The sequence below is a fragment of the Streptomyces sp. NPDC045778 genome (genome assembly GCF_056431945.1).
Genome location: NZ_JBWKJZ010000024.1, coordinates 1 through 115343, shown reverse-complemented (window position 1 = coordinate 115343; position 115343 = coordinate 1). Strand labels below are relative to the sequence as shown.

Sequence of the window (115343 nt, the reverse complement as noted above, 5' to 3'; positions counted from 1 at the left end):
AACCGCACGGCGTCGACGGCGTCGGGCTCCACCCGCAGCAGATAGCCGTCCGGCCGGCCCTCGATGACCTCGTCCGGCAGCGCCTTCCGCAGCCGGGACACCAGGCGTTGCAGGGCGTTCGTCGCGTCGGCGGGCGGGTGTTCGCCCCAGATCCAGTCGACGAGCGAGGCCTTCGGGACCACCTGGCCCGGCCTGAGGGCGAGGGCGATCAGCAGCCCGCGCAACCGCGCGCCCGGCACGTCGGCCGCGACGCCGTCGTCCGTGCGAACCTCCAGTGGACCCAGCATCCCGATCTGCACCCGCTGATTTTGCCATGCGCACGATCGCGCGATCCGTGCCGTCGGCGCGGGGCCGGGCCGGGCTGCCGGTGCGGGCCGACAACTGACCACGGAGGGCCGCGTCAGCGTGCCAGGGCCGTTCGGGCCGCGGTCAGGGCCTGGCCGGCGTAGCCGCGGCCGAAGAGCACGGTGTGCACGAGGAGCGGGAAGAGCTGGTGCAGCCCGAGGCGGTCCCGCCAGCCGTCGGCGAGCGGGGCCTCCCGCTGGTAGCCGACGAGGATCCGCTCCAGGTGCGGACAGCCGAACAGGTGCAGCATCGCGAGGTCGGTCTCGCGGTGGCCGCCGTGGGCCGCCGGGTCGATCAGCCAGGCGTGCCCGTCGGCGCTCCACAGGACGTTGCCGTGCCACAGGTCCCCGTGCAGGCGTGCGGGCGGCTCGGCGGGCCCGGCAAGCTCCGGGAGCCGCTCGCAGACGCGCTCGAACACCGTCGCCTCGGCGGCCCGCACCGTGCCGTCGTCGACGGCGCGGCGCAGATACGGCAGCACCCGGTGCGCCGCGTACCAGCTCGGCCAGTCGTCGCCGGGAACGTTGCCCATGGGGGCGAGCCCGATGTACGCGTCCTCGGGTCCGCCCGGCGGCGGGGCGCCGAACGCGGGCGCGCCGGTGGCGTGCAGGGCGGCCAGGTCCTGGCCGAACCGCTTCGCCGCCGCGGCGCTCGCCCGGCCGGGCGGTACGCGGTCGATCACCAGCCAACGCCCCTCGTGGCCGTGCACGGTGGGGACGCGGACCGTCCCGGTGGCGGCGAGCCAGCGCAGGCCCGCCGCCTCGGCCGACACCGCGCCGGGGGCGTCGGCGCGCTTGGCCACGACCACCCGCCCGCCGCCGAGGGTGACTTCGGTGAGGGTTGCGGACAGCGGCCGCTCGGCGGTCGCCGCGAGCCCGGTGAGCCGGGACGCCACGGCACCGGGGCCGTGGCCGGGAGCGGGGCGGGCGGTCATGCGGCTCCAGGGTGCTCACGCGTCGGCGGAGGGCCGGGCATCGGCGGAGAGTCGGGCGTCGGCTCGGGGCTGGGCGTCGGCTCGGGGCCGGGCGTCGGCTCAGGGCCGGACACCGGCTGAAGTCCGGACGCCGTCGCGCGCCGGCGCAGGACCGTCGTGGCGACCTCCACGAAGTCGGCCACCGGCCCCTCGCACCCGCCCTCCGGCACGGCGACGCACGTCTCGAAAGGCGGCGCGTCGGTGACGGGGACGTGGACGAGGTCGGGGCGGGGGTAGGACCGCGCGACGCTCAGTGGTACGAGGGCGATGCCGTGCCCGGCGGCGATCAGCTCGAACTTCTCCTCGACCGACGACGTCCGCCGCCGCCGCGCGTCGAGGACCTGCTCCCCCTCCAGGTCCTCCACCAGCACCTCCCGGCGGTGGGCGAGAGGATGGGTGACGGGCACGCAGGCGACCCTCGGATCGTGCCCCACGGGGATGGTGCGCAGCCCCTCCGTGTCGAACGGCCGCCGCAGATAGCCGACCTGGGCCCGGCCGTCCCGCAGCGGGGCGTCGCCCTCCCACCAGCGCGACGGCACGAGGTCGACCGCGAACTCCGGGCGGCGCGCCGCGAACGCGACGACCGCCTCCGACACGTGCAGGCCCGGCGAGAAGGCGATGACGAGCCGCTGGACACCACGGTCGGCGTCCCGCACCCGCCGCAGCGCGGCGTCGACGGCCGCCGTGAGCCCGCGGGCCTCCTCGTGGAGCCGCCGGCCCGCGGCGGTCAGCTCCACGCTGCGCGTCGTACGGACGAAGAGCGCGCAGCCCAGCTCCTGCTCGAAGGCCCGGATCTGCCGGCTGAGGACGGGCTGCGCGATGTAGAGCCGCTCCGCCGCCCGGCCGAAGTGCCGGTGGTCCGCCACGGCGACGAAGTAGCGGAGCTTGCGCAAGTCAAGATCCATGCCCTGAGCGTATCAATCGTCAACGGAAGGTATTGGACGGCGTGTTCGGCCGCGCCGAGACTCAAGACATGATCGTCATCACCACCCCTACGGGGAACATCGGCAACCAGGTCCTGCACACCCTGCTCGACGAGGCTCCCGCGCACGGCGAGGAACTCCGCGTCGTCCTGCGGGACCCCGCAAGGCTCTCCGACGCGCTGCGCGCACGCGTCGACGTCGTGCCCGGCTCGCACCGCGACCCGGAAGTCGTCGACCGGGCCTTCGCCGGTGCGGACGCCGTGCTGTGGGTCGTCCCGCCGGACACGCGGGCGCCGAGCCTGGAGTCCGCGTACAGCGGGTTCACGCGGGCGGCGGCGCGGGCGTTCACGGACCACGGCGTACGGCACGTGGTCGGCGTCTCCGGGCTCGGCGGCGGCACTCCCGTGGCCGGTCGGGCGGGACTGGTCTCGGCGTCGCTGGCCATGGACGACCTCATCGCGAGCACGGGGGTGGCCTACCGGGCGCTCGCCTGCCCGTCGTTCATGGAGAACCTCCTGGGGGAGGTGGACTCCCTCCGCGACGAGGGGGTGTTCAGGGACACCGCCGCCGCCGACCGCAAGGCTCCGTGGGCCACCACGCGGGACATCGCGGCGGTCGCCGCCCGGCTGCTCCTCGACCGGTCCTGGACGGGCACGGCGGAGGTGCCGGTCCTCGGCCCCGAGGACCTCTCGCCGGACGACATGGCCCGTGTCATGTCCGAGACCCTCGGCCGTCCGGTCCGCTACGAACGCCGCACCTTCGACGGCCTCGCCGCCGAACTCACGGGCCACGGCGTCGGCGAGGCCTTCGTCCGGGGCCTGATCGACATGAAGCGCGCCAAGGAGGAGGGCCTCGACGACGGCGTGCCCCGCACCCCCCTGGCCGCGAGCCCGACGACCTTCCGTGAGTGGTGCGCCCTGGTGCTGCGCCCGGCGCTGGACGCCTGAGCGCGGGCGCGCGTCCACCGGCGGAGCGCGCCGCCGGACCCGCGCGCCCCGCCGCGCGCGGGACCCCTCCCGAACCCCGCGCAGGACACTGCGACGGCGTACACGGAACGCGGCACCGGGCTCGACGGCGGACGCCTGCCGAAGGGGGGGCAGGCGTACGCCACGCGGCCCCGCCGCCCGCGTGCGCGCAGGCCGACTACATCGGCACATCGACACACAGGGTGGGGCGGGGCGATGGCGGTTTCCCGGTTACGGACCGACGCGGTGACGAAGGGCCGGCTCGGCCCCGGTGTCCTCACCGATCTCAAGGCGGGCCTGTGGCCGGTCGACTGCCAGAGCTGCGGCCGCTCGCTCGGGCGATGGACGGCGTGCGCCCTTGAGGTGGCGGCGGAGGACGCCTTCGCCGCCGCCTCGCTGCACCATCCGCGCTGCCGCCGCCCGGCCTGGCAGGAGCGCCCGCCCGGCGCGGCCACCGGGCAGCCGCTCGTGTCGTGGCGGGCGGGCTGCGCGCTCCTGCCCCCGGGCGGCGTGCCGACCTTCCTGGTGAACCCGTCGTACGAGTGCGCCCTGCTGCGCCGGGCGGAGGGCGGCGGCTGGCGCGTGGCCACGCTCGACCCGTTCGTCTCGCTGGGGCTCGCGCTCGACGTCCCGGCGCGGCGGCCGCCCGTGGTCCCGGCGCTGTCCGCCGCGATCGACGGCGACCGGATCTCCGTCGACGTACGGCATGACGGCGCGGTCGTCCACGCGTGGCACGACGTCCCGATCGACGCCGATGCCGCCGACGCGGTACGGGAGTCGGGGAGCGTCCTGGTCGCCGTGACGACCCTCCTGGACGTGAGCAGGCCGTTTCCGCCCGACGTGTTGCTCGCGCTGCTCGGAGCACGCCAAGTGGCGCTCGGCCCGGCACGGCTCACCTCGGTGCGCCGCGGCGGGCCCGACCAGGGGCTCCGGGCCGACGACTTCTCCGTGGAGGTGCGCCGCAGGTCCTTCGCCCTCGCCTACGGTCTGCTCAGTCTGTCCCGGCCGCCGCGGGACGCCGTCGTCGCGGCCGCGCTGGCGCTGTGCGAAGGCGACGAGCGGTCGGTGCGGGAACTGTGCGGCGATGCCAAGCCGGCGGCGTTGTTCCTGGTGAGCCACCTGTACGCGCTCGGCTCACGGGAGGCCGGGCGCGGGGCCCTTCGGGGCGGCGGCGTCCACGTCATCGTGCCGGACGCCCACCGCGCCAAGGAGTACGCCGACTTCTTCTCGCCGCTCCTGGAGGAGGCGAGGACGATGACGGTCGCCCGGCTGGGCGCCGCGCCCCTGTCCGCGGTGGGCAGGGAGGCGTATCTGGCGGACATTGTCATCGGCACGGCTAAGGAGTTCGCCGCCTGCTGTGCCGCGTACCGCGACGCGGGCCCGGACTTCGCCCGCCACGAGGCCCGCGGTCATCTGGCCCTGGTCGTCGAGGGGAGCGGCGCGGGTCCGGGGCCCGAGGCGCTCACGCGCCGGTACGCCCGGCTGGCCATCGTGTGACCGCCCCCGTGAACTCCCCCTGGGGAACGGGCCCTTCGGCGGGCACCTTGCGAGGTGCCCGCGTACCGCATCCCCCGCGAGTGAGGTTAGCCTAACCAAACAAACTCATCCGGCGTGAGGGTTTTGGGTGATCATTACGGCTGTATTAGGTTAGGCTTACCTAACCGATACGGGGGGAGTCGCCCATGCCTGACCACATACCCGGCGCCCGCGCCGCGCTCGCCGACAGGACCGCCCTGGTCACCGGGGCGGGACAGGGCATCGGAGCGGCGGTCGCCGAGGCGCTGGCCGCCGAGGGCGCCCACGTGGTCGCCACCGACCGCACCGCCGACACCGTCAAGGCGCTGGCCGCCGACTGGGCCGCCGACCCGGCCCGGTGGGGCGAGGGCGGGGCGGGCACCCTCACCGCCGAGGCCATGGACGTCACCGACGCCGCGGCCGTCGAGGCGCTGGTGGCGGAGACCGAACGCGCGCACGGCCCGCTCGACATCCTCGTGAACGTGGCCGGGATCCTCCGCCCGGGACCCGCCGCCGAACTCACCGACGCCGACTGGGCGGACACCTTCGCCGTGAACACCAGCGGCGTCCTGCACACCGCCCGCGCCGTCACGCCCCGCATGGCCGCGCGCGGCCGGGGCAGCGTCGTCACCGTCGGCTCCAACGCCGCCGGAGTGCCCCGCACCGGCATGGCCGCCTACGCCGCGTCCAAGGCCGCGGCCGCCATGTACACCAAGTGCCTCGGCCTGGAGCTGGCCCGCAGCGGCGTGCGGTGCAACGTGGTCGCCCCCGGCTCGACCGACACCGCCATGCAACGCGCCCTGTGGACCGACGAGAACGCCCTCCAACGGGTCATCGACGGCGACCCGGCCACGTACCGCACCGGCATCCCGCTCGGCCGCATCGCGGCACCCCGGGACATCGCGGACGCCGTGGTCTTCCTCGTCTCCGACCGGGCGCGCCACATCACCATGCAGGAGCTGTACGTCGACGGCGGCGCCACGCTCCGCTGACGCGCCACCCATCTTCCGCACCCCGCACACCTCCCGCCCACCCGTGTCCGTACGCCCGCACGCCCACGGACCGTCAGAGAAACGGAGATCCTCGTGTCGACGGCACCCGATGTCGCCCCACACGCCCCGGCCCCCCTCACCCCCACCGGGGGAGCGGCCCCGGCCCACCCGACGGTGGAGGCCGAGCAGGGCCACCCCGCCGTGGGAGCCGCCACCGCGCTCCTCGCCGACTACGCACCGGGCGCCCGCTTCCTCGGCACCCCCACCCGGACCCTGCTCGGACAGGGCGTCCACAGTGAAGTGCCGCACGACAAAAGACCGTTGGCCGCGCGCGTCGCCCACACCCTGGCCGCCGCCCGGGAGGCGGGCGCCGAGGCGCCGGTCGTCATCGGCGCGGTGCCCTTCGACCACGACGCCCCCGCGGCGCTCGCGGTGCCCGCCGCGCTGCACACCGCGCCGCCCCTGGCCGCCGACCCGCTCATCGCCCTGCCCGCCCAGGCGCCGGCCGCCGCTGACTGGCGCATCCGCCAGGTGCCCGCGCCGGAGCACTACGGCAAGGCCGTCGCCGCGGCCGTCGACCGCATGTGGCGGGGCGAGTTCAGCAAGGTGGTCCTCGCCCGCACCCTCGAACTCGACACGCCGGACAGCGCGGAGCCGGTCGACGTCCCCGCGATGCTCCAGCGCCTGGCCCGCCGCGACCCCGCCGGCTACACCTTCGCGCTGCCCACGGCCCCCGAGCGCACCCTCATCGGCGCCAGCCCCGAACTCCTGGTGTCCCGGCGCGGCCGGCAAGTGGTCGCCAACCCGCTCGCCGGATCCATCCCGCGCAGCGACGACCTGGCGGAGGACGTGCGCCGCGCGGCGGCCCTGCTGCGGTCGTCGAAGGACCTGCACGAGCACGCCGTCGTCGTCGACGCCGTCCACCAGGCGCTCGCCCCCTACTGCGTGGACATGGCCGTCCCCGCCGCGCCGACGCTGATCCGCACCGCCGCCATGTGGCACCTGTCGACCACCGTCACCGGCACCCTCTCCAGGCCGAAGACGTCCGCGCTCGAACTCGCCTGCGCCCTGCACCCCACCCCGGCCGTGTGCGGCACGCCGACCGCCACCGCCCGCGAGGTCATCCGCGAGAGCGAGCCCTTCGACCGTGGGTTCTTCACCGGCGTGGTGGGCTGGGGCGACGCGTCCGGCGACGGCGAATGGGTCGTCACCATCCGCTGCGCGGAGGCCGAGCGCAACTCCCTGCGCCTGTACGCGGGCGCGGGCGTCGTCGCCGCGTCCGAGCCGGAGGCCGAGACCGCGGAGACCGCCGCGAAGTTCCGTACCTTCCTCGCCGCCGTGGGGGCCGAGCTGTGAGCGCCGGGACGCCCCTGACCGCCCGGTCCCTGGCGCCCGCCTGGCCCGAGGAGTTCGCCGCCCGCTACCGCGCGGCGGGCTGGTGGCGCGGCGAGACCTTCGGGGGCATGCTGCGCGAGCGCGCGGCGGCCCACCCGGACCGGATCGCGATCGTCGACCCCGCCACCGACCGCCGCTGGACGTACGGCGACCTCGACGCGCGCGCCGACCGCCTCGCCGCAGGGATGCTCGCCCGCGGCATCGCGCCCGGTGACCGCGTCGTCGTCCAGCTCCCCAACATCGCCGAGTTCTTCGAGGTGATCTTCGCCCTCTTCCGGATCGGCGCCCTCCCGGTGTTCGCGCTGCCCGCGCACCGCGAGACGGAGATCGCCTACTTCTGCCGTTTCACCGAGGCCGCCGCCTACGTCATCGCCGCCGAGCACGGCGGCTACGACTACCGCGCCCTCGCCGCCACCGTCCGCGCCGAGGTGCCGACGCTGCGGCACGTGTGGGTGGCCCAGGGCGAGCCGGGGGAGTTCACCGCCCTGGACGACGTACGCGCCGACACCGGCGGCCCCGTGGAGGTGCCCGGGCCTGCGCCGCAGGACCTGGCCTTCCTCCAGCTCTCCGGCGGCAGCACCGGCGTGCCCAAGCTGATCCCGCGCACCCACGACGACTACCTCTACTCCCTGCGCGGCTCCAACGAGCTGTGCGGCGTCGACGAGCACAGCGTCTATCTGTGCGTGCTCCCGGCCGCCCACAACTTCCCGCTGTCGTCGCCCGGCACGCTCGGCGCGCTCCACGCCGGGGCCCGCGTCGTGCTCAGCCCGCGCCCCGACCCCGAGACCGCCTTCTCGCTCATCGCGGCCGAGGGCGTCACCCTCACCGGCCTCGTGCCGCCGCTCGCCCTGCTGTGGACGCAGGCCGCCGCCACCACCGCCCACGACCTGAGCAGCCTCGACGTCCTCCTCGTGGGCGGCGCCAAGTTCAGCGAGGAAGCGGCCCGGCGCGTCCGCCCGGCCCTCGGCTGCACCCTCCAGCAGGTCTTCGGCATGGCCGAGGGCCTGGTCAACTACACCCGCCTCGACGACCCCGAAGAGGTCATCGTCACCACCCAGGGCAGACCGATCTCCCCGGACGACGAGATACGCGTCGTCGACGACGAGGACAACGACCTGCCGCCCGGCTCCACCGGCCACCTCCTGACCCGCGGCCCGTACACGATCCGCGGCTACTGGAACGCCCCCGAGCACAACGCCCGCTCCTTCACCGCGGACGGCTTCTACCGCACCGGCGACATCGTCCGCCTCACCGGCACCGGCCACCTGATCGTCGAGGGCCGCGCCAAGGACCAGATCAACCGCGGCGGCGAGAAGATCGCGGCCGAGGAGATCGAGAACCACCTCCTGGCCCACCCCGCCGTCCACGACGCCAACGTCGTCGGCGAACCCGATCCCTACCTCGGCGAGCGCACCTGCGCCTATGTGATCCTGCGCGCCGGAGCCGAGCCGCTGAAGCCCGTCGCGGTGAAGCGGTTCGTACGCGAGCGGGGCCTCGCCGCGTACAAGGTCCCCGACCGCGTCGAGTTCGTGGAGGCCTTCCCGCACACCGGCGTCGGCAAGATCTCCAAGAAGGACCTCAGAGCGGCCGCCGCCGACCGGCCCGCCGCACCCTGACGGCGCCGGCCCCTTCGTACCCGACCCACCGATTCGCACCCCACCCGGACGGAACGCACCACGCCATGGCCCTGCCCCGCATCACCCCCTATCCCATGCCCGCCGCGGCGGACCTGCCCGCCAACCGCGTCGACTGGAGGGTCGACCCGGCCCGCGCCGTGCTCCTCGTGCACGACTTGCAGAACTACTTCCTGTCCGCGTACGACACCGATGCCGCGCCGGTCCCCGACCTGCTGCGCAACGTACGGGCCTTGAAGGAACGCGCGGCCGCCCTCGGCGTTCCCGTGGTCTACACCGCGCAGCCCGGCGGCCAGACCCCCGCCGAGCGCGGCCTCCAACAGGACTTCTGGGGCCCGGGCCTGCCGGACGACCCGAGGGCGGCGGCCATCGCCGAGCCCGTCGCCCCCGGCCCCGGCGACCAGGTCCTCACCAAGTGGAAGTACAGCGGTTTCGTCCGTACGTCCCTGGCCGACGACCTCCGCGCCCAGGGCCGGGACCAGCTGGTCATCACCGGTGTCTACGCCCACATCGGCGTCCTGATGACAGCGTGCGACGCCTGGATGCGTGACATCCAGGCCTTCGTGGTCGCCGACGCCGTGGCCGACTTCTCCGCCGACGAGCACGCGATGGCCCTGCGCTGGGCCGCGGGACGCTGCGCCGTGGTCACCACCGCCGCCGAGGTCCTGGCCGCGAACCAAGGCCTGCCCGAGGGGAGTTAAGAGAATTCCCACTGGTCTACACCTTGACTGGTATAGACCAAGGCGGGTTGACTGCGCCCAGTCCATCTCGGCCCCCCACCGCGGCTCGCCGCCGCATCGAGGAGTGAAGAGATTGAACGAGCGCAAGCCAAGACGAGGCGTCACCGCCCGGCTCCGTGAACGCGCGCGCCGGCTGCGGCCGTTGGTCGCGACCTCGGCCGCCACCGGCGTCGCGGCCCTCCTGGCCACCCTGCTGCCCACGTCGGCCGCGACCGCCGCCCCGGCCGCGGCCCCCGCCTGCGCCGCCGCCTGGGACTCCGGCTCCGTCTACACCAACGGCTCCACCGTGTCGCACGGCAAGCACAACTGGCAGGCCAAGTGGTGGACCCGGGGCGAGACCCCCGGCACCACGGGAGCGTGGGGAGTCTGGGTGGACAAGGGGGAGTGCGGCACCGGAGGCGGGAACCCCGACCCGGGCGACTTCCTCGTGAGCCAGGCCCAGTTCGAGAAGATGTTCCCGAACAGGAAGCCCTTCTACACCTACCAGGGCCTGGTCGACGCCCTGAAGGCCTACCCCGAGTTCACCAGGGCCGGCAGCGACACCGTGCGCAAGCGCGAGGCCGCGGCCTTCCTCGCCAACGTCAGCCACGAGACCGGCGGGCTCGTCCACGTCGTCGAGCAGAACCAGGCCAACTACCCGCACTACTGCGACAAGACCCAGCCCTACGGCTGCCCCGCGGGCAACGACGCGTACTACGGGCGCGGCCCCATCCAGCTCAGCTGGAACTTCAACTACAAGGCCGCGGGCGAGGCCCTCGGCCTCGACCTGCTGAACAACCCCTGGCTGGTCGAGCGCGATCCGTCCGTGGCCTGGCAGACCGGCCTGTGGTACTGGAACACCCAGAAGGGCCCCGGCAAGGTGACGGGCCACCAGGCGATCGTCGACGGCCACGGCTTCGGCGAGACCATCCGCAGCATCAACGGCACCCTGGAGTGCAACGGCGGCAACCCCACCCAGGTGCAGAGCCGTATCAACCGCTACAAGGAGTTCGTCCAGATCCTCGGCACCACCCCCGGCGACAACCTGAGCTGCTGACACCACCCCGAGCCGCCGCGCCCCGGCCCGACGGGACGCGGCGGCCCAGGCGCGCGGCGCTGACACGATCGCGTCGTTCTCCGCGCGTTCCGGCTCGGAACGCGCCGCCGTGCACCCATACTGGCGGCCGTGCGAGTTGCGATGATGACAGCGGGCTCCCGGGGCGACGTCGCCCCCTTCACCGGCCTCGGCGCCGGACTCGTCCGAGCCGGGCACGACGTCACCCTGGTGACGCACGACATGTTCGAGCCCCTCGTCCAGGGCTCCGGCGTCCGCTTCCACCCGCTGCCCGTCGACCCGCGGGCGGAGCTGCGCTCCGAGCGCGGCCAGGGCCTGCACCGCAGCGGCACCGGCGTGGGCAAGCTGCTGCGGGCCATGTCGATGGGCAGAGCCGTCGTCGGGCAGTTCACCGACAGCCTCATCGAGGTCGCCGAGGACAGCGACGTCCTGCTCATGAGCGGCGTGGTGGCCCCGCTGGGCTGCTCCGTCGCCGAGGGCCTGAGGCTGCCGAGCGTCGGCGTCAACCTCCAGCCCATGCACGCCACGCGCGCGTTCGCGCCCCCGCTCGCCACCGTGCGCTCGCTCGGCCCGGTGGGCAACCGCCTGGCCGGACACGCGGTCACCACCCTCATCGAGCAGATCTTCACCGAGGCCGCCCGCGAGGCACGCCGCCGTCTGCGGCTGCCGCCGCTCGGCGTCGGGGCCGCGCGCCGCGCCCGCGAACGGCGGGGCTGGCCGGTCCTGTACGGCTTCAGCCCCCGGGTCGTGCCCCGGCCCGGAGACTGGCGCCCCGGCCTGGACGTCGTCGGGTACTGGTGGCCGCACGACGTGCACAACCACCTGCCCGCCGAGGTGGAGGACTTCCTCGCCGCGGGCCCCGCCCCGGTCTACGTCGGCCTCGGCAGCGCCACCGTCCCCGACCCGGCCCGCCTGTGCGGCCAGGTCGTCCGCGCCCTGCGCGCGGCGGGCCTGCGCGGCCTGATCCAGCGCGGCTGGGCCGGTCTGTCCGCCGCGGGCGACGACATGCTCACCATCGACGACGTCCCGCACAGCCTGCTCTTCCCGCGCACCGCCGCCGTCGTGCACCACTGCGGCGCGGGCACCACCGCCGCGGGCCTGCGCGCGGGCGTCCCCGCCGTGCCCGTGCCCGTGCAGTTCGACGAGATGTTCTGGGCGAGCCGCCTCACCGCCCTGGGCGTGGCCCCCTACCCGCTGCCCCTGCGCCGGCTGACCGCCCCGCGCCTCGCGGACGCCCTCACCCGGGCGACGAGCGCCCCCCGCCACCGGGAGCGCGCGCGGCTCTTGGCGGACCAGCTGGCCGCCGAGGACGCCGTCGCTCCCGTACGCGCCCTGCTCCAGCGCATCGAGAGCGGGGAGCACCTAGGGGTTCACCCGAGGTAGACCTGAGGCGTGCGGTCCCGCCACGGGACGGCCTGCTCCAGCTGCGCGGCCACCTGGAGCAGCAGGTCCTCGCGGCCGTGCCCGGCCACCAGCTGCACACCGATGGGCAGGCCCTCGCGGCTCTGGCCGAGCGGCAGGCTGATCGCCGGGTTTCCCGACACGTTGAACGTGGCGGTGAACGGCCCGTACGTGAACAGGCGGTGCAGCCACGAGCGTGCCGAGTGCCCCTCGTGGTCGTAGTTGAGGGTCCCGTGCGGCGCGGGCAGCCGGCCGAGGGTGGGCGTCAGGAGCAGGTCGTACTCCTGGAAGAAGCGGCCGATCGAGCGCGTCACCAGGTTCTGCGCCTCGGTCGCGGCCATCACGTCCAGCAGCGTGAAGTCCTCGGTCTCGGTGAGCACGCGCCGCGACACCCCCTCCAGCCGCGTGGGGTCGGGCCTGCGCGGCGCACCGCGCAGCACGGCACCGCCGGTGGTGACGACCGTCAGCAGCGCGGCCTCGACGACGGCGCCGCCGTCGACGTCAGGAGAGGCCTCGGTCACCACGTGCCCGATCCACTCCAGGACCTGGCCCGCGGTGACCGCCGCGTCGGCGACCTGCGGGTCCACGGTGCCGCCCGTCCACGCCTGGGTGGTCAGGGCGATCCGCAGCCGCCCGGGGTCGGCGCGGATCGCCTCGGCGTAGGGCCGGGCGGGCGGCGGCGCCTGGTACTTGTCGCCGACGGCGGGCGCGCAGACGGCGTCCAGGAGATGGGCGGTGTCCCGCACGGTACGCGTGACCGCGAACTCCACCAGCTGACCGAAAGCGCTCTCACCGGTGGCCGGCCCGCACGGCGTGCGCCCCAGGCCCGGCTTCAGGCCGACCAGGCCGCACGAGGCGGCCGGGACGCGGATGGAACCGCCCGCGTCGTTCGCGTGCGCCAACGGCACCGCGCCCGCCGCGACCAGGGCGGCCGCCCCGCCGCTCGACCCGCCCACGCCGCGCTTGGGGTTCCAGGGGTTGCGCGTCGCGCCGTAGCGCACCGACTCCGTGGCGAAGTTCAGGCCGAACTCCGGCGCGGTGCTCTGCCCGAGCGCCACCAGGCCCGCGGCACGGAACCGGGCCATCAGGTCGTGGTCGGCCAGGGCGTACGCGCCCTTGATGGCACGGCTGCCGATCGTGAACGGCACGCCCTGCGCGAAGGGGCCGCTGTCCTTGATGACGAACGGCACCCCGCCGAAGGGGCCCCCGGGCTCGTGCGCGAGGGACGGGTCGAACAGCGGCTGCGTCAGCGCGTTCAGCTCGCCGTCGACCTGTTCGAGGGCGCGCCGCGCGCAGGCCTCGACCTCGGCCGCGCTCACCTGGCGCGTCCGGATCAGCTCACGCAGCCCCACCGCGTCGAAGGACGCGTACTCGTCCAGCTCCAGCGCTCCCAGCTCCTTGATCTGTGCCCTGCGTACTGCGTACTGCGTGCTGTCTGCTGTCCGTTGCTCCCGCGTACGAGGAAGGGGTCAGCGGCCCGGCGCCGTGGCGCCCAGGTGATCGGTGATCTCCCGTACGACCGACTCGGTGTGATCGCCGAGGAAGAAGTGCCCGCCGGGGAAGACGCGCAGCCGGAACGGGGCCACGGTGTGCTGTGCCCAGGCCCTGGCCTCGGCGATGTCGACCAACGGGTCGCTGTCGCCGGTCAGCGCGAGGACCGGGCAGTTCAGGGGCGGCCCCGGCCGGTAGCGGTAGGTCTCGATGGCGCGGTAGTCGCCGCGCATGGCGGGAAGGACCATGGTCAGGACCGCCTCGTCGGCGAGCAGCTCCGAGTCGGTGCCGCTCAGCCGCCGCAGCTCCTCGACGAGGCCCCGGTCGTCGCGCAGGTGCACCTGCTCCTCGCGCTGCCGCGAAGGCGCCCGGCGGCCGGAGGCGAAGAGGCCGTGCAGGACGACACCGCGTGCCTCAAGGCGCCGGGCCACCTCGAAGGCGACCGTCGCGCCCATGCTGTGCCCGAAGAACGTCAGCGGCCGGTCCGCCAAGGGCGCCAGCTCGGCCGCGAGCCGGTCCGCGAGGAGCGATATGTCCGTGATGCACGCCTCTTGGAGGCGGTCCTGGCGACCGGGGTACTGCACGGCGAGCACGTCGGCCACCGGGGAGAGCGCGGCGGAGAACGGGAAGTAGTAGGTCGCCGAGCCGCCCGCGTGCGGGAAGCAGACGACGCGATCGCCCGCCTGTGGCCCCGGATGGAACCGCCGGACCCAGGCGCTGCCGGTCGATGCCATCACGGTGCCTCTTCTCCGCTTCGTGCCAGTGGCGCCAGGTCAGCCGGGTGGTGCCCGGGTCGCGCCGGTGGTGCTCGCGCGCGAGTGGTGCGCGAGCGAGGGCTACCTTAAGCTCCCCGAGCCCCCGACATGACACCGGAGGGGGCCCGGCGGCACTGAGGTATATTTCGAGCCACTGCGATGACCGGCCCGTGACTCCGTCCCCGCAGCTCGCACCCACTCGGTCCCCGGTCCACCATGAATTCCGGACAAGCGGAACTGACGACGGCGGACGCGGCCCGGAAAATTAGTGCTTGACGGTCGGCCCTTTCGTGACGCAGTGTTGCGGGACAGTCGTCAGTGAGTAGGCGAGTAGACGACTGCTCGACGGTTGTGAAACGCCGGGCACGGGGGACGGGGCGTACGTACACATGGTTCAACAGCGCAACGATGTCATTCGTCATGCTCGCCTCTCCGACCTGCCCCGACTTCTCGAACTCGAGGAGTTGTGCTGGCCCGAGCCGCTGCGGGTCTCCGAAGAAGTCATCCGCCGGCGGCTTTTCTCCTATCCCGTCGGCCAGTTCGTCGTCGAGTCCGACGGCGCGGTGCACGCGGTCATCTACTCCCAGCGCATCGCGCAGCCGGAGGACGTGTTCTCCGCGACCTTCGCCACCGCCGACCGCCTGCACCGGCCCGAGGGGCCGGTCGCCCATGTCCTCTCGCTGAACGTCGACCCTTCGAAGCAGAGCTTCCGTTTCGGCGACACGCTGCTGGAACACCTGCTGACCTGGGCTGAGAGCGAGGCGTCCGTCCGGACGGCGGTCGGCGTGACCCGGTGCCGGGACTTCGGCAGGCACCCGGAAGCGGACCTGGCCGCGTACGTGCGCGCGACGAACGCGCAGGGTCGCTGCCTCGACACCGTCCTGCGCCTGCACCAGCTCCACGGCGCCGAGATCCGCGCGCTCGTCCCGGGATATCGGCCGGGAGATCTGGACAACGAGGGAAACGGCGTACTCGTCGTCTACGATCTGTCGGCCCGTCAGGAGCGAGTGCGAATTCTCCAAAGCGAAGGAGAGAAGTCCGCGGCGGCCCCCATTCCGTCGGGCGGGCAACTCGCCGGGGAAATACGGGAGTTCTTCGACGTTATACTCGGCGTTGACTACGAGGGAATCGAGCACCCGCTGGAAAGCCCTCTCTTCGAGCTGGGATTCGACTCGGCAGGGCTTCTGGATCTTCAGGAAAAGATCGAATCCCGATACGGAATTGCGCTCGCCCCCCTCTTCTTCTTCGAGCACAACACCGGTGCCTTGATCATTTCCTACCTGGAAGATCTCAGGGAGGGTGAAACAGGCCACACGCCGGAGGCCGAGGCGTCCGCCGCGGCCACGCGGCCCGCGCGCTCCGCCGACTCCCGCGACCAGGGCTCCCGCGACCAGGGCTCCCGCGACCAGGGCTCCCGCGACCAGGGCTCCCGCGATCACGGCTCCCGCGATCACGGCTCCCGCGATCACGGCTCCCGCGATGTGGCGATCATCGGGACGGCCTGCCGCCTGCCCGGCGGCATCGAGGACCGCGCCGGTCTGTGGGAGCTGCTCACGTCCGGCCGCAGCGCGATCGGCACCCTGCCCGAGGGGCGCTGGCAGTGGCCCGACGGCACCGGGCCCGACACCCACCCCGGCATCGACCGCGGCGGCTTCGTCACCGACGCCGGGGCCTTCGAGGCGGGCCTGTTCCGCGTCACCCCGTACGAGGCACGGCACATGGACCCGCAGCAGCGCTGGGCCCTGGAGCTGGCCTGGGCCTGCCTGGAGGACGCCGGATACGCGCCGAGCGGCGTCGCGGGCACGCGGACGGGCGTCTTCATCGGCGCCAGCGGCTCGGACTACCAGCGCGTCATGGACACCCGCGGCCTGCCCGTGCGCGCCCACAGCGGCCTCGCGACCTCCATGGCCGTGATCGCCAACCGCGTCTCGTACTTCTTCGACCTGCGCGGCCCGAGCGTCCAGCTCGACACGGCCTGCTCCAGCTCCCTCGTGGCCGTGCACACCGCCCTGCGCGCGCTGCGCGCGGGGGAGTGCGACACGGCCCTGGTCGGCGGCGTCAACGTGCTGTGCCACCCCGCCAACAGCATCGCCTACCACCAGGCGGGCATGCTGTCGCCCGACGGGCTGTGCAAGACCTTCGACGCCTCGGCCAACGGCTACGTGCGCTCCGAGGGCGGCGTCGCCCTGCTCCTGAAGCCGCTCGCCGCCGCGCTCGCCGACGGCGACCCGGTGCACGCCGTCATCAAGGGCAGCGCCACCAACCACGGCGGCCAGGCGGGCGGCCTCACCGTGCCCAGCGCCGCCCTCCAGGCGAGCCTCGTCGAAGCCGCCCTCGCCGACGCGGGCCTCAGCGCGCGCGACATCGGCTACGTGGAAGCGCACGGCACCGGCACCGCCCTCGGCGACCCCATCGAAGTCCAGGGCCTGACCAAGGCGTTCGCCGACAGCGACGTCCCCTGCGCCCTCGGCTCGGTGAAGACGAACCTGGGCCATCTGGAAGCCGCCGCGGGCATCACCGGCCTGCTGAAGACCGTCCTCGCCCTCCAGCACCGGCAGCTCCCCGCCTCGCTCCACTACGAGCGCCCCAACCCGCACATCGACCTCGACGCCTCGCCGTTCTCCGTCGTGAGGCGGCTCTCCGCCTGGGACCTCGAAGGACGCCCCCTCCGCCGCGCCGGGATCAGCAGCTTCGGCTCGGGCGGCAGCAACGCCCACGTCGTCGTCGAGGAGTTCCCGCGCACCGAGCCCGCGCCGGACACGGCCCACGGTGGGGGCACCTCCCGAGAGCCCTCGATGGTCGTCCTGTCCGCCCGCAGCACGCCCCAGCTGCTGCGCCAGGCCCAGCGCCTGCTCGACCACCTGCGGCAGGAGCAGCCGGCCGACGCGGACCTGAGGGACATCGCGTACACCACGCAGGTGGGCCGCGCGGAGCTGCCCGAGCGGCTCGGCCTGCCGGTGACGAGCGTGGCCTCCCTCACCGCGCTCCTCGACGACTTCGTGACGGGCTTCGTGACGGGCGCACCCGCCTCGCCCGCCGTCCTGCGCGGACGAGCCGAGCGGGACGCCCCGCCCGCCCCCGCTCCCGGCGCGGCCGCCGCGGACGTCCTGGCCGCGTGGGTGCGCGGCGCCCGCGTCGACTGGACGGCGTACGGCAGGGCGCGCCGCGTCCCGCTGCCCACCCACGCCTTCGACCGCGACCACTACTGGATCGGCGACGACCCCACCGACGCCGGGCCGCGCGGCACGGCCGACCAGGACCCGTCCGCCGCGCCGCGCGCCCCCCACCACCCCCTGCTCCAGCGCGCCACGCCGGACGCGGGCGCCGTCGCCTGCTTCGAGTCCACCGTCACCGCGCAGGACTTCTTCCTGCGCGACCACCGCGTCGCGGGCGATCCGGTGCTGCCCGCCGTCGCCTCCCTGGAGATGGCACGCGAGGCCGCCGACCGCACGCTGCCCGCCACCGCCGACGCGGCCGGGGCGCTGCGCCTGGAGAACGTGGCGTGGTCGCGCCCCGTCGTCGTACGCGACGGGACGCGGACGCTCCGCACCGTCCTGACGGAGGGCGCGAACGGCCCCGCCGCCGCGGCGGATCCGGCCCCCGCGGACGGCCCGTTCGCCTTCGAGATCCGCGCTGCCGACGTCGTCCACGCGCGTGGAACGGCCTCCCGCGTGCGGACGGCCGCGCCCGATCTCCTCGACCTCGACGCGCTGAAGTCCCGCACGGGCGCCGCGGTGCTCGACGTGGACGACTTCTACGCCACGCTGCGCGCCACAGGACTCGACTACGGCGCCGCGCACCGGGCGGTGCGCGAGATCCGCCTCGGCGACGGCGAACTCCTCGCCGCGCTGGCCGTACCGGACGAGGTGGCGGCCACCCTCGGCGACTTCGTCCTGCACCCCAGCGTGCTCGACGGCGCCCTCCAGGCCGCCTTCGCGCCGGACGTCCACGCGGCGGAACCAGGCGGTCTCGCGCTGCCCTTCGCCCTCGACCGCCTCGACGTCCACGGGACGACGCCGCGCTCCGCGTACGCGTGGATCCGCGCGGTGCCGACCGCCTCGCGCCAGGTGCGGCGCTGGGACCTCGACCTCTGCGACGACCAGGGAAGGATCTTCGCGCGGCTGCGCGGCTACTCCATGCGCAAGACCACGCAGCCCGCCGCGGAGGCGGGCGCCACGCACGACGTGACGCTGTTCCGCCCGGTGTGGCGCGCGGCCGACGCCCCTGGCCGCCCCGACGCCCCCGCCCGCACGGCGCGGCTCGTGCTCGCCTGCGGCTTCGAAGGCCACCTCGGCGAACTGCGCGCGCTCGCCCCGGAAGTGACGTTTCTGGAGCCGCCCGAGCAGGCCACCGACCGCCCGGTGGCGCACTCCGTCGCCGAGCACGCCGTCGAACTGCTCCGCGCCGTACGAGGCCTCCTCCTCGGCAAGCCCGCAGGCTCCGTGCTCCTCCAGGTCGTGACCCCCGCCGACGGCGAACAGGCGCTGCACCAGGCCCTGTCCGGACTGCTGCGCACGGCCCGTCTGGAGAATCCGGCCCTCGTCGGCCAGGTCGTCGCCGTGCCCGCCGACGCGTCGGCCGCGTATCTCGCCGAGACCCTGGAGGCGGAGAGCCACCACCCCGGCGACCAGCACGTCCGCCACGGCGGCGGCGCCCGCGAGGTCCTCGCCTGGGAGCCCCTGGACGCGGCGGGCGCGCCCGGCGTGCCGCCCGTGCCGTGGCGGGCCGGTGGCGTCTACCTCATCACCGGCGGCGCGGGCGGCCTCGGCCGGATCTTCGCCCGGGACATCGCCCGCCGCGCCCCCGGCGCCGTCCTGTGCCTGACCGGCAGGTCCCCGCTGGGCCCGGCGGTCGAGGCGGAGCTGGCGGCACTGCGTGCCGAGGGCGCGCGTCCCGAGTACCACGTGCTCGACGTCACGGACCGGCGGGCCACCGAGCGCCTCGTCCGGAAGCTGACGCGGCGTCACAAGGCGCTGCACGGCGTGCTGCACGCCGCCGGGGTCCTGCACGACGCCTTCCTCCAGCGCAAGACCGACGCGGAGTTCCGCCGCGTCCTCGCCCCCAAGCTCGCCGGCTGCCACGCAGTCGACGAGGCCACCAAGGGCCTCGACCTGGACTTCTTCGCGCTGTTCTCATCCGTCATGGGTGCCACCGGCAATGTCGGCCAGGCCGACTACGCCGTGGCCAACGCCTTCCTCGACGCGTTCGCCCACCACCGCGCCACGCGTGTCGCCGCGGGCGAGCGCGGCGGGCGGACCCTGTCGGTCGCCTGGCCCCTGTGGCACGGCGGCGGCATGGGCGCGGACGAGGACACCCGCAAGGCCCTGCGGCTGCGCGGCGGCTTCCTGCCGATGGCCACGGACGCCGGGGTCGACGCCTTCCACCGCGCCTTGGACAGCGCCGAGCCCCACGTCGTCGTCTGGGCCGGGGACCGCGCGGCGGGCGAGCGGGCACTCCTGGACGCGGCGCCCGCCCCGGAGCCCGCCCGGCCCGCCCCCGCCCCCGTCGCCGACAGGGCCGCTGCGGCCGACGAGCAGGCCCTGCGCGCCCGCGCGGTGGAGTTCCTCAGGGCGGAGCTGTGCCGCCTCACCCAGCTGCCCCCGGGCGACATCGACGACGCCGAACCCCTGGGCTCGTACGGCATGGACTCGATCCTGGCGACCGAGCTGACGGCGGGCCTGGAGAAGACGTTCGGCTCGCTGCCGAAGACGCTGCTGTTCGAGTACCACACGCTCGCCGAACTGGGCGGCTACTTCCTCGGCGGCCACCGGGCCGTCCTGGAGGGGATGTTCGCGGACGGCCCCGAGCGGGCGGAGCGGCGGCCCGCCGCCGTGGCGCCCGCCGCGGTCGTGCGGGAAGCCCCCGGGCCGCAGGCGCGCCCCGCCGAGGAGGACACCGCCCTGGACATCGCCGTCATCGGCCTGTCCGGCCGCTACCCCGAAGCGCGGGACGTCCACGAGTTCTGGGACAACCTGCGCGCCGGACGGGACTGCGTCGTCGAGGTCCCCGAGGACCGCTGGGACTGGCGGGAGCACTACGAGCAGGACCGCACCGTGCCCGGCCGCCACTACAGCAAGTGGGGCGGCTTCATCGCCGAGGTGGACCGCTTCGACCCGCTGTTCTTCAACATCGCGCCACACGAGGCCGACTACCTGGACCCGCAGGAGCGGCTGTTCCTGGAGCACGCCTGGACCGCGATGGAGGACGCCGGTTACACCCGGGAGCGTCTCGGTCGCGCCACCGGCGACGGCGCCGCCGGGCGGGTCGGCGTGTACGCGGGCGTGATGTGGGGGCAGTACCAGCTGCTGTTCCCCGGCGACGGCGACGGCGCGGGCCGCGGCAACCCCCACGCCCTCGGCAGCAGCTACGCGAGCGTCGCGAACCGCGTCTCCTTCGTGCTGAACCTGCACGGCCCCAGCATGACCGTCGACACCATGTGCTCAAGCTCGCTCACCGCCGTGGAGCTGGCCTGCCGCGACCTGCGCCGCGGCCGCACCGGACTCGCTTTCGCGGGCGGCGTCAACGTGACCGTGCACCCGAACAAGTACCTGGGCCTGAGCACCGGCCAGTTCATCTCCAGCCAGGGCCACTGCGAGAGCTTCGGCGTCGGCGGCGACGGCTACATACCCGGCGAAGGCGTCGGCGTCGTCCTGCTCAAGCCCCTGCGCGACGCCGAACGCGACGGCGACCACGTCTACGGCGTCATCAAGGGCAGCGGCGTCTCCCACGGCGGGCGCACCAACGGCTACACTGTGCCCAACCCGCGCGCCCAACAGGCCGCGATCCAGGACGCGTTGAGCGAGTCCGGCGTCGACCCGAGGACCATCAGCTACGTCGAGGCGCACGGCACGGGGACGAAGCTCGGCGACCCCATCGAGATCACCGGCCTGAGCCAGGCCTTCGCCGCCGCGTCCCCGGACGGCGGGGACGTCACGGGCCCCTGCTACCTCGGCTCCGCGAAGTCCAACATCGGCCACTGCGAGAGCGCCGCCGGCATCGCCGGGCTCACCAAGGTCCTGCTCCAGCTCCAGCACGGCCAGATCGTGCCGTCGCTGCACTCCGCGACGCTCAACCCGCACATCGACTTCTCCCGTACGCCGTTCGTCGTCAACCAGGAGCTGCGCGACTGGGAGCGCCCCGTCGTCGACGGGCGCCCGCGGCCGCGGATCGCCGGAGTCTCCTCCTTCGGTGCCGGTGGCGCCAACGCGCACCTGATCGTGGCCGAGCACCTCGACCGCCGCCCCGCCCCCGCAGGACACGGCCCGCAGCTGTTCCCGCTCTCGGCGAAGGACGACGACCGGCTGCGCGCCTACGCCGAGCGGCTGCTGCGCTTCGCCCGGGACAAGCAGGACGCAGCAGGGACCGCCGACATCACCCCCGCGGACCTCGCGTACACGCTCCAGACCGGGCGTGAGGCCATGGACGAGCGCCTCGGCGTCGTCGCCGACTCCTTCGCCGCGCTCGCCCGGAAGCTGGAGCGCCACCTGGCCGGTGACACCGCCGTGGAGGGCGTCTGCCGCGGCAACGCCAAGCGGGACCGCAAGGCCCTGGCCGTCGTGCCCGCCGAGGAACTCGCCGAGACCCTCGCCGCCCTGGCGCGGCGCGGCAAGGCGGCCGAACTCCTGGAGCTGTGGGCGCGCGGCGCCGCGCCCGACTGGCAGGCCCTGCACGCCACCACGCCGCGCAGGATCAGCGCCCCCACGTACCCGTTCGCACGCGACCGGCACTGGATACCCGAGGCCGCGCCCGCCGCTCCCGCGCCCGCCGACGCGGCGCCCGCCGCCTCCGGTACGCCGCTCTTCCTCACCAAGCAGTGGCGCCCCGCCCCCTCCACGCCCGGGCGGCCCGGCCCTTCGGGCGTCCTCGTCCTGCACGACCCCGCCACCCGGCGGCTCGCCGAACGCATCGCCGAACTCGTCGACCGCGCCACACCGGTGGACGCGACGGACCCCGGCGCCGACGGCGTCGTCGACCGGCACGCCCCCGCGTGCGCCGCCCTGGTCGACCTCACCGGGATCGGCGACGACACCGACGACACCGACGACACCGCCCACACCGACGGCATCGACCGGATCGCCGAGGGCAGCGCCTCCGGCCGTGCGCTCGCGCTCCTGCGGCGCGTGCTCGACGCGAAGGCCTCGCGGGACATCCACCTGCTCTTCGTCACCCAAGGCCTGGAGACCCCCGGCCCCGTCGAGCCCGGCGCGTCCCACCGGATCCCGCTCGCGGGGGCCGCCCGTGCCGCGCTCTACCGCCTGCTCCAGAGCGAGTACCGGGGCCTCGCCTCCCGCCACCTCGACCTCGACCCCGGCGTGCGCGACGCCGCCGCCCTCGCGGCCGTCGTCCACCGGGAACTCCTCGACGACGGGCGCACGCCGGAGGTCTGCCACCGCGACGGCACCCGGCTCGCCCCGGTGCTCGCCGAGACCCCGGCGCCCACGGCGTCCCGGCGCACACCGCCCGCCTTCGCCCCCGACGAGGTCCTGCTCGTGACCGGCGGCACCCGGGGCATCGGCCTGCTGTGCGCCCAGCACTTCGTCGCCCGGCACGGCGTACGACGCCTCGTCCTGACCGGCCGCGAGCCCCTGCCGCCGCGCCACCTGTGGACGGACCCGGACGCCTGCCCGCCCGCCGTCCGGGCGAAGACCGACGCCGTCGCAGCCCTGGAGGCACAGGGCGTCGAGGTACGCGTGCTCGCGCTGCCCCTGGACGACGCGGACGCGGTGGCGGCGGCCGTCGCCACCGTCTCGTCGACGCTCGGGCCGATCGCGGGCGTCCTGCACGCGGCGGGCCTCGTCGACACGAGCAACCCGGCGTTCGTCCGCAAGCCCGTCGCCGACATCGCCCGCGTCGTCTCACCCAAGATCGACGGCACCGCGCACCTGCTCGCCGCGCTCGACCCGCGCCCCCTGCGCTTCGCCGTCCTCTTCTCCTCGGTGTCCGCGGCCCTGCCGGCCCTCGGCGCCGGGCAGAGCGACTACGCCATGGGCAACGCCTTCATGGACTACTTCGCCCAGGCCCGCGCCCACGAACTGCCCGTCACCAGCGTCCAGTGGCCGAGCTGGCGCGAGACCGGCTTCGGCGAGGTCACGAACAAGGCGTACACCGACACGGGCCTGCTCAGCATCACGAACGCCGAAGGCCTGGCCTTCCTCGACGAGATCCTCACCGCGCCGCGCGGCCCCGTCGTCATGCCGGTACGGGTCGACGCCGCCCGCTTCGACGCGGCCGCCCTCCTGGACGCGCGCCCGGCGGCCCCGGCCACCCCGGCGCCCCAGGCCCGTACCGTCGAAGCCCCACGGGACACCACCGCACCCGAGTCCCTCAGGGCCCGGCTCACCGCCTACCTCAGTGACACCTTCAGCGGTGAACTCGGCCTCAAGCCCGGCCAGCTGGACGAGGACACCTCTTACGCCGACTACGGCGCCGACTCCATCCTGCTCGCCCAGGTCCTCCAGCGGATCCGCCGGCACCTCGACGTGCCGCTCGACCCGTCGGTGCTCCTGGAGTACCCGACCCTGAGCGAACTCGTGACCTGGCTGCTCGACACCTACCCGGCCGAGACCGCCACGCGCTTCGGCGCGGAGCCCGAGCCCGAGCCGGCGCCGTCCGCCGCCCCGCCCGTCCGCACCGAACCGCGCGCCACGGACGAGGACACCCGCGGCCCGGGTGCCGCCGTCGCCGTGATCGGCATGGCCTGCCGACTGCCCGGTGCTCCCGGTCTCGACGCCTACTGGGAGCTGCTGTCCGAGGGCCGCCGCGCCGTGCGCGAGGTGCCCGCCGAGCGCTGGGGACGGCCGACCGGCTTCCGCGCCGGGCTCGTCGACGACGTGTACGGCTTCGACGCCGGGCACTTCATGCTGCACGCCGAGGACGTCCGCGCCATGGACCCGCAGGCCCTCGTCCTCCTGGAGGAGAGCCTCAAGGCCGTCCACCACGCCGGCTACCGCGCGGCCGATCTGGAGGGCTCGCGCACCGGCGTGTACGTGGGCGCCCGCAGCGGGCAGCGCCCCGACGGCACCCTGGTGCACGGGGCCCGCAACCCCATCATGACGGTGGGCCAGAACTACCTGGCGGCCAACGTCTCCCAGTTCTTCGACTGGCACGGCCCCGCCATGGTCATGGACACCGCCTGCTCGTCCGCCCTTACGGCGATGAAGGTCGCCACCGACGCGCTCGCCGCGGGCTCCGTCGACCTGGCCTTGGTCGCGGGCGTCAGCCTGCTCGCCGACCCCGAGGCGCACGAGCTGTTCCGGCGCCGCGGACTGCTGCGCGAGGACGGCGAGTTCCACATCTTCGACCGCCGCGCGGGCGGCGTCGTCCTCGGCGAGGGCGCGGGCGTCGTCCTGCTCAAGCCGCTGGCCGCCGCCGAGCGCGACGGCGACACCGTGTACGCCGTCGTCGAGGGCCTCGCCGTCAACAACGACGGCCGCACGGCCGGGCCCGCCACGCCCAACCTCACCGCCCAGAAGCAGGTCATGCGGGAAGCCCTCCGCCAGGCCGGCTGCCCCCCGCACGAGGTGGGCCACCTGGACGTCAACGGCTCCGGGTCCGAACTCACCGACCTCCTGGAGCTGAAGGCCGTCCAGGAGGTGTACGGACCCGGCCGGACCACGCCGCTGCACGTCGGGTCGATGAAGCCCAACATCGGACACCCGCTGTGCGCCGAGGGCATCGCCGCGTTCATCAAGGTCGCGCTGATGGTCCACCACCAGCGCACGGTGCCCTTCCTGTCGGGCGAGCAGCCCATGGAGCACTTCACGATCGACCCCGCCGTGCTCCGCCTGCCCCGGCACGCCGAACCGGTGGACCTGGCGCACGCGGCGGTGAGCAGCTTCGCCGACGGCGGCACGAACGGCCACGTCATCCTGGGCCGCCCCGCGACGCCCCGCCCCGGCGCGGCCCGGCGGGGCCCCGTGGCGCTCCCGGCGCTCGACCGCCGCGACGTCCGCACCGGCGTGCCCGTCCGCAGCGGCACACCCGCCCCCACCGACGAGCCCGGTGCCGCCACCGAGGCACGGGTGTGGACGCGGCGCGTCGACGCCCGCGACGCCGTCGTGGACGGCCACCGCGTCTACGGCCGGCGGCTGCTGCCCGGCCTCGCCTGGATCGACCTCCTGTACGGCTGCTGCGCCGAGCTGGCACCGGACGCGTCCCCCGCCCGGCTCACCCTGCGCGACCTGTCGATCTACCGGCCGCTCGCCGTGGACGAGGGCGCCGCCGTGGAACTCCGCGTCGAGGCGCGCGCCACGGCCGCGGACACCTGGCGCCTCACCGTCACCGACGCCGCGGGGAGCGAGGGCGTGGCCCCGGCCCCGTACGTGACGGCCGAAGTCCACCTGACGGACGCCCCCGCCGCCTTCGAGGCGGACGCCCCCGCCGACGTCCTCGACGCGCTGCGTGCCCCCGGCGACGACGCGCGAGACCTCTGCGAGATCTACCGGAGCTTCCGCTCCCAGGAACTCGTGCACTCGGGCGCGATGAAGGCCGTCGGCTCGGTGCGCACCACGCCCGACGACATCTGGGTGAGCCTGGCGGTCGACGAGTCCTTCCTTGCGGGCGACTGGATAGAACGTTCGTTCCAGCCGGTTCTTATCGACGGGAGCGCGGTGGCGGCCAGCGCCGTCGCCCTGGGAGGCGAGCCGCGGCTCTTCCTGCCCCTGTACTACGCCTCGTTCCGGGCCGCGGCGCCGCTGGGCCGCGCCTGTCACACGCGTGTGCGGCGCGCCGGGATCACGCGCGCGGACGAACTGCTCACCTTCGGGATGGAGTTCTTCGACGACCACGGCCGCAAGCTGGGCGAGCTGACGGGACTCACCACGAAGGCGGTGCGCGACGCCGGGCACATCGATCCCGCACGGGGCGCGGCGTCGGACCCCGTGGCCGCGCCGACAGCTGTGGCCACACCGGCGGGCGACGCGATGCAGGCGCTCGTACGGTCGGTCGTCGCCGGTCGGCTCGGCGTTCCGGCGGACCACGTCGACGCGAGCGCGAGCTACTACGCCCTTGGCCTGGACTCCGCGACGCTGCTGCGGATCTCTGCGGAGCTGGGGGAGCGGCTCGGCACGAGGCTCGCGCCGACGCTGCTGTTCGAGCACGCCACGGTGTCGGCACTGGCCGGACACCTGGCCCGCCACCACCAGCCGGCCGAGGCGATGGAACCGATGGAGCCAGCCGAGGCGGTCAAGCCCGTCGGCGCACCTGAGCGCGCGGTCGAGGCCCCCGTCGTCGCCGTCGGTCAGGACATCGCGATTGTCGGCATCAGCGGCCGGTACCCGAAGGCGAGCGGCCTCACCGAGTTCTGGGAGAACCTCAAGTCCGGGCGCGACTGCGTCGGCGAGGTGCCCGAGGACCGCTGGCCGCGCGACACCTTCGACGGCGAGCGCACCCCCTCGGGGCGGCCGGTGTCCCGGGTGGGCGGCTTCCTCGACGACCCCGACTGTTTCGACGCGGAGTTCTTCCAGATACCCGACGCCGAGGCGGCCCAACTCGACCCGCAGGAGCGGCTGTTCCTCGAAGTGTGCTGGGAGGCCGTCGAGGACGCCGGATACACGCCCGCGGGCCTCTCCGGGACCGGGACCGGGGGCGGCGGACGGCGCGGGACGGTCGGCGTCTTCGCCGGGGTCATGCACAAGGACTACGTCCTGGTGCAGCACGACGCGGCCGACGGCGACACGGCGGGCCCGCGCCCGCCCCTGGCGATGAACGCCGCGGCCATCGCCAACCGCGTCTCGCACTTCTGCGACTTCCGCGGCCCCTCCCTCGCCGTCGACGCCGTGTGCGCCTCGTCGCTGAGCGCCGTGCACCTGGCGGTGGAGAGCCTGCGGCGCGGCGAGTGCGACGCCGCCCTCGCGGGTGGCGTGAACCTCTCGCTGCACCCGGCCAAGTACCGCACGTACGGCACCCTCGACCTGCTGGCGGGCGACGCGCCCGCCCGCTCCTTCGGCGCCGGTGGCGACGGTTACGTGGCGGCGGAGGGCGTCGGCGCCGTGCTCCTGAAGCCCCTTGACCGGGCGCTGGCCGACGGCGACGCCGTGTACGCCGTCATCAAGGGCACCGCGGTCAACCACTCCGGGCGGACCCCGGGCATCAGGGTGCCGTCCGTCGCCGCGCAGGCGGAACTCATCGAGACCTGTCTGGAGCGCGCCGGGGTCGACCCCGGGACGATCGGCTACCTCGAAGCTCACGGCACGGGCACGGAGATCGGCGACCTCATCGAAGTGCAGGGGCTGCGCCGGGCGTTCGAGAAGCACACCGACGCCAAGGGCTTCTGCGCCCTCGGCTCGGTCAAGTCCGCCATCGGCCACGCCGAGGCGGCCGCCGGGATCAGCGGGCTCACCAAGGCGGTGCTCCAGCTCCACCACAGGACCCTGACGCCGCTGGTCGGCGGCGCCGGAATCAACCCGTACCTCGACCTGGCCGACTCGCCCTTCCGCCTCCAGACGGACCTCGCGGAGTGGACGGTGGACGCGGGCGGGCCCGGCACGCCGCGCCGCGCGGGAGTGAGCGCGTTCGGCGCCACGGGCACCAACGCCCACGTGGTCGTCGAAGAGGCGCCCCCGGTGCCCGACCACGCCCTGAGCGGCGACGCGGCGGGCCCCGTGCTCGTACCGCTGTCGGCCACCGACGGCGACCGGCTGCGCGCCTACGCGGAGAAGCTGCTGCGCTTCCTCGACACCAAGGAGGGCGCCGCGCTCGCCCCCGCGGCCCTCGCCCACACCCTCCAGACCGGGCGCGTGGCCCTGGCCGAGCGCGCGGTGATCCTCGCGCACGACCTGGACGAGGTCCGCGAGGGTCTGGAGGCCGTGGCGGGCGGAACCGAGCCCGACGGCGCCGGGGTCCAGGTGTGGCGCGGGCGCGCGGCGGAGCCGGCCGGTGAGGCACGGCTCCTCGACGAGGACGACGTCCGCGCGGAACTCGTCGGCCGGTGGGCGGCGCGGGGCGCCTGGGGCAAGGTCGCGGAGCTGTGGATCGGCGGCTACGCGGTCGACTGGCCCGCCCCGCGCGGCTCGGCCGCGCCGCGGCGCGTCCACCTGCCCACGTACCCGTTCGCCAAGCGGCGCCACTGGGTCACGGCACCCGCAGGCACCACCACCGCCCCGACAGCGACAGCGACGGCACCCGCCGCCACCCCCGCGACCGGCGGCACCCACTGGCAGTTCGTACCGGACGGCGAGGCGCCGCCCGACACGCACCGGGCCGACCTCCCGGCGCAGGAGAAGGCGCGCGGCTATCTGCGGCAACTCGTCGCCGCCCGTGTGGGACGTCCCGTACAGGACATCGGCCCGCACGCGGGCCTCATCGAGCTTGGCCTGACGTCGCTCGGCGCCGTCGGCCTCAGCAAGGACCTGGCGGCGACGGTCGCGCCCGGCTTCGTACCCAGCGCCCTGTTCGAGTACGGCACCGTCGCCGAACTCGCCGGGCACCTGGAGGCCAGGTGGCCCGTGGGCCTGGCGCGCCTTGTCGCCACGCGCCCGGAGGCACGGCCCGCCGCGCCCGACGTCCTGGATGTCCTCGAGGGCCTGCGCGCCGGCGCCCTGCACCTCGACGACGCCATCGCGCTCCTCGACGAAGAGAGTTACGAGAAGTGAAGCACGAGCTGAGTGCCCTCATCGCGGACTACAAGGCGGGCAAGGTCAGCGCCCGTGAGGTCGGCGACCTCCTGCGCGACCTGCGCGACCAGGCGGGGCCCCAGGACGCGGCGCGGCCCGCGGGGGAGTTCGCGTACCCCCTCTCCGAGGGGCAGCGCGGACTGTGGGCGCTCCAGCGCGCGTACCCGGACATGGCGGCGTACAACGTGCCGCTGTGCTTCCGCGTCAGCGGCCTGGACGTGGCGGCCTTCCAGGACGCCTGCCGGGCGCTGCTCGTGCGCCACCCCGTGCTCAGCACGGTGATCCGCCAGGACGGAGGCGAGCCGGCGCAGTCCGTCGACCCCGCCCGCGCGCTCGACTTCGCGCGGGCCGACCTGACGGGCACCCGCGACGAGGGCGAGGCGCTCGCCGCCGTCGAGCGGGCGAGCAAGCGGGCGTTCTCGCTGGACGGGACGGCCGGGCAGGACGGCGGAGGAGTCTTCCGGGTCCGCGTCTTCGACCGGCCGGCGGGCGAGTCGCTCGTCCTGATCGTCGTGCACCACATCGTCTTCGACGGCACGTCGGCGACGCTCCTGATGAGCACGCTGTTCGAGGAGTACGAGGCGCGGGTGAACGGCTCCCCGGCACAGGCGGCCGAGAGCACCGCGGGCTTCCACGACTTCGTCCGCGAGGAGCGCCGCACCCTGGCCGAGCGCGGCGCCGCGCGCCTGCCGTACTGGCGGCAGCGGCTCGCCGCGCCCCTGCCCGTCCTCGACCTGCCCGCGGAGCGGCCCCACACGGCCCTCGCCGACCGGTTCGCCGGGAAGACCCTCGTGACCGAGGTGCCCGCGGAACTGGCGGGGCGCGTCGCCGAGTTCGCCGCCACCTGCCGGGCCTTCGTGTCCACCGCCATGCTCACCGCCTACGCGGCGACCCTGGCGACGTACTCCGACGCCGGCGAACTCGTCGTCGGGATGCCCGTGAACGAGCGCGACGGCGAGGCCCTCGCCCGCACCATGGGCCTGATGATCAACATGGTGCCGGTGCGCGTCGCGCTGCCGCCCGAGGAACCCTTCGAGGGGCTCGTCGGCCGCGCGCAGCGGGACGTATCCGACGACCTGCTGCACGGCTACCCCTTCCCGGCCCTGGTGCGGGAGCTGGCGCAGGACACCCCGGCCGGACGCTCGCCGGTGTTCCAGACGGCGTTCGTCTTCCAGGACGTGCTCGACGGCATCGCCGACGCCGACCGGCCCTACCGCCTCGTCGAGGAACTGCACCAGGAGGGGGAGTACGAACTCTCCGTCGAGGTGTGGCGCAGCGGCGCGGGCTACGCCCTGTACTGGAAGTACCAGCCGGAGCTTTACCACCACGCCTTCATCGAGGAGCTGGCGGGCCGCTTCCTGGACGTCCTGGCGGCGGTGTGCGACGACCCGCGCACCACCGTGGCCGCGCTGCGGCAGCGCGGCGCCGAGCTGTGCGTGCAGGACCTCGTCGACGAGACGGCCCGCCGTACCCCGGACGCGGTCGCCGTGGCAGGCCAGGAAGAGATCCTGACGTACGAGGCGCTCGGCGCCCGCAGCGACGCCCTTGCCTCCTGCCTGGTGGCGCGGGGCGTGCGGCGCGGCGACCTGGTGGCCGTGCTGCTCGACCGGTCGCCCGACCTCGTCGTGACCCTCCTCGGCGTCCTCAAGGCGGGCGCCGCCTACGTCCCCCTCGACCCGGAGCTTCCCGCCGCCCGGCTCACGGACATCGTGACGGACAGCGGCACCCGGCTGATCGTCACGCAGTCCCGGCACGCGGCCCGCGCCCGCGGCCTCGCGGCAGGCGGCGCCGCGGCGCCCGCGCTGTTCGTGCTCGACGAGGAGCGGGCCGCCCTCACGGCCGCCCTCGGCCCGGGACCTGTCGCCGTTCCCGTGACCGGCGACGACCTGGCGTACGTCATCTACACGTCGGGCAGCACCGGCCGCCCCAAGGGCGTGATGATCCCGCACCGGGGCTTCACCAACCTGCTCGGCTCGCTGCGCCGTGAGCCCGGCATGGACGCGACGGACACCCTCTTCGCCGTCACGACCGTCAGCTTCGACATGGCCCAGGTCGAACTGCTCCTGCCGCTGGTGTGCGGGGCCCGCGTCCACGTCTGCGACAGCCCGACGATCAAGGACGTGGAGCGGCTCAAGGAGCGCATCTCCCGGGTGCGGCCCACCGTGATGCAGGCGACCCCGGCGACGTGGAGCATGCTGTTCCACTCGGGCTGGCGCAACCCCGAGGGCGTACGGGTCTTCTGCGGCGGCGAGGCGCTGCCGAGGACACTGAAGGAGTTCTTCCGCGACACCGGCACCGAGGCCTGGAACCTGTACGGGCCGACGGAGACCACCGTGTACTCCACCGGCGGCCTGGTCCGCCACGACCGGCCGACCACCATCGGCAGGCCGGTCGCCCACACCCAGGTGCACATCCTCGACGACAGCCTGCGCCCGGTGCCGCACGGCGGGACCGGCGAGCTGTGCATCGCGGGGAAGGGCCTCGCGAAGGGCTATGTGAACCGCCCCGACCTCACCGCGGAGAAGTTCGTCGACCACGACCTGGTGCCCGGCGGCAAGCTCTACCGCACCGGCGACCTGGCCCGCTGGACCGAGGACGGCGAGATCGACTACCTGGGCCGCAAGGACTTCCAGGTGAAGATCCGCGGCTACCGCATCGAACTGGGCGACATCGAGTACCACTTGGGCCGCCACCAGGACGTCGCCGAGTGCGTGGTCGTCGCCCGCGGCGAGGACGGGGCCAAGCAGCTCGTCGCGTACTACGTGCCGCGCCGCGCGGGCGCCCGCGCCGACGCCTTCAAGGACCACCTGCGCGCGCTGCTGCCCGCGTACATGGTCCCGGACTTCTACGTCCCGCTCGACGCCGTCCCGCTGACGGGCAGCGGCAAGGTCGACCGCACCGCCCTGATGGGGCGCGAGGTGTCCGCCGCACCCGCTCCGGCCGCGCGCCCCGAGGCGGCCGCCCGGCCGACCCGGGACGTCGAGCGGGACGTCCTGGCCTGCTGGCAGGAGGTCCTGAAGGTACGGGACCTCACTCCGGGCGCCTCCTTCTTCGAGGCCGGCGGCAACTCGCTGTCGGCCGTGGTGCTCGCGGACCTCATCAGCCGCAGGCTCGGGGTGCCGTTCGCGGCCGCCGACCTGTTCAAGTACGCCACCGCGGCCGATGTCGCCGCGTACGTACGGGAGCGGACACCGGACGCCGCGGACGCCGGGGACGCCGGGGACCGAGCGGACGCCGCGGACCAGGCGGAGGCCGCGGACCGGGCGGGCGAGGCCGCCACGGCGCAGGCCCCCGCGCCGGAGCGCGCGGCGCTTCCCGACGACGCCGTCGCTGTCGTCGGCATCTCCTGCCGCTTCCCCGACGCCCGCGACCACTGGGAGTTCTGGGAGAACCTCAAGCGCGGCCACGCCTCCGCGGGCCGCTGGAGCGAGGCGGAGCTGCGCGCCGCGGGCGTGCCCGAACGCGTCCTGGACGACCCGGACTTCGTGCCGCTGCGCTCGGGGCTCGACGGCAAGGAGGAGTTCGACGGCGCGTTCTTCCGGCTCTCGCCCCAGCACGTCGAGCTGATGGACCCGCAGTTCCGCCAGGTCCTGCTGCACGCCTGGAAGGCCGTCGAGGACGCGGGCCGCGACCACCGGCAGATCCCGAACACCGGGGTGTACGTCTCCACCGGCAACCACCACTACGGCGCACCGGACGACACCGGCGAGACGCCCGCCGCGGTCATCGAGGACCCCCGGCAGTACCTGTCGTGGGTGATGAGCCAGAGCGGCACCGTCGCCTCCATGGTCTCCTACCAGCTCGGCTTCGGCGGGCCGAGCATGTCCGTGCACTCCAACTGCTCCTCCTCGCTGAGCGCGCTCGCCCTCGCGGCCCGCGCCGTGCAGACGGGCGAGACGGACTTCGCCCTCGTGGCGGCGGCCTCGGCGAACAGCGTCGACGGCCTCGGCTACGTCCACAAGGCGGGCCTCAACCTCTCCGGCGACGGCCGCGTCAAGGCCTTCGACGCGGACGCCGACGGCATGGCGGGCGGCGAGGGCGTCGTCGCCCTGCTCATCCGCCGCGCCGCCGACGCCGTCGCCGACGGCGACCACGTCTACGGCCTGCTGCGCGGCATCGCCGTCAACAACGACGGCGGCGACGCCACCGGCTTCTACAGCCCCAGCGTCAACGGCCAGTCCCGGCTGATCCGGCAGGTCCTCGACCGCACCGGCGTCGACCCGCGCACCATCGGCTACGTCGAGGCCCACGGCACCGGCACGAAACTCGGCGACCCCGTGGAGGTCGCCGCGCTCACCGAGGCCTACCGCGCCTTCACGCACGACACCGGCTACTGCGGCATCGGCTCGGTGAAGACCAACCTCGGCCACCTCGACACCGCCGCAGGGCTCGCCGGAGCCCTCAAGGTGCTCCTGAGCCTCTACCACGGGCAGCTCCCGCCCACGCTCCACTACCGCGAGCCCAACCCCCAACTGCGCCTGGACACCTCGCCGTTCCACGTCGTCGACCAGCTGCGGGACTGGCCCGCGGACGGCGGGCCGCGCCGCGCCGCGCAGAGCTCCATCGGCCTGGGCGGGACCAACGCCCACGCCGTCTTCGAGGAACACGTCCCCGCCGTCGCGCCGGCTCGCCCCGACGGCGAGGGCGCGCCGCAGCTGGTGCCGCTGTCCGCCCGCACCCGCGACGACCTCGTGCGCGCCGCCGTCGCGCTGCGCCGGCACCTGACCGGGCCCCGCGCCGCCGCGCTGCGCCTCGACGACGTCGCGCACACGCTGCGCGTCGGCCGGGTCGCCATGGCCTGCCGCGTGGCGTTCGTCGTGCGCGACCTGCGCCAACTGGCCGCCGAGCTGGACGCGTTCGTCCAGGCACCGGACGACGACGACACCGCGCGCCGCTTCGCGGGACCCGCCGCGGGCTGTGCGGCGGCCGACGGCGACGCCACCCGCAAGCGCACCGCGCAGCTCGCCCGCAGGCTCGCCGAAGGCAAACTGAAGAAGGCGGCGAAGGCCTGGGCGCGCGGCGCCGAAGCCGACTGGAGCCCGCTCACCGGGCAGCGGCCCGCCCGCCGCGTGAGCCTTCCCGGGTACGCCTTCGCGCCGGTGCCCCACCCGTACCCGGCCCGCGCGCCGCACGCCCGCGCCGGCGCCGCGCCCCGCCCGGACGCGGCCACCGCCGCCCCGCCCGCGCACCCGCTGCTGCACGAGAACGTGTCGCCGCTCGACGGGCAGCGCTACCGCTCGTCCTTCTCCGGCGACGAGTACGTCCTGCGTGACCACGTCGTCGACGGCAAGAAGCTGCTGCCCGCCGTCGCGAGCCTGGAGATGGCCTGCACGGCCGTGCGCCAGGCCCTGCCGGAGACGGCCGGGCGGCGCACCGTCGTGAAGAACGTGACGTGGGCACGCCCCGTCGTCGTGGGCGACGGCGGCAGGCAGGTGGAGTTCACGCTCACCCGCGACGACACGGCCCCCTCCGGACCGCTGGGCTTCGCGCTCCTCGCGGACGGCGACCAGCTGTGCGTCCAGGGGCGCGCCACCACCGAGGCGGCCGCGCCGCAGCCCCGCGTCGACCTCGGCGCCCTGCGCGACCGGCTGCGCCTGCGGCCCCTGGAGGGCGAGGACGTCTACGCGCACATCGCCCGCGCGGGCGTCGCCTACGGCCCCGGCTTCCGCCTCGTGCACGTCCTGCACCGGGGCGAGGACGAGGTGCTCGCCGAGCTGCGGCTGCCCGCGCACCTGCGCGCCACGTCCGGCGCGTACGCACTCCACCCGAGCTTCCTCGACGCCGCCGTGCACGCCTCGCTCGGCCTGGACCCGGCCTTCGACTCCCCGACGGGCGCGGCGTCCGCGACCGCCACGGACGGGGCGACGCGGGTGCCCTTCGCGCTCGACCGGCTCGACGCGTACGCGCCCTTCGGCGAGACGATGTACGCCTGGGTGCGCCCGGCGCAGGGGCGCTCCACCGCGGCGGAACGCGTCCTCGACATCGACCTCCTCGACCCGGCCGGCCGGGTCTGCGCCACGCTGCGCGGCCTCGCCTACCGCGCCCTCGCCGCGCCCGAGCGCCGGGAGCCCGAGCGCCCGCCGGGGGAGGACCGCGCCTCACGGCTGCGCACGCTCCTTCCGGTGTGGGAGCCCCGGCACCCCGCCGAGACACCTGCCCCGCAGGCCGCCCGCGGCGCGGTGCTCGTCCTCGACGCCGACCGCAGGCTGCGCGCCGAACTCGCGGCGCTCCACCCCGGCCACCAGCGCGTCGACCTGCCCGACGGCGCGTCCGTCGACGACATCGCCGGGCTGATCCGCACGGCCTGCGCCGCCACCGACGGCCGTATCGCCCATGTCGTGTGGGTCGCGCCGGCCGAGACCTCCCACGGCATGGTCGAGGGCCAGGAGCGCGGCGCGATCGAGGTCTTCCGCACCGTCAAGGCCCTGCTCGCCCTCGGCCACGGCACGCGCGAACTGGCCTGGTCCCTCTACACGTTCGGCACCCAGTGCGTCCGCGCACAGGACCCGGTCGCGGCCACGCACGCGAGCGTCCACGGCCTGGCGGGCAGCCTCGCCCAGGAGCACACGCGCTGGACGATCGACCTCGTCGACCTGCCGCACCCGGACTCCGGCGACCGCGTCGGCGACCACATCGGCGCTGAGCGACACCTCACCGGGGTGCGGCCCGGCACCACGCTCGCCCTGCGCGGCGGCCGCTGGTTCTCCCAGGAACTGCTGCCCACCACCGCCCTGGAACCGGCCACCGCCCCCTACCGGCACGGCGGCGTCTACGTCGTCGTCGGCGGCGCGGGCGGCATCGGCGAGCTGTGGAGCCGGCACATGGTGGACCGGTACCGGGCCACGATCGTGTGGATCGGGCGGCGCCCCCTGACCGGCGAGGTCCGGCGACGCCTCGCCGACCTCGCCGAGCGGGCCCGTGCGGCGGGAGCGGCGGCCCCCTCCTACCTCCAGGCCGACGCCCGCGACCACGCGAGCCTGCTGGCCGCCCACGCGCGCGTCAAGCGGGACCACGCGCGGATCGACGGCGTCGTGCACTCGGCGATCGTCCTCGCCGACAAGACCCTCGCGCACATGGACGAGGAGCGCTTCCGCGCCGCCCTCGCGTCGAAGGTCGACGTCGGCGTCCGCGTCGCCGACGTGTTCGGGGCCGAGCCGCTGGACTTCCTGCTGTTCTTCTCCTCGGTCGAGAGTTTCGTCCGCGCCCCCGGCCAGGCCAACTACGCCGCCGGATGCACCTTCAAGGACGCCCTCGCGCACGCCCTGGACCAGGGCACCGTGGCCAAGGCGGTCAACTGGGGCTACTGGGGCGTGGCCGGTGTCGTCAGCGACGCCTTCTACCGCGAGCGGATGGCCGCCGCGGGAGTGGACTCGCTCGACCCCGACGAGGCGTTCGCCGCCCTGGAGTCCTTCCTCGCGGGGGAGCACGCCCAGGTCGCGCTGATGCGCACCTTCGGCGACGAGGCGCTGCGCGGCCTCGCCCTGGCCGAGCACCAGGGCCGGCACCGGCAGCCCCTGCCCTCCGTGCGCGACGCCGTGGTGTCCGCGCACCGCCCGCCGCACGGCGAGGTCGAGCGGCTGCGCCGCTTCCTGCCGCACCCGCGCATGCGCGAACTCACCCTGAACCTCCTGTACGTGACGCTCCGGGACCTCGGCGCCGCACGCCCGGGCGGCACGGGCCACCGCGTCCTGCCCCGGTACGAGCGCTGGCTGGAGGAGAGCCACCGGCTCTTCGCCGAGGCCGGGCCCGCCCTCGCCGCGGGGAACCTGGACGGCGCCGCGCTGTGGCGCCAGTGGCGGGCCGAGCGCGACGGCTGGCAGACGGGCGCCAACCAGCGCGCGCAGGCCGACCTGGTCGAGTCCTGCCTCGAGGCCCTGCCGGACGTCGTCGCCGGCGCGCGCCAGGGCACCGAGATCCTCTTCCCCGGCTCCTCGCTCTCCCGCGTCGAGGGCGTCTACCGGGGAGACCCCGTCGTCGACTACTTCAACGACCAGCTCAGCGTGGTCCTCGCCGACGCCGTACGCGCCTGGGGCGCGGCCGAACCGGCACGGCGGCTGCGTGTCCTGGAGGTCGGCGCCGGGACCGGCGCGACCAGCGTCAAGGTCCTCAAGGCCCTCGAACCCTTCGGCGACCGCATCGCCGAGTACCACTACACCGATCTGTCCAAGGCGTTCCTGTTCCGCGCCGAGGAGCGCCTCAAGCCCCGCTACCCGCACCTGACCACCGGCATCTTCAACGCCGAGCACGCGCCGGGCCCGCAGGGCGTCGACCTCGGCGGCTTCGACGTCGTCGTGGCCACGAACGTCCTGCACGCCACCGCCGACATCGCCCGCACCCTGCGCAACGTCAAGGCGACCCTGCGGCCGGGCGGCCTGCTCTTCCTCAACGAGATGAGCCGCAACACGCTCTTCGCCCACGTTACGTTCGGCCTCCTGGACGGCTGGTGGCTGTACCGGGACGCCGCCCTGCGCATCCCCGGCAGCCCGGTGCTCTCCGCCGAGAGCTGGCGCGAGGTCCTGGAGGACGAAGGGTTCCGCACCGGCGCCCAGCCGGACACCGAGGCCCACGCGCTGGGGCAGATGCTGCTCGTGGCCGAGAGCGACGGCCGCTTCCGCACGGCCGACGGCTCCCAGGACCGGCCCGTGCTCCGCGCCACCGCCCCCGTGGCCGCCTCGGCGGCGCCCTCCACCGACGACGAGGGCGTACTGCGCGCCCGTACGGCCGACTACTTCGAGCGGCTGCTGCGCGAGGCCCTGCACCTGGCGGACGGCGAGCTGGACCCGGCCAAGGACCTGCACGACTACGGCCTCGACTCCATCCTGGTGTCCGGCATGAACAGCGCCGTGGCCCGGGACTTCGAGGACGTCAGCAGCACCCTGTTCTTCGAACTGCGCACGCTGGACGAGCTGGTGGAGCACTTCGTCGAGCGGCGGCGCCCGGAGCTGAGGGCACTCTTCGGCCTCGACGGCGCCCCCTCCCCGGGCGCGCCGGCTCGGCAGGCGCCCGCCTCCCTCGCCGAGAGGGCCGTCGCGTACGTCACCGGCCTCGTCGCCGAGACGCTCAAGCTCGACCCCGAGCGGCTCGACGTGGACGCCGACCTCTTCGACCTCGGCCTCGACTCCATCCTCGTGGTCCAGCTCAACAACACCCTCGGCCGCGACTTCGAGGACCTCAGCAGCACGCTGTTCTTCGACCACTCGACGGTCCGGGACGTGGCCGCGTACTTCGTGACGACGCACGCCGCACGCCTCGCCGAGACCCTGGCCCCGCCGCTGGAGGACAGCTGCCGGGCGCCGGCGGCCGAGGCCGAGGAGACCCGGCCCGCTCCCGAAGCACGGCCTGCTCCCGAGGCCCGGCGCGGGGCCGAGCCGCACTCCGCCGACATCGCCGTCGTGGGCCTCGCCGGGCGCTACCCCGGCGCCGAGAGCCCCGCGCGCCTCTGGGAGAACCTGGCCCGCGGCCAGAGCGCCACCGCGCCCTACCCGGCCGACCGCTGGTGGTGCGACTGGCAGGACCGGGAGCGCCCCTGGGGCGGCTTCCTCGACGACGTGGCCTCCTTCGACGCCGCGTACTTCGGCATCGACGAGCGCGAGGCCGCGGCCATGGACCCCCAGGAGCGGCTGTTCATCGAGACGGCGCACGGAGCCGTGCAGGACGCGGGCTACACACCTGCGGCCCTCGCCCGGCACGGCCGCGTCGGCGTGTTCGTGGGCGTCATGAACGCCACGTACAACGGGCGCACGGCCTACTCGTCCATCGCCAACCGCACCTCGTACCTCTTCGACTTCCAGGGCCCGAGCGTGGCCGTCGACACGGCCTGCTCCGGTTCGCTCACGGCCCTGCACCTGGCCGTGCAGAGCCTGCTCTCCGGCGACAGCGCCTGCGCGGTGGCGGGCGGCGTCAACCTGCTCCTCGGCACCGACCACTTCGACGTGCTCCAGGAGCACGGCCTGCTGTCGTCCGGCGAGCGGTGCCGCCCCTTCTCCGAGCACGCCGACGGCTTCCTCGCGGCGGAAGGCGTCGGGGCCGTGGTGCTGCGGCCGCTCGCCGACGCGGTGGCCGCGGGCGACCACGTCTACGGCGTGATCAAGGGAAGCGCCGTCAACTCCGGCGGCCGCACCAGCCGTTACAGCACGCCGAGCCTGGACGCGCAGCGCGACGTCGTCACCCACGCCCTGGCCCGGGCCGGGGTCACCCCGGACACGGTCAGCTATGTGGAGGCCCACGGCACGGCGACGCCGCTCGGGGACTCCCTGGAGATCTCCGCGCTCAGCCGCGCCTTCGCCGGTGACCGCCCGGGGCAGTACTGCGCCGTCGGCTCGCTCAAGTCCAACCTGGGCCACTGCGAGAGCGCCTCGGGCATCGCCGGTCTCACCAAGGTCCTGATGCAGCTGCGGCACGGCGCGCTCGCGCCCTCGATCAACGCCGAGGACCTCAACACCGGCATCGTCTTCAAGCAGTCGCCGTTCCACGTCCAGCGCGAGCTGGCCCCCTGGCGGCCGGTCGACGCCGAAGGCCGCCCCCTGCCGCGGCGCGCGGGCATCTCCTGCTTCGGCGCGGGCGGCTCGAACGCCCACCTGATCATCGAGGAATACGAGGGCATGGCGGACACAGCGGACATGGCCGACGGCGAGGCACGCCCCACCGGGGCGACGGCCGACGAGACCTGCCTGGTCCCCCTGTCGGCGCACACGCCCGAGCGGCTGCGCGCGGCGGCCGGGCGCCTGGCCGCGCACCTGGGCGACGCGGAGCGCGAGCGGCGCCCCATCCCGCTGCGCGACCTCGCGCACACCCTCCAGACCGGCCGCGACGAACTGCCCGTGCGCCTGGCCCTCGTCGTCCGCTCCACCGCCGAACTGGCCACCGCGCTCGCGGAGTTCAGCGCCGACGGCGTCGCGGGCCCCGACCGGTACGCCGACCTCACCGCCGCCGGTACGCGGCCATCGGCGGCGGGCGGCGCGACCGGAGACCCGCACGCGGCCGCGCGGAGCTGGCTGGCCGGCGCGGACGTCACGTGGGACGCGCTGTACGCCGGGCGCCCGCCGCGCCGCGTCAGCCTGCCGACGTACCCGTTCGCCAAGCACGACCACTGGTACGCGCCCAGGAAGAGCGACCACGCGCACGTGGCGCCGGTCCGGACCGAGGAGCCCGCGACCGTGCGGCCGGCCCCCCGCCCCGAGGGCGGCACCACATCCGACGTGCGCGCCTGGCTGCGCGCCGCGCTCGCCGACGAGCTGGACGGCGCGCCCCACGAGGTGGCCACAGACCGCGAGTTCGCCGCCCTCGGCGTGTCCTCGATGGGCCTGGTCCGCCTCTCCCGGCGGGTGCGGAGCGAGCTGTACGCGGACTTCGCGTCGGCCGCGCTCTTCGAGCACCGGACCGTCGACGCCCTGGCCGCCCACCTCGACGACGTACGCCCGCGAGGGGCGGGAGCCCCGGACGGGACCGAAGCGTTCGTGCCGCACCCGCTGTCCGAAGGGCAGCGGGGCCTGTGGAGCCTCCAGCAGTCCGTACCCGAGTCGAGCGTGTACAACGTGCCGCTGTGCTTCCAGGTGTCCGGCCTCGACCTCCGGGCCCTGCGCGCCGCCTTCGACCGCGTCCGCACCCGCCACCCGCTCCTCGCGGCCGTCGTACGACGTGACGGCGACCGGCTCGTCTTCGCCCGGCCCGGAGTCGCGCGGCCCTTGGTCACCGAGCACGAGCTGACCGCGACGGACCCCGACGAGGTGCGCGCACGGCTGCGCGCGCACGCCCGGGAACCCTTCGACCTGGAGAACGGCCCGCTGTGCCGGCTGAGCGTCTTCCGCGGCGCCGAGGGCACGGACGCCTGGGTGCTCCTGAACGCCCATCACCTCGTCCTCGACGGCGCCTCCGCCGTCGTGCTCGTGAAGGACCTGCTGGCGGCCTACCGAGGCACCGCCCTTCCGAGCGCCGAGCACGCCCCGTACGCGGAGTTCGTCGCCGACGAGGCCGCCCTGCTGGCCGGTGACGAGGGCGCGGCCCGGCTCGCGTACTGGCGCGAACAGCTGGCCGCGCTGCCGCCCGCCCCGGCCTTCCCCACGGACCGGCCGCGCTCCGCCCCCGACCGGGGGCGCCACGGAGCGACCGAGGCCCTGCGGCTTCCGGCGGACCTCGGCCACCGCGTCGCGCGCTTCGCCCGCGAGCGGGGCGTCTACCCCTCCGCCGTGTTCCTGGCCGCGCACAAGGTGCTGCTGCGCCAGTACACCCAGCAGGACGACCTCGTCGTCGGCATGCCCGTCAGCACCAAGCCCGCGGGCCGCTTCGACGCCACCGTCGGCCACTTCGTCACCATGGTGCCCGTCCGCAGCCGGATGTCGGGGCGCGCCACGTTCGCCGAGCTGTGCGCCGACGTCCAGGGGACGCTCCTCGACGCCCTCGCGCACGCCTACCCGTTCGGCCCGCTGGTCCGCGAGCTGGGCCTGGGCACGGCCGACGGCTCCGCGCCGGTGTTCCGCCACGCCTTCATGTACCAGGACTGGCACGAGGACGTGACGGCGGGGACCCCCGGCGTCCGCCACGTCGAGGGCGTCCACCAAGAGGGCGAGTACGAACTCGTCATCGAGGTCGTCGAGCCGCACGCCACCGAGGACGCCTACACCCTCAAGGCGAAGTACGACCCGGCCCTGTTCGACGCCGCGACCGTGGACCGGCTGCTGCGCCAGTACGTCCACCTCCTGGAGTCGGCCCCGGCCGGCGACCCGGGACAGGCGCTCGACGACTGCCCGCTCGCCTCGCCGCAGGAGCTGCGCACCCTCACCGTGGAGTGGAACGACACCGCCGTCACCCAGCCGGACCGGTGCGTCCACGAGCTGTTCGCCGAACAGGCGGCGCGCACTCCGGACGCCGTCGCGCTCGTCGCGGGCGCCGAGTCCGTGACGTACGCGCGACTGGACGAGCGCACGCGGCAGCTCGCCGCACGTCTGCGCGGAGCCGGCGTGGGGCCGGGCCGTCTCGTCGCCGTCCACCTGGAGCGCTCCGTCGACCTCGTCGTCGCGCTGCTCGCCACCCTGCGCGCCGGGGGCGCCTACATCCCCCTCGACCCGGACTATCCGCAGGACCGCATCGCCCACATCCTCGCCGACGCCGCGCCCGCCGTCCTGGTCAGCGACACCGCGCTGCGCGGGCGCGGCGACGCCCTGGACCGGGCCGGCCGGCGCCTGCTCCTGCTCGACGACCCGGCCTGCGACCCGACGGCCGACGCGCTGGCCGGCGGCACGGCCGCGCCCGGCGGCGACGACCCCGCGTACGTCATCTACACCTCCGGCAGCACCGGCCTGCCGAAGGGCGTCGTGGTGCCCCACCGCGCGCTCACCAACTTCCTGTGCGCGATGGCGCGGCGGCCGGGCCTCGGCGCGGGCGACCGGGTCCTCGCGGTGACGACGCACAGTTTCGACATCGCCGCCCTGGAGCTGTACCTGCCCCTGGTCACCGGCGCCGAGTGCCACCTCAGCGACCCGGCGACCGCGCGCTCCGGGGACCGGCTCGCGGCGCTGATCGCGCGCGTGCGGCCCACCGTGATGCAGGCGACTCCCGCGACGTGGACGATGCTCCTGCACGCGGGCTGGACCAACGCCGAGGGCCTGCGCGTGCTGTGCGGCGGCGAGGCGCTGTCCGAGACGCTCAAGGAGCGCCTCACCGCGCTCGGCGGCGAGGTGTGGAACCTGTTCGGGCCCACCGAGACGACCGTGTGGTCCACGGTCGCCCGCGTCGAGGCGGGCCGCCGCGTCACCATCGGGCACCCCATCGACAACACCCGGATCCACATCCTCGACGAGCGCGGCCGCACGGCTCCCGTCGGGGTGCCCGGGGAGCTGTGCGTCGCGGGCGACGGGCTCGCGCTGGGTTACCTCAACAAGCCCCGGCTCACCGCCGAGCGGTTCCCCGCCGACCCCTTCACGCCGGGCGGCAGGCTGTACCGCACGGGCGACCTGGCGCGGCGCCTCGCGGACGGCGCCATCGAGTGCCTGGGGCGCATCGACTCCCAGGTGAAGGTGCGCGGCTTCCGCGTGGAGCCGGGCGAGATCGAGCACGCCCTGGCCCGGCACGCGGCCGTGCGCGAGTGCGCCGTCGTCACCAGGGCCGAGCCCGCGACCGGCGCCACCCAGCTCGTCGCCTACTGGACCGGCGGCGACGCCACCGCGCGCGAGCTGACCGAGCACCTGCGCCGGACCCTGCCCGCGTACATGGTGCCCGCCTTCGTCCTGCCGGTCGACGGGCTGCCGCAGACCCCCAACGGCAAGGTGGACCGGCTCGCGCTGGCGCGCCGGCCCATCACCCTGCCCGAGGAGCCCGCCGCGGAGCGGAGCCCGGCAGGACCGGGCATCCCGGGCGCCGGTGCCGCCGGTGACGCCGGTGCCGTCAGCGACAGTGACGTACTCGCCCTGTGGCGGGACGTGCTCGGCGTCGCCGGGCTCCGCCCCACGGACGCCTTCCTGGACGCGGGCGGCAACTCCGTGCTCGCCGTGGTGCTCGCCCACCGCGTCGCCGAGCGCTTCGGCGTGCCCTTCACGTCGGCCGACGTCTTCGGCTGCGTCGACGCGGCCGGCACGGCCGCCCGGCTGCGCGCGGACCTCGGCGCTGACACCGGAGCGGAGCGTCGGCCGGGCGTCGAGGCCCGCACCGACGAGGCGCCCCGGACCGACTACGCGCCCCGTACCGCACCGGCGGCCCCGGAACCGCCCGCCGGTCTCGACGGCGCGGTCGCCGTCATCGGCGTCTCCGTCGGGCTTCCCGGCGCCGACGACCACCGCGCGTTCTGGCGCAACCTCGTCGCGGGCACCGAGAGCGTCGAGCTGTGCCCGCCGGAGGAGCTGCGCCGCCTCGGCGTCGACGAACGCCTGATCCAGGACCCGGCACACGTGCCGGTCCGCGCCAGCATGCGCGGCAAGGGCCTGTTCGACCACGCCTTCTTCCAGGTCTCCGCGCGCGACGCCGAACTGATGGACCCGCAGGCGCGGCAGCTGCTCCAGCACGCCTGGAAGGCCGTCGAGGACGCCGCGTACCTGCCCGAGGACATCGCCGACGCCGCGGTGTACATGTCCACTGCCAACTCCCTCTACCAGGCGCCCGTCACCGGCCCCGGCGCCCGCCGCGACTCGGAGGCCCTCGTCGGCTTCCTCCAGGCTCAGCCCGGCACCGTGCCGACGACCGTGTCGCACCGGCTCGGCCTGCACGGACCGAGCCTGTTCGTGCACAGCAACTGCTCGTCGGCGCTCGCCGGTCTCGCCCTGGCCTGCCAGGGCATCCAGTCGGGCCAGACCACGCACGCCCTGGTCGGCGGCTGCGCGATGTACGGCGAGGAGACCGTCGGCTACCTCTACGAGGAGGGCATGACGCTGTCACCCGACGGGCACTGCAAGCCGTTCGCCGCGGACGCCCGCGGCATGGTCGGCGGCGAGGGAGCCGTCGTCGTCCTCCTCAAGGACGCCCGCGCGGCGGTGCGCGACGGCGACCACATCCACGCCCTCGTACGCGGCGTCGGCATGAACAACGACGGTGCCCGCAAGGCGGGTTACTACGCGCCGAGCCTCACAGGCCAGAGCGAGCTGATCGCCTCCGTCCTGGAGCGTGCCGGGGTGCGCGCCGAGTCCGTCCGCTACCTGGAGGCCCACGGCACCGGCACCGTCATCGGCGACCCCGTCGAGGTGAACGCCGTCTCCGAGGCCTTCCGGCGCCACACCCGCGCCACCGGCTTCTGCGGCATCGGCTCGGTGAAGGCGAACCTGGGCCACCTCGACGCGGCGGCGGGCCTCGCGGGCCTCGTCAAGTCCGCCCTCGTCCTGAGTCACCGCACGGTGCCGCCGACCATCAACCACGCGGCGCCCAACCCGCAGATCGACTTCGAGAACTCCCCGTTCCACGTGGTCGACCGGCTCACCCCGCTGCTGCCCGCCGCGGAAGAGCCGCTGCGCGCCGCCGTCAGCTCCTTCGGCATCGGCGGCACGAACGTCCACGCCGTCCTCGAAGAGGCCCCGCCGCGCGAGGGCCACGGCCACGGCCTCCCCGGGCCGCACCTCGTGCCCCTGTCGGCGCGGACGCCGGACGCCCTGCGCCGGTACGCCCGCGACCTGGCGCGGCACTTCGCCGACGAGGCCGAGCCGCCGCACATCGCCGACGTCGCCTTCACCTTCCAGGTCGGGCGCACCGCCATGGCCTGCCGGAAGGCGTTCGCGGCCGGCTCCGTGGCCGAACTCGTCGCGGCCCTGGAGGACTTCGCTGTACGCGATGCGGCGCCCGCGCAGGCGGCCGGCCAGGCGCCGGGGCGGGCGCCCGCCCCCCGCGAGGTCCTGGACGTTCTGGACGACGACGACCGGCGCGCCCTGGTGGGCCAGTGGCTCGCCGAGCGCAGGCTCGACAAGGCGGCCCGGCTCTGGGAGGCGGGCGAGCCCGTCGACTGGCGGCAGCTGTACGCGGACGGGCCGCGCCCGCGCCGCCTGAGCCTGCCCGCCTACCCGTTCGACGAGCAGCACTTCTGGCTGCGCGCCGAGCCCCCGGCCCCCGTGGCGGACGACGCCGTCGCACCCCGCCTGTTCGAGGAGCGCTGGGTGGCACGCGACGCCGCGGCGGTCACGGACGCCGCCGCCCGGCGCGTGGTCGTGGCCTTCCTGTCCGACCCCGCCGCCCAGGACGCCTACCGCGCCGCGGCCCTCCGGCACGCGCCCGGCACCCGCCTGGTCTTCGTCGCCAGGACCGGCACCCCGGAGCCCGCCCGTGACGAGGCCTCAATCGCCGCCGCGTTGCCGGTGTACCGCGTCGACCCCGCCGACGAGCGCGCCCTGGCCCGGGCACTCGTCGCCGTCACCGAGGCCCACGGCCCGCTCGACGCCCTCCACTACCTGTGGCCCACCGAGCGCGCCGACGGCCGTCCGCCGCTGCGGGAACTGGCCGACGTCGGCGTGCTCGTACGCGCCGTCGCCGCCACCGGCGCCGACTGCGACATCCTCGTCGCGGGCCACTTCGACGACGCCGTGAGCCAGGCGGCCCTCGACGCCCTGATCGGCTACGAGCGCTCCCTGTCCGGCCCGCTCCCGGGCGCCGCGCTGCGCGTGGTGCTGCACGAGGGCGCCGCGACCCCGGTCCGCTGGGCGGAACTGCTCCTGACCGAGCAGCGACAGGAGCGGAAGGCCGCAGCCCTCTACCGGGGCGGACAGCGCCACGTCTGCGAGGTGCGGAGCCTGCCCGACACCACCGGGCGGAGCACGGGCGCCCTGCGCGAGGGCGGCACCTACCTCGTCACCGGGGCCTTCGGCGGCCTCGGCCGCCGCGTCGCCGAGCACCTGGCCCGCGCCTACCGCGCGAACCTCGTCCTGCTCGGCCGCTCGCCGCTCGGCCCCGCCGACGAGACCTGGGCCGCGGGGCTCGGCGAGCACGGCGGCACGGTCGTCTGCCGCCGCGCCGACGTCACCGACGAGGACGCCCTCGTCGAGGCGCTCAGCACCCTGCCGCCCGCGCTGCGCGCCATCGACGGCGTCGTGCACGCCGCGGGCACGGCGCGGCGGCTCGCCGTGACGGACTCCACCCGCGACAGCGCACTCGGCGTCCTCGCCGCCAAGGTGGACGGCACGCTCGCCCTCGAACGGGCCCTCGCCCGCACCCGGGCCGGGCGCGCCGCGGAATTCGTCTGCCTCTTCTCGTCCAGCTCCGCGACCCTCGGCGACTTCGGCAGCTGCGACTACGCGGTCGCCAACCGCTTCCAGGCGGCGTACGCGCGCGCCCTCGCCGAGCGCGGCGAGCGACGGCTGCTCGCCGTGGCCTGGCCGCTGTGGGAGGACGGCGGCATGGGCGCCGCGGCCCAGCGCGCGGCCGACCACGACCACCTCACCGCGTACCTGGCCGCCAGCGGCCAGCGGCCCCTCACCGCCGACACCGCGCTCGCCGTCCTCGAAGGGCTCCTCGCGGACCGCTCCGGCCCGGCCGCGCCCCTGGTCCTGCACGCGCCCGCCGAGCGGGCCCGGGACCTGGCCGAGCGGGCCGTCGCGCCCGCGCCGCGCCGCCCGGAACCGACGGCCCCCGCACAGGGCCCGGCCCTCGCGGGTGAGTCGGCCTTGGCGGGGGAGCCGGCCTTCGCCCCGGAGTCGGCTGTGGCGCACGACCGGCGGCGCGCGGCCCTGGCCGACGAGGTCCGCGGGGTCGTCGCACACGTCCTGAAGTCCCCCGTGGACCAGCTCGACGACGACAGCGGCTTCCACGACCTGGGCCTGGACTCCATCCGCCTCACCCAGCTCGCCCACCGGCTCGCCGAACGCCTCGGCACGCCGCTCCAGCCGACGGTCCTGTACGACCACCCGTCCGTACGGCGCCTGACCGACCACCTGGCGGACGAACCGGGCGTCGAGCTGGCCGAGCCGGTCGACCCGGTCGAGGCCCCCGGACCCGTCGAGCAGCTCGTCGCGGCGCCGGCGGATGCCGAGGCCCAGCGGCCCACTGCCGCTGCCGACGCCATCGCCGTCATCGGCATGAGCGGCATCTTCCCCGGCTGCCGTGACGTCGACGCCTTCTGGGCCGCGCTCGCCGACGGCAAGGACCTCGTCCGCGAACTCCCGCCCGCCCGCTTCGGCGCGACGCCGCCGCGGGCAGAAGGAGCGCCCGAGCCCTACCGGTGGATGGGCAGCATCGACTGGGCGGACGAATTCGACGCCGCGTTCTTCGAGATCGCCCCGAAGGAGGCGCGCGCGCTCGACCCGCGCCAGCGCCACCTCCTCCAGGAGTGCTGGAAGGCGCTGGAGGACGCCGCCCTCGGCGCCCAGGAGCTGGAGGGCCTGAAGGTCGGCGTGTTCGTCGGCGTGGAGCAGGGCGACTACCAGCTCCTCGACGGCGCGGGCGGCAACCTCACCTCGAACCACGACGGCGTCCTCGCCGCGCGCCTGTCGTACTTCCTCGACCTGAAGGGGCCCGTCCTCGCGGTCAACACCTCCTGCTCGTCGGGCCTGGTCGCGCTGCACCAGGCGCGCGCGAGCCTGCTCCAGGGGGAGTGCGACATCGCCGTCGTCGCGGCGGCGAACTTCGTCCTGACCCGGCAGGCCCTCGCCGCCATGAGCGACGCGGGCATGCTGTCGGCCTCCGGCAGGTGCGCCACGTTCGACCAGGACGCCGACGGCATGGTCCCCGGCGAAGCGGTCACCGCCCTGGTCCTTCGTCCGCTGGCGCGCGCGGAGGCCGCGGGCGACCCCGTACACAGCGTGATCATGGCCAGCGGCCTCAACTACGACGGCCGGACGAACGGCATCACCGCCCCCTCGGGCGACGCCCAGCGCGAACTCCTGGAGTCCGTCCACGAGCGCGGCGGCATCGACCCGGCCGGCATCGGCTACGTCGTGACCCACGGCACCGGCACGAAGCTCGGCGACCCGGTCGAGGTGGGCGCGCTGCGCGCGGCCTTCGCCCGGCACACCGACGAGCGCGGGTTCTGCGCCCTCACCTCGACCAAGCCCAACGTCGGCCACACCTTCGCCGCCTCCGGCCTGGTCGGCCTGGTCTGCCTGTCCGAGGCGCTGCGCCACCGCGCCATCCCGCCCAGCCTGCACTGCGAGCGCGACAACGAGTACATCGACTGGAGCGCGAGCCCCTTCTACGTCAACAAGGCCACGAAGGAGTGGCCCGCCCCGCCCCGCGGTCAACGGACCGGCGCGGTCAGCGCGTTCGGCATGAGCGGCACCAACGCCCATGTGGTCGTCCGCGAGTACACCGGCCGACAGGCCGTGACGGCCCCGGCCCGGCCCGCCTACCTGCTGCCCGTCTCCGCCAAGACCGGGGCGGCCCTGGAGGCGAGCGTCGACGCCCTGCTCGACCGGATCGCGAGCGGCGCCCTGACGGACGCCGACCTGCCCCGGCTCAGTGCCACGCTCCTCACCGGACGTCACCACTTCCGGCACCGCTGCGCCCTGGTCGTGGGCTCCCTCGACGAGGCCGACACCCTCTGGCGCGCCTGGCGCCGCTCGCGGACCGCTTTGGCCGACGCCTGCTTCGAGGGCGTCGTGCCCCGTGGCTTCACCGCCCGGGCGCAGGACGCCGACCGGCTCCGGGACGCGGCCGAAAGCGCCCGGGACACCGGTCTCGACCCGGCCGCGCGGCGGGCCGCCCTCGTCGAGGTCGCGCGCGGCTACGTCGCGGGGCACACCGTCCCGATCGCCGTCGCCCGGCCCGACGGCCGCCGCGTGACGCGCCTGCGGCTGCCCGTGTACCCGTTCGCGCGGAACCGCTACTGGGTGCGTGCCGAGCCGCAGGAACCGGCCCCCGCCGAGCGGGCCCCCGCCCTCCCGGCCCCCGCCGTCCCGGCGCCCGCGCCGGAGCCGCGCAAGCCCGTCGTCCTGCGTGACCTGGCGGACGTACCGCACCGCATCGACGCCACGGACACGTCCCCCGCCGCCGACCGGCCGCGGGTGTCCCTGGTACCGCTGACGCCTACGGCACCCCAGGCCTCGGCCGCGCGTCCGGTCACCCGTGACCACGACGTCCTGGAGGACCTGAAGGCGGCGGCGGCCCTCGACTTCGGCGGTATGGTCGCGACCCTGAACCGCACCGGCGTGATGGTCGAGCGGCTGATCCCGTACTCCCAGGAGTTCGCCGCGTACGCGGGCAAAAGCGGCGGCGAGGTCCTGGACCTGGGCTGCGCGTACGGCGTGGCGAGCATCGCCGCCCTTGAGCACGGGGCCCGGGTGACGGCGCTCGACATGGAGCAGAAGCACCTGGACATCCTCGAACAGCGCGTGAACGACGAGGCCCGGCAGCGCCTGTCCCTGCGCCAGGGCATGCTGCCCGACGTCGACTTCGAGGCCGGCCGGTTCACCGCCGTGCACGCCAGCCGCGTGATGCACTTCCTCGCTCCGGACGACTTCCGGCTCACGCTGCGCAAGATGTACGACTGGCTGGCGCCCGGCGGCAAGGTCTTCCTCAGCTCGGACTCGCCGTACTTCGGCTACTGGGCGTCCAAGGCCGCCGACTACGAGGCGCGCAAGCGCGCCGGTGACCCGTGGCCCGGCTACATCGACGACGTCGCCGCGCACTTCGAGGCGGCCCACGTCGTCGGCGGTCCGCCGCTGATCAACGCCATCGACCCCGACGTGTTCCGCAGGGAGTGCGAGGACGCCGGGTTCGTCGTGGAGCGGGCCGGGTTCTTCGGCGCCGTGGGCGTGGACCGGGAGTCGTACGGCGCGCCCGCCCCCGACATGGAGCACGTGGGCGTCATCGCCCGCAAGCCGGACGGCGCGGTCGCCGTGCCCGCCGCCACGGCCATGCCGCCCGCCGCCACGGCCACGTCGGCCGACGGCAGCCGCATCCGCTACCGGGTGCGCGGCAGCGGCCCGACAGCCCTGGTCCTCATCCACGGCCTCGGCTGCGACGCCTCGTACTGGGACCGGCAGCTGGAGCACTTCGCGGACCGCTGCACCGTGGTCGCCCCGGACCTCGCGGGGCACGGCGGTTCGGACAGGTCCCGGCAGCGGTGGACCGTCGAGGCGTTCGCCGAGGACGTCGTGGCCGTGGTCGAGCAGGAGGGCCTCGACGACGTGGTGCTCGTCGGCCACTCCCTGGGCGGGCCCGTGATGCTGGCCGCCGAGCGGCTCCTGGGCGGCCGGGTCCGCGGCCTGGTCGGTGTCGACACGCTGCACGACTTCGAGCCCAAGGCGCTGTCCGCCGAGCAGATCGACCGGTTCGTGCGGTCGTTCAGCGAGCAGCCGGTGCAGGCACGGGAGCTGTTCCTCGACGGCGCGCGTGACGACCTCGTCACCCTGGTCGCGCGCACCCGCGACGAGACGGGCGCGGACGTGATCTCCGCCGCGTTCCGCGAGATGCTCACCTACCTCCAGGACCTGCCCAAGCACGTCGACGTGCCGCTCGTACTGATCAACTCGACGTCCTGGATGCCGACGAACCTGACGGCCGCGCGCCGCTACGGCGTCGAGGTGGAACTGGTCGACGACGTCGGGCACTTCGTGATGCTGGAGGCGCCCGACCTCTTCAACGCGACGCTGCGGCGCCATCTGGCGCGTATCGCTCCTGATGTCACCGCAGGTCAGGACGGCAGCGGGTCCGGAGTCCCGGCGGAAGGGGCCGATTCCTGATGTCCGCGCCACGTACTAAGATCCACGCGAAAAGCGACCTGCATCGGTACCTGCGCGACACGCTGGCCGTCGTCCTTGGAACCGAAGTGGCTCCGAGCCGTGACGACGCGTCCCTCGTGGAGCTGGGTCTCGATTCGTTCGGCTGCGCCCGGTGGCTGCACGAGGTCAACCGAACCCTCGGGCTTTCCCTCACCGTGGCCCAGGTCTGCGGTCACCCCACGTTCAGCACGTTGTCCGCCCTGATCGAGGGCGCCATGGGAGAACAGATGAGTGCGACACCCCTTGGGTCCTCGGCCGCCCGCGGCACGTCCGCGCCGGGGCGCCCCGCCATCGCCGCGTACCTGCGCGAGAGCCTCGCGGCGGAGCTGGAGCTGGTCGCGGCGGACATCGACGACGACGCGCCCTTCGTGGAGCTGGGCCTCGACTCGATCACCGGTGTCACCTGGACCCGGAAGCTGAACACGCGTTTCCAGCTGTCGCTCTCCGCGACGCAGGTCTACAGCCATCCCACGGTGGACGAACTCGCGGGGCACCTCGCCGAGCTGCTCGGCGCGGGCGACGCGGGCGACGCGGGCCCGGGCCCCGGCATCGTCGAGGAGCCCGCGCCGGTGGCCGCGCCCGCGACGGAGCCCCCGCCCGCCGAGGCCTCCACGCACGCCGCCGAGGCCGCGCTCGGCGCGTGGCTGCGGGCCAGCCTCGCCAAGGAGCTGGAACTCACCGCGTCCGAACTGGACGACGACGCGCCCTTCGTGGAGCTGGGTCTCGACTCGATCTCCGGCGTCACCTGGACCCGGGCCCTCAACACGCGTCTGAGGCTCTCGCTGTCCGCGACCACGGTGTACGGGCATCCGACGATCAGCGACCTGGCGCGGTATCTGACGGAGGAGCACGGTGCCGTGGCTCCCGACGGGGGGCCCGAGCCTGCCGGGCAGGCGGAGCCCCTGGCCGCCGCCGAGCGTGAGCCCGAGCCTGCTGGGAAGGCGGAGCCCCTCGCCGCCGCCGAGCCTGCGTCCACCGTGGCCGTGGAGCCCGAGCCCGAGGCGGCGCCTGCCGTCGAGCCCGAGCCCGCGCCCGCCGTGGCCGTCGCCCCCCGGCCCGAGCCCGCCGCGGCCCCCGCACCCGAGCCCCGGTCCGTCGCCGAGGCCTCCCCGCAGCCCGGCACCACGGGAGGCCGCCACCGCGCCCCCGGCCTCGTGGACATCGCCGTCATCGGCGTCTCCGGCGCGTTCCCCAAGGCGGAGAACCTCGACGCCTTCTGGCAGAACATCCTCGACGGCCGCGACTGCATATCCGAGGTGCCGTCCTCACGCTGGCCCGTGGAGCGGTACTACGACGAGCGGCCCGGCGTGCCCGGCAAGTCCTCCAGCAAGTGGATGGGCGTCCTGGAGCACGCGGACCGCTTCGACCCGCTCTTCTTCTCCCTCTCGCCCGGCGAGGCCGCCGCCATGGACCCGCAGCAGCGCGTCCTGCTCCAGGAGAGCTGGCGCTGCCTCGAAGAGGCGGGCTACAGCCCCGACGAACTCTCCGGCACCCAGTGCGGCGTCTTCATCGGCTGCTCCGTGAACGGCTACGGCGCCACGGCCGACGCCGAGGGCCTCAGCGCCCACCAGAACCTCGGCACCAACAGCGCCATCCTCGCCAGCCGTGTCTCCTACACCCTGAACCTCAAGGGCCCCTGCCTCTCCATCGACACCTCCTGCTCGTCGTCGCTCGTGGCCATCGCCCAGGCCTGCGACAGCCTCTGCCTCGGCGACAGCGACACCGCGCTCGCGGGCGGCGTCTGGGTCGTCCCGGGCCCCGGCGTGCACGTGGCCATGAGCCAGCTGCGGGCCCTGTCGCCCGACGGCCGCTGCTACGCCTTCGACGAGCGCGCCAACGGCTTCGTACCGGCCGAGGGCGTGGGCGTCCTGCTCCTGAAGCGGCTCGCGGGCGCGCAGGCGGACGGCGACCGGATCCACGCCGTCATCAAGGGCTGGGGCGTGAACCAGGACGGCAGGTCCAACGGCATCACCGCCCCCAGCGCCGAGGCGCAGGCCCGCCTCCAGAAGCACGTGTACGACAAGTTCGGCATCGACCCCGGTGACATCGAACTCGTCGAGGCGCACGGCACCGGCACCGCCCTGGGCGACCCCGTCGAGATCGACGGCCTCGTCGACAGCTTCACCGCGCGCACCGACCGCCGCGGCCACTGCGCCGTCGGCTCGGTGAAGAGCAACATCGGCCACACCGCGTGCGCCGCCGGCGTGGCCGGAGTCCTCAAGGCCACCCTCGCCCTGGAGCACGGCACGCTGCCGCCGACCGCCCAGTACGAGCGCCTCAACCAGCACATCGACCTGGACGGCACGCCCTTCTACGTCAACACGCGGGCGCGCGAGTGGCGGCGCGCGGACCGGCCGCGCCTGGCCGCCGTCAGCTCCTTCGGCTACAGCGGCACGAACGCCCACGTCGTCCTGGCCGAGGCCCCCGAGACCCCCGGCCCGGCCCCGGCGGCCGAACACCCCGGCGGCTCCCGCCTGATCGCCCTCTCCGCCCGCACGGCCGGACAGCTCAAGGACCGGGCACGGCAGCTCGCCACCCATCTCGAAGCGCACCCCGGCCTGAGCCTGCGCGACGTCAGCCACACCCTGGGCCGGGGCCGCAAGCACTTCCGGCACCGCCTCGCCCTCGTCGTCGACACCACGGCGGAGGCCGCCGCGCGGCTGCGCGCCTGGCTGGAGACCGGCAGCGCGCCGTCCGCGTACGCCGGTGACCACAATCCCCGGCGCCCGGCACGGCCGGACCTCGGGACGGCCCGGGAACTGACGGACCCGGACCGGCTGCGGACGCTCGCCGAGGAGTACGCCCAGGGCGCCGCCGTCGCGTTCGAGCTGCTCTTCGCGCCCGACCGGCGCCCGGCCCGCGTCTCGCTGCCCACCTACCCGTTCGCCCAGGACTCCTACTGGCTGTCCGGCGAAGCCCCGTCGGCCGACACGCCCGCCACCGAAGAGGCGGAAGGACCTGCCGACCTGCTGGTCCTGGAGCCGTGCTGGACGCCCCTGCCCACGCCGCCCGCCGACCCCGACGCCGAACCGGCCGACCGGGTCGTGTGGCTCGTCGGCCCCGGAGCCGGCGCGGCGGCACGCGCGCTGCGCGCCCGGCTGCCCCGCACCGCGATCGTGCACGCCGCCGAGGTGGCCGCGGACCACCCGCTCGACACCGCGTACGCCCGTCTGACGCGGGACGTCCTGGGCGAGCTGCGCACCCTGATCGCGGCGGGAGAGCTACCGGAGGGAGGCCTCACGCAGATCGTCGTCCTGGGGCACGACGCCCCGGCCGCCCAGGTGCTGACGGGTGTGTCCGGGCTGCTGCGCACGGCCGCCCTGGAACACCCATGGCTGCGCGCCCAGCTCCTGGAACACCTCGACCCCTTCACCGCCGACGATCACGACGCCGACCGGTCCGTGACCGCGCTCGCCGAAGCCGTCGACGCGGGCGCCCGCGCCCACACCGAGCAGCACATCCGCCGGCAGGGCGGCCGGCTGTACGCCCTGCGGCTCACCGAGGCCGAGGCGCGGCCCGCGCACGGGGCCGGCCCTTCGCCGTGGCGCGACGGCGGCGTGTACCTGATCACCGGCGGCGCCGGCGGACTCGGGCTCCACGTCGCGGGCGAGCTGTCCCGCACCCTGCGTACCGGCACGGTCGTCCTCGTCGGGCGCTCCGCCGCCGATGTCGCGGAGCCGCGCGTGGCCGCCCTCGCGGCGCCGGGCGTCACGGTCGAGTACCGGCAGGCGGACGTCACCGACCGGCGCGCCGTCGACGCGCTCGTCGCGGACGTCGTCTCCCGCCACGGGGCGCTGCACGGCGTCCTGCACTGCGCCGGAGTCCTCCGCGACGGCTACCTCGCCACCAAGGCGGACGGCGACCTGGCCGCCGTCCTCGCGCCCAAGGCCACCGGCCTGGTGAACCTCGACGAGGCCACCGCGGACCAGCCCCTGGACCACCTGGTCGTCTTCTCCTCCACGGCGGCGGCACTCGGCAGCGCGGGGCAGGGCGACTACGCCGCGGCCAACGCGTTCCTCGACGCCTACGTCACGTACCGCGCCGGCCTCGCCGCGCGCGGCCTCAGGTCCGGCCGCGCCGTGTCCATCGGCTGGCCCCTGTGGGCCGACGGCGGCATGCGGCTCGACGCCCCGGCCCTGGAGCGGCTGCGGGGCATCGGCGTGACGCCCCTGCCCACCGGCGACGGCCTCCGGGCCCTGACCGCCGCCGTCGCGGGCGGCGCCCCGCACACCCTCCTGCTGTGCGGCGACCGCGAACGGCTGCTGGCCCGCCTGGCCGCGCGGATCACCACACAGCGGCCGTCGCCGCCGCTGCCCGCCCCGGCCGCGGAGGCGCCCGCCACCGTCGCGCGCGCTCCTCGCGAGGCCTGGGAGCGCACGCTGGCCGCCGCCGTGTCCGAGCAGCTCAAGGTGCCTGTCGAAGAGATCGACGGGGAGGGCGAGTTCGGCGAGTACGGCTTCGATTCCATCAGCCTCACCGAGCTGGTGCAGCGGCTCAACGACGCCCACGGGCTGAGCCTCGCGCCCACCGTCCTCTTCGAACACACCACCGTCGGCGCGCTCGCGGCCCACATCGCCGAGCACACGCCCGCCACGCCCGCCCCCGCCACCGTGGAGGCCGCCCCCGACCTGGACGCCTTCCGCCAGGCCGTCATCGCGGAGGTGTCCGGGCAGCTCAAGGTGCCTGTCGAAGAGATCGACGGGGAGGGTGAGTTCGGTGAGTACGGCTTCGACTCCATCAGCCTGACCGATCTGGCGAGCCGGCTCGGCGACCGGTTCGGCGTGCACCTGGCGCCCACGGTGTTCTTCGAGCACCGGACCGTGGACAGCGTGGCGGCGCACCTGGCGGAGACGGCACCTGAGCCGACGGCCCCGGGTGGGGGAAGCCCGCACGTGGATCACCTTGCCCAGGCGAGCCCCGCCGAGGAGCCCGGGAGCGACCGGCCGCTGACCGGTGGACTGAAGGCCGCCGAGCCCGGCACCGCCGAGCCCATCGCCATCATCGGCATGAGCGGCAGCTTCCCCCAGGCGCCCGACCTGTCCGCCTTCTGGGACAACCTGTACGCAGGCAAGGACTGCGTCACGGAGATCCCCGAGGACCGCTGGGACTGGCGCGCCCTGGAGCAGGACCCGGACATCCCGCGCGGCAAGAAGCCCGTGCGCTGGGGTGGTTTCCTCGACGGCGTCGACCGGTTCGACCCGCTGTTCTTCGGCATCTCGCCGCGCGAGGCACGCACCATGGACCCGCAGCAGCGGCTCCTGCTCACGCATGCCTGGCAGGCGCTCGAAGACGCCGGGTACGCGCCCTCGGGCCTGGCCGGCAGCGACACGGCCGTCCTGATCGGCACCGCGCCGAGCGGCTACGGCAGCCTCGTCATGGGGGAGCGCGCGGGCGAGGACGGGTACGCCGCGACCGGCGTCTCCGGCTCCGTGGGCCCCAACCGCGTCAGCTACCTGCTCGACCTGCACGGCCCCAGCGAGCCGGTGGAGACGGCCTGTTCGAGCGCCCTCGTCGCGCTGCACCGCGGGGTGGAGCTGCTGCGCTCCGGCCGCAGCGGCCTGGCGCTCGTCGGCGGCGTCAACACCATCGTCAGCCCCGACCTGCACATCGGCTACAGCCGCGCGGGCATGCTGTGCGAGGACGGCCGCTGCAAGACGTTCTCCGCCCGGGCCGACGGATACGTGCGCGGCGAGGGCGTCGGCGTCCTGGTGCTCAAGCCCCTGCGCCACGCCCGGCGCGACGGCGACCGGATCCTCGGCGTCGTCCGCGGCAGCGCCGTCAACCACGGCGGCCGCGCCCACTCGCTCACCGCGCCCAACCCGCGCGCCCAGGCGGACCTCCTCAAGAGCGCGTACCGCGACGCGGGCGTCGACCCGCGCACCGTCACCTACGTCGAGGCGCACGGCACCGGCACCGAACTCGGCGACCCCGTCGAGCTGAACGGCCTCAAGAGCGCCTTCGGCGAGCTGTACGCGGAGACGGCGGGCACGCCGGGCCACCTGGACGCGCCGGCCCGCTGCGGCCTCGGCTCGGTCAAGAGCAACATCGGGCACCTGGAACTGGCCGCGGGCGTGGCCGGAGTCATCAAGGTGCTGCTCCAGATGCGCCACGCCACCCTGGTCGAGAGCCTGCACTGCGCGGACCTCAACCCGTATCTGGACTTCACGGACAGCCCGTTCGAGGTCGTCCGTGAGCGGCAGCCCTGGCAGCGACCGCGCGACGCCGACGGCCGGCCCCTGCCGCGCCGGGCGGGCGTCAGCTCCTTCGGCTTCGGCGGCGTCAACGCGCACGTCGTCATCGAGGAGTACGCCGAGGAGTACGACGAGGACCACGGGGGACACGCGGCCATGGAAACGCACGCCGACGCGCACGCGGGCACCGCGCCCACGACCGGCACACCCGCGCCGGCCGTGGCGCTGATCCCGCTGTCCGCGCGCACCGCGGAGCAGCTCGTCGCGCGGGCCCGCGCGCTGCGCGACCACCTCAGGGCCGGGCACGTCGCCGCCGGGCGCCTCGCCGACCTCGCGTTCACGCTCCAGGTGGGCCGCGACGCGATGGAGGAGCGGCTCGCGACCCGGGTCACCTCGCTCGCCGACCTGGAGCGCAGGCTCACGTCGTTCGTGGCCGACCCCGGAGCCCACGAAGGCTGGCACCGCGGCACGGTGTCCCGCCGCACGGGCACCGAGCAGGCCCGCGCCCGCCGGCTCGCGTCGGGGGAGCACGAGAAGGCCCTCGCCCAGTGGGTGGCGGGCCACCCCCTCGACTGGCGGAGCCTGTACGCGCCGGGGGACCGGCCCGTGCGGATCGGCCTGCCGACGTACCCCTTCGCCGAGGAGAGCTACTGGGTGGGGCGCGGCACCGTCCCCGCAGCCGAGCGGCAGGACAGCACGCCCGGCGCCCACCCGATGCTGCACCACGCCCCGGACGGCACTCCGACGGCGTACCGCACCGTCTTCGACGGCTCCGAGCCCTTCCTGAAGGACCATCAAGTACGGGGCCTGCGTGTCCTGCCCGGTGCCGCGCACCTGGAGATGGCCCGTGCCGCCGTCGCCCGCGCCACGGGGACGGAGAGCCGCGTCCGGCTCAGCGACGTGGTGTGGCTGCGGCCCGCCGCCTGCACCCCGGGCGACGGCCTGGAGGTACGCCTCGACCTGAAGCCGACGGCCACGGACACCTACACGTACACGCTCCACACCGTCGGCCCCGACGGCGAGCGGACGCTGTCCAGCCAGGGCCGCGCGCACCTGGCCGCCCCGCCCGCCGAGCGCCCCGCACGCCCCCTCGCGGACCTGCGCGCCGCCTGCTCGGGGGCCGCCTTCACCGCCGCCGACCTCTACGACCTGTACGACCGCGTCGGCATGGAGTACGGCCCCGCGCAGCGCTCCCTGGCGACCCTGGCCGTCGGCAGCGACACCACGGGCCGCCCCCAGGCGCTCGCCGAACTGCGCCTGCCTACGGCGGCGGAGCCCGCCGACGACTACGGACTGCACCCGAGCATCCTCGACGGCGCCCTCCAGGCCACGATCGGCCTCGGCCTCGGCGGGGGCGACACCCCCGCACGGCCCGCGCTGCCCTTCGCCCTCCAGGAGGTCGACGTCCTCGCCGCCACCCCGGCGACGGCGTACGCCTGGATCCGGTACCAGGACGGCAGCCGCCCCGGAGACACGTCCGCGAAGCTGGACATCACCCTCCTCGACGCCGAGGGCCGGGTGTGCGCCGAACTGACAGGGCTGCTCGCGCGGGTGCTCCCCGCCGCGCCGCCCGCCGACACCGGGACCCCGCTCGCCGAGCGCGCGCTGCCGTACCTGCGCGAGCAGCTCGCCACGGCGCTCGAAGTGAGCCCCGAACGCCTCGACGCCGACACGCCGTTGGAGTTCTACGGCATGGACTCCATGATGGCGATGGAGCTGACGCACCACTTGGAGGGAACCTTCGGCGAGCTGTCGAAGACGCTGTTCTTCGAGGTCCGTACGATCCGGGCGCTGAGCGAGCACTTCGCGGACACCTACCCCGAGCGGCTGCGTGCCGCGCTCGGCGCGCCGGCCCCCGGGACGGAGACGGCCGGGACGCGCGCACCAGCGGTGTCGCCGACGGTGACCGCCCCCGCGCTGCCGGACGCGAACACCGTCACGGACATCGCGATCGTCGGCGTGAGCGGCCGTTACCCGCTGGCGGACAACCTCGACGAGTTCTGGCGGAACCTGCGCTCCGGCCGGGACTGCGTCACCGAGGTCCCGGCGGACCGCTGGGACCCCCGCGACCACGAGGGCACGTCCCGGTGGGGCGGCTTCCTCGACGGCGTCGACCGCTTCGACCCGCTGTTCTTCCGCATCTCACCGCGCGAGGCGGAGTTCCTCGACCCGCAGGAGCGGCTGTTCCTGGAGTGCGTGCACCACACCCTGGAGGACGCCGGTTACACCGGCGAGACCCTGTCCCGGCAGTCCACCGGGCCCGCCGGCGCCGATGCGGGCCTCGTCGCCACGGGCAAGGTCGGCGTGTTCGTCGGCGTGATGTACGAGGAGTACCAGCTCTACGGCGCCCAGGCGCAGGCACGCGGCCACCGCGTGGCGCTCTCCGGCAGCCCCTCGTCCATCGCCAACCGCGTCTCGTACTTCTACGACTTCCACGGCCCGAGCATGGCCGTGGACACCATGTGCTCCTCCTCGCTGACCGCGATCCACCTCGCCTGCGAGGCGATCAAGAGCGGCCAGTGCGCGGCGGCCGTCGCGGGCGGCGTCAACGTCAGCGTCCACCCGAACAAGTACGTGATGCTGGGGCAGGGCAAGTTCACCTCCAGCGATGGCCGCTGCCGCAGCTTCGGCGAGGGCGGCGACGGCTACGTGCCCGGCGAGGGCGTCGGCGCCGTGCTGCTCAAGCCCTTGGAGCGGGCTGTCGCCGACGGTGACCAGATCCACGCGGTCATCAAGGGCACGGCCCTCAACCACGGCGGCAGGACCCACGGCTTCTCGGTGCCCAACCCGGCGGCCCAGGGCGACGTCATCACCCGCGCGCTCGCCCGCGCCGGCGTCGCGCCGCACGAGCTGAGCTACCTGGAGGCCCACGGCACGGGCACGTCCCTCGGTGACCCCATCGAACTGACCGGCCTGGTCAAGGCGTTCGGGCGTACGACCGGGGAGTCCGCGCCGACCTGCGCGATCGGCTCCGTGAAGTCCAACATCGGCCACTGCGAGAGCGCGGCGGGCATCGCGGGCGTCACCAAGGTGCTGCTCCAGATGCGCCACGGCGAGCTGGTGCCCAGCCTGCACGCGAGCACCCTCAACCCCCATCTGGACTTCGACGGGACGCCGTTCACCGTGCAGCGCGACCTCGCGCCGTGGCACGGCCCGCGCGTCGCGGGTGTCTCCAGCTTCGGCGCGGGCGGCGCCAACGCCCATGTGGTCCTGGCCGCGTACGAGCCCGGCAGCGCCCCCGCCGCCTCCTGTACGCGCCCCGTCGTCGTGCCCCTGTCGGCCGCGACCGAGGGCCAACTGGTGGAATCCGCACGTCGGTTGCGGGCCCGCGTGGACGGCCTCGCCGAGGATGACCTGGCCGCGCTCGCCTGGACGTTGCAGACCGGCCGCGTCGCCCTGGAGGAGCGCCTCGCGTTCACCGTGGACTCCTTGGAGTCCCTGCGGCACGGGCTCGACGCGTTCCTGGCCGACCCCGCGGCCCCGGACGACTGGGCCCGCGGCCGCGTACGGGCCGACCAGGCACCGGCCGCGAGCACGGCCACGGAACCCCGGGAGTGCGCGGCCGGGTGGGCCCGCGGCGAAGCCGTCGACTGGGACGGCCTGTACGCGGCGGACGGCACGGCCCGCCCGCGCCGCATCGGCCTGCCCGGCTACCCCTTCGCCCGCGAGCGCCACTGGCTCGACGTGGAGGCGCCGACCGGCCACGCGCCCGCCACACCCGCCGCACCCGACTACGTTCTCCTGACCCACCCCGTGTGGGAGGCCGAGGAGCCCGCCGACGCGGCGGCCACGCCGGTGGCGGAACGTCACGTGGTCCTCGTCGGCCGGTTCGCGCCGGGCGAGGAGTCCGCGCTGACCACGGCCCTGACGTCCGAGCTGCCGGGCACCGCGCACCTGGAGACCGTGGCCCTGGCGGACGACGCCCCCCTCGACACCGCGTACCTGACGGCGGCACGGCTGGTGTTCGCACGGGCGCGCGCCCTGCTGACGGCCGGAGTGCGCGGCGGAGCGCTGCTCCAGGTCGTGCTCGTCGGCGACCCCGGCCAGGAGACGGCGGGCCGGAGGGCGCTCGGCGGCCTGAGCGGGCTGCTGAAGACCGCGGCCCTGGAGAACCCGAAGCTGCGCACCCAGCTCGTGGACTGCCTCGACGGCGCCGCTCCGGCCCTCGTCGCCGAGCGGCTGCGCGCGGAGACGGCACCCGGGACGGCGCCCGAGGTCCGGTACCGCGCGGGCCGCCGCGAGGTCAGGCGGCTCGCCGAACTCCCCCCGGCCCCGGACGCGGGCACCAGCCCGTGGCGCGCGGGCGGCGTGTACCTCATCACGGGAGGCACCGGAGCCCTCGGCCTGCTCACGGCCCGGGACATCGCGTCGACGGCCGCGGGCGCCACCGTCGTCCTGACCGGGCGCTCGGCGCTCGACGACACCCAGCGGCAGGCGCTCGACGCGCTGCGGGCCGCGGGCCTGACCGTGGACCACCGGCGGACCGACGTCACCGACCGCGCCGACGTCGAACGCCTCGTGGAGCACATCGCGCGGACCCACGGCCCGCTGACCGGTGTCGTGCACGCGGCCGGCGTACTGCGGGACAACCTCGTCGTGAACAAGACGCCCGAGGAATTCGAGCGCGTCCTCGCGCCGAAGGTCGCGGGCCTCGTCCACCTCGACGACCTGACCCGCGACCAGCCCCTTGAGCTGTTCCTGTGCTACTCGTCGACCACCGGCGCCCTGGGCAACGCGGGCCAGGCCGACTACGCGGCGGGCAACGCGTTCATGGACGCCTACGCCGCCCACCGCGGCCGTCTCGCCGCCGCCGGAGCACGCCACGGCCTGACACTCTCCCTGAACTGGCCCCTGTGGGCCGACGGCGGCATGGGCGTGGACGCCGCCACCGAGGAACGGCTGCGGCGGATGGACCTCGTGCCGCTGGACACCGGGAGTGGCCTGCGCGCCCTGCGCACCGGCGTCGCCGCGCGCCGCACCGGCCTCGCCGACGGCCAGCTCCTCGTCGTCGCCGGGCGCCGCGAAGCGGTCCTGCCGCGCCTGACCGCGCGACCCGGGCGGGCGGCGACCGAGCCGCACACCCAGGCCGAGCCGCACACCCAGGCCGAGCCGCACAGCCAGGCCGAGCCGCACAGCCAGGCCGTGCCGCACACCCAGGCCGAGCCGCAGCCCCTGGCCGCACCCCTGGCCGATGCGGCGCCCGCGTCGCCCGCCGCGCCGACGGGCGACGACCGTGCCCTGCTCGACCGCACCCGCCGCCACCTGCGCGCGCACCTGGCGGCGGGCCTCAAGCTCGGTGCCGACCGGCTCGACGCCGAGGTGCCCCTGGAGCACTACGGCATGGACTCCGTCGTGGCGATGAACCTGATCGCCCAGCTGGAGACGGACTTCGGCACCCTGCCCAAGACCCTGTTCTTCGAGGTGCAGACGGTCCGCGACCTTGCCGAGTACTTCGTGGCCCAGCACGGGGACGCGCTGCGCGCGCTCTTCGGCGAGACGGCCACCCCGGCGCCCGCCCCCGAAGCTGCGCCCGCTCCCGCTCCCGCACCGGCACCGGCACCGCCGGCCCCCGAGCCCGCGAAGGACACGCAGGCCCGACCCGCCCGGGACCCGCGCGACGAGGGCGTCGCCGTCATCGGCCTCGCCGGACGCTATCCGGGCGCCGCCGACCCCGACGCCCTGTGGGGCCTGCTGCGCTCCGGCGCCGACTGCGTCACCGAGGTCCCCGCCGACCGCTGGGACCACGACGCGGTGTTCGACCCGGACCGTGACGCGCCCGGCAAGAGCTACGGCAAGTGGGGCGGCTTCCTCGACGGCGTCGACCAGTTCGACCCGCTGCACTTCGGCATCTCCCCGCGCGAGGCCGAGACCATGGACCCGCAGCAGCGGCTGTTCCTGGAGACGGTGTGGCAGCTCCTGGAGCAGAGCGGCGTCACTCAGGAAGCCGTCGAGCACACCTACGGCCGCAGGGTCGGCGTGTACGTCGGCGCGATGTACCAGATGTACCGGGCCGACGCCGCCGACGTGGTGCGCTCCGCCCTGACCTCGGCGGCGTCGTACAACCTCATCGCCAACCGCGTCTCGCACTTCTTCGGCCTCGAAGGCCCGAGCCTCGCCGTGGACGGCATGTGCGCGTCGTCGGCGGCGGCCATCCACCTGGCCTGCGCCGATCTGCTGAGCGGCGACAGCGAGCTGGCGATCGCCGGCGGGGTGAACCTGACGGTCCACCCCGACAAGTACCGGGCGCTGTCCCGGGCGGGCCTGCTCGGCAGCCACCCCGGCAGCCGCAGCTTCCGGGACGGCGACGGCTATCTGCCCGCCGAGGCGGTCGGCGCCGTCCTCCTCAAGCCGCTGGCCGCCGCCCGCAGGGACGGCGACACCGTCCTCGCCGTCATCAAGGGCAGCGCCTCGCTGCACGGCGGCCGCGCGGGCCAGTTCATGGCGCCGAGCCGCAGGACGCAGGTGAACGTGGCCCGCAGGGCCCTGGAGAAGGCGGGCTGTGACCCCGCGTCGATCGGCTACGTGGAGGCCGCGGCCAACGGGTCCGCGCTCGGCGACGCCGTCGAGGCGAGCGCGCTGCGCGAGGTGTTCGCCGACGTCACCGAGCCGATCGCGCTCGGCTCGGTGAAGTCCAACCTGGGCCACCCCGAGGCCGCGTCCGGCATCGCCCAGCTCACCAAGGTCGTCCTCCAGCTGCGCCACCGGGAGCTGGCGCCCCGGGCGCCGGTCGGCACGCCCAACCCCGAACTCCGTCTGGACGAAGGCCCGCTGCGCCTGTGCGAGACGCTGACGCCCTGGGAGCCGCGCGCCGGCTCGCCCCGGCGCGCGCTGCTCAACTCCGTCGGAGCGGGCGGCAGCCACGTCAGCCTCGTCGTGGAGGAGGCACCCGAGCCCGAGCCCGAAGCGGCGCTTCGGCCGCAGCCGAGTCGGCCGGAGCTGATCGTCCTCTCCGCCGGTGACCCCGAGCGCCTGCGCACCGCGGCCCGCCTGCTGCGCGACTTCGTCGAGCGGGCCGACGCGCCGGGCGCCGACGACGGCACCTGGCTCGCCGACGCCGCCCACACCCTGCGGACGGGCAGGGAAGCCCTGGCCGAGCGCCTGGCGTTCGTCACGGACTCCCGCGCGGGCCTGCTGCGCGCGCTCGCCGACTTCCTCGACGACCGGCCCTCGCACACCCCGCTGTACCGGGGCGACGCCGAAGCCGGCGCCGGGGCCCTGGGCGACCTGCTCGCGGGCGGCCACGGCGAGGCGTTCGTCCGCGCGCTCGTCACCGACGGCGAACTCGACCGGCTCGCCGAGCTGTGGGTGCGGGGCGGCCGGATCCCCTGGCAGGCCCTGCACACCGGGCAGCGGCGCCGGCTCGTACCGCTGCCGACGACGGCGTTCCACCGCAAGCGGTACTGGATCGGGCACACGGCCACGCCCACGGCGGACCCCACGCCCGCACCGGTCACGCCCACCGAGCACCCCTCCGGGGCCGACGGCGACGGCGACGGCGACGGCGGCGGTGACATCCTCCGCTACCTCGCGGACTACTTCACCGACGCCCTCGGCTTCGCCCCCGGCGAACTCCCGCCGGACAAGGACCTGCACAGCCTGGGCGCCGACTCGGTCCTGTGGGTGCGACTGCGACGCGCGGTCGAGGCCGACCTCGGACTCACCCTCACCACACGGGAGATCGTCGAACTCACCACCTTGGAGCGCATCGCGGAACGGCTCGCCGCGAAGCGCGGGACCCCGCAGCCACCCGAAGCACCGGACGTACGCGAAGCACGGGCCAAGGCCCTGGAGCGGTTCCGCCAGGGCCACGTCGGACTCGAAGAACTCAAGTCACTCATGAAGGAAGCACCGGGCGCGTGAACGAGGATCAGATTCTGGCGGGCTTCAAGGCGGGCCACTACACCGCTGAGGACGTGCTCGCGTTCTACGAACGACTCCAGGACTCCGCGCGGGCGGGCGTCACCGACCGGCGTGCCCTCTCCGAGGGCCAGAAGGGGCTGTGGCTGCTGCACAAGCTGCGGCCCGCGTCGGACGTGTACAACGTCCCCGTCTGTTTCCGCACGTCGGCGCCGTTCGACGTCGCCGTCTTCGAGGAGGCCTTCCGGCAGGTGACGTCCCGGCACACGCTGCTGCACAGCGTGGTCGTCGAGGACGAGGGCACCCCGTACCTGGTGCGGCGCCCGGACGGCGGCGACGCCCCCTTCCGGCACCAGACCGTGCCGCACGGGCTGCCCGACGACGTCCTGCTCGCCCTGGCGCGCGAGCAGGCCAAGGCGCCCTTCGACCTGCACCAGGAAGGACCGGCCCGGGCCGTCGTGTACACGGCGGGCACGGCCGAAGCGCCGCGGACCCTCGTGCTGCTCGTCCTCCACCACCTGGTGTTCGACGGCGCGTCCACCCCCGTCCTGCTGCGCGACCTGCTCCACACCTACGACACCCTGCTCCGCGGCGGCACCCCCGCGCCCGCGTCCGCGCGCCACGACGCCTACGACGCGTTCGTGCGCTGGGAGGCCGACTTCCTCGCGAGCCCCGACGGCGCCCGCCACCGCGCCTTCTGGCAGGACACCCTGGCGGGCGACCTGCCCGTCCTTCGCCTCGGCATCGAACGCGCCCCCGCGCCCGGCACCGCCGTGGTCGGCGAGACGGTCTCCCTGCCGCTGCCCCCGGCCCTCGCCGCGCGGGTCCGCGACCTGTGCGCGGCCCGCGGCGCCAAGCCCGCGGTGCTCTTCCTCGCCGTGTACGAACTGCTCCTGCACCGCTACAGCGGCGAGCGCGACCTCGTCGTCGGCGTACCGTCCCTGGGCAGGCCCGACGCGACCTACGACGACGCCGTCGGCTACTTCGTGAACATGCTGCCCGTGCGCCACGGGGTGCGCGCCGACGTCCCGTTCACGGACTTCGTGCGCGACCTCACGCTCGTCATGGCCGACGGACTCGACCACGCCGCGTACCCGTTCCCGCGCATGGTGCAGGACCTGAACCTGCGCACCGAGCCCGACACCTCCCCGGTCTTCCAGGTCTCGTACGTCTTCCAGAACCAGCGCATGATGCGCCTCACGGACAGCGACGTGCGCGGCCTCGACCTGGCCCGCTCGCTGTCGTTCGTGGAGGAGATATCCCAGGAGGGGGAGTTCAAGCTCCACCTGGAGGTCGTCGAGCACGCCGCCGACGCCTACACCCTGCACCTCAAGTACGACGCCGAGCGTTTCGACGCGGCGGACGTCCAGCGGTTCCTCGGCCACTACGAGACCCTGCTGAGCGCCCTCGTCGACGCCCCGGAGCAGCGGCTGTCCGAGGCCTCGCACCTGACGGACGACGAGCTGCGCCTCTTCGACGCGTGGAACGACACAGCGCACCCCTTCCCGGCCGACCGCAGCCTGCCCGACCTCCTCGCCGACGCCGTCGCCCGGCACGGCGACCGCACCGCCCTCGTGTACGGCGAGCGGTCCCTCACGTACGCCGAGTTCGCCGCGCGCACCGACGCCCTGGCCGCCGAGCTGCGCCGCCGCGGGGTCACCGCGGACACGGTCGTGGGCCTCTGTGCCGAACGTTCTCTTGAGATGGTGATCGCCCTCTGGGCGGTCATGAAGGCGGGCGGCGCCTACCTCCCCCTGGAGCCGGACTACCCGGCCGAGCGGATCCGCTACATGATCGAGGACTCGGGCGCCACCCTCGTCCTCACCCAGTCCGCCACCGACACGTCCGCCCTGTCCGCGGCGCGCACGGTACTGCGCCTGGACGCCGACGGCCGCCCGGTCCCCGATGGTGCCCCGGGTGCCCAGGACAGGGGCGCGCCCGCCCGGATCGCCCCCACCGACCTCGCGTACGTCATCTACACCTCCGGCTCCACCGGCCGTCCCAAGGGCGTCATGGTCGAGCACCGGGCGGCCGTCAACCGCGTCGAGTGGATGCAGAACGAGTACGCGCTGACCCCCGACGACGTCGTGCTCCAGAAGACGCCGTTCAGCTTCGACGTCTCCGTGTGGGAGTTCGTCTGGCCCCTGATCACGGGCGCCCGCCTGGTCGTCGCCGCGCCGGGCGGCCACAAGGACCCGGCCTACCTCGCGTCGCTCATCCGGGCCGCCGAGGTCACCACGGCGCACTTCGTGCCGCCCATGCTGCGCCTCATGCTCGACCACGAGGGCTGGGCCCGCTGCACGTCGCTGCGCCAGGTCTTCTGCAGCGGCGAGGCCCTGCCGCCGGAGCTGCCCGCCCGGCACTACGCCCAGCACCGCGCGCGTCTGCACAACCTGTACGGCCCCACCGAGGCCGCCATCGACGTCACCCACTGGACCTGCCCGCCCGACACGACGCCGCGCACGGTGCCCATCGGCCGCCCGATCCAGAACATCCAGCTGTACGTCCTGGACGACCTGGGCCGGCGGCAGGCCGTCGGCTGCCCGGGCGAGCTGCACATCGCCGGCGCCGGCCTGGCCCGCGGCTACCTGAACAACCCCGGCCTGACCCGCGAGCGCTTCGTCCCGAACCCGTTCGCCGCGGACCCGGACGCCCGCATGTACCGCACGGGCGACCTCGTCCGATGGCTGCCGGACGGCTCCCTGGAGTACCTCGGCCGCATCGACAACCAGGTCAAACTGCGCGGCTTCCGCATCGAACTCGGCGAGATCGAGGACCGCCTCTCCCACCACCCCGCCGTGCGGGCCTGCGCCGTCGTCGCCCGCGAGGACAGCCCCGGCAACCCCCGGCTCGTCGGCTACGTCGTCCTCGACGAGACGCACCCGCAGGCGCACACGGGCGAGTTCCACGACACCCTGGTCCGGCACCTCGGCCAGGCACTGCCCGAGTACATGGTCCCGGGCGCCCTGGTCCGCCTCGACGCCCTGCCGCTGACCGCCAACGGCAAGCTCGACCGCAAGGCGCTCCCGGCCCCCGACGCCGACGCGTACGCCGTGACCGGTGAGCGCGTCGCCCCCCGCACCCCGACCGAGCGGACCCTGCTCGCGGTCTGCGCGGGCCTGCTCGGCTTCGCCGAGGAGCGCATCGGCGTCCACGACAACTTCTTCGCCCTCGGCGGGCACTCCCTGCTCATCCCGAAGCTGACCGCACGCCTGCACGACGCGGGACTCGACTGCGAGCTGCACAGCGTCTTCGCCGCCGCCACGCTCGCCGACCTGGCCACGGCCATCGACGCGGCACACGCCCCGGAGAACCCCGACGCGCGGGACACGGCCCCGGCCGGAACGCCGTTCACCGTCCCGCCGAACGGCATCCCCGCGGACTGCGACCGGCTCACGCCCGACATGCTCCCCCTGGTCTCCCTGACCGAGGACGAGCTGGCGGCGATCGTCGCCGCCGTGCCCGGCGGCGCCCGCAACGTCCAGGACGTGTACCCGCTGGCGGCCCTCCAGGAAGGCATGCTCTTCCACCACCTCAAGGAGAGCGGCCGCGACCCGTACGTGCTCTCCGGCGTGTTCTCCTTCGAGAGCAGGGCTCACCTCGACGGCTTCGTGAGCGCCCTGCGCGCGGCCGTCGCCCGGCACGACGCGCTGCGCACGGCGATCCTCACGCAGGGCCTGTCGCGGCCCGTCCAGGTCGTGGTGCGCCGCGCCGACCTCGACCTGGAGGAGTTCGATGTGCCCGCGGGCCGCGACGCCGAGGACGAGATCCGCGCGCTCCTGGCCCGGCCGCAGGCGATGCGCCTGGACCGCGCCCCGCTGATCCGGCTGCGCGCCGCCCGGCAGCCCTCCACGGACACCTGGTACGCCGCCCTCAACCTGCACCACGTCATCGACGACGCGACCTCGCTCGGCCTGCTGTTCCGTGAGGTCGTCGCCCATATGACGGGCCGCGCGGACGAGCTGGCCCCGCCCGCGCCGTACCGCGACTTCATCGCCCACGTGCAGCACCGGGCGCGCGTCCTTGACCCGGCGGACCACTTCGGGGCCCTGCTCGCCGACGTCACCGAGCCCACCGTGATGTTCGGGCTCCAGGACGTCCACGGCGACGGCCGCCGCGTCCTCGACCTGCGCCGCCCGCTGGACGCCCGCCTCGGCGAGCGCATCCGGGCCTGCGCGAAGGACCTGCGGGTCAGCCCGGCCACGCTGTTCCACGCGGGCTGGTCCCTGGTCGTGGCGGCGTGCTCCGGCGGCGACGGCCGCGGTGACCGCGACGGCGTGGTCTTCGGCACCGTCATGTCCGGCCGCCTCCAGGGCCCGCGCGGCATCGAGCGGATGCTCGGCAACTTCATCAACACCCTGCCCGTACGCGTCGACCTGGCAGGGACGAGCGTGCGCGACCTGGTGAGCGCCATGGACCGGACCCTGCGCGACCTGGTGCGCCACGAGCAGACCCCGCTGGCCGTCGCCCACGGCCACAGCGCCGTACCCCCGGAGACGCCGCTGTTCAACGCGATCCTGAACTACCGGCACCTGGAGTCCGACGACCGCGTCGACGACAGCGAGCTGGAGCGCGCGGGCGTCCGGTCGCTCGCGGGTGTCATCGAGCGCAGCAACTACCCCATCGCCCTGTCCGTCGACGACCTCGGGCACTCCTTCTCGCTCGACGCGCAGATCGACCAGGCCCAGGACGCCGAGCTGGTCATCGGCTACCTGGAAACCGCCATGGAGCGCCTCGTCGGCGCCCTCACCACCGAGGGCGCCGAGCAGCGCCCCGCCCTGGACCTGCCGGTCCTGAGCGACGCTCTGCGCCACCAGGTGCTCGCCGGGTGGAACGAGGTGCCCGCCGAGGAGCCGGTGGAGCGGTGCCTGCACACGTGGTTCGAGGAGACCGCCGCCAGGCGCCCGGACGCGCTGGCGGTCGAGTTCGAGGACCGCCGTCTGTCGTACGGGGAGCTGAACGCGCGGGCGAACCGTCTGGCCCGGCATCTGCGCGGCCTGGGCGTGGGCCCTGACGTGCTGGTCGCGCTCTGCCTGCCGCGCAGCGAGCACCTGGTGGTGGCCGTGCTCGCGGTGCTCAAGGCGGGCGGCGCCTACGTGCCCGTGGACCCCGCGTCCCCGGCGGACCGGCTCGCGCACATCCTGGCGGACAGCGCACCCCGCGTCCTGGTCACGGACGGCGCGCTGCCCGACGGCCTCACCGTCCCGCAGGCCCCGGTCGTCGACGTCCGCGCGGACGCCCACCAGTGGGCCGCCCGCGCCGCCGACGACCTGTCGGTACCGGACCTCACGCCGTCCGCCATGGCGTACGTCATCTACACGTCGGGTTCGACCGGTGTGCCCAAGGGCGTGGTGGTCGAACACCGCAATGTGGTGCGGCTGTTCACGTCGACGCACGACTGGTTCCGCTTCGGTGAGCGCGACGTGTGGGCGCTGTTCCACTCCTTCGCGTTCGACTTCTCCGTGTGGGAGATCTGGGGCGCGCTGCTGCACGGCGGCCGTCTGGTGGTCGTTCCCCAGGCGGTGACGCGCAGCCCGGAGGACTTCTACCGGCTGCTGTGCGAGGCGGGTGTGACGGTCCTCAACCAGACCCCCAGCGCCTTCCGGCAGCTGATCGCCGCACAGGGCGACGACGCGCGCCCCCACGCCCTGCGCACCGTCGTCTTCGGCGGCGAGGCCCTGGAGGTCGCCTCGCTCAAGCCCTGGCTGCGCCGCCCGGTCAACAAGAGCACCCAGCTGGTCAACATGTACGGCATCACCGAGACCACCGTGCACGTCACCTACCACCCGCTCACCGAGGACGACCTCGACCGGCCCGTCAGCCCCATCGGGCGACGCATCCCCGACCTGCGCACCTACGTCCTCGACCCGCACGGCCGCCCCGCGCCCGTCGGCGCCGTGGGGGAGTTGTACGTCGGTGGCGCGGGCGTGGCCCGTGGCTATCTGAACCGGCCGGAGCTGACCGCGGAGCGGTTCCTGGAGGACCCGTTCCGCGAGGAGCCGGGCGCGCGCATGTACCGCTCGGGTGACCTGGCCCGCTGGCTTCCCGACGGCTCCCTCGAATACCTGGGCCGCAACGACGACCAGGTGAAGATCCGCGGCTTCCGGATCGAGCTGGGCGAGATCGAGGCCCGCCTCACCGAACACCCCGCCGTCCAGGACGCCCGCGTCCTGGTGCGCGGCTACGACGACCAGGACCAGCGCCTCGTCGCCTACGTCGTCCCCTCGGCCGAGCACGCGCCGGCCGTACGCGAACTCCTGCGCCTGGAGCGCACCGAGCCGGAAGCGCTCGCGCGGACCTACGAGCTGCCCAACGGCATGACGGTGTTCCAGCAGAACAGGAGCGAGACCGACTTCGTCTACGACGAGATCTTCACGCACCTCGAATACCTGCGGAACGGCATCACCATCGAGGACGGCGACACCATCTTCGACGTGGGCGCCAACATCGGCCTGTTCACGCTGTTCGCGGGCAGCCGCTGCCCCGGCGCCAGGATCCACGCCTTCGAGCCGATCCCGCCGGTCTTCGACTCGCTGCGCCGCAACGTCGCGCTCCACGGCATCGACGCCAAGGTGCACGACTGCGGCCTCGCGGCCGAGGCGAAGGAGGAGACCTTCACCTTCTACCGCCACAACACCGTCATCTCCTCCAGCGTCACCACCGCCGAACAGGCCCACGACCTGGTGCGCTCGTACCTGCGCAACCAGGAGGAGCTGACCGACGAGGGCACCGACGGCACCACCGCGGGGGACGACCTCGTCGACGCGGTCGTCGACGCCCGCCTCGACAGCGAACAGTTCACCTGCCGCCTGCGGACCGTCTCGGAGATCATCGCGGAGGAATCGCTCGACCGGATCGACCTGTTGAAGGTCGACGTGGAGAACGCCGAGTACGAGGTGCTCAAGGGCATCCACTGGCGGGACTGGCCGAAGATCCGCCAGCTCGTCGTCGAACTCCACGACGTGGACGGGCAGTTGGAGAAGGTCGTCACCCTCCTCAAGGCCCTCGGCTACGACGTCGTGTGCGAGCAGGACAACCGACTGCTCCGCAACACCACCCTCTACAACGTCTACGCCCGCCGCGCCGACGACCAGGGCGCACGGCCGCCGGCCGGGTCCGCCGCCGCGCCGCGCTGGTCCGGCCGGGCCGCCCTGCTCGCCGACGTACGCGAGAAGCTGGGCGCGGCGCTGCCCGAGTACATGCTCCCGGCCGCGCACGTCCTCCTCGAAGAGCTGCCCCTGACCCAGAACGGCAAGCTCGACCAGCGGGCCCTGCCCGCCCCCGAGGACCGCCGGCGGCCCACCGGGCGCCGCGTCGCGCCCCGCACCGAGGCCGAGCGGACCGTCGCGGGCGTCTGGGCGGAGCTGCTGCGCACCGACACCGACGACCTGGACGTGGACAGCGACTTCTTCGCCCTCGGCGGCAACTCGCTGCTCGTCACCCGCCTCGTCAACCGCCTCGCCCAGGCGACGGGCGCCGAACTCACCGTGCAGGCCGTCTTCGAGGGACCGACGCTGGCCGCGATGGCCGCCGAGCTGGAGCGACGCGCGCCCGTGGCACCACAGGGCGGCGCCGTCGACGTCGCCGCGATCCTGGAGAGCATCGACTTGATCGAGAACATGAGCGAAGAAGAGCTGGACGCCTGGGAAGGCCGGATCAAGTGACCACGACACCGACGACGAGCACCCCGAGCAACGGCACCTCCCTCGACCTGATCCGGAAGATCAAGTCGCTGCCCGCCAACAAGCAGCGCGCCCTCATCGCGATGCTGAGGAAGCAGGGCGTCGACCTGTCCGCCCTGGAGGCGATCGGCCCCCGCCCGCACACCGGGGACGAGCCGGTCCAGCTGTCCTTCGCCCAGCAGCGCCTGTGGTTCCTGGCGCAGCTGGACGGCACCAGCGCGTACTACAACATCCCGATGGCGCTGCGCCTGAGCGGCCCGCTCGACCGCCCCGCCCTGCTGCGCGCCCTGGAGACGATCGTTCAGCGCCACGAGGCGCTGCGCACCCGCTTCGTCGAGCGCGACGGCGTGCCGTACCAGGAGATCGGCGACGGCCGTGACTTCGCGGTCGGCGAGGAGGAGCTGACCGACCCCGCCGAGCTGCCGTCGATCTGCGAGCGCGAGGCCGTGGCGCCCTTCGACCTGGCCCGCGACTCACTGATCCGCGTCCGCCTCCTGCGCGAGTCGGAGCACGCCCACGTCCTGCTCGTGACCATGCACCACAGCGTCTCCGACGGCTGGTCGCTCGGCGTGTTCTTCCGCGAGCTGGTCACCCTGTACGAGGCGTTCCACGCTGGCGAGCCCTCGCCGCTCGCACCGCTACCCATCCAGTACGCGGACTACGCGCACTGGCAGCGCCAGTGGCTCGTCGACGAGGTGCAGGACCGCCAGCTCGGCTACTGGACCGGCCGGCTCGACGGCGTCGACCCGCGCCTGCCCCTGCCCGCCGACCGCACCCGCCCGGCGATCAAGACCTACGACGGCGCGCACGAGCGCTTCCACCTGCCCGAGGACCTGCTGCGGCGGCTGAAGGCCCTCGCCGAGCAGCACGACGTCACGCTGTACATGACGCTCCTCTCGGCCTACGCGCTCCTGCTGCACCGCTACAGCGAGCAGACGGACATCGCCATCGGCACCCCCGTCGCGAACCGCCAGCGCATCGAGTCCGAAGGGCTCATCGGCTACTTCGCCAACACCCTGGTGATGCGCGCCGACCTGTCGGGCGACCCGACCTTCACCGATCTGCTCGGCCGCGTGAAGGACGTGGCGCTGGGGGCCTTCAGCCACCAGGACGTGCCCTTCGAAGCCGTCGTCGACGCCTTGCAGCTGGAGCGCAGCCTCAGCCACTCGCCGCTGTTCCAGGTCGCCTTCGTCCTCCAGGAGGCCCACACCGACCGCGAGGTGCGCCTGGGGGACCTCGACGTGTCCCTCATCGAGTTCGACTTCGACATCACCAAGTTCGACGCGACGCTCGACCTGCGCGAGACCCCGGACGGGCTGATCGGCGCCTTCGAGTACAACACCGGCCTCTTCGACCGCGAGACGGTCCAGCGCTTCGTCCGCCACTACACCGCGCTCCTTCACGCCGTCGTCGCCGCACCGGGGGAGCGGCTCTCCCGGCTCAGCACCCTCGACGCCGACGAGCGCCACCAGGTGCTCGCCGGGTGGAACGAGGTGCCTGCCGAGGAGCCGGTGGAGCGGTGTCTGCACACGTGGTTCGAGGAGGTCGCGGAGCGTACCCCCGACGCCGTGGCGGTGCGGTTCGAGGACCGCTGCCTGTCGTACGGGGAGCTGAACGCGCGGGCGAACCGTCTGGCCCGGCATCTGCGCGGCCTGGGCGTGGGCCCTGACGTGCTCGTGGCCCTGTGCCTGCCGCGCAGCGAGCACCTCGTGGTGGCCGTGCTCGCGGTGCTCAAGGCGGGCGGCGCCTATGTGCCGCTCGACCCGTCGTCGCCCGCCGACCGCCTCGCGCACGTGCTCGGCGACAGCGCGCCCCAGGTGCTCGTCACCGACGGCGCGCTGCCCGAGGGCCTGGCCGCCCCCTCGATCCCCGTCGTGGACGTCCGCGCCGACGCCGACCGGTGGGCCGCCCTGTCGGGCGACGACGTCACCGGCACGGGCGTGGGCCCCACGCACGCGGCGTACGTCATCTACACGTCGGGTTCGACCGGTGTGCCCAAGGGCGTGGTGGTCGAACACCGCAATGTGGTGCGGCTGTTCACGTCGACGCACGACTGGTTCCGCTTCGGTGAGCGCGACGTGTGGGCGCTGTTCCACTCCTTCGCGTTCGACTTCTCCGTGTGGGAGATCTGGGGCGCGCTGCTGCACGGCGGCCGTCTGGTGGTCGTTCCCCAGGCCGTCACGCGCAGCCCGGAGGACTTCTACCGACTGCTGTGCGAGGCGGGTGTGACGGTCCTCAACCAGACCCCCAGCGCCTTCCGGCAGCTGATCGCCGCACAGGGCGAGGACCCGGAGCCGCACGCGGTGCGCGTGGTCGTCTTCGGCGGCGAGGCCCTGGAGGTCGCCTCGCTCAAGCCCTGGCTGCGCCGCCCGGTCAACAAGAGCACCCAGCTGGTCAACATGTACGGCATCACCGAGACCACCGTGCACGTGACGTACCGGCTGATCACCGAAGCCGACGCGGACCGCACCGTGAGCCCCATCGGCGAGCGCATCCCGGACCTGCGCACCTACGTCCTCGACGGACACGGCCAGCCGGTACCGGTAGGGGTCGTGGGGGAGTTGTACGTCGGTGGCGCGGGCGTGGCCCGCGGCTATCTGAACCGGCCGGAGCTGACCGCGGAGCGGTTCCTGGACGACCCGTTCCGCGAGGAGCCGGGCGCGCGCATGTACCGCTCGGGTGACCTGGCCCGCTGGCTTCCCGACGGCTCCCTCGAATACCTGGGCCGCAACGACGACCAGGTGAAGATCCGCGGCTTCCGGATCGAGCTGGGCGAGATCGAGGCCCGCCTCACCGAACACCCCGCCGTCCAGGACGCCCGCGTCATCGCCCGCGAGGACACCCCGGGCGACCGGCAGCTCGTCGCGTACACCGTCCTGCGCCCCGGCGCCGACGAACCTGACCAGCGCGCCGAACTCGCCCGCCACCTGCGCAGGACCCTGCCCGACTACATGGTCCCCAGCGCCTTCGTGGCCCTGGAACGCCTGCCCATCACCGGCAACGGCAAGCTCGACCGCAAGGCCCTGCCCGCACCCGGCATCGAGGCCTTCGCGCAGCGCGCCTACACGGCCCCGGCCACCGCGACCGAGCGGACCCTCGCCGCCGCCTGGGCCGAACTCCTCGGCTTCGACGAGGACCGCGTCAGCGCGCACGACAACTTCTTCGCGCTCGGCGGCCACTCCCTGCTCATCACCGTCCTCATCGCCCGCCTCAAGGAGCGCGGCCTCGACGTCGCCGTCCGCAGCGTCTTCAGCAGCCCCACGCTCGCCGACCTCGCCGCCGACATCGACCGCGCAGGACCGGCCGCCGCCGGCTACGCCGTGCCCGCCCCCGCCGTCCCCGACGGCTGCGAGCGGCTCACCCCCGAGATGCTGCCGCTGGTCGACCTGGACCAGGCCGCCGTCGATGCCGTCGTGTCCCGCGTGCCCGGCGGCGCCCCCAACGTGCAGGACGTCTACCCCCTCGTGCCGTCGCAGGAGGGCATCCTCTTCCATCACCTGATGGACCCCGCCAACGACCCGTACGTCATCCCGATCCTGCTCACCGCCCCGGACCGGCAGACCTGCGACACCTTCGTCGCGGCCCTCCAGAACGTGGTGGACCGGCACGACGTGATGCGCACGGCCGTCGTCACCGAGGGCCTCGGCGAACCCGTGCAGGTGGTCCTGCGCGACGTCCGCCTCGACGTCGAGCGGCGCACGCTCGACGCCGCCGACTCCGAGGCCGCCGAGGAGCAGGCCCGCGCCTGGCTCGCGGACCCGGGGACGATGACGCTCGACCGGGCGCCGCTGCTGCACCTCGCCGTCGCCGCCGACCCGCACTCCCCGCGGCACTTCCTGCTCCTGCGCGTCCACCACCTCATCGAGGACGCGACCTCGCTGCGCCTCATCCTCGAAGAGCTGGCCGCGCACATGGCGGGCCGTGCCGACGAGCTGCCCCCGGCCCCGGCCTACCGCGACTTCGTCGGCCACACCCTGCACCAGCTCGCCGCGAACGACGCCGAGACGTACTTTTGCCGCGAGCTGGGCGACGTCACCGAGCCCACCACGCCGTTCCAGCTCGTCGACGTGCACGGCGACGGCAGCCGCGTGCGCGACCTGCGCCGCTCCCTGCCGCCCGGCCTCACCAGCCGTCTGCGCGAGCAGGCGCAGCGGCTGCGGATCAGCCCCGCCGCCCTCTTCCACGCCGCCTGGGCCCTGGTCACCGCGGCCACCGGCGGACGCGACGACGTGGTTTTCGGCACCGTCCTCTCCGGCCGCCTCCAGGGCGTGCCCGGCGTCGAGCGGATGCTCGGCAACTTCATCAACACCCTGCCCCTGCGGGTGCGCCTCGCCGACCGCAGCGTCAAGGACCTGGTGTCCGCCGTCGACGCGTCCCTCAAGGAACTGATCGCCTACGAGCAGAGCGCACTCACCCTGGCCCAGCGCTCCAGCGGCCTGGACGGCGACGCCACCCTGTTCAGCTCGATGATCAACTTCCGGTACTTCGAGCCGCGCCAGGGCGACCAGGGCCCCGCGACCCTGGAGGACCTCGGCATCCGCTGGCTGGGCTCCCTCGACCGCACCAACTACCCGGTGGGCGTGTCCGTCGACGACACCGGGACCGAACTGTCCCTCAACGCCCAGGTCGACGCCGCGCTCTCGCCGGACGCCGTCCTCGGCTACGTGGAAGCGGCGGTGACCGGCCTCGTCGACGCCCTGGCCACCGACGACGGCACCGGCACGCGCGCCCTGGACATCGACGTGCTCCCGGCCGCGGAACGCCACCGCCTGCTGACCGAGTGGAACGACACGGACAAGCCCTACCCGGACGACCACTGCCTCTTCGAACTCTTCGAGGAGCACGTCAGGCGGCGCCCCGACGCCGTCGCCGTCGAGCACGGCGAGCAGCGCCTCACCTACGCCGAGACCAACGCGCGCGCCAACCGCGTCGCGCACTGGCTGCGCGAGCAGGGAGTCGGCCCCGACACCCTGGTGGGCCTGTGCGCCCGCCGCTCCCCGGACCTTGTGACCGGCCTGCTCGGCATCCTCAAGGCGGGCGGCGCGTACGTCCCCATCGACCCGGACTACCCCCAGGAGCGCATCCGCACCCTTGTCGCGCGCTCCGGCGTCGACATCGTGCTCAGCCAGTCCCACCTGCCGGCGGAGCGGCTCGACGGCGGGGACGGCGGCAAGCGCCCCCAGGTCCTCCACCTGGACACCGGGCAACGCGCGGGGGACGGCACCCAGCTGCTCGCCGGCCGCCCGGACCACGACCTGACGCGCGCCGACCTCGGCCTCACGCCCGAGCACCTGGCCTACGCCATCTTCACCTCGGGGTCCACCGGCGTCCCCAAGGGCGTCCTGGTGGAACAGCGCGGCGTCGTGCGCCTGGTGCGCAACCCGGACTACTTCCCGACCACCCCCGACGCCGTCGTGCTCCACCACTCCTCGATCTCCTTCGACGTCGGCTCCCAGGAGGTACTCGGCCCGCTGCTGTGCGGCGCCCGCCTCGTCCTGCACGACGGCGACTCCAAGGACGTGGGCGCGCTCCTGGACACCGCCGAGCGCTCCGGCGTCACGACGATGGCCCTGTCCGCGGCCTTCCTGCCCGCGTTCGCCGAGGCCGCGCAGGGGCGGCGGCTGCCGCTCACCTACCTGGGTGTCGGCGGCGAGGCCTTCTCCGCCAAGGACGTACGCCGCCTCTACGCGGCCCACCCCGGCCTCACCGTCGTCAACGCCTACGGCCCGACCGAGAACAGCATCGCCTCCACCTGCCACGTGATCCCCCGGGACATCGCCGACGACGCGGTCATCCCCATCGGCAGGCCCATCGCCCAGTCCACCGCCCACGTGCTCGACACGCACCTGCGGCCCGTGCCGCTCGGCGTCGTCGGCGAGCTGTGCGTGGGCGGCGCGGGCGTCGGCCGCGGCTACCTCGGCAACCCCCAGCTCACGAAGGAGCGGTTCGTCGCCGACCCCTTCGCCACCAGGCCAGGGGCCCGCCTCTACCGCACCGGCGACCTGGTGCGCCGACTGCCCGACGGCGCCCTGGAGTTCGTCGGCCGCGTCGACGACCAGGTGAAGGTCCGCGGCTTCCGCGTCGAACTCGGCGAGATCGAGAACGCGCTGCACTCCCACCCCGCCGTGCGCGGCGCCGTCGTCACCACCCAGGCGAGCGGCGAGGCGAAGAAGCTCGTCGCCTACGTGCGGCCCACGACCGACTGGCTGGACGCCACCGCGCGCGAGCAGAACGCCGACCGCCTGGAGCAGTGGCAGGACCTCTTCGAGGACCAGTACGGCACGGACGCGGACGAACAGGCGAGCAGCGCCGCCGACGCTGCCGGTGACTTTGGCGACGACCTCAACCTGGTCGGCTGGAACTGCAGTTACACCGGGGACGCCATCCCCGAGCACGAGATGCGCGAGTGGATCGACGGCACCGTCCGCCGCATCGAGGAGCTGCGGCCCCGCAGGCTCCTGGAGGTCGGCTGCGGCACGGGCCTGCTGCTGTTCCGCTACGCCGGAGCCTGCGAAGCCGTGCACGCCGTCGACATCTCCGCCTCGGCCCTGGCCGGGGTGCGGCGCGGCGCCGACCGCCGCGGCTGGTCGCACGTCACCCTCGCGCAGGGCGACGCCCGGTCCGTGACCCTGCCCGAAGGCCTCGGCGACACGGAGAAGTTCGACACCGTCGTCATCAACTCCGTGGCCCAGTACTTCCCGAACCGGCTCTATCTGGAAGAGGTCATCGAGCGGCTGCTGCCCCTCGTCGCCGACGGCGGCCGGATCCTCATCGGCGACGTCAGGAACCTCGACCTGTTCACCGCGCACGTCACGGCCGTCGAGCGCAGCCGCCTCCCCGCGCGCGTCTCCGTCGCCGCCCTGGCCCGCCAGGTGCAGCGCCGCCGCCAGCAGGAGACCGAACTCCTCGTCAGCCCGAGCTACTTCGCCGGGCTGCCCGGGCGCTTCGCGGACATCGGCTCCGCCGACATCACCGTCAAGCGCGGCACCGGCGCCAACGAAATGCTCAGCTACCGCTACGACGTGGTCCTCACCAAGGGCCCCGCCCCCGCCCGCGACGACGAGCTGCCCTGGCTGACCGCCACCACGCCCGACGAGGTGCGCGCCCTGCTCGCCGACGGCAGCCGCACGCGGTTCGGCGTCACGGGCCTGGACAACCCGCGCGTCGCCGACGACGTCCGCGCCGCCGAGAGCCTGCGCGGCACCACCGCGCAGCAGCACGTCGAGCCCCTCGGCGCGAGCCGCCTCACGGACGCCGCCCGCCGGCGGGCGCGCGACCTGGAGGACGTCCTCGCGTACGCCGAGAAGCTCGGCTACCAGGCCGCCGTGACCTGGTCCCAGGACCGCCTGGACGGCCTCGACCTGATCCTCGCCAAGGGGGAGCGGCCCACCGCGCGGGCCCGGGCCGCGTACGGCGCGACCCACCTGGCGAACGTCCCGCAGATCGCCACCACGGGCCAGGCCCTGACCCGCACCCTCAAGGACCACCTCGCGGGCAGGATCCCCGAGTACATGGTCCCCAGCGTCTTCGTCGCCCTCGAAGAGCTGCCCCTCACCCCCAACGGCAAGGTCGACAAGCGCGCCCTGCCCGCCCCCGACGAGGCCGACGTGCACAAGGAGGTCTACGTCGCGCCCCGCACCGCCACCGAGCAGGCGCTGTGCCGCCTCGTCCAGGACGTCCTCGACGTCGACCGCGTCGGGCTCCAGGACAGCTTCTTCGACCTCGGCGGGCACTCCCTGCTCGCCACCCGGCTCACCATCCGCGTCAAGCAGGAGACCGGCAAGGAAGTGCCGCTCCAGTCGATCCTCGCGGGCGCCACCCTCGGCGAACTGGCCGCGGGGCTCGACGCGGCGGCGGTCCGCCCGGCCGATGAGACCGTCCCGCTGGTGCCCCTCACCGGCCCCGGCGACGAGAGCCCGCTCTCCTGCCAGCAGAGCGAACTGTGGTTCCTCCACCCGCGCGAGCATCTCGGCTCGTCGTACGACAACGTACAGATGGCCTACCGCGTCATCGGCCCCCTGGACCGGCGGGCCTACGCCCGCGCCTTCGAGGCTCTCGTGGCCCGCCACGCCGTGCTGCGCACCAGCTACCCGCGGCGCGGCGACACCCACGTCCAGCGGGTGAACGACACCAGCGGCTTCGCCGTCGCCTTCGAGGACGTCCCCGGCGACAGCGCGGTCGCCGAGTTCCTGCGCGCCGAGCGGACCCGGCCGTTCGCGCCCGAGGACCGGCACATGCTGCGCGTCCACATCCTGACCCTCACGCCGTACGAGCACGTCGCGGTCGTCACCCGGCCCTGGGGCATCTTCGACGGCTGGTCGACCGGCGTGTTCATCGCCGAACTCAACGCCCTGTACCAGGCGCTGAGCCGCGGCGAGACGCCGTCGCTTCCCGAACTCCCCGTCCAGTACGCGGACTTCGCGCATTGGCAGCGCCGGTCCTTCGACGCCGAGGCCCGCGCCCGGCAGGAGGCCTACTGGCGCTCCCAGCTCGCGGGCCTGCCGCCGCGCACCGCCCTGCGCACCGACTACCAGCGGCCCGCCGCGAAGTCGTACCAGGGCTCGGCGGTCGAGGTGAACGTCCCCGCCGCCGTGCTCGACCAGCTCAAGCGGGTCAGCAAGGAGCGCGGCGGCACCCTGTACCTGACGCTCCTCGCGGCCTTCGCGACGCTGCTCGGCGCCCACACGGACGACCGGGACCTCGCCATCGGCTCGCCGGTGACCAACCGGCCGCGCCCCGAGCTGGAGCGCCTCGTCGGCTACTTCATCAACGTCCTGGTCATGCGCCTGGACGTGCGGCCCGAGCAGGCCTTCGACGAACTCCTCGCGCAGGCCAAGGGCGTCACCGCCGCCGCCCACGACCACAAGGACATCCCCTTCGCCGACCTCGTGACGGCCCTGGTGCCCGAACCGGACCCGGCGCACTCGCCGCTGTTCCAGGCCATGTTCAACCTGGTGCCCGCGGCCGAGGCCGCCCCGCACGACCCCGGCGGCTTGGGCTTCGTGCCCCTGCCCACCGACAGCGGCACGGCGAAGTTCGACCTCAACCTCGTCGTCCGCGAGACCCCCGACGGCCTGCGCGGCTACCTGGAGTACAGCACCGACCTCTACGCCAGGAGCACGGCCCGCCAGATGGCGGCCACCTACGAGAGGCTGCTCCTCAAGATCGTCACACAGCCCGGCGCGAGCCTCGCGCGGCTGCGCGACGCGGCGGCGGACGGCGGTGCCGGATGAGCACCGACCACGCCCCCGCCCGCCCCACCCGTCCCATCCCCACCAGCGAAAGCGCGCACATGACCGAGGAAAAGACCTTCGCCCTGATCGTCGACGCCGTCCGTGAGATCCTCCCGGAACTCGCCGACCACGACTTCAGCAGGGCCGACACCCTGGACGAGCTGGGCGCCAACTCCATGGACCGCGCGGAGATCGTGATGACCGTCCTGGAGGAGATGGACCTGGACATCCCCCTCGTCGAGACCCACGGGCCGCAGAACCTGGGCGAGCTGGCGCGGCACCTCAGCGACACGGCAGCGGTCAAGGCCCGGTGACGTGAGGAACTCCGCAGGGCTCGTCGTCACCGGCCTCGGCGTCACCACCGCCGTGGGCCGGGGCAAGGCCGACTTCACCAGGGCACTGTTCGCCGGAGAGCACCGGTTCGCCGTCATGGACCGGCCCGGGCGGCAGTCCGGCACCCGCTTCGTGGGCGCCGAACTGCCCGCTCAGGAACCCACCACCCGGCTCGGCGCCCGCGAGCTGCGCACCGCGTCCCTCACCGGGCGGGTCGCCCTCGCCACCCTCGAAGAGGCGTGGACCGAGGCGGGCCTCGACGGCTACGACCCCGACCGCGTCGGCCTCGTCATCGGCGGCAGCAACCTCCAGCAGCGCGAACTCGTCCTGGCCCACGACCGGCACCGGGCCAAGCCGCGCTTCCTGCGGCCGAGCTACGGCCTGTCGTACCTGGACACCGACCTGTGCGGCCTGAGCACGAGCGCCTTCGGGATCCGCGGCCTCGCCCACACCGTGGGCGGCGCGTCGGCCAGCGGGCAGCTCGCCGTCATCGAGGCGGCGGAGGCCGTCGCCTCCGGCCGCGTCGACGTGTGCCTCGCCCTGGGCGCGCTCGCCGACCTGTCGTACTGGGAGCTGCTCGGCCTGCACGCGATGGGCGCCATGGCGGGCGAGGACCACGCCGACGCGCCCGCCGAGGCCTGCCGCCCCTTCGACAAGGCGCGCTCCGGCTTCGTCTACGGCGAGGCCTGCGCCGCGCTGGTCATCGAGCGCGCGGGCGCCCGCCCGGACGCCCCCGCCCCGTACGCGCGGATCGGCGGCTGGTCCGTACGCCTGGACGGAAACCGCAACCCCGACCCGTCCCTGGCGGGCGAGACCGCCGCGATCCGCCAGGCCCTGGACCGCGCCGGGCTCACCGCACGGGACATCGACTACGTCAACCCGCACGGCACCGCGTCCCCGACGGGCGACGAGACGGAGGTGGCGGCCCTCAAGGCCTGCGGCCTCACCCACGCCGCTGTCAACGCCACGAAGTCGATCACCGGCCACGGCCTGACGGCCGCCGGAGCCGTCGAGGCGGTCGCGTCGCTGCTCCAGATGCGGCACGGGCGCCTCCACCCCACGCGCAACCTCGCCGAGCCCGTCGACGACGCCCCGCGCTGGGTGCGCGAGACGGCCGTCGAGGCCGACATCCAGCACTGCCTGAGCCTGAGCATGGGCTTCGGCGGCATCAACACCGCACTGTGCCTGAGCGCGTGCGCCGCATAGAGAGCAGAACAGCGAACCCCATGACCCGCGTCGGTATCGAAGCGATGAACGTGTTCGGCGGCTCGGCCGTGCTCGACGTCATGCAGTTGGCGCGCCACCGCGAGCTGGACCCCGCGCGCCTGAACAACCTCCTGATGCAGGAGAAGACGGTCGCGCTGCCCTTCGAGGACCCGGTCACCTTCGGGGCCAACGCGGCCCGGCCGCTCCTCGACCGCATGAGCGAGGAGGAGAAGGGCCGCATCGAACTCCTCATCACCTGCACCGAGTCGGGCTTCGACTTCTCCAAGTCGGCCAGCACCTATCTGCACGACCAGCTCGGCCTGAGCCGCAACTGCCGGATGTTCGAACTCAAGCAGGCCTGCTACGCGGGCACCGCCGGGCTCCAGATGGCCTGCAACCTCATCCTCTCGGGCACGTCGCCCGGCGCCAAGGCCCTGGTCATCGCCACGGACATCTCGCGCTACATCCTGGAGGACGGCGACGACGTGGCCGCCCAGGACTGGGCCTACGCCGAACCCAGCGGCGGCGCGGGCGCGGTCGCCCTGCTCATCAGCGCCGAGCCGCACGTCTTCCAGCTCGACGTCGGCGCCAGCGGGACGTACGGCTACGAGGTCATGGACACCTGCCGCCCCGCCCCCGACAGCGAGGCCGGCGACGTCGACCTCTCCCTGATGTCGTACCTGGACTGCTGCGAGCAGGCCTACCGCGCCTACGAGGCCAAGGTGGAGGGCGCCGACTACCGCGAGACCTTCCAGTACCTCGCCTTCCACACCCCCTTCGGCGGCATGGTCAAGGGCGCCCACCGCACCATGATGCGCAAGGTCGCGGGGGCCAAGGGCGCCGCGGTCGCCGAGGACTTCGAGCGCCGCGTCGTGCCCGGCCTCAGCTACTGCGGCCGGGTCGGCAACATCATGGGCGCGACCGTCTTCCTCTCCCTCGCCGGCACCATCTGCAACGGTTCCTACCCCGACCCGCGGCGCATCGGGCTCTTCTCCTACGGATCCGGCTGCTGCTCGGAGTTCTACAGCGGCGTCGTCACCCCCGACGGCGCCGAGCGGCTGCGGTCCATGGGCATCGAGGACCACCTCGACGCGCGCTACCAGCTCTCCCTCGACGAGTACGACCAGCTCCTGCGGGAGAGCGCGTTCGTGCGCGTCGGCACCCGCGACACGGTCGTCAACCAGGACTTCGTCGCCCGGACCGCGCAGGGCGCCGCGGGCGCATCGCCGCGCCTCGTCCTGCGCGCGATCAAGGAGTTCCACCGGGAGTACGCATGGATCGACTGACCTACTCCACCCTGCGCGTCCGCGAACAGGGCGGCGTCCTCTTCGCCGGGATCCACCGGCCCGAGGCGGGCAACGCCATCAACGCCACGCTGGTGCGCGAACTCGACGACGTCTTCACGCGCGCGGCCACCTCGGAGCACACCACCGTCGTCGTCCTCGAAGGCCTGCCCGAGGTGTTCTGCTTCGGCGCCGACTTCGGCGTGATCAGCGACGCGGCGCGCTCCGGCCAGGACACGTCCTTCGACCCCGAGCCGATGTTCGAGCTGTTCCGGCGCATGGCGTACACCGACGTGCTCACCGTCGCGCACGTGCGCGGCAAGGCCAACGCGGGCGGCGTCGGCCTCGTCGCGGCGTGCGACGTGGTGATCGCCGACGACAGCGCCACCTTCAGCCTCTCCGAGCTGCTCTTCGGCCTGATCCCGGCCGTCGTCCTGCCGTATCTGATCCGCAGGACCGGCTTCCAGCGCGCCCACTACCTCGCCGCCACCACCCAGACCATCGACGCCCGGCAGGCCCACGCCTGGGGGCTCGTCGACGCCCTCGGCACGCCCAGCGACGCGCTCCTCAAGCGCCACCTCCAGCGCCTGGGACGGCTCTCGAAGAAGGGTGTCGCCCGCTACAAGGCGTACCTGCGCGAGCTGTCCCCGCTGACCGAGCACACCAAGGACGTCGCGCTCGCCACCAACCGCCAGGTCTTCGGCGACCCCGACAACGTACGGGCCATCCGGCGCTACGCCGAAGAGGGCGTCTTCCCCTGGGAGAGCGCGACGCCGGACACCGCCGCCGCCCCCACCCCGCACGCACCGCCGCCCCCGCAGCCGTCCCCGAGCGAGACCACCGTGGAACCACCCCACCAGCACCCCACCGCCCCACCACGGCCGCCCGCCCTGTCACCCCGGGCCCTCGGCAGCCCGCACTTCCGCGCGGCACACGGCGTCGACTACGCCTACGCGGCCGGAGCGATGTACAAGGGCATCGCCTCCGTCGACCTCGTCACGGCCCTCGGCAACGCGGGCATGCTCGGCTTCTTCGGCACCGGAGGGCTCCCACTGGACGAGGTCGACGACGCGATCACCCGCATCAGGAAGGGCCTCGACCCCGGCCGCGCCTTCGGCATGAACCTCCTGAACAGCCCGGGCGACCCGGGCCTCGAGGCCCGCACCGTCGAGCTGTACCTGCGCCACGGCGTGCGCTCCGTCGAGGCGTCCGCCTACCTGCGGCCCACGCTGCCCCTGGTCCACTACCGCCTCGCGGGCCTCGGCACCGACGCCGACGGCCGCCTCCGCCAGGACCACCACGTCATCGCCAAGGTCTCGCGCACCGAGGTCGCCGAACACTTCCTCCGCCCGGCCCCGGCCCCCCTGGTCCGGCAGCTCCTCGACGACGGACTCATCACCCCCGAGCAGGCCGAACTCGGCGCCCGCCTCCCGCTCGCGCAGGACCTGTGCGTCGAGGCGGACTCCGCGGGCCACACCGACGGCGGCAACGCCTACGTCCTGATGCCCGCCATGCGCGCCCTGCGCGACCGCGTGACCCGTGAGGAGGGCTATCCCGAAGAGGGCGCCGAGGCTGTGCGCGTCGGCGCCGCGGGCGGCATCGGCACCCCCGAAGCGGCTCTCGCCGCCCTGACCCTGGGCGCCGACTTCCTCGTGACCGGCTCCATCAACCAGTGCACCGTGGAGGCCGGCACCAGCGACGCCGTCAAGGACCTGCTCCAGGGCCTCGGCGTGCACGACACCGAGTACGCCCCCGCGGGCGACATGTTCGAGGTCGGCGCCCGCGTCCAGGCCGTCAGGAAGAGCACGTTCTTCCCCGCCCGCGCCCAGAAGCTGTACGAGCTGTACGTACGGCACGACTCCCTCGACGACCTCGACCCGCGCACCCGCGCGACCCTGGAGAACAAGTACTTCAAGCGCTCCCTCGCCGAGGTGTGGGAGGAGACCCGCGCTCACCTGGCCAGGCGCCACCCCGCCCGGCTCGCGGAAATCGAGCGCAGCCCCAAGCAGAAGATGGCCCACGTCTTCCGCTGGTACTTCGTCCACTCCACGCGCCTCGCGCTGCGCGGCGCCGACCAGCGCGTCGACTACCAGATCCACTGCGGCCCCGCCCTCGGCGCGTTCAACACCTGGGTGCGCGGCACCGACCTCGAACCGTGGCGCGGCCGCAGGGTCGACGTCATCGCCGAGCGGCTGCTGCGGGACACCGCGGCCCTGCTCACCGAGCGCCTGGCCGCCTACGGCGCCCTGGCCGCCGACAGCACACCCTCCACGCCCCACCCCGCCACCGGCGGACCGGCACCTCTCGCGACGGCTGAGTGATCACATGACTTCCGTGTACGTATTCCCCGGGCAGGGCTCCCAGCGCAAGGGCATGGGCAAGGAGCTGTTCGAGAAGTACCCCGACCTCGTGGCCCGGGCGGACCGGCTGCTCGGCTACTCGCTGCGCGCCCTGTGCCTCGACGACCCCGACCGGGTCCTCAACCGCACCGAGTACACCCAGCCCGCCCTCTACGCGGTCAGCGTCCTTCAGTACCTCGACCACGTCGACTCCGGCGGCACCCCGCCCGCCGTCGTCGCCGGGCACAGCCTGGGGGAGTACAGCGCCCTGTTCGCCGCGGGCGCCTTCGACTTCGACACCGGGCTCGACCTCGTGCGCAGGCGCGGCGAGCTGATGAGCCGGGCCCCCAAGGGCGCGATGGCCGCCGTCGTCAACCTGGACCAGGAGCGCGTCGCGGAGATCCTGGCCACGCTGCCCCACTCCGGCATCGACATCGCCAACATCAACTCCCGGCAGCAGTGCATCCTCTCCGGCCCCTACGACGAGGTCCACGCCCCGGACGTCCGCGAGGCCTGCACCGAGGCGGGGGCGCGGTTCATCCCCCTCAACGTGAGCGCGGCCTTCCACTCGCGCTGCATGGCCGGCGTCCAGGAGGAGTTCGCCCGCCACCTGGAGGGTGTGGACTTCCGCCCGCTGCGCATCCCCGTGATCGCCAACTGCACGGCACGGCCGTACCCCACGACCGGCTACGCCGACCTCCTCGTGCGGCAGATATCGAGCCCCGTACGGTGGTACGAATCCCTCTCCTGGCTGATGGCGCGCGGCCACGACGACTTCCGGGAGATCGGCCCCGGCACCGTACTGACCAAGCTCACCGCCAAGATCCGCGAGGAGCCGCTGGCCGTCGAGCCGCCCGCCACCGCGAAGGCACCCGCCCCGCACCGGACACCGCGGCGCCCCGAGGTCGTCTTCATGTACGGCGGCCAGGGCACGCAGTACTACCGCATGGGGCAGGAGCTGTACGACACCCACCCGGCGTTCCGCGACGCGATGGACCGGTGCAGCGCCCTGTACGAGGCGGCGCAGGGCACGTCCCTGGTCGCCGCGATGCACGACGGCACCCGGCGCGGCCAGGACTTCGACGACATCCTGCACACGCACGCGGCGCTCTACAGCGTCGGCTGGAGCCTCACCGAGGCCCTGCGCGCGGAGGGCTTCCACCCCGACGCGGTCCTTGGCCACAGCCTCGGCGAGTACGTGGCGGCCACCGTCGCCGGGGCGATGTCCTTCGAGGACGGCCTCGACCTCGTGATGAAACAGGCACACCTCCTCCAGGCGCGCTGCCGGCCCGGCGGCATGCTGAGCGTCCTGGCCCCGCCCGCCCTCTACCAGCGGCGGCGCGATGTGTTCGCCGGACTCGCCCTGGCGGGCGTCAACTTCACCGGCGAGAACACCGGCAACTTCGTCGTCAGCGGCGAGGCCGAGCGCGTCACCGAGGCCCGCGCCGCGCTCGACCGGGAAGGGGTGATCGCCGTCCGGCTGCCCGTGCGCCACGGCTTCCACTCCGGCCTCCTCGACGACATCCGCCACGAGTGCCGGAGCCTGGGGCGCGCGGTCACGGTCAACTCGCCGCAGCTGCCGGTCTATTCGTGCGCGTACGCCGGTGAGCTGGACGGCACCGCGCTGACCGCCTGGGACGACTACGCGTGGGACGTGATCAGGGGACGCGTGCGCTTCGACGAGTTGATGGCCACCGCGTTCCGCGACCCGGCGCGCCACTACTTCGTCGACCTGAGCGCCAGCGGCTCCTTCGCCAACTTCCTCAAGCACGGCTACGGCCCCGACCACCGGGGCGCCTTCGCCATCAACCAGTTCGGCAACAACACGGCGTCGATGCGCCGCCTGCGCGAGGGCCTGGAGGAGGTCACCCGGGCGGCACCGGCCCTGGTCTGACCTCAAGTCAGCCAGCCACGGAAGGCCAGAGGGGGCTCACCACCGCGTGGTGAGCCCCCTGACGCCTTCTCAGACGGACGGACGTGTCAGCCGTTTCAGCCGACCGACACCGGCAGCGAGGCCACCCCGCGCACGTTGATGCGGCCGTTCCAGGACACCTCACCGGCCAGGGACAGGTCCGGGAACCGCTTCAGCATCCGCTCGAAGGTGACGCTCGCCTCCAGGCGCGCCAGGGCCGCCCCGAGGCAGTGGTGCGAGCCGGAGCCGAACGCCAGGTGCGCGCGGGCCCCTTCGCGGTCCAGGCGCAGCGTGTCAGCGTCCTCGCCCCAGCGCGCCGCGTCGCGGTTCGCGGAGGCCAGACCGGCGACGACCATCGCGCCCGGGGGGATCTCGACGCCGCTGAGCACGGTCGGCTCCAGGGTGATGCGACGGCTGGACTGCAACGGGCTGTCGTAGCGCAGCAACTCGTCCACGGCGTTGGGCATCAGCTCCGCGTCCGCGCGCAGCGCGGCGAGCTGCTCGGGGTGGCGAAGCAGCGCGAGGGTGCCGTTGGCGAGCAGGTTCACGGTCGTCTCGTGGCCCGCGATGTACAGGAGCTGGATCTGCGCGACCAGCTCGTCGTCGCTGAGCTTGTCACCGTCCTCCTCGGCCTCGATGAGGGCCGTCATGAGGTCGTCGGCCGGGTTCTGCCGCTTCCAGGCGATCATCTCGGAGGTCAGGGCGGCCAGCTCGGCGTCCGCGTTCTCGATCTCCTGCATGACGGCGGGGTCGGCGACGGGCTCCAGGGAGCGGACGATCGTGCCGCTCAGCTCCCGGATCCGCTCGTGGTCGGTGGGCGGGGCGCCCAGCATGTCCGCGATCACGGTGAACGGCAGCGGCGACGCGAGCGCCGGCACCAGATCCGCGCCGCCCTCGTCGGCGATCCGGTCGAGCATGCCGTCGACCAGCTCGCCGATGCGCGGCGCGAGCGCCTGGATCGACTTGGGCGTGAACGCCTTTTGTACGAGGCGCCGCAGCCGGGTGTGGTCCGGAGCGTCCCGGTCGATCATCGAGTAGCCGTCGATGAGCGGGGTCTTACGCGACTCGTCCTTCTGTCGCAGGTTCTCCAGCGCGCCGGAGTCGACGTTACGCAATTCGACCGACGCGCCCGAGCGCAGCAGGCCGAACACGTCCTCGTACCGGGTGACCACCCAGAACCCCAAAGGGTGCGGATAGACCGGTGCGACCTCGCGGAGCGTCGCGTACTGCGGGTACGGATCGTCGGTGAACCCCTCGGCGAAGGGGTTGAACAGCGGTATCTGTTCCTGAGGGAGTACGCCCCCGGTCATCTCGTGCTCCTTGTGGTGGCACCGGCTGGAGAGTTCCCGCTCCCTCGGCCCCGGCTGGATGAGAGTTCGCAGGTCACAGTAGTGCCGCGGGGCGGCCCCGCGGCACGTGACCAGGAAGGAAGCAGGAGAGTACCCGGCGGGGCCGCGGCCGGACTAGGCCGCCCAGTGCGCCGGGCGCTCCAGGGACTCGGGGACCTTCGTCCTGGCGTCGCCGCGCGCGGCGTTCAGCTGGGGCTGGGTGAGGAACAGCGCGCCGCGCAGGTCGGCCCCGCACAGGTTCGTGTCCCTCATGTCCGCGCCGATCAGGTCGGCGTCGCGCAGGTCGGCGTCGGACAGGTCAGCCGCGATGAGGAGGGCGCCGCGCAGGCTGGCGCCGCGCAGCTTCGCGCCCCGCTGCCGGGAGCCCATGAGGTTGGCGCCCCGGTGGTTCTTCTTGCGGCCGGGGACCGCCGCCCGGGCCAGCTCGCTGGCGCGCAGCAGCAGCGGGTTCACCTCGCCGCGCAGCGCGTCCACGTCGACGGCGAGGAGCGTCTCGACGCTGTCCCGGGTGAGCGCGTCGATGCGCTCGTACGCCTGGCGCAGATCCCGGTGCACGGGCTTGGCGGCGGGCAGGTCGAGGGCCTGCGCGGTGTACTTCAGGAGTTCCTGGAGCTGCCGCACGACGGGGAAGACTTCGTACATCGCGCGGGCCGAGTCCGGCTCCTCGCGCCAGCTGACGCCCTTGAAGGTGACCTGGGAGACCTTCTGGCCCGCGCCGAAGCAGTCGAACACCGTGCAGCCGTTGTAGCCCTTGTCGCGCAGCCGCTCGTGGATGCCGCAGCGGAAGTCCTCCTGGAGGTTCCCGCAGGGCGTGCCGGCGGACTTGTTCACCGGGAAGTCCGACGAGCGCGAGAAGGGCAGCGCCACGCAGCACAGGCCGAAGCAGCTGCCGCAGTCGGCCTTCAGGTCGGGCTGGGCGGCGTGCGAGGTGCGCTCGGACAAGACGGTGGCTCCTGATGCGGCGTGCGATGGGCGGCGTGCGGTGGTCCTGCGCCTCCATTGTCCCTCGTACGCGGACCGTGACGGTACGTGGGTCCGCGGGCACGCGCGGTGGGCCTGGAGGCGCCGGACCCGGGTCGCGGGACGGGGAGCCGGGGCGCCCCGGCTCCCCGTGCGTCAGCTCTTCCCGGACTGCTCCGCCTGCTCTGCCTGCTCGGCCTTCTTCGCCTTCAGGCGCGCCGACTCCTTGCGGACCTCGGCCTGGGTGGCGCGCTCGCGCTCCAGCCACTCGGGGCGCTCGTCCTTGAGGGCGTCGATCTGCTCGGTGGTGAGGGCCTCCGTGACGCCGCCGCGGGCGAGGCCCGACACGGAGACGCCCAGCTTCGCCGCCACGACCGGGCGGGGGTGGGGGCCGTTCTGGCGCAGGTCGCGCAGCCACTGGGGCGGGTCGGCCTGCAGTGCGTTCAGCTCGGTCCGCGAGACGACACCCTCCCGGAACTCGGCGGGGGTGGCCTCGAGGTACACACCCAGCTTCTTCGCCGCGGTGGCGGGCTTCATGGTCTGGGTGGAGTGGTGCGACGTCATACGACAAGGGTATCGAGCGAATGCGCGACCGCTGACCACGGCGGGCCCGCCGCCGCCCGCACCGTCCGGCGGGTCGGGCGCCGACTACGGGCGGTAGTCTGGCGAGGTGACAGGCTCGGAAGACTCTCCCGCGTTCCGGCTCGCCTACGTCCCCGGGGTGACGCCCTCGAAGTGGGTGCGCATCTGGAACGAGCGGCTGCCCGACATCCCCCTGACCCTCCTCCAGGTGCCCGCCCCCGAGGCCTGCGAGGTCCTGCGGAAGGGCGGGGCCGACGCGGGGCTCGTACGGCTTCCGGTCGACGGCGACGACCTCAGCGCGATCCCTCTGTACGAGGAGACGACGGTGGTCGTGGTCCCCAAGGACCACCTCTTCGCCGCGGCCGACGAGGTCGCTGTGGCCGACCTCGACGACGAGCTGGTCCTGCACCCCCAGGACGACACCCTGGACTGGGAGCGCCCGCCGGGCCGCCCCGCCCTGGAGCGCCCGGCCACCACCGCCGACGCCGTCGAACTCGTGGCGGCGGGCGTCGGCGTGCTGATCGTCCCCCAGTCCCTGGCGCGGCTGCACCACCGCAAGGACCTCACGTACCGCACGGTCACGGACGTCCCCACGTCCCGCGTGGCGCTGTCGTGGCCTCAGGAGGCCACGACCGACATGGTGGACGATTTCATCGGCATCGTCCGCGGCCGCACCGTCAACAGCACCCGGGGCCGCCGCGCCGAGGCGGAGACGAAGGCCAAGCGCCCGGAGAAGGGCGCCGCGCCGCGCAAGGCCGACGGGGGCAAGGGCGGCGGCCGGGGCACCGGCAGGACGGCGGGCAAGCCGTCCGCGAAGAACGCGCGCCGCGGCGGCCCGAAGGGCATCAAGGGCGGCAAGCCGCGCCGCAGGCCGTAACGCGCCGCCCGCCCGTCACCAGGGTTCGTTGCGCAGGAACGCGCCGGACCGCCGCGCCTCCGCCTCCCGCGCCTGGTGGGAGCGGACCAGGGCCAGGCAGCCCACCGCCGCCACCGCCGTGGCGATGACGACCAGACGCCAGAGGGCGACGGTGGCTCCGGCCGCCGCGGGGTCCGGGTGCGAGGCGAGGGTGATGCCGAGGATCAGCGGGACGGCCATCGCGAGGGCCCAGCCGCCGAGCACGGACGAGGCGAGCCGGTGAGGCAGGACGAGACCGGCCCAGAGCAGCACCGCGAGGGTGCCCGCCACGGCCACCGCCCCGCTCATCAGCCCCGGAACGGCGATCCACGCGGCGACGGCCCCCGTGACGGCACCCGTCGCCACCGGGATCAGCTCGCGGCGGTCGAGGGGACGCGACCGTGTGCCGCCGTGCCGCATCAGATGCACGGCGGCGAGCAGTCCCACGGCTCCCGCCAGGAGGTAGGGCCCGCTGTTGAGCCAGGCGTCCTGGTCGAGTTCGCGTAGGTCCTGGTGGACGCTGTTGATGACGAATCCGCTGGTCAGGGCGAGGAGGCCGCTGCCCGCGAGGAGCCCGGCCCAGGTGCGCCTGCTGGGCGAGACGAGACTCGCCCAGGAGCCGATGAGCAGGCCGAGGAAGGGGAGGTGGGTGAGGACGAGGAGGGCGTTGAGTACCCCGTCCTCCCCGAAGGGGTAACCGGCCCCGACGGTGGCCCAGGGGGCTTCGGTCCCCGAGACCTCGGCGCGGTGCCCCGCGTCGATCCACCACGTCTCGAAGGGGCGCGTACGGAACACGAGGAGCCCCGGCCCGGTGAGCACGGCGTGCCCGTCGAGCTGGAACCAGGACAGGACCCAGAGGCCGACCGTGCCGAGGCCGAGGAGCCCGGGCAGGACGGGGTTCACGAGCGACGCGGGCCGCGCGGGCTGCCGCCACGGCACCGCGGCCGGTGCGGCCGGTGCGGCGGGCGGTGGACGACGCGGTGCCACCGGGGCCGCGGCCATCCTGGTGGTGACGCGGCCCTCCGCGATCTGCCGCAGGTCCGCGGCCGTCCGCGCGACGTGCGGCCGGTCTTCCGGGTTCTTGGCCAGCAGGGCGGTCAGGACGGCCCCCAGGGCCGCCCCGGCGCGGCGCGGCACGGGCGGCGGGTCGGAGAGCACCGCCGCGATCGACTCCACCGCCGCGGGCCTGGCGAAGGGCGAGACGCCCTCCACGGCGTGGAAGAGCGTGACGCCGAGGGCCCAGAGGTCCGTGGCGGGCACCGGCGCGCCCCGGATCTGCTCGGGCGCCATGTAGGCCGGGGTGCCGAAGACGCTCGTGGTGGTGGTGACATCGCTGGAGAGCCGGGCGATCCCGAAGTCGGCCAGCTTGACCCGGCCGCCCGCGAGGAGCATCACGTTCTCGGGCTTGACGTCACGGTGGATCACGCCGAGGGCGTGGGCGGCGCCGAGGACCTCGGCCAGCTGCGCGCCGATCGACGCCGCCCGCGCCGGCGGCAGGGGGCCCTCCCGGGCCACGAGCGCGGACAGGGTGGTGCCCCGGACCAGCTCCATGACGATGACGACCTCGGCCCCTGAGCGCACCACGTCGTACACGGTGACGGCGCCGGGGTGGTTGAGCTTCGCGGCCGCGCGGGCCTCGCGCAGCAGCCGCGCGGTGGCCTTGGTGTCCAGGGGCGCGGCCCCTTGTCCGGGGCCGCGCACGTGCTTCACGGCGACCTCGCGCCCGAGCAGTGTGTCGACGGCCCGCCACACCACCCCCATGCCACCCCGCCCCAGCTCCTCGATGAGCTGGAACCTGTCACCGAATGGCTGCCCGCCCTCAACCATCGCGACCCCCCCCCGGAACGCGCCCCCTGATACTCGCGGGGTCATCATCCAGCCATTGGCGACTGCGCGCAGCGTAAGACCGAAGTTGAGCCTTTGCGACCGTTCCTGAGCGGTCCGCCCGCCTAGGCCTGGGGAAGCGCGTCCAGCGTCGGGCGGATGGCCCGCTCGGCCTTGTGCGGGTAGGGGAACCCGTGGGCCTCGGCCACCTCCTTGGCCAGGTCGGCGAAGAGGTCGGCGGTGGCGCGGGCGGCGCGCAGGGCGTCGGCCGCGGCGAAGCCGCCGAAGGTGTCGGGCAGCCGCTCCCACACCCCGGGTGCCGCCCAGCGCCGCATGCGGGTGCCGCCGTACCAGACGTCGTGGCCGGCGCCCGCACGCGTCAGGGCGTGCCACTCGACGACGGACTCCAGGAGTTCCTTCGTGGTCCAGTCCCGCGACTTGGCCACCCACAGCTCGCCCCGGGCGAGACAGCGCGGCAGATGCGCGATCTCGAACCAGAACTCCGCGCACAGCTCCTCGAACTCCTCGGCGTCGGGCAGCTCGGCCGTCACCGTGCCGCTGGGCGCGGGCAGGCGGGCGGCCGCCCCGTCGGGGTCCCACAGCACCTCGTAGCCGCGCTCGTGCAGGTCGTCGAGGCCCTCCTCGGCCATCGTCGCGAGCAGGCCCACCGGCACCACTTGGAAGTCGGCCTTGACGCCGCCCTCGAAGAACACGAGCCGCGCCGGGTTCTCCCACGGACCTTCGAGGCCCACCTGCACCACGACCGGGCCCAACTCCTCGACCCACGCGCCGTTCTCGTAGCGCTCGGGGTCGGTGGTGTACACCTCGATGTCGTGGTCGGAGAAGGCGTCCACCGTGCCGTCGCCGCGCGCCCGCGACCCCGTCCGCAGCACGGCCCGCACGTCCTCCCGGAGCCGCGCCCACTCCCGCACCCGCTCGACGATCCCGTCGTCACCGATTTCAACGATCATGCCGGTCACGCTACTGCGTCACTGTCGGAGGCCTGACCCCGCTCCCGTACGTACGAGTGGAGGAACGAGCAGATCCCCGCGGCCCCTGCGACGACGCACACCGTCTCGGTGACGTCCGTGCCGAAGAGTTCCATGAGGTGGCGGTCGCCGAGGGCGAGGGCGACGGTCTGGCCCGTCACCACGGTGAGGCCGCCGAGGAGGAAGGCGATCAGCAGGACGCGGGTCGCGCCGAGGAGGAAGAGACGGAGGAAGGTGCGCACGGCGGGTGCTCCGTTCTGGTCAGGGGCGTTCGGCTCCGGAAGTGCTCCGACGTCGCGCGGGAGGGGTGCTCAGCCCGGGACCCACAGGGCGCCCGTCGCGATGAGGACGCCGAACACATAGGTCGGCACCAGGTAGTAGAAGGCGACGGGCAGGAAGATGCGGGCGGGGTCGATGTCGGCGATGCTCGCGGCGACGTACAGCGGGGCGGCGCCCGGCGGCGAGCAGCCCTCCGACGAGGCCCACACGATGACCGCGGCGAACGCCACGTGCGCGGGGATCCCGGCGGCGGTGAGCGCGGCGAAGGCGACGGGGCCGACGGCCGCGAGCGTGGAGGTGGTGTTCAGGGGGCCCGCCACGATCACCAGGATCAGGCCCACGACGAGGGCCGCCACCAGCGGCGGCACGCCCCGCAGGTCCTCCAGGTACGGGGTCAGCTCCGCGCCGAGGCCGAGCCGGTCCAGGACCTCGGACGCGGCGAACGCGGACACCATGGTCACGCCCACCAGGCCGAGTTGCGGGCCGACCTCGCCGAACAGCCGCCACCAGGCGGGCCCGCCGCGCGGCAGCGTCCTGCGCTCCACGAGCAGCCCGGCGACCAGCATCACCACCGGCAGCCACACGAGCAGCGGCACCGCGTCGGTGGCATCGAGCCCGCCGAGCCGGTCCGTCGCCCAGTCACTGGCGGGGCCCGACGTCAGGAGCACGGGCACGGCCACGGCGGCCAGGACGATCAGCGCGGTCCAGCCCGCCCCGAACGAGGCGCGCAGGGGCCGGATGTCCTGCGCGGCCATGGTGCCCACGCCCCGCCACCGCACGATCGCGTACGCGACGACGAGACGCATCGCCACCATCCACGCCCCGGTGACGAACAGCGTGCCGACGACGTCGGACGAGGAGAGCACGGGCAGTACCGTCGGCGCGGCGAGCAGCACGAAGAACGCGCCGCTGAAGGGGAAGGTCGCGCCGACCCCGGCGTTCCCGGAGAGGACGAGCGCGGCCGTCTCCCCGCTGGCCCGGGAGCGCTTCATCCACGGGATGGCGAGCGAGCCGACGGTGGCGACGATCGCCGCGCCGTTGTGCGCCACGGCGCCGAAGAGGCCGGATGCGACCGTCGCCGCGTACGCGGAGCCACCCCTGCGGCGGCCGAGCAGCGAGCTGAGGATGTCGATCATCCGGTGCACGAGCCCGGTGCGGGTGAGGAGTTCGCTGACGAACACGAACGCGAGCGCCGCGAACGTGATCTCCGACTTCAGGCCCGCGACCAGGCTGTCCCAGGCCACACGCGGCGCGTCCGCGCCCCCGAACGCGGCGGCCGCGAGGAACCCGAGGACCATGGCCTCGCCGATGTTCCGCTTGAACCCCACGTTCCACCCGATGATGACGCCGATGAACGCCACCAGGGCGAGGATCGCGTTCACCGGCGTGGGTCTTCCAGACCGGCCGCCCGGTACGCCTCGCGCGCCGGGGCGGAGGTGAGATGCCGCAGGAGCGCGTGGGCCTCCGCCGTGCCCGCGGCCTGCGTGCCGATGGCCACCGACAGGTCGGTGTAGTGCTGGACCTCTTCGGGGAACGGCCCGACCACGCGCGCCCGCGGTACGAAGCGCAGCTCGCTCAGCTGCTGCACCGCCAGGTCCGCGCGGCCGTCCGTCACCGCGAGCGCGGTGAAGCCCTTCTCGACCACGGTGGCGCGGGAGTTGACCTCCTCCGCGATGCCGAGCCGGTCGAGGAGGGCGGCGAACGCGACGCCGCTCGCGCCGGTGCGGGAGTACGCCACCGAGCGCGCCGACGTCAGCGCCCGTACGAGCGCGCCCGTGCTGGTGATGTCCACGTCGGGCGCGCCCGGCGGCACGGCCACGCCGATCCCCACCCGGGCCAGGGGGCGCGGCGAGGACGCGGCGAGCACGCCGGATGCGGCCAGCTTCTCCAGCGCGCCGCTCACGCCGACCAGTACGTCCGGGCGCGCGCCGCCCTCGATCTCGCGGAGCAGGACGTTCGTCGGCTCGTACACGCCGTCGACGTCGATGCCGGTCGTGCTGGTGAACGCCTCCAGGACGGTGTCGTCCAGGGCCTTCTTGACGGCGAGCGCGCTGAACAGGGTGACAGGGCGCGGCGGTCGCGGCCGTAGCGCCGCGCGCTGATCCTCGGTGAGGCGGGCGTGGTCGGTGCCGCGCAGCAGCAGGAAGATCCGCGCGGTCTGCTCCAGCTCCTCCACGGCGTCGAGGGCCGCGTCGAGCCCGGGAGCCGCCACGACAGGACCGTGGTGGCGCAGCAGCAGCGCCGCGTGGGTGCGGGCGCGCTCCTCGGCGGCGCCGGCGAGCCGACGGTCGCCGGGCGCGAAGTACGGCACGAGCGGGAGCCGTCCGACGCGCAGCGCGTAGTAGGCGGTGAGCGGCGGCAGCGCGTCGTCGGGATCGAGTCCGTTGAGGCAGGACACGGCGGCGGCGTACGGGGAGTGCGTGTGGACGACGGCACGCGCGTCGGGGCGGGCGCGCAACACGGCGGCGTGCAGGAAGGCCTCCTTCGACGGCGGCGGCCCGTCGAGGTGGTGGCCGTCGGCGTCGACGAGCGACAGGTCGCCGGGGTCCAGAGCCGCGAGGTCGGCGCCGGTCGCGGTGACGAGGATCCGGCCGTCACCGGCGCGCAGCGACACGTTGCCTGTGCGGCCGTGCACGAGGCCGCGCGCGGCCAGGGCGCGGGCGGTGGCGACGACGGCCGCGCGCCCGGCCGCGCAGGAGGAGGGAGAGGGGGCGGTGGTCATGGGCGTGCTCCTTGACGTCGTCCGAGCGGGGGAGAGGGCGGTGGGGGCTGATCCGGCGGCGGCCCCGACACGGCGGCGAGGAAGTCGGGGCCGCCGAAGTTGCCGGACTTGAGGAGGAGCGCGATCCGGGGCCCCGACGTGGGGTGGAGCCAGGGCACGCCCGGCGCGGCGGCCCGGCCGACCAGGGCGCCGGTGACGCCGAGCGCGGCCACCACGGCGCCCGACGTCTCGCCGCCCGCCGCGATCACGCGCCGTACGCCGCGCGCCACGAGCCCGGCGGCGACGCGCCCGGTGGCCTCCTCCAGTACGGCGGCGGCCCGCTCGGCTCCCAAGTGCCGCTGGACGGCGCGTAGTTCGCCGGGCGGCACGGAGGAGTGGACGACGGGAGCACCCCTCGCCGAGCCGGCCGGCAGCGCGTCGTACCAGGTGAGGGCCCGCTCGGCCAGGACCGCGGGATCCGGCTCGGCGACGGGGTCGAGCCGGTGCGCCGGCCGGCCCGCGGCGCGCAGCACGTCCACCTGCTCCAGGGTGCGTGCGGAGCAGCTCCCGCAGAGCACGGCCGCGGGCCCGACGGCCAGGGGGTCCGCCTCCTGGTCCGCGGCCGTGTCACCGCCCGGGACGGCCGGGACGAGCCCCTCGGCGAGGCCGGCCGCACCGGCGGCCAGCGGTGCTTCGGCGGCCACGCGGCCGAGCGTGCGCAGGTCGTCGCCGTCGAGCGCGTCCGCCAGGAGATAACGCACGCCCCGCGTGGCCGCGTCGTCGACGGCCGCGCGTACGGCGGTGACGCCCGCGCGCACGGTGTCCCACCGCAGGAGCCCGACCGGCCGCTCCGTCTGGGCGCGCAGCAGCCGGGGCAGGGAGGAGTCCGTCATCGGCGTCACCGGATGGTGCCGCATCGGGGACTCGGCCAACAGCACGCCGTTCACGAAGAGATGCCCCTCGTACTGCGTGCGGCCGTGCTGCGGCGAGCTGGGCGTGAGCAGGACGACGGGTACGTCCAACGCGTCGGCGAGCGCGTCGAGGACCGGCCCGATGTTCCCCTCCGCGGTGGAGTCGAAGGTCGAGCAGAACTTGAAGTAGACCTGCCGCGCCCCCTGTTCGCGCAGTCGGCGCAGCGCGTCGAGGGAGCACGCGACGGCCTGCTCGGGCGGAGCCATGCGGCTCTTGAGCGCGATCACCACGGCCCCGCAGCCGTCGGGCGGTGGCACGCCGGGGCCCGGCACGCCGAAGTACAGGACGGTGCGCAGCCCGCTCCCGCGCAGCGTCAGGGCGACGTCACTCGCCCCCGTCACGTCGTCCGCGATCACTCCGAGCACGGGGTGTCTCCTTCCGTGAGGCCTTCGGCAGCGGCGGGCCGGACGCCCCTGTGGCCTTCGGCGGCGGGCCGGACGGCGGCGCGCAGCGCGCGGGCCGCCGCGTGAGGCCCCGCGTGGACGGGCAGCCTGAGGGCCTCGGCCAGGGCGTCGGCGTGCGGCGCCAGGGAGTACTGGGCCAGCAGCACGGCATCCGCGCCGCCGGGGTCCGGGACCGTCCCCGGCGCGATGACGCGGCCCACGATCCGCACGGGGGAGCGGGCGGCGCGCGCGGCCGTGCGGAAGCGGGCCAGGGAGTCGTCGAGCGCCGCCGCGAACGAGGCGAGGACGAGCACTTCGCGGTGGCCGCCGCCGAGAGCCGAGGCGAAGGCGGCGGCATCGGCGGCGAGCACCGGGACCCCCACGTCGGCGCGGGCCGCGACCGGCCCGTACAGCGAGCAGGTCAGCAACACGCCCTGGGCGCCGCCCTCGACGGCGTACGCGATGAGGCGGCGCATCCGGTCGGCAAGGGCCGGGGTGAGCCCGCCGACCGCCTCGGCGTCGGAGAGCAGCGCGTCGTCGAGCAGGTTCCACGCCCGGGCCTCGGGAAACCCGGCGGAGAGCCCGGCGACGGCAGGGCCGATGGCCACCGGGGTGGCACTCACCAGCGCGATGCGGACGCCGGGGGAGCCACCCCTGTCCGTGCCGCTCATCCCGCCACCACCTCCGCGACCCACCCGAGCCCCGCCACGGTGCCGTCCGCCGGGGCGTACTCGCACCCGACCCAGCCCTCGTAGCCCGCCTCGCGGAGGGCGGTGGTGATGCGCGGCCAAGGGATGTCGCCGGTGCCGGGCTCGGTGCGGTCGGGCGGGTCGGCGATCTGGAGGTGCGGCGCGTACGGCAGATACGTACGCAGCGTGCGGACCAGGTCCCCCTCGGTGACCTGCGCGTGGTACAGGTCGAGCAGCAGCCCCACCCGGTCGCGCCCCACCGCGTCCGCGACGGCCGCGGCCCGGGCCTGGGTGCGCAGGAAGTAGCCGGGCGCGTCCCGGCCGTTCTGCGCCTCGACCACGAGCCGCACCCCGGTGCCCTGTGCGCGCTCGGCGGCCCAGGCGAGGTTCGTGACGTACGTGGCGAAGGCGCGCTCCGCGCTCACCTCGGGCGGCACGATCCCGGCCAGCACGTGCAGGAGCCCGGCGCCCAGCTCGGTGGCGTACTCCAGGCCGCGCTCGACCCCGGCGCGGAAGTCCGCCGCGCGCCCCGGATGGCAGGCCGTGCCCGCCCGCTCCGGCGAACCGGGCTCTCCCGCGGGGGAGTTGATGAGCACCTGGCGCAGCCCCGCGTCCCGCAGCAGCGCGCGAAGGCGCGCCGGTGGGTACGGATAGGGCGCGGCGTACTCGACCCCGGCGAAGCCGGCGCTGGCCGCCGCGTCGAAGCGCCGCTCGAAGGGCAGCTCGGTGAAGAGCCACTTGAGATTGGCCGCGAGGAGCGGCGCCTCCGTCCCGGGGCCGAACCGCAGCGGCCCGGAGGAAGGCGGGCCCGCGGCCCCGGAGCCCGTCACCGCGCCCCCGCGCGCACCGCGGCCCAGCCCGGGTTGACGACGTGCTCGGGCACGTGCCCGGAGAGCACCGCGACCACCTGCTCGGCCGCCGAGCGGCCGGAGCGCGCCCGGGCCTGCGCGGTCGCGCCCGCGATGTGCCCGGTGACCAGGACGTTGTCGAACGCCCGCAGCCGTGAGTCCGGCGGCAGCGGCTCACGCTCCGTCACATCCAGGGCCGCGCCCGCGAGCTGCCCGTCGGCGATGGCGTCGGCGAGGGCTTCCTCGTCGACGACGCCTCCCCGCGCGGTGTTGACGAGGTACGCGCCGGGCCGCATCCGGCGCAGCGCCGCTCGGTCGATCAGATGCCGGGTCGAGTCGTCGAGCGCGAGGTGCAGCGTGACGAAGTCCGCCGCGGCGAGCACGTCGTCCAGCGGCAGGGCCTCGACGCCCGTCTCGGCGAGGAACCCGGCGTCCGGGCAGGGGTCGTGGCTCACCACCCGCATCCCGAGCGCCTGGCCGAGCCGCGCGACGGTCCTGCCGATCGAGCCGAGCCCGACGACGCCGAGCGTGGCGCCCGCCAGCTCCCGCCCGCTGGGCTGCGACCACCCGCCCGCCCGCACATCGGCGACGCTGCGCGGAATGCCCCGCGCGCAGCTCACCAGGAGGCCGAGCACGTACTCCGCGACCGACTGCCGGTTCACGCCGGGGGTGTGGGTCACGGCGATGCCGCGCCGGGTGGCCGCGGCCACGTCCACGTTGTCGTACCCGGCGCCGCAGCGGCCGATGACCCGCAGGCCGGGGGAGGCCTCGAGCACCTCGGCGGTGAACGGTTCGGTCCCGGCCACGATGCCCGCGGCGGCCGCTTCGGCCACGGCCGCCCGCAGCGAGCGGCCCGCCGCGCGCCGGTCGTCGGGCCGCGCGAAGACGGGGCGGAGACCGGCCTTCCGCAGCAACTGGTCGACCTCGTCGCCGGGTTGGAGATACGCCGTGGTCACGAGCACGTACGAGCCGTCGTCAGGCATCGAGATCCTCCACGATCGCTGGCTATACTATAGCGATAAGCAAAATAGTATAGGATCCAGCCGTGATCAAGAGGGGAGTGGAGCTGCGCTAAGGTCGGGCACCGAAGGAGGCACGATGGCTACGACGCGCCCGTCCGCACGGCAACCCCTGGCCGACAAGATGTACGAGGTGCTGCTGGGGCAGTTCATGGACGGCCTGTGGTCGCCCGGCCAGCCCCTCAACATCGGCGCGCTCTCCCGCGAGCTGGACGTCAGCCAGACGCCACTGCGCGAGGCCCTCGCCCGCCTCGAACACACGGGCCTGGTGCGGCGCGAGGCGCTGAAGGGGTACCGCGTCGCCCCGCTCTTCACCGAGCGCGAGCTGATCAAGCTGATGGACGCCCGGCTCGTCCTGGAGCCGGCCATGGTGCACGAGGCCGCGCGCCGCACCACGCCGGAGTTCCTGGACGAGCTGAAGGAGAGCATCGACGAACTCAAGCGCTGCGCGGACGCGCCGCGTTCGGCCTCCGTGCGCTCCTACTGGGCCGCCGACGAGCGCTTTCATCTGCGCATCGCCGCCCAGTGCGACAACCCGTTCCTGGAGAGCGCGTACCGCTCCCTGGGCGGCCACGTCCAGCGCTTCCGCCTCTTCACCGAACTGGGCTCCTCCGAGGCCGAGTCACCGGCGCGCGAACACCTGGCCGTCTACGAGGCCATGGCGTCGGGGGACGCGGAGGGCGCGGCGAAGCGGATGCGCCGGCACATCGAGAACGCGAAGGCGCGCGCGCTGACCGACCGCCAGGCCGTGAAGACGAGCTGACGGCCGGTCAGGGCCTGTGGTCCCGGGGGGGCTTCGACTAGACCCGGGGGACGTCGACGACCTGGTCGCCGTCGGGCACGTCCGTGACCGTCACCAGGCCCGCCGGTACGCCGAGCCCCCGAGCCACGGCGGCCGCGATCCCGGCGGTGTCCTGCCCCGTGGGCACCGGCACCTCCTCGCCCTCGCCGTAGCTCTCGACGGCCTTGGTGAAGTAGCCCGGGTGCCAGGCGCCGACCGCGCCCCGGACGTCCACGGAGGCCACCGCGCGGCCCGCGACCACGCTCTTGACCCGGTCCAGGATCTGGTCCGAGCGCAGCTCGCCCGGCACCTGGAAGAGACTCGCGTGCGCGCCCACCGCGCCGCCCGTGCGCAGCTGGACCGTGACGGTCAGACAGCTCGTGACGCTCGGGTACAGCAGGGTGCCGCCCGGCCCGGCCTCCTTCACCTGCCCCTCCGTGACCACGGTCCGCGCGGGCGCTGCCACGGGGGACGCGAGCGGGGCGGCGGCCCGCGCTCCGCCGTCGCCCGCGTGGGCCGGAGTCCCGGCCAACAGGGAGGCGGCGACGGCGAGACCGGCCACTGCGAGGGAGGGCGTGACGGAGGTGGCGTACGAGCGCACGCCTGCACGTATGGACAAGAAGAACTCCTGGAGGGGAAGTTTGCGACAACCGGCCGCCGCGCCCTGCGCCACGGCCGACCGGCCACTTTATGACACGGGTCGGAGCGGGCCCCGCCCCCGCTCGGACCCGGTGAAGTCACCCCCTTGACCGGTGACGGCAGGCGTGGGAAGGTCATCACCCACGCTGGTGCACGTGACCGAACGGAGTTCGACCATGGAAGGCCAGAACGCCGCCGACAGTGCCGCCGCCGCACGGCAGGAGCGCTTCGGCAAGCTCCCCGAGCGCATCCGCTTCGAGGACATGGTCGAGGAAGAGGCAGCGACGCCGGACGACCCGGCACGACACACCTACAACCCCGAAGGCTCGTGGAAGACCTTCAACTGCCTCGCCGCCGACCTGGGCCTCTGACCCCCACGACGCCGGAAGCAGCCCTTCCCCTCCGCACCGGCCACGGCGGCCCCCCTCCTTCCGGACGAGCGCTCGGCGCGGCGCACGCATACGTCACGAACGAGCCGAACGGCGACCGCGCGTACCGCACCATCGACGCACCCGACCGCGACGGGAAGACTGTGGCCGGCGACCCGTACGCGTAACCGCACCTCTCAGGCGACACCACGTGACACGCGCTCAGCGGAGGACCGACATGACGCTTCCCCCAGGCCAACGTGCCGTCGACGGATTCCCACGGTTCGGATCACACCTCCACCGCCCGCCTCCGCCCGTCCCCGCGGAGCCGGTGATCGAGATCGGCGGAGCCCTGGCCGAGGACGTGACCCTGACCGCGGGCGACCTCGCCGAACTGCCGCGGCGGGAGATCGGGGCCGACTTCCACTGCGTCGCCGGCTGGTCGGCGACCGGCCTGCTCTGGGAGGGAGTCGCGTTCGAGGCCCTCTACCGCACCCGGCTCGTACCCCTGCTCGCGTCGAGCGCCCCCGTCAGCCACGTCGTCTTCGAAGGGTTCGACGGCTACCGGTCGGTCGTGGTGCTCGACGACGCCCTGGCCGAGGACGTGCTCATCGCCGACCGCCTCGACGGGCGGCCGCTGGACAGCGACCACGGCGCCCCGGTACGGCTCGTCAGCCCCAGCCAGTACGGCTTCATCAGCACCAAGCACCTCTGCCGCGTCGAACTCCACACATCCGCGCCGCCGGACCCCGACCGATGGAACCCCATCGCGGGCCACCGCAGGGCCCGCGTCTGGCAGGAGGAGCGGCACCGCCACCTCCCCGGCCGCGTGGTGCGGCCGGTCTACCGAGGCCTGATCGGGCCGATCCGGGCCCTGAGCGCCCGGGGCAGCCGCACGTGGGGGACATGAGGCCACGGCCTCACATTCCTCCGGGCTGTCTCGTCGTACTCCTGGGAGCGGCACGACCCCGCCGCTCGGCCACCACCTCTCGCCTGCCCAGGAGTGACCCAGCATGACCACCATCACCGAACTCAGCGAGCTGACCGGCGACTACGTCATCGACCCCGCGCACACCCGGATCGGATTCGTCGCCCGGCACACGCTGTCGACCAGGGTGCGCGGACAGTTCGCCGAGTTCGGGGGCGGCGCGTGCCTGGACGGAGACCACCCCTCCCGGTCCAGCGCACACCTCACGATCCACGCTCGGAGCATCCGGACCCGCAACCGGCAGCGCGACGACCTGCTGTGCGGCAAGTTCCTCGACGTGGACACCCACCCGGCCATCACCTTCACATCGGCCGAGGTGAAGCAGGTCGACGGCACCCACTACAAGGTCACCGGCGACCTGGCCGCCCGGGGTGTGAGCGTGCCGGTCACCCTGGACGTCGAGCTGACCGCCGCCGCGACCGCCCCCGAGGGCGACGTCCGGATCACCTTCACGGGCAGCACCACGATCAACCGCCGCGACTGGGGCGTGAACTGGAACGCGCTGACCGCCGCCATGGTCAGTCCGAAGGTGACGCTGGAGTTCGACGTGACAGCCGTACGCACCTCCTGAAGGCCGCCGGGGCCTCCCCATGGGCCCCACCCGCCGACGCGACGGCACAGGCCCCCAACCACCCCTGTGGACAAGGCAGTTGAACTACCATTGACACGTGCTGGCTACACGGGGGCCACAGCAGTAGACGGCGCGTCATGGGGGGCCGATGGACCGAATACCACCGTACGCAGGCATGGACCGCTTCGTCGGCGCGTTCGACAAGCTGGTGGTGCAGCCGCGGCGCGGTCGCAGCCGCCTTCCCGCCGTGCTGCTCACCGAGTCCGGCGGCGGGTTCGCGGGCCGGCGGATCGTGGCGGGGCTGCGGGCACGGCTGCGCGGCGACAACGTCATGCTGGCGCCGCACGCCTACGTCACACCGGCCCCTGAGGGCCGCGACGCGCCGCACCTGGAGCTGTTCGAGCAGATCACCCAGCAGCTGGCGGACTCCATGCCGCGCGGCGCCGGACACCTGAAGCTGCCCGGCTACCGACTCCTGCACGCCGTCCTCAGCGCCCCCCGCTTCGAAGGGCCCGTGGAGCGGCGCAACCGAGCCCTGCGCGACCACTGCTACGCCGACCACCGCCAGCGGTCCCCCCTCTCCGCCGCCCTGTGGCGCCTCGGCGGCGGGGACCAGACCAGCGGCGCCGGCTTCATCGAGCTGCTGTGGAACTTCTTCTCGGGCCCGCTCTTCCAGCAGCTGCCCTGCGCCCTGTTCGGGACCCGCGCCACGCGCCGGATCGTGGGCCACGGCCGCAACCGCCGCTGGTACGCCCAGTGGTACCGGCAGCAGCACGGCACCCCGCCCGAGGGCTTCTTCGACTCCGCCCTCCGCCTCTTGCCGCAGGACCACGACGCGGCGGACGCGCCCGACCCCGAGCAGGTCGACCGCGTCCTGATGCACGCGCTGCTCGCCGACCTGGACGCGGCCGCGCGGGCGCGCCGGTTCAACCCGTGGAGGCGGCGGCGTACGACACGGTTCGTGGTGCTCTTCGAGGAGCTGGGCCCGGCGGACTCGCGCACCCAGCGGTTCGTGCGGGAGCTGCGGACGGCGTCGGCGGACCTCGGCACGACGTCGGTGTTCGTGGTGGCGGCCGGTGTCCGGTCGCTCGCCGCGCGCGTCCCGGACATCGAACCGTCCGACCTGGCCCACGCGGGCGCCGAGCTGGACCTGATCCTGGAGAGCGGGATGCGGCCGGGGCGGCCGAGCGGGATGACCGTGCCGGCCCCGGCGGAGGACGAGCCGCCGGACGAGCGGGCCGCCTACTGGCTGAGGCACCAGCCACGGCTCGTGCCGCCCGCCCACCGCTTCTCGCCGGGCACCGAAGTGGTGGGCACGGCGGGGACCCTGGCCCTGGTCCTCGTCCTCCTGGCGGGACTCTTCGCCTGGCGGCCCCTCGACCGCGAAGACCGGGACGCCTGCGCGGGCAAGACCTTCCTCGGGACCGACGGCACCTGCGTGGGCGTCGCGGAGGGCGCCAAGGGCTTCGGCACGAGCAAGGACGACCAGGGCGTACGCGACGCCCTCCGGATGATCGAGACCCAGAACAGCGAAGTCGACGCCGCCACCCGCGACAAGGAGGCCGCGGGCAGCACAGGCGCGCGGCCCCGCACGGTCGTCTACCTCGGTCCGCTCAGCGGCGGCCAGGGGGCCCAGGACCCGGTGCGCGGCGGCACCCTGCCCGAACTGCGCGGCCTCGCCCTCGCCCAGGCCCGGATCAACCAGCTCGCCCGGGCCGGCCGTGACCGCGTCCCCCTGCGCGTCCTGACCGCCAACGCGGGAGACCGCTTCCAGGACGCCGAGAAGGTGGCCGAGCAGATCGTCCAGCTCGCCGAGCGCGACCACTCCGTGGTGGGCGTCGTCGGCTTCGGGCAGAGCAGGCCGGGCACCCTGGACGCCATCAAGGTGCTCAACGAGGCGGGCGTCCCCATGGTGGGCACCTCCGGCACCGCCGCGGAACTGCTGCGCACCGGCCGCCCCTACTACTTCCAGATGGCGCCCACCAACGCCCGCCTCGCCCAGGTCATGGCCGCCTTCACGCGGCAGGCCAGGACGGTGAGCGCCGGAGCGCGCACGGCCGAGAGGATCGAGCTGGTCGCCGACCCCACCGACGTGTACAGCAACGACCTGGCCAGGGAGTTCCTCCAGTCCGTCGGCCGCACGCCGACGACCGTGTGGGAGCACACCCCGCAGGACGACACCGGCGGCACACGCGTGGCGAACGCCGTGCGCGGCTCGCTCGTCACCAGCGCCCCCGACCTCGCCCGGCAGGTGTGCCATGCAGTCGTGAGGACACCGCGCACGGCGGTGGTGTGGACGGCGCGGGCGAACGAGTTCACGGCCTTCCTCGACGAGATGAACCGCCTGAGCGGCGAGTGCCCGCGCCTGACCGTCCTCGGCGGCGACGACGTCACCAACTCGCTGCTCCAGGACCAGCATCCGCAGCGCCGCTTCCCCGGCCTGACCCTGTACTACATCGCGCACGGCAGCGCCCCCGAACTCCGGCGGGCCGCGGGCCGCTCGGCCGTCGAGGCCCAGGAGTTCCTGCGCGCCTACGACCGCGTGGACCGGCGGCACCGGTGGGGCAGGGACATGCGCGCCGACGGCCACCCCGTGCTCGCCTGGGACGCCCTGCGCTATCTCTCCGAAGCCGTGGACGAGGCCCGTGCCGCCCTCGGCGGTGACGAGGACCGGCTCGGCGCCGACCAGGTGCAGGCCGTCCTCTACCAAGGCCTGGGCGGCGGCGGCTTCAACGGCGCCACCGGCCGCATCGACGCGTCCGGGGCCACGGGCGGCGGCCGGTTCACCCCCGACAAACTGGTGCTCGTGATGAGCGGCCAAGGCCGGGCGGCGGCGGTCTGCGGCGCCCTGACGAAGAGCCTCAGCCCCAAGAAGTGGGGCGACCGCTTCGACTGCCCCGAAGCCTGAAGGGACCACCGACTCAGAAAAACCGGCCCCCAGGGCTCAGGGGCAGAGCCGGGAAACGGCGCGCGAGGGGGATTCCCCCTCACCGTTGTTTGCGTTTGCTTGACCTCATGGACCAGAGGGTGACCGCGATGCCGAGGAGTGCCAGGAGAAAGAGGATCTTCATGGTGTTCGGGTGCCCGCGTCAGCTCGGTTCAGTACGTCGAGTTTCGTGTGCGGCTGATGTTGCCGGTCGGCGTACTGGTTCGGAAGCGGGGTTCAGACGCCGGTCGGGCGGGTGCCGTACGCCGCGGCCATGGGGGAGTCGTGGTGGGTGACGAAGTCGCGGATGCCCGTCAGGTAGGCGTCGCGGTCGACCAGGCCGTCCCGGTCGGCGTCGAGGGCGTCGAAGGCCGCGGCGGCATCGCTCTCGGCGTTGCCCGCGGCGGCGCGCAGGCGGGTGAACTCCTCGCGGTTCAGGCGCCCGTCGGCGTCGGTGTCGGCGATGTCGAACAGAGAGCCCAGAGCGGGTCGGCAGGAGCGTTCGAACGCGTCGTGTCCCACCCACGAGCGGTACTCCTCGAAGGTCACGCGGCCGTCGGCGTCGGTGTCCATGTCGTGGAAGACCGCCTCGTGCGCGGCCCGTGAGGCGATGACGACGGGGTGCTCGGCGGCACGGCCCGCGGCGGCGGCCACGCGGTCGACCCGCGCGAGGTATTCCGCACGGGTGATGGCGCCGTCGCCGTCCACGTCCAGCATGGCGAAGATGCGGTGCTGCGGTGAGTCGGACCCTGTGCTGGACATCGCGCTACCTCCCGGTCGCGTTCCCTCTGCTCTCCCTGACTGCGCAGCCGACAAGATACCCACGCAGCGGCGAAAGCTACGCGTTCGGCAATAATCGGACACACGGCCGTAGGGGCATGGCTCAAGAGCACCGACAGCTCGCAAGGGCCGCTGCGTCGGCTCCCTCGGGGCCGACCGCCATGTGACCCTTGGGGCTGTCGTGGCACTGGACGCCCCCGCCCCCGTCGACCAGGCTCATGCGCGCGGGCGGAGGTCGCGACTTCTCGTCCGCGGCCATGGCGGCTGTCGAGCGATCGAGGTGAGGGTCTGTGGTGACGCGTCGTACGGTGATCAAGGCGGCGGGCGCGGGCACGCTGGCGAGCGGGCTGTCCACGTCCGCCTGGGGTGCTTCCCGGGCGGCGGGGTCCGACACGCTCGTGGTGGTGGAGAAGAGCAGCCACGCGGTCAGCTTCTACGACGTCGCGTCGGGGCGGCGCCTGCGGACGGTCCAACTGCCCGACTACCCGCACGAGATGGTCGTCGACTCCCGCAGACGCTTCGCCTACGTCGGGCACTACGGAGTCCGCATGTCCTCCACCGTCGGCGAGGGCGGCGCCGCGGTCTTCGTCATCGACCTCGTGGAGCGGTCCCTGGCCCGGACCATCGACACGCGGCCGTTCCGCCGCATCCACGGCATGGGGATCGACCGCGACGACCGGCTGTACGCCCTGAGCGAGGAGAAGGCGGTCCTGCTCGGCTTCGACGCCCCGGCCACCGACGAGGCGCCGTCCAGGGCCGTGCCCACGCACGGAGTGAAGACCCATTTGTTCACCCTCAGCCGCGACGGCGAAAGGGCCTATGTCACCGGACTGTTGTCGCACACGGTGAGCCTCGTGCGCCCTCGCGACGCCGCCGTCCCACCGCTCCTGATGACCCCTGGCCAACTGCCCGAGAGCAGTTGCCTGAGCCGGGACGAGAAGACGCTGTTCGTCGGCGCCCGCAAGAGTTCCGCCCTGGTGGCCGTCGACGCGCGCACCATGAAGACACGGGACAGCAGGAAGACGGGTGGCGACCCGCTGCGGCTCTACACCCTCGACGACGACCGGCTGTTGGTGACGGACATCGTGGCCGGCACCCTCACCGTGTGGAGCACCGACCTGCGGCCGCTCCGCTCGCTGAAGCTCGACGGGACGCCGGCGGCCGTGTCACTCCACCCCGCCGAGCCGCTGGCGTACGTGTCCCTGCTCGGCACCGACCGCGTCGCCGTCGTCGACCTGGAACGGCTCGCCGTCGTCGGCGGCTTCGACACCCAGCTGGAACCGGACTCCTCGGTGCTGCTGCCCGCCACCCCTTGAGTCGGCGGAGAGGTGCCGGCCGCCGCGTGTCCGCGACGGCCGGCGGGGGCGAGGGCGGGATCAGGCCCCGCTCTCCCGGAGCATGTCCTCGCGCTCGACGATCTTCACGCGCTCCCGGCCCTCCGGCTCGCCGAGCGCCTTCTCGGCGGCGTCGAGGCGGTACCAGCCCTCCCACGTGGTGAAGCGGACGTTCCGCTCGCTGAGGAAGGCGTCCACGGCCTCCGGGGCGGGCGCGGCGGGCTCCGGAAGCCGGCCGTGCGCGTGGTCGTCCAGGAGGTTGGCGACCGTCTCGTTGGCGTCACCCTTGGTGTGACCGATGAGGCCGACGGGGCCGCGCCGGATCCAGCCCGTGACGTACGTGGACGTCATGTGCGCCCCGGACTCCTCGATCACCCGGCCGCCGGCGTCCGGCACCGTGCCGGACTCGACGTCCCAGGGGAGCTTGGGCAGCGCGTCGGAGAGGTAGCCCACGGCGCGGTAGACCGCGGTGACGTCCCAGTCCTTGAAGGTGCCGGTGCCCTTGACGTTGCCGGTGCCGTCCAGCTCGGTGCGCTCGGTGCGCAGGCCGACGACCTTGCCGTCCTCGCCCAGGATCTCGGCGGGCGACTCGAAGAAGTGCAGGAACAGCTTGTGCGGGCGGTCGCCGACGTCGCGGATCGCCCAGTTCTCCAGGGTCTTGGCGACCATGTCGGCCTGCTTGTTGCCGCGGCGGGTCGCGATCGAGCCGTCGTCGTAGTCGATGTCCTCGGGGTCGACGATGACCTCGATGGTGGGGGAGTGGTCCAGCTCCCGCAGCTCCATCGGGCTGAACTTGGCCTGCGCGGGGCCGCGCCGCCCGAAGACGTGGATCTCCCGCGCCCGGTTGGCCTTCAGGCCGTCGTGGACGTTCGGCGGGATCTCCGTCGGCAGCAGCTCGTCGGCGGTCTTCGCCAGGACGCGCGCCACGTCGAGGGCGACGTTGCCGACGCCGAGGACGGCGACCTTCTCGGCGTCCAGCGGCCAGGTCCGCGGGACGTCCGGGTGGCCGTCGTACCAGGAGACGAAGTCGGCCGCTCCGTAGGAACCGTCGAGGTCGAGGCCCGGTATGTCCAGGGCGCGGTCGGCCGTGGCGCCCGTGGAGAAGATCACCGCGTCGTAGAAGGCGCGCAGGTCGTCCAGGCTGATGTCGCGCGGGTAGTCGACGTTGCCGAAGAGGCGGATCTGCGGCTTGTCGAGCACCTGGTGCAGGGCCGTGATGATGCCCTTGATCCGCGGGTGGTCGGGGGCCACGCCGTAACGGATCAGGCCGAACGGCGCGGGCATCCGCTCGAAGAGGTCGATGGACACGCCGGGCTCGGCGGCCACGTCGGACTTCAGCAGCGCGTCGGCGGCGTAGATCCCAGCGGGTCCGGCTCCGACGATGGCTACCCGCAGGGGGCGGTGCATGCTCAGGTTCCCTTCGAGCGGTGACGACTGACTCGACGGCAACCGTAAACTAAGGGGACCCTAACCTAGCAGGCGGGGTGGGGTTCTCGCCCCCCGGGCCCCTGAAGGATCCCCCAGAGGCCCCTCAAGGGTCCTCCGAGGCCCCCTCAGGCCCCCGCGCTCAGGGGAAGACGAGCGTCGAGTCCACCGGCATCACGAGGTGCCAGCGGACCGTCACGTCGTCGTACGGGCCGCAGGCCAGGACCCGGACGCCGACGGGGTCGGGAGCGACCAGCGGGAAGAACGCCGGGCGGACGTCGTCGCCCGGCGGCGGCTCCGGGGCGGCGGGAGCGGGGGAGTCCCAGAGCGCCGCGACGCCAGGGCGCGCACGCACCTCCCTGACGACCTCGTCGAGGCGGGCGTTGTCCGGCCAGCGCTGCCAGGCCAGGCGGAGGCGGGTGAGCAGCGGGACGGCCCAGCGGTCCTCCCAGTCGCGGAGCTGATAGCGGGCATCGGGGGAGAACGCCCAGGTCATGACGTTGGCGCCGGGGCGGACCAGCCAAGGGCAGTGCCGGGCGGCGACCGCGTTGGCCTCGATGACGTCCCACGCCTGGTCGCAGAGATAGCTGACGTACCGCTGCTGGCGCATGAGCTGGACGAGCGCCGGGTCGGGGCCTCCGCGCGCTCCGGTGCCCGCCCCGGGGGCCGGAGGCTCATGTCCGGTGATCCGGTGGAGGGCGGCGGCCTGCTGCGCGGACAGGTCCAGGATCCGGCAGACCCCGGCGATCATCTCGCGGCTGTAGCGGCGGTCCTCGCCCTTCTCCAGCGCCCGGTACCAGCGCTCGGAGACGCCGAGCTGGAGTGCCATGTCGAGCTGGGTGAGGTAGGTGCGATGCCCGTGTGCGGGCAGGGAACCGAGCGCCGGGGCGGGGCCCCGCGCCCTGCGCCAGGTGCGGAGCATGCGGCCGAGGTCCTCGCGGCGGGCGTTCGTCATGGTAAAGATCTCGCAAAGAAGACGGGGCTGATCAGGGGTTTTCCGGCACGGCGGGTGCCCTGGAGCCCCTTCGGCGCTGGTGGCAGGATCCCATGGGGAAGCCCTGACCGGAACGCCCGGGTTCCGGAACGCGGAAGTTCCGGCCTTGGGCGCCGTCCGGCGTCCAGGGTGGGCGCACGCCCGGAGCGGGGCGCGGCCGAGGCGGTGGACGCCGCGGCGGCCGCACCGCCTCCGGCCGCCCCACGCCGACCCCGGCCCGAGCCGACCTACGGAGAACCGACCGATGAGCTACTTCCTGCCGGAATCCGCCCCCGTGCTGACCGCCGCGCGCGGTCTCGCCCTGGCCCACCCCGGCATCGTCGAGGTCAACAGCGCCCCGCTGTACCTGCGGGCCCGCGCCGCGGACCCCGGCCGTCGCGTCGCCCTGGTGTCCGGCGGCGGCTCCGGGCACGAGCCGCTGCACACCGGCCTCCTCGGGCGCGGCGGCCTGGACGCGGTCTGCCCCGGCGAGGTGTTCGCCTCCCCGCACAACCGGCAGATCTACGAGGCGAGCGCCGCCGCGGCCAAGAGCGGGGGCGTGCTGCTGATCGTCAAGAACTACACGGGCGACGTGATCAACTTCCAGATCGCGGCGGAGCGGCTGCGGCACGACGGCATCCCGGTCGCGACCGTCCTGGTCGACGACGACCTCGCCACCGACACCAAGGACAGCGCGACGGGCCGCCGGGGCACGGCGGCGACGGTGGTCGTGGAGAAGCTGCTCGGCGCCGCCGCGGACCGGGGCGCCTCGCTCGAGGAACTCCAGGAGCTGGGCACCCGCGTCGTGGCGCAGTCGCGCAGCGTCGCCGTCGCGGCCCGCGCCCAGACCTCGCCCACGACGACCGCCCCCGCCTTCACCCTGGAGCCCGGCGTGCTCGACTACGGCGTGGGCATCCACGGCGAGCGCGGCATCCGCACCATCGCCCGGCCCTCCGTCGACGACCTGGTGCGGCGGATGGCCGACGATCTGCTCGACGCGCTGCCCGAGGGCTCCGAGGACGTGCTCGCGCTGGTCAACGGCCTCGGCGCCACCACCGAGCTGGAACTGCACGCCGTCAGCGCGCTCCTGTACGAGCGGCTTCAGGAGCGCGGACTGCGCCCCGCCGTGACCGTCGCGGGCACGTACACCGCGGCCCTGGACATGGCCGGGGTCTCGCTCACCCTCACCCGCCTGGACGAGGGCTGGGTCGACCTGTGGACGGCGCCGACCGAGACGCCGCTGACGCTGCCCAGGACCGTGCGCGCCGCGGGCACCGCGCCCGTCCCGTCGGCGGCCCCCGCGCCGCAGGCGCCCGCGCCCGCCGCGACGGCAGGCACGCCGGGCAGCCGGGTCGTGCTCGACCGGTACGCCGAGGTCGTGGCGCAGGTCCGCGACAACCTCACCAAGCTCGACCAGCTCGTCGGCGACGGCGACTTCGGGGACAACCTCTCCGGCGGCGTCCGGCGCGCGGTCCGGCTGGCCGACGAGACGGGCATCGAGGGCACGGCCGCGCTCGCCGAGGCGTTCCTCAACGACGTCGGCGGTACGAGCGGCCCGCTCTTCGGGCTGCTCTTCAAGGACCTGGCGTCCGCGGAGCCGGGCGACGGGCAGGCGCCGTCCGTCACGGCACTGGCGGAGGCGGCGGCCGCCGCGAGCGCGGCCGTCCACCGGGTCGGCGGCGCCCGCGTCGGCGACTGCACGCTGGTCGACGCGCTGGTGCCCGCCGCCGAGTCCCTCGCCGCCGCGGCGGGCGGGGCGGCGGCCGAGGGCGAGGCCGCCGAGGCTCCGCTGACCACCGCGGCGCAGGCCGCGATCCGCGGCGCCCTCTCGACCGCGTCGCTGCGCCCCCGCCGGGGCCGCGCGAGCTACGTCGGCGACCACGCCCTCGGCGTCCCGGACCCGGGCGCGCTCGCCGTCGCCCTGGTCTTCACGACCCTGGCCGAGGTGCACGAGCCGACCTGGGCCACCCGCCTCCCGGCGCCGGGCCACCTGACCACGATCTGACCCGGCACCTGCCGGCGCGGGGGGGGGGGGGGGGGGGGAGGGGGGGGGAGGGGGGGGGGGGGGGGGGGGGGGGGGTGTGGAGGTTGTTGGGAAATTGTCCGCCCCCCCCCGGGCACC

47 protein-coding genes and 2 pseudogenes (1 of these 49 running past the window's edge) are annotated in these 115343 nt (G+C 74.3%); 28 read left to right on the top strand and 21 right to left on the bottom strand.

The genetic code is table 11. From position 1 onward, the window contains the following. The 3 genes from AC07GB_RS27650 to AC07GB_RS27640 form a co-directional block, all read right to left on the bottom strand. On the bottom strand, positions 1-299 hold the 5' end (the start) of the coding sequence (locus tag AC07GB_RS27650) for an AfsR/SARP family transcriptional regulator (protein WP_478849996.1). 2896 nt of this gene lie to the left of the window's left edge; only the first 299 of its 3195 coding nucleotides appear in the window; it begins with the start codon at positions 297-299; its stop codon lies beyond the left edge, outside the window. 101 nt (positions 300-400) lie between these two features. Then, entirely contained in the window at positions 401-1276 is an 876-nt protein-coding gene (locus tag AC07GB_RS27645) for a fructosamine kinase family protein (RefSeq protein ID WP_478849994.1), read from the bottom strand. Beyond that, a complete protein-coding gene (locus tag AC07GB_RS27640) occupies positions 1273-2220 on the bottom strand; it encodes a LysR family transcriptional regulator (protein WP_478849992.1) in 948 nt (315 codons plus the stop codon). The genes AC07GB_RS27645 and AC07GB_RS27640 overlap by 4 nt, the downstream gene beginning before the upstream one ends. Positions 2221-2288: 68 nt before the next feature. Here AC07GB_RS27640 and AC07GB_RS27635 point away from each other — a divergent pair, with 68 nt between their 5' ends. The 8 genes from AC07GB_RS27635 (at position 2289) to AC07GB_RS27600 (ending at position 11916) form a co-directional block, all read left to right on the top strand. Next, the gene (locus AC07GB_RS27635; protein WP_478849990.1) at positions 2289-3185 is read left to right on the top strand and encodes an NAD(P)H-binding protein; all 897 of its coding nucleotides are present in this window, start codon (positions 2289-2291) and stop codon (positions 3183-3185) included. Positions 3186-3419: 234 nt separating this feature from the next. Next, complete coding sequence (locus AC07GB_RS27630; RefSeq protein WP_478849988.1) at positions 3420-4700, top strand: hypothetical protein; 1281 nt, start codon at positions 3420-3422, stop codon at positions 4698-4700. Between the two features lie 185 nt (positions 4701-4885). Next, positions 4886-5710: a 2,3-dihydro-2,3-dihydroxybenzoate dehydrogenase gene (locus AC07GB_RS27625; protein ID WP_478849986.1), complete on the top strand. Its 825-nt coding sequence runs from the start codon at positions 4886-4888 to the stop codon at positions 5708-5710. Positions 5711-5803: 93 nt separating this feature from the next. Then, a complete protein-coding gene (gene dhbC, locus AC07GB_RS27620) occupies positions 5804-7066 on the top strand; it encodes an isochorismate synthase DhbC (RefSeq protein ID WP_478849984.1) in 1263 nt (420 codons plus the stop codon). Continuing rightward, the gene (locus tag AC07GB_RS27615) at positions 7063-8721 is read left to right on the top strand and encodes a (2,3-dihydroxybenzoyl)adenylate synthase (protein WP_478849982.1); all 1659 of its coding nucleotides are present in this window, start codon (positions 7063-7065) and stop codon (positions 8719-8721) included. The genes dhbC and AC07GB_RS27615 overlap by 4 nt, the downstream gene beginning before the upstream one ends. A gap of 65 nt (positions 8722-8786) precedes the next feature. Beyond that, on the top strand, positions 8787-9440 hold the full coding sequence (locus AC07GB_RS27610; protein ID WP_478849980.1) for an isochorismatase family protein: 654 nt from the start codon (positions 8787-8789) through the stop codon (positions 9438-9440). A 172-nt stretch (positions 9441-9612) separates the two neighbouring features. Next, the gene (locus AC07GB_RS27605) at positions 9613-10515 is read left to right on the top strand and encodes a glycoside hydrolase family 19 protein (protein ID WP_478850084.1); all 903 of its coding nucleotides are present in this window, start codon (positions 9613-9615) and stop codon (positions 10513-10515) included. A gap of 144 nt (positions 10516-10659) precedes the next feature. Further along, a complete protein-coding gene (locus AC07GB_RS27600; RefSeq protein WP_478850082.1) occupies positions 10660-11916 on the top strand; it encodes a glycosyltransferase in 1257 nt (418 codons plus the stop codon). On the opposite strand, the gene AC07GB_RS27595 is transcribed toward AC07GB_RS27600, so the two are convergent. Beyond that, positions 11904-13286, bottom strand: a complete 1383-nt coding sequence (locus AC07GB_RS27595; RefSeq protein WP_478849978.1) for an amidase — start codon at positions 13284-13286, stop codon at positions 11904-11906. The two genes, AC07GB_RS27600 and AC07GB_RS27595, sit on opposite strands and share 13 nt — an antisense overlap. Before the next feature lie 117 nt (positions 13287-13403). Further along, on the bottom strand, positions 13404-14159 hold the full coding sequence (locus tag AC07GB_RS27590) for a thioesterase II family protein (RefSeq protein ID WP_478850080.1): 756 nt from the start codon (positions 14157-14159) through the stop codon (positions 13404-13406). A gap of 410 nt (positions 14160-14569) precedes the next feature. Here AC07GB_RS27590 and AC07GB_RS27585 point away from each other — a divergent pair, with 410 nt between their 5' ends. The 12 genes and pseudogenes from AC07GB_RS27585 (at position 14570) to fabD (ending at position 88928) form a co-directional block, all read left to right on the top strand. Then, a complete protein-coding gene (locus AC07GB_RS27585) occupies positions 14570-28771 on the top strand; it encodes an SDR family NAD(P)-dependent oxidoreductase (protein ID WP_478849976.1) in 14202 nt (4733 codons plus the stop codon). Beyond that, the gene (locus tag AC07GB_RS27580; RefSeq protein WP_478849974.1) at positions 28768-50871 is read left to right on the top strand and encodes an amino acid adenylation domain-containing protein; all 22104 of its coding nucleotides are present in this window, start codon (positions 28768-28770) and stop codon (positions 50869-50871) included. Before AC07GB_RS27585 ends, AC07GB_RS27580 begins: the two co-directional genes overlap by 4 nt. Continuing rightward, complete coding sequence (locus tag AC07GB_RS27575) at positions 50871-64961, top strand: SDR family NAD(P)-dependent oxidoreductase (protein ID WP_478849972.1); 14091 nt, start codon at positions 50871-50873, stop codon at positions 64959-64961. The genes AC07GB_RS27580 and AC07GB_RS27575 overlap by 1 nt, the downstream gene beginning before the upstream one ends. After that, positions 64958-69631, top strand: a pseudogene (locus tag AC07GB_RS27570) (amino acid adenylation domain-containing protein); the annotation flags it as partial. The gene AC07GB_RS27575 and the pseudogene AC07GB_RS27570, both read left to right, overlap by 4 nt. Before the next feature lie 51 nt (positions 69632-69682). Further along, positions 69683-71215 (top strand): annotated as a pseudogene (locus tag AC07GB_RS27565) (amino acid adenylation domain-containing protein); the annotation flags it as partial. 60 nt (positions 71216-71275) lie between these two features. Next, entirely contained in the window at positions 71276-72622 is a 1347-nt protein-coding gene (locus tag AC07GB_RS27560; RefSeq protein WP_478850078.1) for an FkbM family methyltransferase, read from the top strand. Further along, positions 72619-81873 carry an amino acid adenylation domain-containing protein gene (locus AC07GB_RS27555; protein WP_478849970.1) on the top strand — a complete coding sequence of 3085 codons (9255 nt, stop codon included), beginning with the start codon at positions 72619-72621 and terminating at the stop codon, positions 81871-81873. Before AC07GB_RS27560 ends, AC07GB_RS27555 begins: the two co-directional genes overlap by 4 nt. Before the next feature lie 59 nt (positions 81874-81932). After that, positions 81933-82187 carry an acyl carrier protein gene (locus AC07GB_RS27550; protein WP_478849968.1) on the top strand — a complete coding sequence of 85 codons (255 nt, stop codon included), beginning with the start codon at positions 81933-81935 and terminating at the stop codon, positions 82185-82187. Position 82188: 1 nt separating this feature from the next. Next, a complete protein-coding gene (locus AC07GB_RS27545) occupies positions 82189-83412 on the top strand; it encodes a beta-ketoacyl synthase N-terminal-like domain-containing protein (protein ID WP_478849966.1) in 1224 nt (407 codons plus the stop codon). A 20-nt stretch (positions 83413-83432) separates the two neighbouring features. Then, on the top strand, positions 83433-84698 hold the full coding sequence (locus tag AC07GB_RS27540) for a hydroxymethylglutaryl-CoA synthase family protein (protein WP_478849964.1): 1266 nt from the start codon (positions 83433-83435) through the stop codon (positions 84696-84698). Continuing rightward, on the top strand, positions 84686-87016 hold the full coding sequence (locus AC07GB_RS27535) for an enoyl-CoA hydratase/isomerase (protein ID WP_478849962.1): 2331 nt from the start codon (positions 84686-84688) through the stop codon (positions 87014-87016). Before AC07GB_RS27540 ends, AC07GB_RS27535 begins: the two co-directional genes overlap by 13 nt. A gap of 4 nt (positions 87017-87020) precedes the next feature. After that, on the top strand, positions 87021-88928 hold the full coding sequence (fabD, locus tag AC07GB_RS27530; protein ID WP_478849960.1) for an ACP S-malonyltransferase: 1908 nt from the start codon (positions 87021-87023) through the stop codon (positions 88926-88928). A 95-nt stretch (positions 88929-89023) separates the two neighbouring features. On the opposite strand, the gene AC07GB_RS27525 is transcribed toward fabD, so the two are convergent. From AC07GB_RS27525 to AC07GB_RS27515, 3 genes are all read right to left on the bottom strand, one after another. Further along, on the bottom strand, positions 89024-90256 hold the full coding sequence (locus AC07GB_RS27525; protein ID WP_478849958.1) for a cytochrome P450: 1233 nt from the start codon (positions 90254-90256) through the stop codon (positions 89024-89026). Positions 90257-90409: 153 nt separating this feature from the next. Next, positions 90410-91237, bottom strand: a complete 828-nt coding sequence (locus AC07GB_RS27520) for a pentapeptide repeat-containing protein (protein WP_478849956.1) — start codon at positions 91235-91237, stop codon at positions 90410-90412. A gap of 174 nt (positions 91238-91411) precedes the next feature. Beyond that, positions 91412-91819, bottom strand: a complete 408-nt coding sequence (locus AC07GB_RS27515; protein WP_478849954.1) for a DUF5997 family protein — start codon at positions 91817-91819, stop codon at positions 91412-91414. A 106-nt stretch (positions 91820-91925) separates the two neighbouring features. Between AC07GB_RS27515 and AC07GB_RS27510 the strand changes: the two genes are divergently transcribed. Beyond that, positions 91926-92714, top strand: coding sequence for a LysR substrate-binding domain-containing protein (locus AC07GB_RS27510; protein ID WP_478849952.1), 789 nt, complete (start codon positions 91926-91928; stop codon positions 92712-92714). 15 nt (positions 92715-92729) lie between these two features. On the opposite strand, the gene AC07GB_RS27505 is transcribed toward AC07GB_RS27510, so the two are convergent. The 9 genes from AC07GB_RS27505 to AC07GB_RS27465 all read right to left on the bottom strand — a co-directional run bounded on the left by AC07GB_RS27505 (position 92730) and on the right by AC07GB_RS27465 (position 102400). Next, complete coding sequence (locus tag AC07GB_RS27505; protein ID WP_478849950.1) at positions 92730-94559, bottom strand: serine/threonine-protein kinase; 1830 nt, start codon at positions 94557-94559, stop codon at positions 92730-92732. Between the two features lie 122 nt (positions 94560-94681). Further along, on the bottom strand, positions 94682-95527 hold the full coding sequence (locus tag AC07GB_RS27500) for an aminoglycoside 6-adenylyltransferase (protein WP_478849948.1): 846 nt from the start codon (positions 95525-95527) through the stop codon (positions 94682-94684). A gap of 5 nt (positions 95528-95532) precedes the next feature. Next, entirely contained in the window at positions 95533-95787 is a 255-nt protein-coding gene (locus AC07GB_RS27495) for a hypothetical protein (protein WP_478849946.1), read from the bottom strand. 69 nt (positions 95788-95856) lie between these two features. After that, positions 95857-97206: a TRAP transporter large permease subunit gene (locus AC07GB_RS27490; protein ID WP_478849944.1), complete on the bottom strand. Its 1350-nt coding sequence runs from the start codon at positions 97204-97206 to the stop codon at positions 95857-95859. Next, complete coding sequence (locus AC07GB_RS27485) at positions 97203-98546, bottom strand: class II aldolase/adducin family protein (protein ID WP_478849943.1); 1344 nt, start codon at positions 98544-98546, stop codon at positions 97203-97205. The genes AC07GB_RS27490 and AC07GB_RS27485 overlap by 4 nt, the downstream gene beginning before the upstream one ends. Then, positions 98543-99862 carry a 3-oxo-tetronate kinase gene (gene otnK, locus AC07GB_RS27480; RefSeq protein WP_478849941.1) on the bottom strand — a complete coding sequence of 440 codons (1320 nt, stop codon included), beginning with the start codon at positions 99860-99862 and terminating at the stop codon, positions 98543-98545. The genes AC07GB_RS27485 and otnK overlap by 4 nt, the downstream gene beginning before the upstream one ends. Next, positions 99850-100551 carry a hypothetical protein gene (locus tag AC07GB_RS27475; protein WP_478849939.1) on the bottom strand — a complete coding sequence of 234 codons (702 nt, stop codon included), beginning with the start codon at positions 100549-100551 and terminating at the stop codon, positions 99850-99852. The genes otnK and AC07GB_RS27475 overlap by 13 nt, the downstream gene beginning before the upstream one ends. Beyond that, positions 100548-101399, bottom strand: a complete 852-nt coding sequence (locus AC07GB_RS27470) for a hydroxypyruvate isomerase family protein (protein ID WP_478849937.1) — start codon at positions 101397-101399, stop codon at positions 100548-100550. Before AC07GB_RS27470 ends, AC07GB_RS27475 begins: the two co-directional genes overlap by 4 nt. Then, on the bottom strand, positions 101396-102400 hold the full coding sequence (locus AC07GB_RS27465; RefSeq protein ID WP_478849935.1) for a phosphoglycerate dehydrogenase: 1005 nt from the start codon (positions 102398-102400) through the stop codon (positions 101396-101398). Before AC07GB_RS27465 ends, AC07GB_RS27470 begins: the two co-directional genes overlap by 4 nt. Positions 102401-102515: 115 nt before the next feature. Between AC07GB_RS27465 and AC07GB_RS27460 the strand changes: the two genes are divergently transcribed. Next, positions 102516-103199, top strand: coding sequence for a GntR family transcriptional regulator (locus AC07GB_RS27460; RefSeq protein WP_478849933.1), 684 nt, complete (start codon positions 102516-102518; stop codon positions 103197-103199). A 37-nt stretch (positions 103200-103236) separates the two neighbouring features. Here the strand turns inward: AC07GB_RS27460 and AC07GB_RS27455 are convergent, their stop codons facing one another. After that, positions 103237-103836, bottom strand: coding sequence for a hypothetical protein (locus AC07GB_RS27455; RefSeq protein ID WP_478849931.1), 600 nt, complete (start codon positions 103834-103836; stop codon positions 103237-103239). 175 nt (positions 103837-104011) lie between these two features. Here AC07GB_RS27455 and AC07GB_RS27450 point away from each other — a divergent pair, with 175 nt between their 5' ends. From AC07GB_RS27450 to AC07GB_RS27435, 4 genes are all read left to right on the top strand, one after another. Continuing rightward, positions 104012-104227 carry a hypothetical protein gene (locus tag AC07GB_RS27450; RefSeq protein ID WP_478849930.1) on the top strand — a complete coding sequence of 72 codons (216 nt, stop codon included), beginning with the start codon at positions 104012-104014 and terminating at the stop codon, positions 104225-104227. A 328-nt stretch (positions 104228-104555) separates the two neighbouring features. Beyond that, the gene (locus AC07GB_RS27445) at positions 104556-105134 is read left to right on the top strand and encodes a molybdopterin-dependent oxidoreductase (RefSeq protein WP_478849928.1); all 579 of its coding nucleotides are present in this window, start codon (positions 104556-104558) and stop codon (positions 105132-105134) included. Positions 105135-105237: 103 nt separating this feature from the next. After that, positions 105238-105783, top strand: a complete 546-nt coding sequence (locus AC07GB_RS27440) for a YceI family protein (protein WP_478849926.1) — start codon at positions 105238-105240, stop codon at positions 105781-105783. A 148-nt stretch (positions 105784-105931) separates the two neighbouring features. After that, positions 105932-108691 (top strand): ABC transporter substrate-binding protein, encoded by a 2760-nt coding sequence (locus AC07GB_RS27435; RefSeq protein ID WP_478849924.1) that lies wholly within the window; start codon positions 105932-105934, stop codon positions 108689-108691. A gap of 255 nt (positions 108692-108946) precedes the next feature. Here AC07GB_RS27435 and AC07GB_RS27430 read toward each other — a convergent pair whose 3' ends face one another. After that, entirely contained in the window at positions 108947-109471 is a 525-nt protein-coding gene (locus AC07GB_RS27430; protein ID WP_478849922.1) for an EF-hand domain-containing protein, read from the bottom strand. A gap of 311 nt (positions 109472-109782) precedes the next feature. Here AC07GB_RS27430 and AC07GB_RS27425 point away from each other — a divergent pair, with 311 nt between their 5' ends. Next, positions 109783-110805 carry a YncE family protein gene (locus AC07GB_RS27425; RefSeq protein WP_478849920.1) on the top strand — a complete coding sequence of 341 codons (1023 nt, stop codon included), beginning with the start codon at positions 109783-109785 and terminating at the stop codon, positions 110803-110805. Between the two features lie 60 nt (positions 110806-110865). On the opposite strand, the gene AC07GB_RS27420 is transcribed toward AC07GB_RS27425, so the two are convergent. Both AC07GB_RS27420 and AC07GB_RS27415 read right to left on the bottom strand, forming a co-directional pair. Continuing rightward, positions 110866-112230 carry an FAD-dependent oxidoreductase gene (locus AC07GB_RS27420; protein WP_478849918.1) on the bottom strand — a complete coding sequence of 455 codons (1365 nt, stop codon included), beginning with the start codon at positions 112228-112230 and terminating at the stop codon, positions 110866-110868. 160 nt (positions 112231-112390) lie between these two features. Beyond that, the gene (locus tag AC07GB_RS27415) at positions 112391-113203 is read right to left on the bottom strand and encodes a helix-turn-helix domain-containing protein (protein ID WP_478849916.1); all 813 of its coding nucleotides are present in this window, start codon (positions 113201-113203) and stop codon (positions 112391-112393) included. A gap of 283 nt (positions 113204-113486) precedes the next feature. Here AC07GB_RS27415 and AC07GB_RS27410 point away from each other — a divergent pair, with 283 nt between their 5' ends. Beyond that, a complete protein-coding gene (locus tag AC07GB_RS27410; RefSeq protein ID WP_478849914.1) occupies positions 113487-115226 on the top strand; it encodes a dihydroxyacetone kinase family protein in 1740 nt (579 codons plus the stop codon). Positions 115227-115343: the final 117 nt, after the last annotated feature.

Excerpts from the sequence above, each read along its gene's own strand:
- AC07GB_RS27645 (WP_478849994.1), bottom strand. The coding sequence starts at position 1,276 with ATGACCGCCCGCCCCGCTCCCGGCCACGGCCCCGGTGCCGTGGCGTCC.
- AC07GB_RS27640 (WP_478849992.1), bottom strand. The coding sequence starts at position 2,220 with ATGGATCTTGACTTGCGCAAGCTCCGCTACTTCGTCGCCGTGGCGGAC.
- AC07GB_RS27635 (WP_478849990.1), top strand. The coding sequence starts at position 2,289 with ATGATCGTCATCACCACCCCTACGGGGAACATCGGCAACCAGGTCCTG.
- AC07GB_RS27630 (WP_478849988.1), top strand. The coding sequence starts at position 3,420 with ATGGCGGTTTCCCGGTTACGGACCGACGCGGTGACGAAGGGCCGGCTC.
- AC07GB_RS27625 (WP_478849986.1), top strand. The coding sequence starts at position 4,886 with ATGCCTGACCACATACCCGGCGCCCGCGCCGCGCTCGCCGACAGGACC.
- AC07GB_RS27610 (WP_478849980.1), top strand. The coding sequence starts at position 8,787 with ATGGCCCTGCCCCGCATCACCCCCTATCCCATGCCCGCCGCGGCGGAC.
- AC07GB_RS27600 (WP_478850082.1), top strand. The coding sequence starts at position 10,660 with ATGACAGCGGGCTCCCGGGGCGACGTCGCCCCCTTCACCGGCCTCGGC.
- AC07GB_RS27590 (WP_478850080.1), bottom strand. The coding sequence starts at position 14,159 with ATGGCATCGACCGGCAGCGCCTGGGTCCGGCGGTTCCATCCGGGGCCA.
- AC07GB_RS27585 (WP_478849976.1), top strand. The coding sequence starts at position 14,570 with ATGGTTCAACAGCGCAACGATGTCATTCGTCATGCTCGCCTCTCCGAC.
- AC07GB_RS27575 (WP_478849972.1), top strand. The coding sequence starts at position 50,871 with ATGTCCGCGCCACGTACTAAGATCCACGCGAAAAGCGACCTGCATCGG.
- AC07GB_RS27560 (WP_478850078.1), top strand. The coding sequence starts at position 71,276 with ATGACGGTGTTCCAGCAGAACAGGAGCGAGACCGACTTCGTCTACGAC.
- AC07GB_RS27550 (WP_478849968.1), top strand. The coding sequence starts at position 81,933 with ATGACCGAGGAAAAGACCTTCGCCCTGATCGTCGACGCCGTCCGTGAG.
- AC07GB_RS27540 (WP_478849964.1), top strand. The coding sequence starts at position 83,433 with ATGACCCGCGTCGGTATCGAAGCGATGAACGTGTTCGGCGGCTCGGCC.
- AC07GB_RS27535 (WP_478849962.1), top strand. The coding sequence starts at position 84,686 with ATGGATCGACTGACCTACTCCACCCTGCGCGTCCGCGAACAGGGCGGC.
- fabD (WP_478849960.1), top strand. The coding sequence starts at position 87,021 with ATGACTTCCGTGTACGTATTCCCCGGGCAGGGCTCCCAGCGCAAGGGC.
- AC07GB_RS27525 (WP_478849958.1), bottom strand. The coding sequence starts at position 90,256 with ATGACCGGGGGCGTACTCCCTCAGGAACAGATACCGCTGTTCAACCCC.
- AC07GB_RS27515 (WP_478849954.1), bottom strand. The coding sequence starts at position 91,819 with ATGACGTCGCACCACTCCACCCAGACCATGAAGCCCGCCACCGCGGCG.
- AC07GB_RS27505 (WP_478849950.1), bottom strand. The coding sequence starts at position 94,559 with ATGGTTGAGGGCGGGCAGCCATTCGGTGACAGGTTCCAGCTCATCGAG.
- AC07GB_RS27500 (WP_478849948.1), bottom strand. The coding sequence starts at position 95,527 with ATGATCGTTGAAATCGGTGACGACGGGATCGTCGAGCGGGTGCGGGAG.
- AC07GB_RS27485 (WP_478849943.1), bottom strand. The coding sequence starts at position 98,546 with ATGACCACCGCCCCCTCTCCCTCCTCCTGCGCGGCCGGGCGCGCGGCC.
- AC07GB_RS27475 (WP_478849939.1), bottom strand. The coding sequence starts at position 100,551 with ATGAGCGGCACGGACAGGGGTGGCTCCCCCGGCGTCCGCATCGCGCTG.
- AC07GB_RS27465 (WP_478849935.1), bottom strand. The coding sequence starts at position 102,400 with ATGCCTGACGACGGCTCGTACGTGCTCGTGACCACGGCGTATCTCCAA.
- AC07GB_RS27460 (WP_478849933.1), top strand. The coding sequence starts at position 102,516 with ATGGCTACGACGCGCCCGTCCGCACGGCAACCCCTGGCCGACAAGATG.
- AC07GB_RS27440 (WP_478849926.1), top strand. The coding sequence starts at position 105,238 with ATGACCACCATCACCGAACTCAGCGAGCTGACCGGCGACTACGTCATC.
- AC07GB_RS27435 (WP_478849924.1), top strand. The coding sequence starts at position 105,932 with ATGGACCGAATACCACCGTACGCAGGCATGGACCGCTTCGTCGGCGCG.
- AC07GB_RS27430 (WP_478849922.1), bottom strand. The coding sequence starts at position 109,471 with ATGTCCAGCACAGGGTCCGACTCACCGCAGCACCGCATCTTCGCCATG.
- AC07GB_RS27420 (WP_478849918.1), bottom strand. The coding sequence starts at position 112,230 with ATGCACCGCCCCCTGCGGGTAGCCATCGTCGGAGCCGGACCCGCTGGG.
- AC07GB_RS27415 (WP_478849916.1), bottom strand. The coding sequence starts at position 113,203 with ATGACGAACGCCCGCCGCGAGGACCTCGGCCGCATGCTCCGCACCTGG.
- AC07GB_RS27410 (WP_478849914.1), top strand. The coding sequence starts at position 113,487 with ATGAGCTACTTCCTGCCGGAATCCGCCCCCGTGCTGACCGCCGCGCGC.